Here is a 92,456-nt window from a genome sequence, read left to right on the forward strand (position 1 = left end):
CCTGATTCACCGCCGAACCCCGCACGACGGCCAGCACGCGGTGCCCGTTGCGCCGCGCATCCGACAACCGCTCCAACACCAGCACACCCACACCCTCGGACCAGCCCGTACCGTCCGCAGAGTCCGAGAACGCCTTGCACCGCCCATCCACCGACAGCCCCCGCTGCCGACTGAAATCGACGAACGCCTCGGGGGTGGCCATGACAGTGACACCGCCCGCGAGGGCCAGCGTGGACTCGCCCGACCGCAGCGACTGGCACGCCAGATGCAACGCCACCAGCGACGACGAACACGCCGTGTCAACGGTCACCGCCGGACCCTCGAGACCCAGCGTGTAGGCAACCCGGCCCGACGCCACACTGCCCGCGGCAGCGGTGCTCAGATAGCCCTGGCGCTCCTGGGGCACGGTGCTCGACCGGGCCGCGTAGTCGTGGTACATCAGTCCGGCGAAGACGCCGGTACGGGTGCCCTTCACGCCGGTCGGATCGATACCGGCCCGCTCCAGCGCCTCCCACGAGGTCTCCAGCAGCAGGCGCTGCTGCGGATCCATCGCCAACGCCTCACGCGGCGAGATCCCGAAGAACTCCGCGTCGAACTCCGCCGCATCGTGCAGGAAACCGCCCTGCCGGGTATAGCTCTTGCCGGGGGTGGCGGGCTCGGGGGAATAGAGGCCGTCGGTGTCCCAGCCACGGTCGTCGGGGAACTCCGTGATGCCCTCGGCCTCGTCGAGGACGAGTTTCCACAGGTCCTCGGGCGAGGCGACACCGCCCGGGTAGCGGCAGGCCATGCCGACGACGGCGACCGGTTCGTCGCTGAGGCGGTCGGAGGTGATCTCCGGTCCGGCTTCGGCATGGTTGTGGACGAGCGCGATGATGTGGGCGGCTACGGCTTGCGGGGTGGGGTGGTCGAAAGTGAGGGAGCTGGGCAGGGCCAGACCGGTGGCCCGGTTGAGCAGGTTACGGAACTCGACGGCGGCCCGGGAATCGAAGCCCAGGTCATGGAAGGCCAGCGCGGTGTCGAGTCCGGTCGGCGAGGTCCGGCCGAGGGCCTGGGCGAGGCTCTGGACGACGAGATCGCGCACGGCGGTGTCGAGTTCGCCGGTGCGAGCCTCGGCCAGGCGGGGTCCGGTCGGAGTGGCCGGGCTGGTGTCCACGGGGGTGTCGAACCAGTAGCGCTGCCGCTGGAAAGGGTAGGTCGGCAGGTCGAGCCCGGCCGGTAGGCGGATGCCGTCGGGCAGGAATGCTTCCCAGGCCACCGGGGTGCCGGCGGCATAGGCGGCAGCCAAGGAGCGGACGAAGCGCGGCAGGTCGCCCTCGTCGCGGCGGAGGCTCTCCACCGTGGCGCCCTCGGTTCCGGTGTCGTCGAGGACCTGTACCACTCCCAGGGCGAGGACGGGGTGCGGGCTGCACTCCACGAAGGTGGTGTGGCCCTGGGCGACGAGGTCACGTACGGCGGGTTCGAAGCGAACCGTCTGTCGCAGGTTGCGCACCCAGTAGTCGGCATCGAGGCCGGCGGTGTCGAGCGGTTCGCCGGTGATGGTGGAGTGAAACGGGATGTGTCCGGAGCGCGGGCGCACCGGGGCCAGCTCGGCCAGCAGGTCGTCCCTCAGCTCGTCCATCTGCGCGGTGTGGGAGGCGTAGTCGATGGGGACGATCCGGGCTCGGATACCGCGTTCGGCGCACTGGTCACGCAGGGCGTGGAGGGCGTCGAGGTCGCCGGCGACAACGGTGGAGGCCGGGCCGTTGAGGGCGGCCAGGGAGAGGGCGCCCTGCCACGGCTCGATCAGTTCGGCGGCGTCGGCGGCGGGCAGCAGCACCGACAGCATGCCCCCGCGTCCGAAGGCGCGGCGCAGGATCTGGGAGCGCAGGGCCACGATGCGCGCGCCGTCGGTGAGAGAGAGGGCACCGGCCACGCAGGCGGCGGCGATCTCGCCCTGCGAGTGTCCGACGACGGCGTCGGGGGTGACGCCGTACGACTTCCAGAGAGCCGCCAGGGAAACCATCACAGCCCACAGGACGGGCTGAATGACGTCGTCACGGGCCAAGTACTCCTCGGCCTGGGTTCCGGTGGAGCGCAGGACCTCGGTGAGTGACCAATCGACGAACTCGCTCAGCGCTTCCTCGCAGGCCGCGATGGAGTGGGCGAACACCGGCGCGGAGTCGAGGAGTTCCACACCCATACCGATCCACTGGGCTCCCTGTCCGGGGAAGACGAACACGGTGCCTCCGCCGTGAGCGGGGGTCACGGTCGACTCGGCGCGCGCGGCGACCTCGGAGAGTGAGGCCATGAGTTCGCCTGTGTCGTGGCCGAAGGCGACGGCCCGGTACTCGAACGTGGAGCGGGTGGTCAGCAGAGCGTGCGCCACCTCTGCGGGCGCGTAGGTCTCGGCCGACGCCCGAAGTCGCTCAGCCTGCTCCCGCAGGGCGGCGGGGGTACGAGCGGAGAGCACCCAAGGCAGAAAGGTCCCGTCGGTGGCAGGGACATCGGTGACGGTCGGCTCGCCAGGTGCCTCGGCGAGCACGACGTGGCAGTTGGTACCGCCCATACCGAACGAGCTGACACCGGCGACGAGTTCACGGTCCGGGTCCGGCCAGTCGGTCAGCCGTGTCTGTACCCGCAGGTTCCACTCCTCCAGAGGGATCTCCGGGTTGGCGCGGTTGAAGTTAAGGCTGGCGGGCAGCTTGCGGTGCCGCAGGGCCAGAGCCGTCTTGATGAACCCGACGACACCGGCGCCACCTTCGAGGTGGCCGACGTTCGTCTTCACCGAGCCGACCCGCAGAGGCGCCACCGGATCCCGCCCGGCTCCGAGGACGTCGTACAGGGCCCGGGCCTCGACGGGGTCACCGACGCGGGTGCCGGTGCCATGCAGTTCGACGTACTGCACGCCGTGCGGGTCGACGTCGGCACGCGTGTACGCGGCACGCAGCACCTCCCGCTGTCCGTCGACGCTGGGTACGGCGAGGGCGTCGGAGCGCCCGTCGTTGTTGACCGCGCTGCCGCGCACCACGCAGTAGATCCGGTCACCGTCGGCGAGGGCTCGGTCGAGGGACTTCAGGACGACGAAACCGCCGCCCTCTCCTCGCACGTACCCGTTGGCACGCTCGTCGAAGGTGTGGCAACGGCCGTCGGGCGAGAGGGCTCCGAACTCGTCGATGCGGGCCGTTGTCTCCTCGCTGAGCATCAGGTTGACCCCACCGGCGAGAGCGAGATCGCAGTCACCGGTCAGCAGGGCACGCACGGCGAGGTGGACGGCGACCAGGGACGACGACTGGGCACTGTCCACGATCATGCTGGGGCCGCGCAGTCCGAGCAGGTGGGAGAGACGGTTGGCAATCAGGCTGCGCTGACCTCCGGCGTACCCGAACTGGTTGGGTTCGGTACCGGTCGCGCGTGCCTGGAGGCGTGCGTAGTCGTCCGCGATGGCGCCCACGAACACGCCAGTGGGCGTGCCGCTGAGCTGGGCGATCACGCTTCGGGCGTCTTCCAGGGCCTCCCAGCCGAGTTCCAGCATCAGCCGCTGCTGGGGGTCCATCGCGGCCGCTTCGCGTGGGCTGATGTCGAAGAAGGCGGGGTCGAAGCCGTCGACGCAGTCGAGGAAGCCGCCACGCCAGTCACGTTCTCCCGACGTGGTCTGGCCGACGTCGGACCAACGGCCCTCCGGTATGGCGGTCACGGCGTCACGGCCGTCGGCCAGCAACTGCCAGAAGGAGCTGATACCAGGCGCCTGGGGCAGCCGACACGAAAGGCCGACGACCGCCACGGGTCCTTCGAACGCAACAGGGCGCGTGCTCATGGATGTTCTCCGGTGGTCGTTTCAGCCTGCGTCGACAAGCCCCTGAACGGGATCGAGCAGATAGCCGTTGGGGAAGATGAAGCGCCGACTGTGGCCGGGCGTGAACGAGTACGACTTGCGGGGCGGGAGTACCCAGCGCACGGCCGCGGCGTGCACCGTGAACACCGTGGAGACCAGCGCTCTGGCCCACCAGGAGGGGCGCGGCACTTGGACAGCCGCGCGCAGTCGGTCGTTGAAGAGGGTGTGTATCGCCTGCCGTACGACGGGCCGCAGCGGCTTCGGAGGACGCTTGAGCAGGCCACCGATGTTCGCCTCATAGACCTTGCGCACCGGCGGGGTGGGCTGGAGGTAGCGCTCCTCGTACTCGTCGTACCACTGGAGGAACTCATCGAGGGTGGTCATCCGCTCGACGTCGACACCGAGACGGCGCCCGTACTCCTTGTTGAACAGGAACATCGCCTGACGCTCGGGGTCGCTCAATTCCCGCCAGCCGTACCGGTCGACGAGGCGGAGGGACTCCACGAAGAACGTGCCCAGCGTGTACAGGTAGTCGTCCTGGTGGATGCTGTAGTGGCTGTGGGACTGATTGGTGAGGTTGATGGCGGTCTTCCCGCGGGGGTGGTCGAAGCCGTGGTAGAGAACCTCGTAGTAGAGGATTCCGGTGGTGGCGGCCCGGCGGGCGGGATTCTTCAGAATGTGTCCGGTGTGCGCGAGAAGACCAGCGACGCGCCGGGCGGCGAACGTCTTGAAGAATCCGGTGAGAGTACCGAGTGCGATCAACTCCGGAAACTCCAGCATGGCCGTCTTGCGATAGATCTCGATGTACTCCACCTCCGGATTCATCTTTTCGATTTCCCGCAGCACTGCATGGCGTCTGCGCACGACTTCTCCCGCCCGGAAATATGACTGCTTCGAAAAATCCTCAAGTATCAGGAAAACTGTAAGGCGACGCCACTGCGGCCGGCACCCCTATTCGACCCCGAAAACCCCTGGAATTCCCCCGTCAAATAGGTCCTGTCGACTCAGCGCGTGGGGCCCACCAGCGCAGCATGGCCATGCCCATGGCCATACCACCGCCGAACCCCGCCAGCAGCACCAGGTCACCGTCGGCGAGCGCGCCGGACCTGTTGGCCTCGTCAAGTGTGATCGGCACGGAGGCACTACCGACGTTGCCGAACTTGTGCAGCGTGCGGTGGGTGTGCGCGTGCCCGATACCGGCTTGTTCCACGAGGTCGTCGAGCATGACGCCGTTGGCCTGATGGGGCACGAAGTGACCGATGTCCTCGGTGCGCAGCCCGTGCCGACGCACGTGGTCACGCAGGGCGTCAGGAACCCGGTCGGCCACGTAGTCACGGACTCCGCGGCCGTCCATACGGAAGAAGTGGCCGCCCCGCTCGACCGTCTCCCTCGACGCGGGGTGCCGACTGCCACCGGCCTGAACCCGTATCAGGCCGTGCGCCGAGCCCTCGCTGATCAGGTCGACGCCGACCAGGCCGTACGGCTGGGGCTGCACGCCGACCAGGGCGGCGCCGGCACCGTCGGCGAAAAGGATCGCGGTCCGCCGGTCGGTGAAGTCGAGAATGCGGGAGTAGACATCCGCGCCGATGACCAGGGCGAGCGCGGAGGGGTCGACGTGCACCAGGGCGTGGGCAACTGCGAGGGCGTAGACGAAGCCGCTGCACACGACGTTCATGTCGAAGCAGGCTGCCCGGTCCGCGCCGAGGGTGTGCTGCACCAGATAGGAAGTGGGGGGTTGAGGGTGGTCGCCGGTAGACGTGGAGACGATCAGATATCTCACCGCGTCGGCTTCGACCCCCGCCTGTTCCAGGGCGCGAGCCGCAGCGCGGGCAGCAAGGTCGGAGGCCGCCTCATGTGGGGCCGCGTAGCGGCGCGAGCGAATTCGCGTCTTCCGTTCGATCCACTCGGGGGTGACGCCCACCAATTCCGCGATCTCCTCATTACTCACCTCCCGCTCGGGCAGATAGGAACCGGTCGCCAGAATCCCGACATTAGGCAGACTCACGACCGCCTCCCCCGTTCCGTCACTCCGTTCTCAACACACCGCCGAACGGCGTTCGCGAGCATCCCCATCGCCCTTCCCCATACGGAATCGAGGCTCTGTCTTGCCACTCGCCAACGTACGACGCGTCCTACTCCCCGGACACCCCTAAGCGGCCCCATTCACCCCCACTGCTCCGACGGCGCCCCCTGCGAAACACCGGAGACGTCACACACGGGAAACACAGATGCAGCGCGGCCGTTCTCATCCTGCAATGCTGGGCCGCTATGAGCACTGGGCTCAGAGGAAGGAGGCTCTTTCATAGGGACGCTTCCCCTGACAGAAGCCGCCTTGCGCGGCGACCACAGCCGCCAGGACCCTGATTTCAACCACGGCACGCGGGGCGAGGACGCCCCGCTCTCAGGGACGGGAACGCCACGCCTCACATGACCGCCTTCGCCAGGAACCAGTGGTTCTCAGCAGGAGCGGTCAGCGAGACGCCCTCACCAGTGATCACTTCCAGTGTCTGCTGCAGGGCGCACCATCGGTGCAGCCAGAGCGGGTCAACAAGAGGGCGTTTATGCAGGTCAAGGCTGCTATGCGGGCTTTCATGAGCGCCCCACTTCGACATTATTTGCCTTGTGTGTGCTGAATATCCCAGGAGCGGACGTGAGCCCGGGTGCCCGTCTCATCCGCTTCTGCGCCCGGAAACCCGTCTGACGTGGAGACGCGGCAGAATCTCCCGCTCTTCTGCGGAGCAGAGCCTTCCGCCTCGTTCGTGATCACGCTGTGCCGTGAGTGAGCGCAAGCCGTACCCCAGCGACCTGTCCGACCCCCGATGGGCCCTGATCGAGCCGACGTTGACGGCCTGGCGGAACGCCCGGCTCGAACGCCGACCCACCGGAAAGCCGGCCCAAGTCGACTTACGTGACGTGTTCAACGCAATCCTCTACCTCAACCGCACCGGAATCCCCTGGAAATACCTCCCGCACGACTTCCCCGGCCATGGCACCGTCTACTTCTACTACGCCGCCTGGCGCGACGAGGGAATCTTCGCCCAGCTCAACTACGACCTCACCGCGCTCGCCCGCGTGAAGGAAGGCCGCAAGCCCGAGCCGACCGCCTCCGTCATCGACACCCAGAGCGTCAAGACCTCCACCAACGTGCCTCTGGCCAGCCAGGGAACCGATGCCGCGAAGAAGATCGTCGGCAGGAAACGGGGGATCCTGACCGACACGATCGGCCTCATCCTCGCCGTGACCGTCGCCAGCGCCGGCCTCTCCGAGAACGCCATGGGAATACGCCTCCTCGACCAAGCGAAACAGACCTACCCGACCATCGCGAAAAGCTGGGTCGACACCGGCTTCAAGAACGCAGTCGTCGAGCACGGCGCCACCCTCGGAATCGACGTCGAGGTCGTCAACAGAAACCCCGAGAAGCGCGGCTTTCATGTCGTGAAAAGGCGCTGGGTGGTAGAGCGCAGCATCGGATGGATCATCATGCACCGTCGCCTCGCCCGCGACTACGAGACCCTTCCCGCCAGCTCTGAGGCCATGATCCACGTCGCCTCGATCGACAACCTCGCCAAGCGCATAACGGACGAGGCCACCCCGACCTGGCGAGGAACTTACTAGGAGATAAGGGGCAATCTTCCTAGATCAAACGCCCTCTGAGAGGAGCATCCGATCAACTCCTGCTGGGCGGTATCGCCCTCCAGCACCACTCCTCGGACACCCGCGCCGAGCAGCTCTCGCTCCTGGGGAGCCGATAGCGATTCGACTGCCTGCGCACGCTGTAAGCACACAGCGGGCGATCCGTCGCGCGCCGAACGGTAAGGTGCCGTCGGTGGACGGCCTCGTTCCGCGGTTCCGGCGGCCGGAACCGGCGCTCGATGACCCACGGTCTGCTGAATAGCGTCGCCACCATGCGAGCAGCTCTCATTGCGCAAGCCGGAGAAATCCCAGCACTGCGAGAGGTCCACGAGCCCGGTCCGGTCCAGGGCGGGACACTCGTCACGGTCACAGCCACCGGGGTCAACCCCCACGATCTGGTGGTCGTCGCAGGAGTCAACCAGCCCCGCCGGTGCCCTACGTGCCGGGCTCCGAGGGGGTCGGCGCCCTCAAGGACGGAACGCGTGTCCACTTCGGGGCGACCTGTACACCGAACGGTCGTTCGCCGAGCGGGCGGTGGCCCCGGCCGCGTCGGTCCAGCCGATCCCGGCCGAGCTCTCCGCCGGTGCCGCGCCGGCCATCGGTGTGGCGGGCATCTCCTCCTGGCTCTCCCTGACTTGGAAAACGAACCTCCAGGAGGGCGAGCGGGTGCTGGTGCTCGGGGCCACGGGCAGCGTCCGACAGACCGTGGTACAGGCGGCGAAGGTACTCGGCGCCGGCCGCCTGGTCGCTGCGGGCCGCAACGCGGCGGTGCTCGACATGCTCAAGAACCGGGGTGCGGACGAGGTGGTGCGTCTCGACGGCGACCACCAGGCCGCGCTCCGCGAGGCGAGCCAGGGCGGGTTCGACCTGGTGGTGGACATGCTGTACAGCGCCCCGATGGTCGCGACCCTGCCGACGATCCGCCCCGGCGGCCGACTGGTGAACGTCGGGATGCGCGCGGGCCGCAACGTCGAGGTGTCCGGCACCGTCCTCAAGGGACGGGACCTGCTCACCTACGCCGCCAACCTGCCCTCCGCGGAACTCCGCCAGGAGGCCTACGCCCGGCTCGCCGAGCACGTCGTTGCCAGCGACATCACGCCCGAGTTCGAGCATCTGCCCCTGGAGCAGGTCGCCGAGGCGTGGAAGCGCCAGGGCACGAGCCCGAACACCAAGCTGGTCCTCGTGCCGTGAACACCGACTGGGGTTGTCAGAGGCCTTCCCGGAGGGCACGCGAGAGCCCCAGTGCGGCCGTCCGCACGGCCGGAGCCAGCTGGGCCGGGCGGAAGCGGCCTCTGGGCACGGCGAGCGAGATGGCCGCGACCGCGATCCCCCGGCCGGCGAAGACCGGAGCGGCGATGCAGCTCACGCCGTCGGCCGCCTCCTGCTCCTCGTACGCGATCCCGGATGCCTGCACCTGCTCGATGACCGTCCGCAGGCGCACCGGGTCGTCGATGGAGTACGACGTCAGCCGCCGCAACGGGGCGGCCAGCACCTCGTCCACCAACTCTCCCTCCGAGAAGGCGAGCAGCGCCTTGCCCACTCCGGTACAGGTGAGGGGGAGCCGACCGCCGATCCGCGACGGCAGCTGGACGGCGCCGTGGCCGTGGATCCGCTCGACGTAGACCACGTCATGGTCGTCACGGATGCCCAGGTGCACGGTCTCGCGGGTCGCCTCGAACAGGTCCTGCAGATAGGGCACGGCGGTCTCCCGCAGGCTGCTGCGACGCGGCACGAGGGAGCCCAGCTCGAAGAGCCTGCCGCCGAGCCGATAGGTGTCGCCGTCGCGCTCCAGCAGTCCGAGGCGCACCAGCTCTCCCGTGAGCCGGAACGCCGTGGTCTTGCTCAGACCGGCACCCCTGGCCAGCTCCGTCAGCCGAAACGAGCCACCACCAGGGGAGAAGCAGTCGAGAAGGGCCACCGCCTTCTCCAACATGTTTCCCGAAGAGCTGTTCCGCGTCATGGAACAAACTTTGGCACACCGGTTCGGCACGACCTATACCGGATCCACGCGGGCACCGCGCCGAGGCGGCCGCTCGCTCGTCACGCACCAAGGAGTCACATGCCCGCGTCCACCCCTCCCCCGCCCGCGGCCGTGCAGGCCGCGGAGGCGCTCGCCGAGGCCGAGCGCACCGCAATCCCCTGCCCGCCCGTACGCAAGCTCTTCGCCGACGGCGACATCGACGCCGCCTACGCCGCCCAGCGGATCCACACCGAGCGCGCTCTCGCCGAGGGGCGCCGGATCGTGGGCCGGAAGATCGGTCTGACCTCCCCCGCCGTCCAGGCCCAACTCGGCGTCGGCCAGCCGGACTTCGGTGTTCTCTTCGCCGACATGGCGGTGCCCGACGGCGGCGAGGTGCCGGCCGGCCGGCTGCTCCAGCCGAAGGTGGAGGCGGAGGTCGCGCTGGTGCTGGGCAGCGACCTGCCGCACCGCGACTGCACGGTCGTGGACGTTCTGCGCGCGACCGAGTTCGCTCTCCCCGCGCTGGAGATCGTCGACAGCCGGGTCCGGGACTGGGACATCAGCATCACGGACACCGTCGCCGACAACGCCTCCAGCGGCCTGTTCGTCCTCGGCGGCCCCCTGCGCGAGCTGTGGGACCTGGACCTGCGGGGCGTGCGGATGAGCATGACCCGCAACGGCGTCGAGGTCTCCACCGGGTCCGGGGCCGACTGCCTGGGCAGCCCGCTCAACGCCGCCGTCTGGCTCGCGTCCACCCTGGCCGCCATGGGCGACCCGCTGTGTGCCGGGGACGTGGTCCTGACCGGCGCGCTCGGGCCGATGGCCGTTACCAGGCCCGGTGAGGCCTTCCACGCCGACATCAAGGGCCTGGGCTCGGTCTCGGTCCGTTTCGCCCCCGCCGCCAACACCGAAGGAACATCGTCATGACGACAGGAAACCGCACCAAGGTCGCCGTCATAGGCTCCGGCAACATCGGCACCGATCTGATGATCAAGGTGCTGCGGCTGTCGGAGAACCTCGAAATGGCCGCCATGGTCGGTATCGACCCCGAATCCGACGGGCTCGCCCGCGCTCGCCGCCTCAAGGTGGCGACCACCCACGAGGGCATCGACGGGCTGGTGAAGCTCGACGAGTTCGCCGAGTTGGACATCGTCTTCGACGCCACCTCCGCGGGTGCGCACCACCGGCACAACGAGATCCTGCGCGAGCACGGCCGCAGGGTCATCGACCTGACTCCCGCCGCCATGGGCCCCTTCGTGGTACCGCCGGTGAACCTGGAAGAGCACCTCGGCGCGCCCAACGTCAACATGGTCACCTGCGGCGGCCAGGCCACCATCCCCATGGTCGCGGCCGTGGGTGCCGTCACCCCCGTCCACTACGGCGAGATCGTCGCCTCGATCGCCTCCCGCTCGGCCGGCCCCGGCACCCGGGCCAACATCGACGAGTTCACCGAGACCACGTCCGCCGCGATCCGGAAGGTCGGTGGCGCGGCGAAGGGCAAGGCGATCATCATCCTCAACCCGGCCGAGCCCCCGCCGATCATGCGGGACACCGTCCACTGCCTCGTCTCCGACGCCGACACCGTCCGGATCACCGCCTCGATCGAGGAGATGGCGGAACGCGTCCGCACCTACGTGCCCGGATACCGGCTCAAGCAGCGGGTCCAGTACCAGCCGGTCGCCGCGGACGATCCCCTGCGCGGCCTCCTGCCCCCCAAGGAGCGCACCCGGCCGGCCCTGCGCGTCTCGGTCTTCCTGGAGGTGGAGGGTGCCGCCCACTACCTCCCCAAGTACGCGGGGAACCTCGACATCATGACCTCCGCTGCCCTGCGCACCGGCGAGCGCATGGCAGCCCTCACCACTGCCCAGGGAGCCCTGCGATGACCACCCCCGTCCAGCAGCTCTACATCCAGGACGTCACCCTGCGCGACGGCATGCACGCCGTCCGCCACCGCTACTCCATCGAACAGGCCAGTGCCATCGCCAACGCCCTCGACTCCGCGGGCGTCACCGCCATCGAGATCGCGCACGGCGACGGCCTGGCCGGCTCCAGCATCAACTACGGCATCGGCGCCCACACCGACTGGGAATGGATCGAGGCCGTCACCGACGCCGTCTCTCAGGCCATCCCGACGACACTCCTGCTGCCCGGCATCGGCACCATCCACGACCTCAAGCAGGCCCACTCCCTCGGCATCCGCTCGGTGCGCATCGCCACCCACTGCACCGAGGCCGACATCTCCGCCCAGCACATAGCCGCCGCGCGGGAGCTGGGCATGGACGTCGCCGGGTTCCTGATGATGTCCCACATGACCGAACCTGCCGAACTGGCCCGCCAGTCCAAGCTGATGGAGTCGTACGGCGCCCACTGCGTGTACGTCACCGACTCCGGCGGCCGTCTCACCATGGACGGCGTCCGCGACCGATTCCGTGCCTACCGCGAAGTCCTCGACCCCGCGACGGAGTTGGGCATCCACGCCCACCACAACCTCGCCCTCGGCGTGGCGAACAGCGTGGTCGCGGTGGAGAACGGCGTCACCCGTGTCGACGCCTCACTGGCCGGCCAGGGCGCCGGCGCGGGCAACTGCCCGCTGGAGGCCTTCATCGCGGTGGCCGACCTGATGGGCTGGAAGCACGGCTGCGAGCTGTTCCCCCTGATGGACGCGGCCGACGATCTCGTACGACCGCTGCAGGACCGCGAGGTGCGGGTGGACCGCGAGACCCTGAGCCTCGGCTACGCGGGCGTGTACTCCAGCTTCCTGCGCCACGCCGAGGCCGCCGCCGAGCGCTACGGCCTCGACACGCGCAGCATCCTCGTCGAGGTGGGCCGGCGCAAGATGGTCGGCGGGCAGGAGGACATGATCACCGACGTGGCTCTCGACCTGGCCGCGGAACGTGATCGAGCGGCCTGAACGACTGTGCCCGGCACGGTGGTGGACACCGGGCCGGGCACAGGATTGTGCGCGAGTGACTCAGTAATAGATGGACCCCGGCGCCCCTCCGCCCACGGGAATCGCGTCGCCGTTGATGGCGACACTGCGCGGAGAGGCGAGGAAGGCGACGACGTCGGCGACCTCTGCAGCCGTGATCAGGCGCCGCAGAGACGAGCTGGCGGCGAGCCTCGACTCGGCCTCGTCGGCACTGATCCCCTGCGCGGCCGCGATCCCCGCAAACAGCTGCGGAGTCCGTTCCGTAACGGTCAGGCCGGGGTGCACCACGGTCACGTTGACTCCGTGCGGGCCGAGTTCGTCGGCGAGGTTCTTCGTCAACGCGGAGACGGCGACGTTGCGCATGGAGCCGAAGGTGTCACCGGTCCAGCGGGCGTTGAGCCCGCTGACGTTGATGATCCGGCCCCAGCCCTGCGCGGTCATATGGGGTGCGACAGCACGGGCGAACCGCAGATAGCCCAGTACCTTCGTCTCCATCTCCGCACGCAGGTCGTCGTCGACGAGATCGGTCACCGCGCGGGACGCGCCCCCCTGGGCGGGTCGGGCTGCGGCATTGACAAGGATGTCAACGCCTCCGAATTTTTCGACGGTCCGCGCGACGGCGTCCCTCACGGCGTCGTCATCGGTACTGTCCGCGGACAGCACGAGGACGTCGCCGCCGTCAGCCGCGACCTGGTCGCGAGCGGTCTTGAGGGCTTCCGCGTCCCTGGCGGTCAGGGCGACACGGGCCCCCTCGGCTGCCAGCGCCCGGGCAACCGCCAAACCGATCCCACGACTGCCACCGGTGACGATCGCGCGCTTGCCGCCGAGCTTGAGATCCATTTCGCTTCCTCCCTGTCCTGGGCAGTCCCTCACAGGCCCAGGAAATCGTCTGCGTTGCGTCCGAGGATGCGGGCCACCTGGGACTCTTCGAGGATGCCGCGGTCGCCGGCCTCGGTGAGGGTCGCGAGGGCGGTCTCCAGCGGCGCCCTCAGGAAGGGGTGGTCGGTCCCGAGCATCAGGTGCCCGGCACCGAAGCGGGAGGCCACCAGCGGCAGCAGCTCCGGATCGAAGACCAGCGTGTCCACCCACAGCCTCTCGACCAGGCTCCGGAGGTGGGCCGTGCGCTCAGAATCGGCTCCGCCGCGCACCATCGCGTCGCCGTAGGCGGTGCGGGGGTACGTCCACGCGAACGAGCCGCAGCCGTGCGCGAGGGCGACCCGGAGGCCAGGGAAGTCGTCGAGGACGCCGCCGAAGACCAGTGCGGTGGCGGCCAGCGCGGTGTCTGTCAGCATGCCCACACCGAACATGCACGCCGGATCGGCCCGACGCGTGGCGCGCGCCCCGTCCGTGGGGTGGACGAAGAGCGGCACCCCTGCTTCCTCGGCCGCCGCGAAGAAGGGCCGCAGCTCGGGGGCGTCCAGCTCCAGGTCGCCGATCCGGCTGCCGATCTCGACACCGTCCAGACCCAACTCGTGCTTGATGCGGCGCAGTTCGGCGATCGCGGCGTCGATGTCCTGCAGGGGTACCGCGCCCAAGCCACGCAGTCTCCCCGCGGACGCCGTCACCGCTTCGGCGAACAGGTCGTTCTGGCGGCCCAGGTACTCGGCCGCGTCCTTTCCGTCTGCCCACATGGACAGGGTGACGGGAACGGGTGAGATCACCTGCCTGTCCACGCCCACCGAGTCGAGTTCGGCGAGCCTGGTCGGCACGTCCCACAGCGCAGGCTTCACACGCCGGAAGACCTCGGTGCCCCGCATGATGCTTCCCGCAGTGCCGTCGTCGTCGATGACCAGGTGCGGCCACCGGGGGTCGTCCGCGCAAGGAGCCGGCGGGCGCAGTTCGACGGGGAGGTAGTGCGCGTGTACGTCTACGACTGGTTGGCCTTGAGCGGCCGGAAGCTCAGACATACCGCCATCGTCCCGATCAGCGGACTTCGGACCAACTGATCGTTCCAACAGCTAGAACGCCCCATCGGCGTGCGCATCTTGGCGATGTAGACCAGTCGTCGGGGCCGCCGACCGCGGCCGGCACTGCGCGGACTGCACCGCGTGCTCCCCCTCACGGAACTCCGGAAGGAACAACCATGGCAGAGGTGCTTGGTCTCGGAATCACCCACTATCCGATGCTGGCGGGTGCTGACACGCATATGGCGGGTCTGCTCAAGAGCACGCTCAAGGACCCCGACATCCCTGCCGACCGCAAGGAGATCAGCAACTGGAACGAGCTCGCCCAGAAGGAGTGGGGTGACGACGGCGGGGTCGCTGCCGCGGGCGTCCACCGGGCCCGGCTGCTCGACGGCCTGACCCGCTGCCGTGAGGCGCTCGACGAGTTCCAGCCGGACGTCGTCGTGGTCTGGGGCGACGACCAGTACGAGAACTTCCGAGAGGAGGTCATCCCCTCGTTCTGCATCCTGGCCTACGACGACACGGAGGTCGACGCCTTCGGCGTACTGCGCATGCTCAAGGTTCCCAACGCGTGGGGCCTGCCGGACGACACCACCTACCGCATGCGCGGCCTTCCGGACTTCGCCAGGCAGCTCGCCTCCGACGTGTTGGTCTCGGGCGTCGACGTCGCCTACTCGTACGAACAGCGCAAGGGCATCCACTTCCCGCACGCCTTCGCCAACACGCAGATCTTCCTCGACTACGAGCACGTGGGCAAGGAATTCCCGTACCCGATGGTCCCCATCGCGGTGAACTGCTACGGCGAGCACGTCATCGCGCGCCGGGGCGGCATGGCCCGGTTCGCCGAGATCAACGCCGGGGAGCAGCTCGACCCCCCGGGTCCGTCGCCGATGCGCTGCTTCGAGCTCGGCCGGGCGGTGGCCCGCTCGGTGCAGGCGAGCGACAAGCGTGTGGCGCTGGTGGCCTCGTCCAGCTGGTCGCACGCCTTCCTCAACGACAAGGACTGGCACCTGCGCCCGGACTCCGAGGCCGACCGCAGGCTCTACGACGCCTTGCTGGTGGGCGACTACGACACCTGGCAGAAGGTGACCACGCGCGAGATCGTCGACGCGGGACAGCACGAGATGCTGAACTGGTTCTGCCTGCTCGGCGCGATGTCGGAGCTCGGGCTCGGCCTGGAATGGAGTGACTTCGTCCAGACCGAGATCCTCAACTCGAACAAGGTCTTCGCCGTCTACAAGTGACGCCGGTCCTCGCAGGTCACACGTCCCGCGGGAACCAGTCGTCGTGCTCCGGAAGCCGCTGCCTGATCTCCTTGGCGATCTGGGCGGTGGTGTCCCGGAGCACCGTGCCGGTCTTGGGGTCGAGCTCCACATCGGCGGGGTGAGCCACCGACAGGGCGCCCACGGCGAAGCCCCGCACCACGATCGGCGAAGCGATGCAGGACAGACCCAGTCTGGCCTCTTCCTGTTCGCGTGCCAGATCACCCTGGCGAATCAGTCGAAGCTGTGCGATCAGCGGGTCGACGGCGGTCACGGAGCGTGGGGTCAGACCCGGCAGCGGGCTGGGGAGGAAGTGCTGCAGGTCCTCCAAGTGCTCGTGCGCGAGCATGGCCTTGCCGATCGCGGTGCAACTGGCCGGCAACCGCGTGCCGACGCCGGACGGATCGGACGACTTGCTGTTGCGCGCCACCTTTTCCAGGTACACGACGTCGAACCCGCGCAGCACGCCCAGTTGAACGGTGTGCCCGGTCCAGCGGTGCAACGTGGCCATGTGCGGCATGGCGACGTCCCGCATCGCACCGGCCGGTGTAGTGCTGCCGAGCTGGAACAGCTCGATCCCGATCCGATACCCGGCTCCGTGGTTCTCGATCGCCCCAAGGTCGATCAGCCGCGCCAGCAGTCGGTGGACCGTGGATTTGGGCAGCCCTGAGGCCCGGGAGAGCTCGCTCAGGGTCATCACCCGTTCATGGGTGTTGAAGGCCCGCAGCAGGTCGAACGCTTTGGAAAGGATCGACGGCGGTGTCTCGGAGATGAGCATGAGCCCTCCGTTCGGCCTGGCGCACACGGCGGACACGCCCGGGTTTCGTCCGCATGTCAGCAGTATGAAACCGCCGTCGATGCGGCACGGTCCAGGTTCCAGCCAACGGAACACAGTGTGTCACGCCTGGCCACAGGGCCGTAGCGTGCGTAGAACGGCCTGTTCTGCACTTGAGCAGCCGACCGAGGCTGGAAGGGGGAACCCATGCAGGAGGCACAGGTCGTCGTCGCCGGAGCCGGCCCGGTGGGGCTCCTCACGGCGCTGGGACTGGCCAGAGCGGGCGTGGACGTCACCGTGCTCGATGCGGCACCCGCGATCGAGCCACGGCCGTACGACATGGGGTACGACTGGGCGCTCATGCCAGGGTTGGCGGACCTCGGCCTCCTGGAGGAGATGTGCCAGGTCGGACTGGTGGCTCGCAGTCGATGCCTCAAGGTGCTGAGTACCGGTGAGCGCATCGTCCTCGACTTGGAAGTGCTCGCCGACGAGGTCCGGTACCCGTTCGACGTGCATGTCCCACCGCATGTCCTGGCCCTGCTCGTGAACGCACGGCTGGCCGAGCATCCGCAGGTCCGTCTCGAGTGGAACACGCGACTCACCGACGTACAGCAGGACACCGAGGGCATCACGGTGACCACCGAGACACCTGAAGGCGCTCGGACCCTGCGGGCGTCCTGGCTGGTCGGGGCCGACGGCGCGCACAGCCAGGTCCGGCGGTCGCTGGGCCTGGGGTTCCCGGGCATGACCTGGCCCAAGCGGTTCGTGGCGGCCGACATCCGGTTCGACCTTGCCGCCATGGGCTTCTCCCCCACTTCCTGGCAGGTCGACCCGGAAGACAGCGCTCTGATCGCGCAGGTCGACTCCACGGGTCTGTGGCGCTTCGCCTACGCGGAGAACCGGCTGCTCCCCGAGGAGTCGATCTCCGACCGGCTGCCCGCTGTCCTCAAGGCCGCGCTCCCCGACGGAGCCGATCCGCTCCTGGAGAGCTGGGTCGCCTTCCGTGTCCACGAGCGCCTGGCCGACAGCTTCCGGGTGGGACGGGTCGTCCTGGCGGGAGACGCCGCCCATGTGACCAATCCGACCCGCGCCATGGGCATGACCTGCGGTGTCTTCGACGCCTTCGCGCTCACCGGAGCCCTGGCCGCGGTCGTGCACGGCGAGGCGGACCACATCGCGCTCGACCGCTATGCGCAGGGCCGCCGACGCGTCTTCCAGGAATCCGCGTCACCCCTGTCGGCGCAGACGATGCGCCTGCTGTTCCACTCCGAGAACGTGGCCCGGTTCAACGACGGGATCGAGCACTGCAGACGCATGGCCGCCGATCCCGATCTGCTCCGTGACCACCTCCGCGACAGCGAGGAACTGCGCGGCTGAACTTCGGCGCTGCTCCTTGGGAGCTGGCACCGGGACGATGGATCTTGATACGGGCCGATGCGGGCGACATTGAGTGGACGTTAAGTCCGATCTTTCTCGGTTCGTGATCGCTCGATCGAGGTACTGATCGCCGGGCGGGGCATCCGCTGGGCATGTGCATGCTGAGATGTGGGCATGGAGCGAGAGCCGTACCCCAGCGACTTATCGGACGAGCAGTGGGCGTTGATCGAGCCGATGATCACGGCCTGGAAACAGGACCGGGTGGCACGGTCAGCGACCGGAGATCCTGGATCCTGTGATCTGCGGGAGGTCGTGAACGCGATCTTCTATCAGAACCGGACGGGCTGCCAGTGGCGTTATCTGCCCCATGACCTGCCGTCCTGGTCGGCGGTGTTCTACTACTTCGGCCTGTGGCGCCAGGACGGGCTCGACCAGCGGATTCAGGAACTCCTGCGCTGCCAGGTACGGGAGAGAGCCCGGCGATTAGAGGACCCGTCCCTCGTGATCATCGACACCCAGTCCGTCCGGCGGCCGCGGGTGTCCCGAAGACCACGACGGGACTGGACGCCAACAAGAAGGTCTCGGGCCGCAAGCGGGGACTGGCCGTGGACGTGCTGGGGCTGATCATCGGCGTCGTGGTGCTGGCCGCATCCGCCCACGACAACACCGCCGGCACCGCCCTGCTCGACCAGGCCGCCGAGCGGTGCGGGATGCCTCTGGAGAAGGCCCTGGTGGACCAGGGCTTCAAGGACGAAGTCCTCATCCATGGCGCGTTGTTGGACATCGACGTCGAGGTCGCCCGCCGCAACCCGGCCGACCAGGGCAAAGGCTTCGTCCCGCAACCGAAAAGGTGGATCGTGGAGCAGGTCAACGGCACGTTGATGCTGCACCGGCGTCTGGCCCGTGAGTACGACCACCGGCCCGACACCTCTGCCTCGCGCGTCTACTGGGCCTCCATCGCGAACATGACCCGCCGCCTCACCACCCCGAGTCCGGCCTGGCGCGACACCCTCGAGCTGGCTGCGTGAACATCCTCGAGCTCCTGGCAGACCTCCAGACGCAGCACGAGAAGGCCACGGCTCGGGCCGGTGAACTACGCGGCCAGATCGGGCGCTTGACCGCCGCCTTGGCCGAGATCGAAGCACGACTCACGGACCTGGCGACCACCCGGAAAGTCATCGCCGAACTCGCACCGACCCAAGAAGACTCCGAAGCGCCCGAGACGAACAGCGTTTACCAGGCCATCGTGAACGCCTTCAACCAGCACCCCGGCCAGGAGTTCCGAGCCCGTGAGCTGCACGAACTCCTCGGCATGCCCACCGACGAGGCATCCGTCAACATCACCCGCAGCCGTCTCGGACGCCTCCTCCGTCAAGGCTTCCTCACCCAGCCCGGACGAGGCCGCTACCAGAAACGGACTTAACGTCCACTGAGTGGTGCCGGAGTAGAATCAAGATCATTTGCTCTCCATGATCCATCAGGATGGCGGCATGTGCGATTCGGGAGAGACTGGTCGCACCCTCAGTTGATCAGCCTCCCCCGAAACCTGTCGCCCCCGGCGGATCAGCCGACGACGAAGACCTTCCCGTCGTCGACCTCGATCCCGAACGTCCGCAGTGCGACCGTGGCCGGGAAGCACAGCGCCTCACCCGTGCGGATGTCGAAGCGGGCCATGTGCAGCGGGCAGGTCACCTCACGGCCCTCCAGGTCGCTGTCCGACCCCAGCGACCACTTCTCGTGGGTGCACGTGTCCGCGGTCGCGTAGAACTCTCCTTCCTCGGTGCGATACACGGCGATCGGCGGGTCGCCGGGAACGGTCATGGCCGTGCCTGGCGACAGGTCCTCGGCCAGGCAGGCGAAGCGGCGTTCCGTGGTCATGGCTGGGCGGTCCTTTCCCGCCCGGAGCCGGGCAGCCAGGGCCAGTACTTGGCGGTGGCACCGCCGTCGACGGTGATGTTGCTGCCGGTGATCATCGAGGACTCGTCCGACGCGAGGAAGACCACCGCGGGGACGTAGTCCTGGGGGGTGGGCAGCCGGCCCATCGGGAACTGCCCCGGGAAGTCCATCGGGTAGTCACTGGGCGCGGCCATCGACTTGGTGAGCTCGCGGGCGCGCTCGGAGTCGTCGGGCAGGGTCGCGGTGGGCGTGAAGCCGTTGACCCGGATGCCGTGGCGGGCGAGCTCCATCGCGGCGGAGCGGGTGAAGTTGATCAGACCGCTCTTGCCGGTCGAATAGCCGATGTTGCCCGGCTCGCCCTGCCAGGCCGCCGTGGACAGCACGTTGATGATGCTGCCGCCGCGGCCGGTGCTGATCAGGTGCTGGGCCACTTCGCGGGTGAAGAGGAAGGCGCCACCGAGGATCACGTCCAGCTGCCGGCGGTAGTCCTCGACGGACATCGTCAGCAGTCCCTGCTTGCGGAACCACACGGCGCTGTTGACGAGGATGTCCACACTGCCCCACCGGTCCACCGCCCGCCGCACCACCTCCTCGACGTGGACGGGGTCGGTGACGTCGCCCAGGGCGGAGAACGCCTCACCGCCCGCTTCCTCGATCGCCGTGACGCACGGCTTGACCGCGTCCTCGTCGAGGCCGGTGCACACCACCCGGGCGCCCTCGGCGGCGAGACCGGCCGCGATGGCCCCGCCGATCAGAGGACCCGTCCCGGTGACGATCGCGACCTTGTCCTGCAGGCGGTTCACAGGATCACGCTCACCTTGCCGTGCGGGCGCAGCGCGTCGAGGTCGAGCACGGCCTTGCGGATCTCGTAGCGGAAGGCGCCCTCGTCCTGGACGAGCACATTCCGGTACTGTCCGACGTAGGTGTCGAAGTTACCCGAACGCATGCGGAACACCGTGAAGTTGGCGGTGACGGCCAGTCGACCACCGCCGATGTCCCGGACCCGCACGTTCGTGATCATGTGCCGGGTACGGGAGTGCGGGTACTCGGCATGTGCGGCGCGGGTGAGCAGCGAGTTCACGCGCTGCTCCAGCAGGAAACGGTCGTCCTGGATCAGGAACAGGTCCCGTGTGGGGTCGCCGTCCGGCCTGTCCGTGGAGGGAACCTGGTACTGACCATGCGGGGTGAACAGCTCCAGCCACTCGTGCAGCCGCCAGGTGTCGAGCAGTTCGGCCTCCTCGTAGAGGAACCGTTCCACCGAGCGGACCAGGCTGTCGGGGACATCCGCCGGTGCCGTCGGCGGGTTGGGGGCTTGGGTGGCCATCGTGACTCCTTGTACGTGTGTGCGGTCGGGTCAGCCGACCAGTCGGCCCATGAGCGTGCGGCCCGCGATGATGCGCTGGATCTGGCCCGAGCCCTCGAAGATGTCCATGATCTTGAGGTCCCGGTACCACTTCTCCAGGAGCAGTTCCTTGCTCCAGCCTTCGGGGCCGAGCAGCTGGATACAGCGCCGGATGATGCGTTCACAGGTCTGCGGCGGGTAGCCCTTGGCCGCGGCGGCGGCCGCGGTGTCGCTGCTGTCCTTGCCGATGTCGACGAGGTACTGGGCACGCAGGACGAGCCGGCGACCACGCTCCAGGGCGTGCTCCATGTTCTCCAGCTCGTTCTCGATCAGGGCCCAGCGCTGCGGGGTGAACCCGGCCTTCTGCCCGGCCAGCAGGCCCTTGGTGATGTCCAGCGACGCCTGGGCGAGGGCCATGGCCATTGAGGAGATCCGGGGACGGTTGTGGACCAGGGCGGCCAGGGCACCGCTGCGGCCGCTGCGCCGCACCTCCGCCGGCCCCTCGGCCGACCAGCCGAGCCGGTTCTCCAGCGGGATCACGCAGTTGTCGAAGAGCAGCTCGGAGGTGACCCAGCTGCGGATGCCCATCTTGTCCTCGGTGATCTTGGGCACGGTGAATCCCGGGGTGCCCTTGGGCACGACAAAGGCGTTGATGCCCTTCGCCCCCTGTGACTTGTCCACGGTGGCGAAGACGACGACGTATTCGCCGGTGGCACCCTGGGTGCAAAAGATCTTGGTGCCGTTGATAACCCAGGTGTCGCCCTCCCGGGTGGCGGTGGTGGACACCAGCGAGGTGTCGGATCCGAAGCCCGGCTCGGTGAGCGCGAATCCGGTGGGGGCGCCGATCGCCGCGATCGGGTCGTACCACTTGGCGATCTGTTCGGGTGTCCCCATGGCCTCCACGACGAGCTCGCCGATGCCGCCGCCCAACACAGGCAGCACCCAGACGTCCCCGTAGATGAGGGCCTCGGTCACCACGGCCTTGGAGACGTGGTAGCCCTCTTCGAACTCGGGCACGGGTCCGGACTCGGGCTTGTCGACCCGGCCCAGCGGGACCGGGCTGGTGTCCAGGATCTCCGGCCAGCTCACCGGCGGCGCGTGGTTGTCGTCGGCCTCACGCGCGAAGGGTCGGCACTCGGCGACCGACCATTCGCGCACCGTGTTGGCGTAGTCGGCCAGTTCCTTGCTGATCTCGAAGGACAGCGTCATGGCTCCTCGGCTCTGTGATCAGGATCGGATGGGGGCGCTCAGAGCGCGGGGGTGAAGGACGAACGCAGCGGGTCGAAGTCGACCGCCGAGAGCGCGGCCGCGGCCCGGTACCACAGTTCGACCGGGTGCTCGGCGATGAAGCCGTGGCCACCGAGGGTCTGTACAGCGGTGCGGGTGGCCTCGGCGGCCACTTCACTCGCGTAGTTGACGGCCCGGGTGACCGCCGGCGCGGCCTCGGTGTTCCGGTCGGCGTCGAGCAGCACGGCCGCCTCGGTCACCTCCAGGCGCACCTCGTGGATCCGCATCAGCGCTTCGGCGAGCGGGAAGGCGACGCCCTGGAAGCCGGCGATGGGGCGGCCGAAGGCCACTCGCTCGGTCGCATAGTCCGAGGCGTACTCCACCGACCGTGTGGCGACGCCCAGTTGAGCGGCGGCCACGACCAGACGCAGTCGGTCCACGGTCCCGGCGAGCTCTTCGCCGTCGCCGACCGCGCAGGAGGCCGGCAGGCTCACGTCGAACGTCACGGTGGCGAGCGCCGCGGCGTCCAGAGCCAGACCGGGTCCGGTTCCGTGCACCGCGACCCCGGGTGCCGATACGGGCACGAGGACCGCGCGCAGAGCGCCGGTCTGCGCGTCGCGACCGATCACGACCAGGGGCTCGGCGTTCTCGGCGAACGGTACGGCGACCTTGCGGCCCTTGACCCGGACGGTTCCGCCGGGCTCCGTGGTGATGGTGGTGGTGAACTCCTCGGGGCCGCGCCCGTGCCCCTCGTAGAGGGCCACGGCGCCACGCGCCTTGGGGTCCTCGGCGAGGCGGGCCAGGGTCGCGATCTGCTCGGCCGACCCGTGCCGGGACAGGAACAGTGCGGGAGCACCGCCCCATACGGCCGCCATGGTGATGCCGGGATCGCCGTACGCCAGGTTCTCGACGGCGATCATCTGTGTCACGGTGTCCGGGACACCGCCGCCGCCGATCCCTTCGGGCAGCGGCAGTGTCAGGCCGGTCTCCGACAGGGTCCGCCACACCTCGTCCGGTACGGCTCGCTCCTGCTCCGCCTTCCGCGCCGCGGGGGCGAGGACGTCGAGCGCGACGGCGCGGGTGAGTTCCGCGACGGCGAGGTGCTCTTCGGTGGGCTGCAGATCCATGCTCGGCTCAGTCTCCTTCTCGTTCAGTTGGCGTCGGCGGTGGCGGCGGCCGTCTGCGGCAGTCGCTGACCGACGAAGAAGTCCGGCAGCGGACCCTGCGGTTCCTCGGGCAGCGCCTCACCCACGACCAGTTCGTGCCAGCGCCGCCACCACGTGCGCATCTGGTACTCGCTGCCCATCTCCTTGACCTCCGAGTGCAGCCCACGGGAGATGTCCGACCAGGGCAGCTCACGCTGGGCCGTGTAGGAGCGCTGGCACGTCTCCAGCGCCTCGACGTCGTCAGGCGAGGCGAGACCTCCGGGACCCCAGAAGGTGAGGAAGTTGTCCAGACGCTGCTTGTGCAGTTCCTCGCCCTCGTCCGGCGGCACCAGATGCCAGGCGCTGACCTCCAGGTAGTCGGGCGCGACCGGCTCGATCTTGCGCACCACCACGCCCATCACCAGGTCGATGACGACCAGGTTGGGGAAGATCACCAGATTGCGGGCGCCGCCCATGCGGTCCACCCAGGCGTCGCCGAACTTCTCCCGCAGCCGCTGGAAACGCTCGGCCTTCTCCTGCTTGGCCGCCTCGGACAGGGGCCGCCCGAACAGGCCACTGCTGGCGGGGCTACCCGCGATGACGGCATGGCCGTTGCCCAGATTGATCGCCCTCGTGTCATCGATGCCCTTGGGGACGTCGAGCTTGCCCCCGTGGGCGGCGGCGATCATCGCCAGATAGCGCTGGTGCGTGGAGAGCAGGTGATAGCCGTCGTAGCTGTTCTCCGCCAGCAGTTTCCAGTTGGCCTTGGCGGAGTACTCGTGCGTGCCCGGCAGGATCTCCATGCCGACCTCGGACTGGTCCAGGACCAGGTCCAGGTACTCCTTGGCGCCCGCCAGATACGTGGTCAGGTCGACGATGTCCGGGTCGAAACTGACGAAGACGAAGCCGCGGTAGGACTCGACCTTCGCCGGGGACGCGAGGCCGGGCCGCTCGAAGTCGGCACTGTAGCCCTCCTCGGCCGGGACGGAGACCGGCTCGCCCGAGGTGTTGAAGCTCCAGCCGTGGTAGAAGCAGGTCAGGAAGCGCGCGTTGCCCTTCGGGTCCCGGCACAGCATGGCTCCGCGGTGCGGGCAGGAGTTGACCCAGACGCCGATCTTCCCCTTGGCGTCGCGGGCGAGGATCAGCGGCCGGCCGGCCACGGTGCGGGTGACGTAGTCGTTCGGCTTGGCCAGTTCCGTCTCGTGACCGACGTAGAGCCAGCTGTGGTTGAAGATCTGCTCGCGCTCCGAGGCGAACACGGCCGGATCCGTCATGACCTTTCGGTTCACCCGGAAACGGGGCATCTCCTGGTCTACTTCGATGTAATCAGACATCTGCGCTCCGTCCTTTTCTGTCCCAGGCCACCGTGCCGTGCGTCGTGCACCGGCCGCTTCTCCGGTTCCGGCGGCTGGAACCTTGCCGTCAAATTCAGCAGAAGGTCCCTGAATTACACGCGGGAAGGCCCTGCGGCCCCACTCGCGGTATGTGTCTGCCATTTCTGGGCGACTGCTGTGAGCCTTGGGGCCACCCGCAGTTCGAGCCACTCCACCGTCCGCTGCCAGACGTCGAAGGAAGCGGCGTGCGCCTGTGCTTCGCGCGCGTCGAAGCGGAAATCCCGGGCGACTCCCGGATAGGTGACCACTTCTGTGTGCACCGGCGAATCACGCAGGCGTGCACGGAGGCAGGCCACCGCCTCGGGCGGCGCCGCGGGGTCCTGCCGGCCGAACAGCCCGAGCCATGGCGTCTTCACCGGCCGAGTCGCCCGGATCAGCGGCGCGCCCACGCTCACCGCGGCTCCGACCTCGAACTCGGCGGCGGCCAGGAGGGCCGTCCGGCCCCCGAACCCGTAGCCGACAAGGCCTACTTGTTCGGATGACCAGCCTCGTTCGCCCAACAGCCCCATCAGCACGGACACATCGCCCAGGAGGTCGCGATCACTCACGGCCCCGGTACCGGGCGACAGGTCGACCGCGACCGACTCGTATCCCTTCTCCGCCAGCCCGTTCATGACCTCGCCCGCATCCCGCTCCAGCGCGCCGGCGGCGCACAGCACGATGGCCGCACCGCGCGGGACGCCACCGAGTTCGATCCGGGCGACGGGAAGAGTCCGGCGCGACCCATAAGTGAACGGGACCGGCGCGACGGCTGGTTCGATCCGCGGAAAAGCGATGTCCATGCGTGCGTACCTCCATGGCGGTGCCAGGTTCGAGGACGACCTTCTCGCCGCCTCTCCTGCGGCGGAACGGGCTGTCCCGAGCACCGGAACACTCAGAAGGAACCTGTCGTGTCTGGCAGGTACCGTCGGCGCAGCGACGTTTTGAGCACCTTCCCCGAGGCGTTCCTGGGCAGCTCTGACACGAAATCGACGGCCGTCGGGCATTTGTAGCCCGCCAGGAATTCCTTTGCGTACGAGATGACCTCGCCCTCCGTCAGAGAGGCACTCGACTCGGTCCGGACGACAATGGCCCGTACCGTCTCGCCCCACTCATCCGACGGGGTTCCGATCACCGCGACGTCGGCGACACCGGGATGGGCGAAGAGAATGTGCTCGACTTCGCCCGGGTACACGTTTTCCCCGCCCGAGATGATCACGTCCTTGAGGCGGTCCCGTAGATAGAGGTATCCGTCTCTCAGGAAACCGGCGTCGCCAGTGCGTACGAACCCGTCCTCGGTCCTTACGCCGGCCGTCTCCTGCGGGGCCTCCCAATACTCGGACATGGCTGTCGGGGTCCTCGCCCAGACCTCTCCCACAACGCCCTCGGCGACCTCCTCCCCCGACACCGGATCGACGACGCGCAGCGTCACACCGGGCAGCGGGCGCCCGGCCGACGACAGCTTTCCGCCCTCGTCCTCCACAACGTGATCCTCAGGGGCCAGCGCCGTGATGCCGATGGTCTCCGTCATGCCGTAGAGCTGGAGGAACCTGCAGCCAAAGCGCCGCAGGCAGGACCGCAACAGCTCGGGGTCGATGGGTGAGCCGGCATAGCCGATGGTGTCGACGGACGAGAGGTCGTACCTGTCGACGTCCTCGGCCACGAGGGCTTTGAGGACCGCGGGCACCACCATCGTCGTGGTCACCCGGTGCCGCTGCGCCAACTCCAGCATCGAGCGGGGCTTGGCATCGGCGGCCAGCACGCAGTGCGCCCCGGCGGCGAGTGCCACGAGCGCCGAGTTCAGCCCCGCGGCGTGGAACAGCGGAAGAGCGGCCAGCACGACGGAATTCCGTGTCACGCCCAGGACATCGGCCGCGCCGAACGTGGCCTGCAGAGCTCGGCCGGTGAACAGCGCCGCCTTGGGCACTCCGGTCGTGCCCGAGGTGTACATCATGAAAGCGGGATCGGTATCCCGGGTCACTACGGGAGGGACCCGCGCCGGCCAACACGTCAGCCACTTCTCGTAGCCGTCGGCGTCGTCGCCGATGACCACGACGGACTCCACCGTCGTCAACTTGTCCCGTACCGGGGAGAGTTTTTCCAGGAACTCCCTGGTGACGAACAGCACTTTGGGCCGGGCATTGCCGATGACGAAGAGCAGTTCCGGCGGCGCGAGGCGCCAGTTGACGGCGACGGTCACCCAGCCGGTCAGGGACGCGCCGAACAGGATCTCGAAGAACTCGGGCCTGTTGCGGCCGAGATACAACACCCGCTCGCCGGGGCCGCGACCGGACGCGGCCAGTCCCTGGGCGACACGACGACTGCGGTCGTACACCTCGCGCCAACTGCGGGTCGTACCGTCGTAGGTGAGGCACGGGGCGTCGGGCGTGCGCGCAGCCCAGCTCCAGGGAATCGTCGCGAGGGAGGACAGCGGTTCCGGGTTCCCCTCAAGGGGCTCATCAGCGGCCGTCATGCGTACGGAATCCCGTACGGGCTGTCGCCCACGAGCCCCGTGTCGGTCAGCTCCTGTATCTCCTCGGCGGTACAACCCAGTTCGGCCAGCAGGGCGTGGTTGTCCTGTCCGAACAGCGGGGCGTGGCGCTGCTCCGGCAGCCTTGGCGCATGGGAGAAGCGCATGGGCGGGGCGAGATGACGCACGCTTCCCGCGATGGGGTGCTGCACCATGAAGGACCGGTCCCGATGGACGAGTTGAGGGTGCTCGGTGAACTCCGTGCCGATCGCCATGGCGGCCGCGGGCACCCCCGCCGCGCGAAGCGTGGTCGCGAGCCTGTCGGCGGCCTGCGTGGCGCACGCCCTCGCCAGGTGGTAGTCGAGCTGTCCGTGGCGCGACCGCCGGCCCTCGTGGGTCGCGAGCTCCTGGTCGGCGGCCCACTCGACGCGGCCCAGAACCCCGCACAGGGCGGTCCACTGCTGGTCGGTCGTGACGGAGATCGCGATCCAGTCGTCGTCGGCGCAGGGGTACATGCCCTGCGGTGCCGCGTCCCCGGAGCGGTTGCCGCTACGCGTGCGCCGTTCCCCGGTGGCCGACGCCTCTACGACCGGCCGCGCGCTCAGCTGCGCGGCGACATCGCCCAGCGCCAGTTCGAAGCAGACGGTCTGCCCGGTGCGGCGGCGCCGGCGGATCGCCGCGATCATCACAAACGAGGCGAGCTGTGCGGCGAACGGGTCGGTGACGGTGCCCGTGAGCACCGGTTCGCCGTCCGCGTACCCCGCCATCTCGGTCAGTCCGGCGGCCGCCTCGGCGGTGAAGGTGAAACCGGGACGGTCGCGCCAGCTGCCAGTGAGTCCCCAGGCGGGCATGCGGACGACGATCAGGCCCGGGTTGAGCTCGCGCATGCCGGCGAAGTCGAGTCCTCGGTCGTCGAGCACGCGTGGTGTGAAGTTCTCCAGCACCACGTCCGCGGTGGCGATCAGACGTTTCGCCAGGTCCAGCCCCCGGGGGTCGGCGAGGTCGAGTGTGACGTCCCGCTTGTCGAGGTTCGCACCGAGGTAGGCGGCCGAGCGCTCCCACACGCGGTTCACGGTCAAGGGGTTGCCTGTGAAGCGGAGGACGTCGGGGCGGTTCACCGCCTCCACTTTGATCACTTCGGCCCCGAGGCCGGCCAGGTAGGCCGTGGCCATCGGTCCCGCCTGGAAGGTGCCGAACTCGACGACGCGCAGGCCCTTCAGGGGCTGCTCGGGGGTGGCTCCCGCGTCGGTCGCGACGGCGGCGCCCGCGGTCGAATGCGTGATCCGGAACGGCGGTACGGGGTGACGGAAGCCAGCTTCCGGATGCCGCGCGAAGGTGTTCCGCTCGGCGTAGGGGGGCAGGTCGGCGACCGTTTCCGGGTTGGTCAGGGGCACCACCGGCACCCGGTGCAGGACACCGAGTTCGGTCAGCTCCGCGACCGTGTGCCGCTCGGTGAACCGGCGGACCAGCGGGGTGATCTCGGCGCCGAGGTGCAGTCGGTCGCCGTACAGGTCGAACCGGGGATCATCCAGTTCGGGCACGCCCGCCAGCTTCTTGAACGCCTTCCACTGCGGGTCGGTGATGGCGACGACGCACACCCAGCCGTCCTTCGCGCGTTCCACGCCCGGGACGGTGTTCTGTGGGATGGGGTAAGCGGTGTGCGGGGTGAGCCGGGTGAAGAGCCAGGGGAACTGCAGGAGCGCGATCAACGCCTCGAAGCGCGAGACGTCGACGTCGATCGTCGGGGCCGCACCGGGCTCCGTGACTTCGACGCTCAGCAGGGCCGTGACGGTGCCCAAAGCCGCGCTGACTCCGGCGGTGAGCTCACCGAGTTCGATGTTGGTGGCGAGCGGGGCCCGGCCGCCCCTGGGATGGAGCACGGTGATGCCGGCTTCCGCCTGGAGCGTGAACTCGGTCGCCGGGTTTCCGGCGAAAGGTCCGTCCAGACCGTAGTCGGAGACGGTGACCGCGACCAGACGCGGGAACTCCCGGCGCAGGGCGGCGATCAGCGTACGGAACCCCGGCACGTCGTCGTCGCACAGGATGACGACCGGTCCCTGCGCGGGATCCGGCACCGCTCCGCCCACCGCGGCCCGGACCTGCGGGCCCGAGTACGGTTCTTCGGCGTCGAGCCTCACCACCCGCTTGCCGTCATTGAGATAGCGCAGGTAAGCCGCGTATCCGGGCTCCTCTTCGCTCGGCCGCCGCCCATCGCGCGGTTCGAGTCTGATCACGGTCGCGCCGGCATCCGTCAGCAGCCTGCCGCCGTACATGGTCGAAACGCGGCTCCCGGCCTCGACCACGGTGACATCTTCAAGCATGTCCCACCCTCCCGATCAGTGGTGACCTGCACGATGACGCGACGCGTCGCGGCCGGACAGCGGCGGTTCCGGCGGCCGGAACAGATCGGCCACCGCCGGTGGCCGCACCGTCACACGGACTCCACCAGGTCCAAACCGAGAGCCGTGACGTCCGAGGCGGAAGAGATCGCCTTGCGGCAGGACATGAAGCCGCGCGGATCGTCGACCACCACGGCGCCCACGGCTTTCCCCGCCTCATCCGCGTACACGGCGGTCAGCTCGCCATCCTCGACATCGCCCCGCAGCGCACTCAGCCTGCCCTCCCCCGGCCGGCCGGCGATCTGGATGCGCCGTCCGTACTGGTCGGACCAGACGTACGGCACCTGGGGCCGCGGCACCTGCTGCCCGAGGATGTCCGCGGCGACGATCTCCGCGTGCTCACCGGCGTTGGTCCAGTGCTCGATGCGCAGGCACTTGCCGTACAGGGGGTGATAGCGGCGCGCGACATCGCCGACGGCGTGGATCCGCGGTACCCCGACGCCCGTGACGCGCAGGTTGGCGTCGCACGAAACGCCGTCGCCGAGATCGAGTCCGGAGGACTCCAGCCAGTCGATGGCCGGACGCGCACCGATGCCGACGACGACCAGGTCCGCGGGCAGCGTACGGCCGTCGCCCAGGACGACGCCGGTCACCTGCCCCCGTCCGTCGTGGGCGAAGCTGCTGAAGCCCACGCCGGCCTCGACCCTGGCACCGTTCACGGTGTGCATGCCCGCGAACATCCGTCCCACGTGATCGCCGAACAGATGGGCCATGGGCGTGGGTTGGGCCTCGACGACGCACACGTCCAGTCCGCGCGCCCGGGCCGCGGAGGCGAACTCGGCTCCGATGAAGCCGGCTCCGATGACCACCACCCGTGGGCCACGGTCGAGTTCGGCTCGCAGTGCCAGCGCGTCGTCGACGGTGCGAAGGGTGTGCACACCCGCCAGCTCCCGGGTACCGGGGAGCGTACGCGGGGTCAATCCCGTCGCGATGACCAACCGCTCGAACGGCAACCGCTCACCTCGGTCCGTCACCACACAACGCCGGATCGGATCGAGGCTCTCGGCCCGTACTCCGAGCATCAGGTCGACACCGAGTTCGTCGGCCTGCTGCTTGCTCAGCAGCACGGGCGGCTCGCCGGGAAAGTCCTTGGCCAGCACCTCCTTCGACAACGCCGGTTTGTCGTACGGCTGGTGCCGTTCCTCGCCCAGCAGCGTGATGCGCTCCTGGAATCCCCTCTTGCGCAGTGCCTGTGCCGTGCGCGCGCCCGCCACGGAAGCGCCAATGATCAGAACCGTCATGCAGGCACTCTCGGCAGTCCCGGCCGTCGCAACAACGCCGAGTGCCAGTGGCCGGAACGCGGCGGGTCGTCACAGTGACGGATTTCCTCGTCGGGGTCGATGCGGCCGTGGCCGAAGGTACCTGAGCTGACCGCGCAGGTGGCGCAGGCGGTGGCGGCGCGGGGCCCGTATCCGTTGGCGATGCGGGTCCGTGGCGAGCTTCATGATCAGTCGCGGAGCACTTTTCCGGTGTGTGGAACGACCGTGCCGGACCGGTGCGATCCCGTCCTGGGTTGAGGGAAGACCGATGCCAAAGGTGCTGTCGGGCCACCCGGCGTTCGCACCTGACAACGCCTCTCTGCGGGGAAGAAGGCGAGAAGACACGTGATCCAGGCGCAGCCGCAGTCTCCTCGGCGGATGAACGTCGCGGTGGTGGGCGCGACCGGCAACGTCGACCGCCTCCTGGTCACCGAGCTCGCCACACGCGGGCACCGGGTCACCGCCATCACCATCCACCCGGAACTCGTCGAACCCCACCCCCTCGGTACGGGTTGAGGAGCCGACGCCAACGACCCCACACGCCTGGTCCCGGCCATCACCGGTCACGACGCGGTCGTCATCTCCGTCCAGTACGCCAAGACCAAACCACACCCAGCTCATCGCCTCCGTTCGGGACTCGCATGTACCGCTCTACTTCTTCGCGGGCGGATCTGGCACCCTCCTCGTACCGGGCACGATCGTCAGCCACGACCTGGACGAGGTCCTCGACATCGCCGACCGGATGAGCGTGTTCCGCGACGGGCAACCCGTCGCCACGCGAGCGACCGACGAATGGGCCAAGGACCGCCTCGTCCGGGTCCCGGCCACCTCAACTCGGCGCAGCCGCCCATCTGCACCTGGAAGTGCCGCCCGCGCCAACACCCTTCGACGGCCGCAGGGCTCTGCCAGGACCAGCCGGACCAAACGTCGGGGTCACACCTGGACTGCATCCGCTTCGGCAGCGGGATGCCCTGCGACAAATGACGTCTCGGCCCAAATGACCTTCCCCTCACGGGTGTGTCGAGTGTCCCAGCGATCTGCGAGCTGGGCGACCAGGAGCAGTCCGCGACCGCCTTCGTCGAAGGATCGGGCCCTGCGCAGGTGCGGAGCTGTGGCACTGGCGTCGAAAACCTCGACCATGAGAGTGGACTGCAGAAGCAGTCGCAGCCGAATGGGCGGGTGGCCGTAACGGATCGCGTTCGTCACCAGCTCCCTGACGATGAGCTCCGTTGAAAACGCCATCTCGATGAGTCCCCAAGAGGACAGTTGTGCCACAGCACCTTCACGGGCCTTGGCGACGATCTCCGGACAGGAAGGGAGATCGAGCGTGGCGCGCGCTGTCGGCATCTCGCGCTTGACGACTTCGCTGTGCCCGGTGTTCCACACCTGGTGAATTCGACGGGTCCTGGGACGCCGACGCGGTACTTCCGTGTCTGCGTCTTGACCCGGGCAGAGCCAGATGCCGGTGTGTCGGCACCCCCGACCGGGTGCCGGCACACCGGCGCGGAACCGTCCTGCCGGACGGAGGTCAATCGAGGGGCTTGAGCTCCTGCGTGTACCGCGCCGCGAGTTCGCGGTACGCCCCTGGGTTGACCTGGACCCAGCGCTCCGCGGGGGAGCCTGCGATGGGACGTTTCGCCACGGCCGGCGACCCGGCCACGAGCATGCCGGGCTCGAACACCGCTCCGGCCGCCACCATCGAGTGCGCGGCGACCAGGCAGCGGGCGCCGATCCGGGCCCCGTCCAGCACGGTGCTGCCGTTACCGATCAGCGCCTCGTCGCCGATGACCGCGCCGTGCACGACGCACTGGTGCCCCACCGTGGCTCCGGGACCGACCTCCGTGACCAGGTCCGGCGGACCGTGCAGCACCGAGCTGTCCTGGACGTTGGCGCCTTCACGCACCACGATGCGGGAGTAGTCGGCCCGTAGCACGGCGTTGAACCACACCGACGCGCCGGCCTCGACGACGACGTCGCCGATCAGGACGGCGGTGGGGGCGACGAACGCGTCGGCATGGACGCGGGGGCTCGCCCCGTCGAGGGCGTACAAATGCATGTTCCTCTTCCTCTCGCCGCCTGGTTACCGAGGAGTGCTCAGGCCTTGGTCTCGCGCATGAAGGCGACGATCTGGTCCTCGAACTCCCGGGGGTGCTCGGTCATCACCCAGTGGCCGCACTTGGGAACGACGTGCAGTCGGGCGTTGGCCATCTTGTTCAGCATCAGCAGGCTGGTGTCCAGCGGAAGGATGCGGTCCTCCCGGCCCCACAGCAGCAGCGTCTCGTGGGTGATCTCGTCGACCCGCTTCCACAGGTCCGGCATACCGCCGTTGGCCCACTTCTTGAACATGCGGATGTGGTACGCCTGGGACTCGGGGTCGATCGACGCCTCGTAGCGCTCCTGGAACGTCTCCGGGTCGACGTCCTCGGGGCGGTAGAGCAGAGCGTGGACCAGCTCCTTGGTCCGATCGACCGACGGACCGGGCGGGGCGTAGTAGGTGAAGAGGATCCGGCCCTCGGCGGTCGGGCTGAGGCTGGTGACCGGCACCGCACCGCCGGCGGGGGCCATGAGGATCAGCCGCTCCACCCGGTCGGGGTGGGCGAGGGCGAGGGCGAGCGAGGCCGCGCCGCCCATGGAGTTGCCGACCGGGGTGACCTTGTCGATGCCGAGGTGGTCCAGGAGCTGCACCAGCACGCGCGCGGTCAGATCCCACTGGTTCTCGTCGTGCTCGGGTTTGTCGGTGAGACCGAAGCCGGGCTGGTCCACCAGCAGCACCCGGAAGTGCGGGGTGAGGGCGGGCAGGTTCTGCTTGAAGTTGCTCCAGCCGCTCGCACCCGGCCCGCCGCCATGCAGCATCAGCAGGACCGGACCCTCGCCCGCGTCGTGGTAGTAGACCCGCATGTCTTTGAGATCGGCGTAACGGGAAGTGGCTTCCTTGGTCAAGGCGTTCGTCGTGGACAAGTGACTGCCTCCAGTCAGGTGATGGCCCGGCCCCACCGCTTTCGGGCGAAGCGGGAAATCTCGTTTGCTGCGCAGCCCAAGGTGCCGGGCACTGACGGTGACGGCCTGTACCCGACCTTGGCGGAGGAGGAGCGGCGGACTGCTGGAAGGGCGTCCCTCCCGCAACCGAGGACCGGGCCGGCGGTGACTGTCCGGGGCCGGGGCCTCGCCGGATCGGCATCGATGTGTTTCAGCACCCGCGCTCTTCCCCTTCGTGTGAGTACACCGTGTCGCGAACCACGCCCGTCCGTGTCGCGCTGTTCCGCCGGCTGGAACCCCGGAGCCGAAGTCCCGCCACGCGCACCGGTCCCATGGCGCGGCGGCGACCGGTGTGAGCCGCACTGACCGGGCGACATGCCGGCGGCATAAGCGCCCTGCTGCTCGACGAGCTGATGGGCCGGGCGTACGCGACCGTCGGGCCGCCCGCCCTGACGTTGAAGCTGGAGATGCGGTACCGCCGGCCGGTGCCGCTGGAGACTCGGCTCGTGCTGACGGCCGAGGTGATCGAGGTGGCGGAACGCCGACGGTCCGTACGGGGGACTATCTGTGCGGAGGCGGACCTCGACCGCCCGCTGGTGGAGGCCGACGGGCTCTTGGTGGTGCCGCGCCCCGATCAGTCGGACTCCCTCTTCGCCGGGGTCAGCCGCGCGGAGTGAGGCGGACGGTGCCGGTTCGGGCGCCCAGCGAGGACCGTAGGGCCGTTCTGTTCAGGCGCCGATCCCGGCACGCTGGTGGGCGCCGTATCGTCGACGCGGCGAATGGAGCGTGTAGGCGTTGCGGCCGCAGCAGTCGGGGGCTCGTCGGCACCCGGTGCGGCCTGGTCGTCGCCAAGCGGTCGGCGTACTCCCTGGTCGCGTTCGCGGGCGTGGGCCTGATACCGGAGAGCGGGTCGACCGGGCTCGTGCCGACCTTGATGGGGCGCGGAGCGTCATGCGCACGGCGATCCGGGCGGACGGATACCGGCCTAAACGGCGGCCGAGTGGGGACTGACCTGCCAGGTCGTGGACGACGGGGCGTTCGGGGCAGCGGTGGACCACGTGACCATGCGGCTGGCCGGGGGGCACGGGCCGGCGCTCGCGTACCGGCGCATCAAGCAGGCGTTGAACGGGGCCTCGCTGCCCTTGCTGCCCGTGCGCTGGAGCCGACCGCACCGGTCAGGGAACTGCCGTGCAGCCTGGACTTCGTGGAGGGCGTGACGACGTTCCGCGCGCGTCACGGTCCCGGTCCACCGGTACCTGAGCGACGGCACGCCGGCCTCGCCTCGCGCTCCCACCGCGGCGATTCCGGTGGCCGGAACGGCCGGATGTCGCAGTGCTCGGAACCATCTAGCGTCGCCGACGGAATCCGTCGCGGCGGGCAAGGGAGCTCCATGGACGTGAAGGACGCCGTACTCGCACGGCGGTCGGTTCGAGGCTTTCTCGACACACCTGTCGATCAGGCCGTTCTGGAAGGGGTGCTCAGCACCGCCTGCCGGGCGCCGTCGGGAGGCAATCTGCAGCCTTGGCGGCTGCATGTCCTCACGGGCAGTCCGCTGGACCAGCTCAAGAAGCTGATCTCGGACCGGCTCAAGGCCGGAGGGACTCCGGACGAACCCGAGTACCCGATCTATCCGTCACCGCTGTCGTCCCCGTACCGCGATCACCGTTACCGCACCGGTGAGCAACTCTACGCGGCCCTCGGCATCGCACGAGACGACAAGGCCGGCCGCGCCCGCCAGTTCGCGCGCAACTTCGAGTTGTTCGGCGCGCCCGTCGGCCTCTTCTGTTACGTCGACCGCCAGATGGGCGCGGCACAGTGGTCGGACCTCGGGATGTACCTGCAGACGGTCATGCTGCTCCTGCAGGCCGAGGGTCTCGCGAGTTGTCCCCAGGAGGCCTGGTCGGTCTATCACCGCACCGTCGCCGAAGTGACCCAGCCACCGACGCATCACGTGCTCTTCTGCGGCATGGCCATCGGCTACGAGGACACAGCGCATCCCGTCAACCGGCTGCGCACCGAACGTGCCCCGCTCCGGGACGTCGCGGCGTTCCATGGCTGGCCCGAGGGGTCCGGCGCCGAGGGATGAGTACGCCACGCACCGGGGTACACCCGCCGTGGAATATGAGTGGAAGGAACATGCTGTGAGCTTGAGGATCGTTGTCACTGCGAAGTACGTGCCCGACGCCACTGGCGACCGGCACTTCGCCGATGACCTGACCGTCGACCGGGACGACGTGGACGGTCTGCTCTCCGAGCTGGACGAGTACGCGGTCGAGCAGGCGCTGCGGATCTCCGAGAACGCGGGCGACGACGTGGAGATCACCGTGTTGACGGTGGGGCCGCAGGACGCCAAGGACGCGCTGCGCAAGGCGCTGTCGATGGGTGCGGACAAGGCGATCCACGTGGAGGACGACGACCTGCACGGCACGGACGCGATCGGCACCTCGCTGGTGCTGGCGAGGGCGATCGAGAAGGCCGGCTTCGACCTGGTGGTCTCCGGCATGGCTTCCACCGACGGCACGGCGGGCGTTGTTCCGGCGCTGCTGGCGGAGCGGTTGGGAGTGCCGCAGGTGACCCTGCTGTCCGAGGTGAGCGTGGAGGACGGAGTCGTGAAGGGCCGCCGGGACGGGGATGCCGCGTCCGAGCAGCTGGAGGCGTCCCTGCCGGCGGTGGTGTCGGTGACCGACCAGTCGGGTGAGGCGCGTTACCCGTCGTTCAAGGGCATCATGGCGGCGAAGAAGAAGCCGGTCGAGTCGTGGGACCTGTCCGACCTGGAGATCGACGCCGAGGAGGTCGGTCTGGCGGGTGCCTGGACGAAGGTCGAGGCGGCGGCCGAGCGTCCGGCGCGGACCGCGGGCACGATCGTCAAGGACGAGGGCGAGGCCGGCAAGCAGCTCGCCGAGTTCCTCGCGAGCCAGAAGTTCATCTGATCCAACAGGGCCTGACCTCAGAGGAGTTGCTGTCCCATGGCTGAAGTTCTCGTCTACGTCGACCACGTAGACGGTGCCGTCCGCAAGCCCACCCTGGAGCTGCTGACCCTGGCCTGCCGCCTTGGCGAGCCGGTCGCCGTCGCGCTGGGCGCCGGCGCGGAGAGCACCGCGAGCGTGCTGGCCGAGCACGGCGCGACCCGGGTCCTGACGCACGAGGCGTCCGAGTACGCCGACTACCTGGTGGTGCCGAAGGTGGACGCCCTGCAGGCCGCCTACCAGGCCGTCTCCCCGGCCGCCGTGCTCATCCCGTCCTCCGCCGAGGGCAAGGAGATCGCCGCCCGGCTCGCTTTGCGCATCACCTCCGGCATCCTCACCGACGCCGTCGACCTGGAGGCCGGCGACGAGGGCCCGGTGGCCACCCAGTCGGTGTTCGCCGCCTCCTTCACCACCAAGTCGCGCATCGCCAAGGGCACCCCGGTCATCACGGTCAAGCCCAACTCCGCCGCGGTGGAGGCGGCCCCGGCCGCCGGCGCGGTCGAGGCCTTGACGGTGTCGTTCTCGGAGCAGGCCAGCGGCACGAAGGTCACCGGCCGCACCCCGCGCGAGTCGACCGGGCGTCCGGAGCTGACCGAGGCCGCGATCGTGGTCTCCGGCGGCCGTGGCGTCAACGGCGCCGAGAACTTCCCACTCATCGAGGCCCTCGCCGACTCCCTCGGTGCGGCCGTGGGTGCCTCCCGGGCGGCGGTGGACGCGGGCTGGTACCCGCACACCAACCAGGTCGGCCAGACCGGCAAGAGCGTGTCGCCGCAGCTGTACATCGCCAACGGCATCTCCGGCGCCATCCAGCACCGGGCCGGCATGCAGACCTCCAAGACCATCGTGGCGGTCAACAAGGACCCAGAGGCCCCGATCTTCGACCTGGTCGACTATGGCGTGGTCGGCGACCTCTTCGACGTCGTCCCCCAGCTCACCGAGGAGATCAACACCCGCAGAGGGTAAAGGGGAAGGCCTCCCCAACCGGCGTTCGGTGCAGGGAGCTCGCCGGCCGGTCGAGCTCGGCCACGAGAAAGCGTGCCGCAGTCGCGTTCGTCGACCACGGCCCGGCCAGGTCCAGGGAGGTGGTGGCAGCCCTGCTGCGGCCCGGCAAGGCGGGCTCCAGCACCGCCGCCGACCACATCGAAACCACCCAACTCGCCTTGACCCAACTGCCCAGACGTCTGCGGCGGCTACAGCAAATGCTGACTCGACCCCGTTGGTCGCCGGATTGTCCAGGGGCTCGTCACGATGCGCCGTCAACCTGGCGGTCGGCCGGTCGTGCCCGGGTGGCGGGCCTTCGGCGGCTGTCGGCATCTGCGGGGCGGGCCTGGGCGTCAGTCGAGATGCACGTTGAGCCAGTGCATGGCGTCCAGTGCGAGGCTCACGTTGGCCCCTTGCCGGTCGAGTGTCGTGGGGAGGAGCTGTTCGGCACGGCGAATGCGCTGGAGGACCGTGTTGCGGTGGGTGTGGAATCGCGCCATGCCGAACACCCCTCTGCAGTTCATCGGCATCGGGCTGCGCTTCATCTCCTGGGAAGTCGCCCACCCCGAGTTCATGCAACTGGTCTACGACCGGCTGGTGGCCAACGGGGTCACCCGGTACGTCGTCCTGGACCCCATGCACGACATGGACGCCGTACGCGAGTCCGCCCGCATGATCCGAGCAGCTGGGGCCACCGAGATCGTCGGAGCACTGACCTTCACTGTCAGCGACGTCCACGACGACGCCCACTACGCCTCGCTCGCGGCGCAGATGACCGACTGCCCGGACATCGACCGGGTCTACATCAAGGATCCTGGGGGGCTGCTGACGTCGGAACGCGCCGCCACACTGATCCCGGCAGTCCTGGGCAACCTCGCCGGCACACCGCTGGAGCTGCACTCCCACTGCACGATAGGTCTGCCCGGCCTGACCTACCTCAAGGCCGCCGACCTGGGCGTACAGGCCCTCCAGGTGGCCTGCGGGGCTCTTGCGGGCGGCACGTCCCTGCCCAACGCCCAGCAGGTCGTGGCCAATCTGCGCGAAATCGGCCACACCGTGGACGTCGACGACCGGCTGCTGGGCGTGGTCGCCGACTACTTCGACGGCATGGCGGCGGCCGAGGGGCTGCCCGTCGGTGGTCCCCGGGACTACGACGCCGCGTTCATGCGCCACCAGGTGGCCGGCGGTGTGATGACCACCCTGCACCGGCAGCTCGACGAACTCGGTTTCAGTGACCGCTTCGACGCGGTCATCGAGGAGGTGACCCGGGTCCGCGCCGAACTCGGCCACCCCATCATGGTCACCCCGTTCCCGCAGATGGTGTGCACGCAGCCTCTACAACGTCATCGGCGCCGAACGCTACGAGAACGTCTCCGACCCGGTGATCCGGTACGTGCTGGGCAGCTTCGGCCGCCCCACCGCCCCCGTGGACCCGCAGGTCGCCGACCGCCTCCTGGGCCGCCCCCGGGCGAAGGAACTCGCCGCCGAACCGCCCCCGCCCACCGTCGCGGAACTGCGCCGGCGCTTCCCCCGCGGCATCAGCGACGAGGAACTGCTCCTGCAGGCCACGATGCCGGCCGAGCAGGTGGACGCCATGGTGGCCGCCGGTCCGGCTCGGCGGCACTACAACCCGGCAACCCCCGAACTGAGACTGGACCGGCCCGACTTCCGACTGGAGCTGCACCGTGACCGCCGAACCGGCTGACGAGGCCGCCGACCTGACCGACCGTCTGTGGGCCGTCCGCGGCGTCGTCTTCGACATGGACGGCACGCTCGTCCTGGGCGACCGACGCAACCACGGGCTCACCCCTCTCCCAGGGTCCTGGAAGTCACCGCCGTCCTCACCGCCCGCGGCCTGCCCTGGGTCACCTTCACCAACGGCACCACCCGCACCCCGGAGGCCTACGCCGAGACGCTGGCCGCATCGGGTTCGACCTGCCGGACGACGCCATGCTCACCCCCGCGACCAGCGCCGTCGACCACTGCCCGGCCATGGGGCACCGCAGCGCGGTGGTGCTCGGCGGCGATGGCCTGAAGGAGCCGCTGCGCCAAGCGGGCATCGAGATCGTCGAGGCCAAAGGCAAGCCGGAGGCCGACGCCGTACTCGTCGGCTGGTACCGCGAGTTCACCATGGACGACCTGGAAGCCGCCTGTCATGCCGTCTTCGGCGGCGCCATCCTGTACAGCAGTTCGCAGTCGGTGTTCTTCGCCAGCGCCGACGGTCGGGCACTGGGCACCTCCCGAGCCATCTGCGCCATGATCAGCAGTGTCACGGGTGTCACCGAACAGGTCGTGGGCAAGCCCTCGCTGACCGGCCTGCGCTGCGCCGCGCGCCGTCTGGGCGTCGCCCCGCAACACCTCGCTGTCGTCGGAGACGACCCGGAATTGGAGATGGCCATGGCCCGGCGTGCCGGCGCTCTCGGCATCGCCGTAACCACGGCATCCACGCGGCGAACCACTTCGCCACGCTGCCCACGGAGCAGCGCCGCATCTCACCGTCGAGGGTGTGGGCGGGCTGACCACCCTGTTGCCCGCCGTTCGCTCCCACCCCATCGAGAACGGATCCGTACCGGCATGACCACCACGACCGCCTCCCTGCGACCGAGCGCCCATCCCGGAGTCCTTGCCGACCTCGTCCCCGGATCCTCCCTCCTGCGGGACACTCTTCTCGTAGTCGGCGGCGCGGGCCTCACCGGCCTCTGCGCCCAGGTCTCCCTGCACACACCGCTCAGCCCCGTGCCCTTCGCCCTCCAGACCCTCGCGGTCCTGCTGGTCGGCACCGCGCTCGGTACCGTTCGCGGGGCGGCGGCCATGCTGCTCTATCTCGCCGCCGGTGCCGCCGGAGTGCCCTGGTTCGCCCATCACACCCACGGCCTGGGCGGCCCCGGCTTCGGCTATGTCGTCGGTTTCGTCCTTGCCGCCGTCCTCGGGCAGACAGAAGATGTGAACTCCCGCAACTGCCCAACGACGGGCAGGACTTACTTGAGCACCACTCAAGGGTTCCTGCGGACGCCCATGAACTCGTCGAGGCACCGAGATTTCCAGTTCGGCCTTGGTGACAGCGAGCCGGCCAAGGCTGCGCTGATGCCGACGCCGAGGAACGGCAGGTCCGCGGCGCACTGGATGTTGCGAGAGAGCCGGTTGCCGCGCGAGGCGGCGGGGCCCCGGCTCCGTAGCCTGCTTTCCGCCCCTCTCCTGGACGGCCTCTGACGCTCGGCAGGTCGATCTCTGCCAGGAACTGCCAGCCCCGGGCCATCTCGCATCAGCCGTCCTGCCTGATGATGTTTCCGCAGGGCATGATCGCGAAAGGTATGCACCGCCAACAGCGAAGGATCTGCTGGTGAGCTCCCTGCCCCCGGCGGCCGACCACAACCACTCAGCGCCTGTTCAGCGGCTCGCCGGTCCGACTGCCCGCCGCGCCGCCCCCATGCCCGATGCGAACCAGCATGTGACTTCACACCGTCCACAGCTGCCGACGGCCCCGCGCGACCACGTCCGCCCGTACCGTGCGGCCGCTGCCGCGAGATCGGGGACGTGTCGCTCGCCCAGGGTCTCCACCCCGAAGGGCGCAAGGAGCATCGCGGCGGTGTCCGCTTCCTCCAGTCCCACCGCGACGTGCAGGGCGGCAGTGAAGAGTGGAGCGGCCGCTTCGCCCGAACCGCGATGCTTCCAGATCGGGGCGAGCGACCGGGCGAGCGTACGCGCCAGCTCCAACTCCCCGGTGTCCAGGTGGCCCTGGAGTTCTCGCAGGGCTCCCTCGGAGCCGGCCTCGGCGCGTGCCGCGAACGAGCGTTGCCGGGGCCAGAGCACCACTGCGGCCCGCCGGTACCAGCGGTCCAGGGTGTTGCCGTAGTTGCCCATGTAGCCCTCGTACTCGGACTGGTAGGGCGTGAGGTCCTTGTTCTCGGTGGTGGCGCACACCTCGGCGTAAGAGACGGGCAGGGAGATCTGCTCACCGTCGGCGCCGTCGGGGCGGGTCCACCAGTCGAGGGTGATCTCGTCGTCGATCAGGTCGCCCAGCTCGTAGTCGGAGAAGTCGCCACTGCGGCGGCGCTCGGCCCCGGGCTCCCCGTCGGGGTCGAGGAGGCACTCACCCTCGCACTCCTCGTCCTCGCAGCCGTCGAAGTGCTCGACATCGCCGTGGTAGTCGTAGCGGTCGTAGGGCGGTACGGCGTCCCAAGTCTCCTTCACCTCGGCCAATGCGAGGACCGCCTCGCAGCCTGCCTGCCCTGCGGCCTGGCGGAGCCGGGTGGCACGCGTGGCGTCGGCACCCTTGAGGCGGTCCCAGTCCAGGCCACGCTGGGTGTACTCGTGGTCGAGAAGGTACACGAGGCGGTTCGGGGGCGCCGTTTTCTGACTGCCGTAGGCGTAGCGCTCTTCGGCCGGCTCGGTGAAGTGTTCGGTCAGGCAGTGGGCCAGGTCGGCGGCCGGGCCACCGCCGTCCGCCGGCCGGGCGGGTGCGTTCGGCGAGGAGGTTCATGGTGAGGGTGACGCGGTAGCCGGACTTGACGGGCTTGACCTCGTGCAGGCAGTCCGCGTAGAAGGCAGCGAAGGTCAGCTTCTCCCGGGACGCCTGGTGGACGACGCTCCGGCCGGCGTGGGAGACGACGAGTTCGCCGCCGGTGTGGTGCGAGGGCAGCGAGACCACCAGGGTGCCCACCATGGAGTCGTCCTTCTCGGAGTCCTGGTGCGGCAGGAAGAACTGGCCCTTGCCGTAGACGAGCAGCGCGTGCGGTTCGGCCCGCAGGACGGTGGTGGGCGGCAGACCGAGCGCGGTACGGACGCCGTCGAGGACGCCGCTCAGGGTGCGGTCCCAGTCGGGGCCGCCCAGGGTGATCCGGTCCGGGGTGATCTCCCAGGTATCGCGCACGCTGGTGTCGGCCAGGGTCTGCTCACCGCGGCCGAAGCGGGCCTGCCGGGCCTGCGCGATCAGCTTCTTGGTGACCGGAGCGCGCAACGGCAGGGGCAGCACCCCGACGCCGTCGACCTCGATCCGCAGCGCGCGGGCGGACATCTCGATGCGGGTGCTGAAGTCCCCGCATCGCTCCGAGGCATCGAGCAGCTTCGCCAGTTGCTTTCGTGCTCCGTGTCCCATGGTGTTTCGTTCCCCTGGTCGGCAGCGTGCCATTCCCTCTGTCCCGGAAACCCTAGCGCTGCTGGAAGTCCCTGTTCTCAGATGGCAGAACGGCCTTGACATTCGGGGCACCCGCGCAGGTTCAGGGAAGGCCCGGGACCGGTGGGGCGTTCAGCGGGGTGATCAAGGGGGCGGTTCTGTTCCCTGTGGAGATCGACCTCAGCCGGATCTCAGGCGGTACCCCATCCCGGTGCCTACACGCGGGGATGTCGTGCGGCGAGCTCTCTGAGCGGCCGCGCCGACGAACAGCCCGGCTTGCGGCGGCGGGAATCCCGGATCGCCAAGGACGACTGACGGGCGCCGCCCGCCACCAGTCGTGCGAGCCGCACCTCTGGCCGGCTGCTCACGTCATCGTCCGTCGCGCCGTTCCGGTCCGTCGGGGCTCCATCCCTTGAGGTATGGCTTCAGTTCCGTCGGCGTGGGCTCACGCGTGTGCGGCATTCCTGGAAGCCGGGTCAATGAGCCTCGTCGACGAGTTGATGGTGCCGCTTACACGGCCTCAGTTGCTGCCCCTGACCATGGGTCTGCTCGGCGAATGGGGATCGGGTAAGAGCAGCCTGCTCAAGATTGTGGCGACACGCCTCGAAGCAGAGCGCCCTGCGGACGGCGGGCGCTATGTGGTGGTGCAGTTCAGCCCGTGGCAGTTCGAGGGTTATGACGACATCAAGATCGCGCTGATGGACACCATCTTGCAACGGCTCCAGGCCGAGGCTGCATCCAACGCCTCGGCCGTTCAGGAGATCGGACTCCTGCGAAGGTTCATCAACCGGCTTCGTCGGCCGGCGGGTCTCGCCGGACGGGCTGCCCTCGCCGGAGTGGGGTCGGCCGCCCAGCTGACCGCGACCCACTACCAACCGGACCTAGCCCCCCTCGCCCAGGCTGTCGCCCAACAGGTAGCCGCCATGGGTGCCACAGCCCTCGATCGGGCGGAGCAGCAGCCGCCCGCGGACGATGCGGGCCTGGCGATCGGAGACGACGTCTGGGCCGATGTCGCGTCCTTCAGGTCCCGCTTCGAATCGCTCGTGGAGACGCTGGAGGGTGTGACGGCGGTAATCGTCCTCGTCGACGACCTCGACCGCTGTCTGCCGGGCACGATCGTCGACACCTGCGAAGGCATCCGGGTCTTCTTGCACACGAAGAAGACCGCCTACGTCATCGCCGCTCATCCACAGGTGGTGGAGGCGGCGATCGACAGGTTCTATCCGACCGCGGACCGGCCCGGCGCAACCGGCCTGGGCGCCGAGTACCTGGAGAAGATGCTTCAGGCCAAGATCACGATCCCTGTGCTCTCCGCCCCGGAGGCGGAGACCTATATGCAGCTCCTCCTCGCTCAGCTGCACCTGGAAGGAGCAGACTTTGGGACTGTCCTAAACGACGTGGCGCAGCGCCGGGCCCACAGCGTCCTGGCCGTCTCGCTCAATCCGGGTCTGGCCGTGGACAGCCTGGGCCGGGACCGCATGCCGCCGGCGCTGTTCACCGACATGGGCTGGGCCGGCTCCATCGCGCCGCTTCTCGGCGCCTCTCTGCGTGGCAACCCTCGCCAGCTGAAACGCTTCATGAACCCGGTGATCATGCGCCGGGGAAGCGCGCAGCGTCGGGGAACGGACCTGGACGCAGCTGTGCTGGCCAAGCTCATGGTCCTGGAGGAGCAGTACCTGACGGATTTCCAGCGTCTGTTCGACTGGCAGGTGCGAGGCGGGGGCGGCACGGTCGCCGAGCTGGCGGCGGCAGAGCGGCACACACTCTCTGCAGCCTCCGTCCGCCCCGCCCCTGCGCGCGGGCAGAGGCGTACTGCAGCGGCGCCGGGCCGCGGTGGCGACCGCGTTGAGGAGACCGGGCCGACCGAGGAGAGCTTGCCGCTGGATCCGGAGGTCGCTACCTGGGCTGCCCCGCCGCACATCGAGCGTTGGCTGCGGCTGGAGCCTTTGCTGGGCGGGACCGATCTGGGCCCCTACTTCACTTACGCGCGTGCGAAGCTGACCGTCACCGCCACCGCTGCGCGGCTCCCGGCCGCGCTGCAGGGCCTTCTGGTCCAGTTGCAGTCTGAGATCGTCGCCGTTCGGCGCACCGCAGTGCGGTCGGTCGCCGACACAGTGCCGGCCAAGGATCTGCCGCTGCTGATGGAGCAGCTGCTCGCACGCGTACTGCGCGACCCCGGCAGCGACTCGTGGGACAGCGCGGTGGAGATCGCCGAGAAGGTGCCGGGTGCGGCGGTGGCCGCGGTGTGCCACACGCTGAGCAGGATCCCGTTGGACGGGATCCCCCGGGCGAAGGTGTCCTCCGCCGTGCGTCGGCTGCCCCAGGCCAGCACGGAGGTCGCGGCGGGGCTTGTAGAAAACTCCGTCGCCGCAGGTCAGCGGGTGACCAGGAGATTGCTCCGGAACGCACGCACGCCGATTCGGAAACGCTCAGCTGATCGCTGCAGGTCAGGGCGGTCCTCGGTCGCGCCGTCCAACGTTGCAGCATCAGCAGCCAGACGCCGTCGTTGCCAGCGGCCCACTTCAATGAATGGCTTCGTTTTTCTAGGCTTCATTCTTTTCCGGCCTAGAGAGGGCGTATGCGCCGATTCTGGCCGATGCACGCCTCGTCGACGGGAAGGGGTGCCCCGTGCGTTCGTGCAGGAAGGGTGCCCACGGGACGATCGTAGGGACTTGGGCGACCGGCAGGGGCGCCCTGCGCCGCTGATCAGTGGGTTCGTACACGGCGGGCCCTGCCCTGGGACGGCGGGCGCAGCTCACGGCCGATGAACGACCGCTCCGCCGACTCATGTACGGGCACTGTCGGGTTGCTCGGGCCGGCCCGAGTGATCGTGAGCGAGGAGGTGGCGCCGTGAGCCGCGTCCAGGCCGTGCTGTTCGCACGTGACGGCACCCTCGTGGAGGACGTCCCGGACAACGCCGACCCCGACCGCGTCCGGCCCATCGCCGGGGCCCGTGAGGCGGTCGGTCTACTGCGGCTGCACTGCGTCAGCACCGGGTTCGTCACCGAACAGTCCGGTGTGGCGAGCGGAGTGCTCACCGACGCCGGGGTCCGCCGCGTCGACCGGCGGGTCGACGACCTGCTCGGCCCGTTCGACATGTGGGGGGTGTGTCCGCACGCTCCCGACGACGGCTGCCACTGCCGGGTGCCCGAGCCGGGGCTGATCCTCTGGCGGTCGCACGGGTGTGCACGGCCCCATGGGAGTGCGTGGTCGTCAGTGACCTCGGCGCGCACGTCGAAGCCGCCCGCCGGGCGGGCGGCCACGGCCCCCGCCGTCTCCTCCGGCCGGAGGAGACGGCGGGGGCCGGCCATGTGGCCCCGGACGTCCTGACCGCAGTGCGCGCGGTACTGAACGGCCCGCCCCAGGGCTGCGTCTCGGTCGACGAGCGCCCCATCGAGGCTGCCTACGACACCGGTCCGCGGCCTCGGTGAGAACCGTCCGCAGGTGTTACTGGGCGTAGAACGTGGCGTCCGCCCGGTCCGTGGCCGTGCTCGGCGTCTGCACGTACAGCAGGTAGTTGAAGTGGCGTATGTAGCGCCCGGCCACGGCGTACGACTCGTAGGAGACGCCGGCCGAGTCCGACAGGCCCGCCCGGCTGCCTCCGCTTCGACTTCGAACTCGAGGTGGCCGCCGTCATCGGCAAGGCCGGCCGGGACCTGACCCCCGAGCAGGCTCGCGAGCACATCATCGGCTACACGGTGCTCAACGACTGGTCCGCCCGCGACCTCCAGGGCCGCGAGATGAGGGTCAAACTCGGCCCCGCCAAGGGCAAGGACACCGCCACCACCCTCGGCCCCTGGCTGGTCACCACCGACGAACTGGAACCCCACCGCAGCGCGGAGGGCTTCCTCGACCTGGCCCTCACCGTCCAGGTCAACGGCGAGACGATCGGACGGGACAGGCTGGCCGACATGGCCTGGACGTTCGAGGAGATGGCGGCGTACGCCTCCCGCGGCACCTGGATCCGCCCCGGCGACGTCCTCGGCTCCGGCACCTGCGGCAACGGTGGCTGCCTGGCCGAACTCTGGGGCCGCAACGGCGCCCTGGAACCCCCACCGCTCGTCCCCGGCGACAACATCACCATGACGGTCGAGGGCATCGGAACCCTCAGCAACACCGTCGTCGAGGGCGTCGCTCCGGTTCCTCTGCCTCCTGCCCGCCGCAGGCAATGACGCCGTACGTCCGGGAAACAGGGGCGGGGCCACGGCTCGGCCCCGTCCCCGACTCCTGCCTGCTCACCAACCGGCTTTGACGACACCCCGGTGCCGGACCGCCCGTCCGGCATCGGGAGAAAGGCACGAAACAACGTGGACAAGGTCATGGCCTCGGCCGCCGACGCGGTCGCCGACATACCGGAAGGGGCGTCTCTGGCGGTGGGCGGCTTCGGGCTGTGCGGCATCCCCACCGTCCTCATTGACGCCCTGCACGCCCAGGGCGTCGGCGGACTGCGCGTGGTCTCCAACAACTGCGGCGTTGACGGCCAGGGGCTCGGCGTCCTGCTGACGGCAGGCCGGATCGCCCGGGTGACCGGCTCCTATGTCGGGGAGAACAAGGAGTTCGCCCGCCTCGTCACCAATGACGCACAGGGGATGGGAGACACCCGGGCGCTGGACATCCTGAACGCGCTGCACAGAATCGTTTGAGTTGCAGAACGAGTAGGCGGGGCAGGTGACGGCCTCGCCCTGGTTTCAAGACCACCTGGGGAAGTGGTCTCAGCGTGCCTTCCGCGGGGCGAAGGCATCGGGGAGAGTTCCTCAGCCCCCATCAGTCATCTACGGCAGAAGGTGGCGACCCGCGAGGTGGTGCAGCCGATCAAGTCGCCGGAATCCACAGGCCGGCGGCGGTGGCTCCGTGCAACCGGACGCTCCACTCGACCCAGCAGGGCGAGTAGGGTCGGGGACTGGCGCGGTGGCGTGTGACGCTCCGTTTCCAGTCCCCGCCGCTTCAATCCGTGCATGCGGTTCTCCCGCACACGGCTTTCCGACATCGTTCACCGGCTGGCATGCGCCGCCGCCCAGTGCACGTTCCCGCTGAGGCGGAAGACCCCGAGCCGCATCAGCCACTCCCCGTTGTAGCGAGTGGCCCAGTTGCGGCCCTTCAGGCCGTGTTTGCGGCTGGCAAAGATCGCCAACCGCTCGTGAATGTAGCGGTCCATCGCGGAGAACTTCCGACTGGAATGCCCGTTACGGAAGTATCCGGTCCAGCCCCGCAGGACGGGGTTGAGATCGGCCACCACGGCGGCCACCGGCCGCTCGGTCCGGGATCGGGAGGTCGCCGCGCGGATCTTGTCCCGCAGCACCCCCAAGGCCCGCGCCGAGGGCCAGCGTTGCAAGTAGAACTTGCCCCGCCATTTCCACGACTCCACCTTCCGGTGATGGAAGCCAAGGAACTCGAAGCCCCGTTCGCCTCTGGTGAGGCAGACGATGCCGGACTTCTCCGGATGCAGCCGCATCCCGAGCCCGGCTCCGGCCGTAGGGGGTCGGTGCAGTGTCCATGCGACCGGGGGATTGCCGCCTGCTCCTGAACAGACCGTCAGGACGGCTCGCGCTGCCTTCCCCGGTGGCAGCCTGCCCATGCGCCTGCGTGACCACCTTGCCGAGGTCTTCGACGACTCGTTGTTCACCGAGGTGAAGCGGCCCTGGCCGATTCACCGAACTCTGCCGAGAAGCCATGTGGCGTGGCGGACGGCAGTGATGGCGTGGCGATCGTCGGTTGCGCGGGTGGCGACGGCGATCTGCACGGGTGGTCCGTCCAGCGGGATGAACCGGACGTCCGGGTGTGGGTAGAAGCGGCTGGCGGCCTCGGCGTGCAGGGCTATGCGGCCGGTTGTCGCCACGGCTCCCGGTATGGCGGCGGGGTTGCGCAGGGCGCCACGGCTGTGGGATCCGTCGGCGGCGGGTGTTTGGCTGCCGGATGCTATTCCGCTGGTCACCGCACTTTCGCCGCTCGGCGCCTCAGGCAGCGAACGTAGCTCGCACGACGAAATTCGACCCGGATTCGACCTGCTCTGCCAATCGCAGCTTGCCGTACACGCTCTGACCAGGGCTCATACCGGACGGGAACGATACTCGGATGTTCGCCGCTCATGGCCCAACAGAGCCGGCGGTCCAGCGGCCGAGTACTTGGGCCGCCGAGGACTTGCTTGTGGCCGTCGGCCTCGCCGTGGGGGTGCCGCTGAACCTCGGTGCGGGTGCTGGCTGCGTGACGTCGTCGATGACGATGTACGTGTCGCGCGCACTGAGATGGGCGTGTCGCGCCGCCTCAGCCGGCGTCAGGACGGGTGCGACGCAGGCGTCGGTTCCCTCGAAGTGGGCAGCCCAGTCGGCCATGGTCCGGGACGCGAACGCGGCTTCGAAGATGGACGTCATCTCGCCGTGGCGCTCGGTCTCGTCCTGTGCGGGAACGATGTCGGCCACACCGAGTTGCTCGACGAGCGTCCGGAAGAACTGGGGTTCGAGGGCACCGACCGCAACCCAACGGTCGTCGAGCGTCCGGTACAGGCGGTAGTACGGTACTCCGCCGTCCAGCAGGTTCCTGCCCCGCGCCGGCGAGTGCCGGCCGGACGCACGAAGTCCGGCCGTCATCAAATCCAGGTAGGAGGTGCCGTCGACGATGGCGGCATCGACCACCTGGCCCTGACCCGTCATCCGGGCACTCAGGAGAGCCGACAGCACGCCGATGACGAGGAAGGTGGATCCTCCGCCGAAGTCCCCGAGCAGGTTGATGGGGAACTGCGGCCTGTCAGCCGTCTGCCCGAGGCCGTGCAGCACACCGGTGATCGCGATGTACGTCAGGTCGTGACCCGCGGCGTGTGCCAGGGGTCCGGTCTGCCCCCAGCCCGTCATGCGCCCGTAGACGAGCCGTGGGTTGCGCGCGCAACAGGTGTCCGGGCCCAGGCCCAGGCGCTCGGTGACCCCGGGACGCATTCCTTCCAGGAGGATGTCGGCTTCGTCGATGAGCTGCAGGGCCAGCCCGACACCGCTGCGCGACTTGAGGTCGACCTCGACGCGTTCACGGTTCCGCGTCAGCAAGTCTTCCGGGCCTCCCCCGAGGAGCTGGGGCCCTGGACGGTCGATGCGGATCACGTCGGCCCCGAGATCTGCAAGGATCGTCGCCGCGAACGGGCCGGGCCCGATGCCCGCGAGCTCGACGACCTTCACACCTTCAAGCGGTCCCGTGGCGATCACCGCGGGGCCATCCGCAGCGCGCCGTCCATGCGGATGACCTCACCGTTGATGTAGTCGTGCTCGATCAGGAATACCGCGAGCCGGGCATACTCCTCCGGCCGCGCCAGGCGCCTCGGAAACGGCACGCCGGCCGCCAGGGTCTTCTGGAACTCCTCCGTCACCCCGGCCAGCATCGGTGTCTCCACGATGCCCGGCGCGATCGTGTTCACCCGGATTCCGTACTGCGCCAAATCACGCGCGGCCGGCAGGTTCAGGCCCACGATGCCACCCTTGGACGCCGCATACGCCTCCTGCCCGATCTGGCCTTCGAACGCGGCCACCGACGCGGTGTTGATGACGATGCCCCGTGCGCCGTCCCCGAGCGGGCCCGTCTTGGCGATCTGCTCCGCCGCCAGGGCGAGCACGTTGTACGAGCCGACCAGGTTGATCGAGACGGTCCTGGCGAACAGCGCCGGGTCGGTCGCGCTGCCGTCCTTGTTCAGAACCCTTCCCGCCGTGCCGATACCCGCGCAGTTCACGACGGTGCGGAGCGGACGTCCGGCGGCCACGGCGGTGGCGACGGCGAGGCGCACGCCTTCGACGTCGGTCACGTCGACGGCGACATACGTGACGCCGTCGACGGCACGTGCCTTCTCCATCGACGGCTGCAGGTCGAACGCGAAGACGGCGGCGCCTTGGCCGGCCAGGGCCTGGGCGGTGGCCGCACCGAGCCCGGAGGCTCCGCCGGTCACGATGGCAGCGGTGTTCTGGAGATCCATGTCTTCCTTCGTCGTGATCGATGTCGTCCGCACCGCGGATGCGGTCCTGCGTCGCAGGCGTGGCCGGCCGGGAGCCTTCATGAGGGCGTCGCTCATGGCCACGGGCGACCGGAAGACGCCCGGTTGCCGAACAGGGACAGGGGTGCGGTCAGATGGGGCGATCGTGTCCGGTGCCCTCGGGCTGCCGGCTCGGGAGAGGTCCGCTCATGCCCTGCGGGTCCGCGCGGCGATGTCGCGGCCGATGATCTCTTTCATGATCTCGGTCGTGCCGCCGTAGATCGTCTGGATGCGCGCGTCACGGAAGGCCCGGGCGATCGGGTATTCGAGCATGTAGCCGTAGCCGCCGAAGAGTTGGAGCGAGCGGTTGATGACCCTCTGCTGGAGTTCCGTGGCCCACCATTTGGCCTTGGCGGCCTCGACCGCGGAGAGGGTGCCCGCGTTCAGTTTCCTCGTCGCCGACTCGACGTAGGCACGGGTCACGTCGAGTTCCGTCTCGAGCTCGGCCAGCGTGAACCGGACGTGCTGGAAATCGCCGACCGGTTGACCGAAAGCCTGCCGCTCGAAGACATAGTCGCGGCCCCACCGGTAGGCCGCCTCGGCCGAGCAGAGCGCACTGACGGCGATGGAGAGCCGCTCCAGCGGCAGCCGCTCCATCAGGGCGTGGAGACCGCGACCCTGCTCGCCGAGCAACTGCTCCGGGGAGAGACGGACGCCGTCGAAGAAGAGCTCGGCGGTGTCCTGGGCGGCGAGTCCGATCTTGTCGAGCTTCCGGCCGCGCTTGAACCCGTGCTGCCCTTCCTCGACGACGAAGAGGCTGAAACCGCGGGAGCCGGCGCCGGGGTCCGTGCGAGCGAGGACCACGACGACATCGGCCTGGATGCCGTTGGTGATGAACGTCTTCTGACCGTTGAGAATCCAGTCGTCCCCGTCGCGTACGGCGCTCGCTCGGGTGCCCTGAAGGTCGCTGCCGGCGCCGGGCTCGGTCATGGCGATCGCGCCGATGAGCTCACCGGAGGCTAGGCCGGGCAGCCAACGCCGCTTCTGCGTCTCGTCGCCGAGTTCGGCGAGGTAGGGAACGACGATGTCGTCCTGGACCGAGAGACCCGCCGAGAACGATGTGACGCCGGCCTGGGCGCACTCCTCCGCGACGACGAACCGGAACCGGTAGTCGCGGGTGCCGCCACCGCCGTAGGTCTCGTCGACTCCGATACCGAGGACACCGGACTCACCGGCGCGCGTCCACGCGCTGCGGTCGACCAGCCGGTTTTCCTCCCACTTCTGGTAGTACGGCTTGACGTCACGTTGGATGAACGTCCGGACCGTCGAACGGTAGGCGTCGTGGTCGGTGTCGTAGAAGCTCACGGCTAACCCTTCAGACGAGCAGATCGGCGCGGTTGTCGCGCTCAAGGCGCTGAATGTAAACGGCGTACATGGTCTTGGCGTGGGGAAGCAGGGCGATCAGCTTCGGCAGTGCGCCCGACACCGTGATGTGCTTGCGGGCGACGGCGAGCGGGATGCTGACCTTGCCCTGCCAGAACCGGTTGGCCGTCTCACCGTCGAGGGTCATGGTCATGTTCGGCGCCGGGGCGTCGGCATCGCCGTAGTGGACCTGGGCGGCCGGGAGATCGGCGGTGATGACGGCGTCGGGCCGCGACAGGTTCATGCGGAGCACCAGCCCTGATCGGGCCAGGGCCTGCCGCACGTCGGGGTCGGCGAAGCCGGCCTCGAAGATGCCGCCGATGTACTTCTCGGCTTCGGGCGTGTCGGCAAATGTGGCCAAGGTTCGCTCTCCTTGCGAGTGGGGTCAGAAGATCTTGCGAAGCATCCGCTGGGCGAGCGGACCGTACGGCGGGTAGACGATGCGCGGATCCGGTCGGCTCGGTCTGGCCAGGTGGGCCTTGCGGTGGCTGAAGGTCTGGAATCCCCAGGCGCCGTGGTAGGCGCCCATCCCGGACGTACCGACTCCGCCGAACGGCAGACCTGGGACCAGGAAATGCGCGGCGGCGTGGTTGCTGACGACGGCCCCTGCGGACACCGCGGCTCGGTAGCGTCGCTGCAGCCGCCGTGAGCGAGTGAAGACGTAGGCGGCCAAGGGCTTTGTGCCGCGGTCGATCCAGCGGATCGCTTCCTCGTCATCGGCGACGGTGACGACCGGGAGGATCGGGCCGAAGATCTCCTCGGTCATCAGCGCCGAATCCTGGTCCGGATCCACCACGACCGTGAGGTCGACCTGGCGGCGACCGGGGTCGCCGGTTCCTCCGATCAGCACCTGTCCACCGTGGTCTCGCAGCATGCCGGCCAGCCGCCCGGCGTGCCGGCTGTTCACGATCGGCATGGACGCGCCTCCGTCCCGGTGGGGACTCAGCTCGACGAGAGCCTGTCTGAGCTTCGGCAGGAACGCGTCGCGCACGGCTCCGTCGACCATCACGTAGTCGGGGGCGATGCAGGTTTGACCGGAGTTGAGGAGTTTCGTCCAGGCGATCCGTCGTGCCGCGACGTCGAGGTCGGCGTCACGCGCGACGAGTACCGGGCATTTGCCCCCGAGTTCGAGGGTGACCGGAGTCAGGTGTGGTGCCGCGGCGGCCATGATCACCTTGCCGACTTCCGGGCCACCGGTGAAGAAGGCGTGGTCGAGCCCCTCGGCGAGGATCGCCTGCGTTGCTTCCGGGCCGCCCTGGATGACCGCGAATGCCTCGGGATCCAGGTACTCCCTCACAAGCTCCGTGATCAGCTGGGCCGTTCGCGGTGTGTGCTCGGAGGGCTTGATCACGGCGCAGTTGCCGGCCGAGATGGCTGCCACCAAGGGGGCGAGGGTGAGGAGCAGTGGATAGTTCCAGGGCCCGATCACGACCACGACGCCGAGCGGCTCGTAGTCGTACCAGGCCCTCCCCGGGAACTGCGAGAGCGGCACCGGCACTCGCTTCGCCCGCATCCATTTCCTCAGGTGCGCGCGGGCGAACCGCGCTTCGGCGGCGGTCGGCGCGATGTCGCCGAGGAAGGAGTCGTGCGGGGGGCGGCCCAGATCCTCGGCGAGAGCCGCGGTGATCCGCTGCTCGCCCTCTGCCAGCAGCCGCTCGATCTGCGCGAGTTGGGCGAGCCGCCAGGCGATGGGCCGGGTGCGACCGGATGTGAACGTGGCGCGCAGCCGGGCGATCTGCGCGGTGACGGTGAGCGTCGGCGCGGTCATCGGGCGCTCCTCAGGACTCGCGCACGCGCTGCTCATAGGCCGCGCGGCGCTCGGGGTCGTAGGTGAGGAAGGCGTCGTACGCGCCCATCCTGCGGTTGACGAGGTCACGCAGACGCCGGCCCAGGAAGGACTGTGCCTTGAGCATCGGTCCGACGACGGCGGGAACGTACACGTCGGCACGCTTCTTCTCGATCGCCCTGACGATGCCTCTGGCGACGTCTGACGGCTCCACGGTCGGGACGAACCTCATCCCGGCGGTTCCGTCGATCAGTTCGGTGTTGGTGAAGTTCGGCAGGACGCAGGTGAAGTCGATCCCGGTCCCCGCGTACTCGATACGGGCCGTCTCGGTGAGGGCGACGACCGCCGACTTCGCGGCGCAGTAGGCGAGACCGCCCGGGATGGCGACCTTCCCCGCGGTGGAGGCGACGTTGATGATGTGGCCCCGGCCTCGTTCGATCATGGCCGGGAGTGCGAGGTGGAGGCCGTGGAGGTGTCCGAGGACGTTGATCTCCAGCACCCGTTGGTAGACGGCCGGGAGCTGGTCGACGAAGCGGCCGATCGGCATGATGCCGGCGTTGTTGACGAGGACGTCGACCGGACCGCCGATGGCGGCCTTGTCGAGGAACGCCGCGTACGAGGCGCGGTCGGACACATCGAGCTGGTGCGCCTCGGCGGAGCCGCCGAGCCCGGCGGCAGCGTTCTGCGCGGCCGTGGCGTCGACGTCGCCGATGATCACGTGCGTACCGCGGGAATGGAGCTCGGTGGCGGTCGCGAGCCCGATGCCTCGCGCCGCTCCCGTGATCGCGACGCGAAGGCCGGCGAGACTTTCGGTCATGGCGTGCTCCTTACAGATCGATGACGAGACGGCCGGACGAGCACCGTGAGACGCAGGGCATGAAGGAACCCGCCTCCCGGTCCTCGGGCGTCAGGACGGAGTCGCGATGGTCCGCCTCACCCTCGATGACCTCGGTCTCGCAGGTGCCGCAGATTCCCTCGCTGCAGGAGCGGGGGACGAAGACGCCGCAGTCGGTCGCGACATCGAGGATCGAGACGCCGGGGGGCACGGTCGCCGAGATTCCCGACCTCGCGAAGACCACTTCGAAGGCGGAGTCGTCATCGCGATGAGCTGTGCCGGCTGCCGCGAACCTCTCCAGGTGGAGGCTGCCTTGCGGCCACGCACTCATCCGCTCCTCGACTGCCGACAGCAGCGCTTCCGGCCCGCATGCGTAGACGAGGGTCCCGGCTCGTACTGGCTCCAGCACCGCGGCGAGATCGAGTCTGCCCGCGGTGTCCTCGGGCTGGATCCGCACCTGGTCCCCCAGGCGTTCGAGCTCGTCGCGGTAGGCCATGGAGGCAAGTCGGCGGCCGCCGTACAGCAGCGACCAGGCGGAGCCTCTGGCCTCCACTGCGCGGATCATGGCCAGAAGCGGTGTGATCCCGATGCCGCCGGCGATGAACTGGTAGCGCGGCGCGTCGACAAGGGCGAAGTGATTGGCCGGTGGAGCGGCCCGCACGGTGTCACCGGCTCGCATGGTGTCGTGAACGTGGGCCGAGCCGCCACGGCCGGCCGGCTCGCGCAGGACGGCGACGCGGTAACGGTGGCGGTCGTCGGGGTCACCGCAGAGCGAGTACGACCGAACGAGGTCGTCGGCGAGCACCAGGTCGAGATGAGCACCGGGCGACCAGGCCGGCAGGGGTTGTGGTGCGTGGAGGACCAGTTCCACCACCCCGTCGGCCACGGGGCGCTTCGCCTCGACCATGAGGTCGAGGACTCCCGCGTCGAGCGGGGGTGCCATGGCGGCGGTCGTCATAGCCGGACCTCCTTTCGTCTGGATGGCGAACATGTAACATAATCTACGTTACATTTGACTGCAAGGGTTGACCCGGCCGCCCGCAAAGATAATGTAAGGAACGTTACAGTCCCTCTTTGCTTCTTACCGGGGAGGCAACCCATGTCCGCCACCGTCACCCGTCCCACGTACGACGAGATCGAGTTGTCGAGCGAGACGTTCTGGTCCCGCTCGCCCCGAGACCGTGACCGGTCATTCGCCGCCCTGCGTGCCGAGCGTCCGGTCTCCTGGCAGCCCAAGGCCTACGGGTCCCTCATGGACGACCCCGAGGACTCCGGCTACTGGGCGGTCGTCCGGCACCAGGACGTCGTAGCGGTCTCGAAGAACGACGCGGTGTTCTCCTCCGACCCGGATCTCGGCGGAGTCATGTTCGAGAACGTGCCCGCGGACTTCCTGCGGGAGACCCAGTCGATCCTCACCATGGACGAGCCGAGGCACGGGCGGACGCGCGCCCTGGTCGCCTCGGCGTTCAGTCCGCGCCAGATCCGGCTGATCGAGGGACAGATCAGGCAGCAGGCGACCGCGATCGTGGACACGCTCCTCGACCAGGGGCCCGTCGACTTCGTCGAGCAGGTCTCCAAGCGGCTTCCGCTGTGGACCATCTCAGAAATGGTCGGCGTTCCCCTCGAAGACCGGGAGCGGATGGTGGCCGCGGTCGACGACATGGTCGGATACAACGATCCTGAGAACGTCGGTGACCGCGACCCCTTCATGTGCCTGCTCGAGGGCGCCGGCGCCCTGCACGACATCGCTCAGAACCTCATCGAGGCGCGGCGCTCGGCGCCTGCCGACGACCTGATGACGGCGCTGGTACAGGCGGAGATCGAGGGACAGCGGCTCACCGACGAGGAGATCCGTTCGTACTTCTGCCTGCTCGCCGTCGCCGGCAACGACACCACCCGCAACACCACGAGCCACGGGATGAAGGCGCTCTGCGACAACCCCGACCAGAAGGCGCTGCTGCTGAGCGATTTCGACCGTCGTATCCCGGGAGCGATCGAGGAGTTCATGCGCTGGGCAACCCCGGTGATGACCTTCCGGCGCACCGCGCGCGCCGCGACCGTCCTCGGCGGGCAGGAGATCGCCGCCGGCGACAAGGTGGTGATGTTCTACAGCTCGGCCAACCGCGACGAGAGCGTCTTCGCCGACCCGTGGCGGTTCGACATCTCCCGCAACCCCAACCCCCACGTCGGCCTCGGCGGTGGCGGGGTCCACTACTGCCTCGGACAGCATGTCGCGCGCATGCAGATGCGTTCGCTGTTCCGGGAGGTGCTGACGCGCGTTCCCGACCTCCGGCTCGGCGAACCGGAATACGTGGTCGGGCACTTCGTGAACGCCGTCAAGCGCATGCCCGTCTCGTTCTGACCACCCACCCCGACGCTTCCCTGGAGGACGCCGATGTACCCCGGGACTCACGCCCAGACAACTCCGGCCAAGCCTGCCGTCGTCATGGCCGCCTCAGGCCGGACCCTGACCTACGCCGAGCTCGACGACCAGTCCCGCCGGCTCGCTGTCGGACTCCACGATCTCGGCCTGCGGCGCGGAGACGTCGTCGCCATGCTGAGCGACAACGCACCCGAATGCTTCGTGCTCTACTGGGCGGCTCTGCGATCAGGCCTGTATCTGACAGCGGTCAACCACCACCTCACCGCGAGCGAGGCGGCGTACATCGTCCGCGACTCGGGCGCCAAGGTGCTGTTCGCGTCGGGCCGTCTCGAAGAGCAGGCGTCCGATGCGCTCGCCGAGTGCCCCGGGCTGGAGACGGCGTTCAGCTTCGACGGCCCGATCCCGGGCTACGGGGTGTACGAGACGTTCCTTGAGAGCGCCGAGGACCGCATGCCGGCGGAACAGCCCCGCGGGAGCGACATGCTCTACTCCTCCGGCACCACGGGACGCCCGAAGGGCATCAAGCCGCCCCTGCTGCCCATCGCGGTGGACGAACCCGGCGATCCTCTGACCGCACTGGCGGGGACGTATCTCGGCGTCGGTCCCGACGACGTCTACCTGTCCCCGGCTCCGATCTACCATGCCGCACCGCTGCGCTGGTGCGGAGTGGTCCACGCGTACGGGGGCACCGTGGTGGTGCTGGAGAAGTTCTCCGCCGAGGGCGCGCTCGAGGCACTCCAGAACCACCGGGTGACCGTCGTCCAGATGGTCCCGACGATGTTCGTGCGCATGCTGCAGCTCGACAGTGCTCTGCGGACGAAGTACGACCTCTCCTCTCTGCGGCTGGCCATCCACGCTGCCGCGCCCTGTCCGGTCGAGGTCAAGCGGGCGATGCTCGACTGGTGGGGGCCCAAGCTCGTCGAGTACTACTCCTCGACCGAGATGAGCGGGATGACCGTCATCACCACGCCCGAGTGGCTCAAGAAGCCCGGCTCCGTCGGTCGCAGCGTCTTCGGCCCGATCCACATCTGCGACGAGCGCGGCGAGGAGTTGTGCGTCGGCGAGGTCGGCAGGGTCTACTTCGAGCGCGACGTGCGGCCTTTCGAGTATCACAACGAACCGGAGAAGACGAAGGCCGCCGAGCACCCGGATCACGCCAACTGGACCGCCATCGGCGACCTGGGCTACGTCGACGACGACGGCTATCTGTTCCTCACCGACCGGGAATCCTTCATGATCATCTCTGGTGGCGTGAACATCTACCCGCAGGAGGTCGAGAACGCCCTGGCCCTGCATCCGGCGGTGTACGACATCGGCGTGGTCGGGATCCCGGACCCGGTGATGGGCCAGCAGGTGAAGGCCTTCGTCGCCCTCCGGCCGGGCATCACCCCGTCCGACGCACTGGCGGAGGAGCTCATCGCCTATGCGCGCACCAAGGTCGCGGCGTACAAGGCGCCCCGCTCGGTGGAGTTCATCGACGAGCTGCCGCGCACCCCTACCGGCAAGCTGGTGAAGAGCGCCCTCACCGCGCGGACGTCGGGAGGGGCTACAGGCGGGCACTAGGCTGGGGGAAACCAAGACACATGCCCCTAGGAGCTGAGCCCATGCGCCTTCTGGTGACCCGCGAGGACTACTACGAGGCCGCCATGGCGATCCTCGGGTCCGAGGGCGCGGGCCGGCTCAAGGTCACCACACTGTGCAAGGCGCTCAAGGTGACCACGGGATCGTTCTACGGCTACTTCGGCAGCCTCGACGGGTTCGTCGACGATTTCCTGGCGTACTGGGAGGACTCGCAGACCAAACGCATCGTGCTCCTGGCGAACGCCCCGGACGATCCCGCCGAGCGCATTCACCTGCTCAAGGAGCTCGGCAGCACCCTCCCGCATGCCGCGGAGGGCGCCATCCGGTCGTGGGCACACACCAACCCCAGGGTCGCCGACATGCAGAAGAAGGTCGACGACCGGCGTCTGAAGGCGCTGATCCGCGTTCTGCGGCCCGCGTCGGCGTCGGCACAGGAGGCGCGAGTCCTCGGCACCATGGCCATGACGCTCCTGGTGGGACTCCAGCAGTGGCGTCAGCCGGTGTCGAAGAAGGACTTCAACATGCTCTTCAACGAGTTCGAGCGGATCGTTCGTTCCAGGATGAGCGCCGTGGCCGCCGACGTCTGAGCGGTCCGGCCCGGCGAATCCACCGCTGTGTGAGGATCGGTGCGGACTCGAACAACCGATCCTCACCTCACGAACCGGGGACACCCTGCCTCAGGGCCCCGTGCGGCCGATCACACCGACGCGGTCGGGAAGTCGCCGGCCCGCTGCGCCAACGAGCGCTGCGCGGCGACATACTCGGCCCGGAGCCGGCCGACCAGGTCGCTCACACTCTGACGGCGGGTCACCGTTCCGATCCCCTGGCCCGACCCCCAGATGTCCTGCCAGACCTTCGCGCCGGTGTTGCCGCCGGAGCCGAAGTCCATCGCAGAGGCATCGGAGGTGGGCAGGTTGTCCGGATCGAGGCCGGTCGCCTCGATACTCCCGCGCAGGTAGTTGCCGTGGACTCCGGTGAAGAGGTTGCTGTAGACGATGTCGCCGGCGCCGCCGGCGACGATCATGTCCTTGTAGGCGTCCACGGCATTCGCCTCATGGGTGGCCAGGAACGCGCTGCCGATGTAGGCGAAGTCCGCTCCTGCCGCCTGTGCCGCGAGGATGGAACTCCCGTGCGCGATCGCGCCCGAAAGCAGGACAGGGCCGTCGAACCAGGTGCGGATCTCTCGCACCAGCGCGAACGGCGACTGTGTGCCGGCATGGCCGCCCGCACCCGCGGCGACCGCGATCAGACCGTCGGCACCCTTCTCGACCGCCTTGTGCGCGAACCGCACGTTGATGACGTCGTGGAGGACGATTCCGCCGTAGCCGTGGATGGCGTCGTTGATGTCCTCGCGTGCGCCCAACGACGTGATGACGATCGGCACCTTGTGATCGATGCAGCTTTGGACATCGTCTTCGAGCCGGTCGTTCGACCGATGGACGATCAGGTTCACCGCGAAGGGTGCCACCGGCGTCTCGGGACGAGTCGCACCGAGCTTTCCCAGTTCCTCCTCGATCCGCGCGAGCCAGTCGCGGACCTGGCCGGCGGGCCTGGCGTTGAGCGAGGGCAGCGAGCCGATCACGCCGGCGGAACACTGCGCGATCACGAGTTCCGGGCCGGATGCGATGAACATCGGGGCACACACGACGGGCAGGGACAGTGGGCGCTGAAGCACCTCAGGCATGGGCATGGCTGTTTCTCTCCTCCTGATGCTGGTGTCAGCGGTCACTGAAAGCCGGGGTCCGCTTCTCGCGGAAGGCGGCCGAACCCTCTGCGAAGTCGTGGGCGGCGAGAAGGCCGACCTGACCTGCTCGCTCATGGTGGAACGCGTCCTCGAGCCCACTGAGAGTGGCCCGGTTGATGGCTTCCTTCGTACGCCGGAACGCCACCTGGGGGCCGCCGGTGAGAGTCGCCAGAACCTGGGCCGCCATGGCGGCGAAGGCGCCCTCCGGGGCTACGTGGGTCACCAGGCCCGCGGCCAGCGCGTCGGCCGCGGTGAGCCGCTCCGCGAGCAGGGCCATCCGCAGGGCCCGTGCCCGGCCGACCGAGGCCGCCACGACCGCCGAGGCACCACCGTCCGGCATCAGGCCGACCTTGGTGAAGGAGAGCATGAAGTAGGTCTTCTCCTCGCACAGCACCAGGTCGGCGGCGAGCGCGATCGGAACGCCCACGCCGGCGACCGCACCCCGCGCGAGGGTGACCACCGGCTTGGGGCTCCGGACGATCGCAGCGACCAAACGGTTCGCGCTGTCGATGGTGGCGCCGGCGACCGCGGCGTCGTCGCCGAGGACGGCGGCGGTCTGCAGGTCGGCGCCGGTGCAGAAGGCGCGCTCGTCGCCGGCGAGGACCACGACGGTGACACGGTCGTCCGTCGCCGCATCACCGATCGCGTCGGCGAGTTGCTCCATCACTTCGGCCGTGAGTGCGTTCATCCGCTCGGGCCGGTCGATCGCGACAGTCAGGACACCGTCGGCCAGCTCCGTCTTCATGTGACCTCCATTGACGCCAGATGTAGAGCACTCTACCTTTCAAATGTAGAGCACCTTATCTTAGTGACCCTTGGTCAAGCAGCCCTTGGAGGACTCCGTCTCATGGCTGAAGCTTTCGTCTACGACCACCTGCGCACGCCTCGGGGGCGCGGCAAGCGGACCGGCGCGCTGTACGGAACCAAGCCGATCGACCTCGTGGTCGGCCTCGTCGACGAGCTGCGCAGGCGCAACCCGAGCCTTGACCCGCAGCGCGTCGACGACATCGTGCTCGGTGTGGTCTCTCCGGTCGGCGACCAGGGCGGTGACATCGCGAAGACGGCGGCGCTCAAGGCGGGCCTGCCCGAGACCACCGCCGGCGTGCAGCTCAACCGCTTCTGCGCCTCCGGCCTCGAGGCCGTGAACCAGGCCGCCTCGCGCGTCCGCGGCGGCTTCGAGGACCTCATCATCGCGGGCGGTGTCGAGTCGATGAGCCGGGTGCCCATGGGTTCCGACGGCGGCGCCTGGGCGAACGACCCGGCCACGAACCTCGCCACCGGGTTCGTGCCCCAGGGCATCGGTGCCGACCTGATCGCGACGATCGAGGGGTGGAGCCGCACCGACGTGGACGCCTATGCCGCCGAGTCGCACGCCCGTGCCACCAAGGCCTGGGCCAACGGCCACTACGACGGCTGCGTCATCCCCGTGCGGAGTGTCGCGGGCGACGTGGTGCTGGACCGGGACGAGTTGATCCGGGCCGACACCACCGTGGAGAGCCTTTCGGCCCTGCGCCCCTCGTTCGCCCAGCCGGGCAAGGACGCCGGCTTCGACGACGTCGCCCTCAGCAAGTACCACTGGATCGAGGAGATCGACCACGTCCACCACGCGGGCAACTCCTCCGGCATCGTCGACGGTGCCGCGCTGACGCTTGTCGGCACCGAGGCGATCGGCAAGGAACTCGGCCTCACCCCGATGGCAAAGATCATCGGTGCGGCTGTCTCCGGCGCCGACCCGACGATCATGCTCACCGGCCCCGCCCCGGCAGCCCGCAAGGCACTCGCCAGGGCCGGCCTCACGGTCGACGACATCGACCTGTGGGAGATCAACGAGGCGTTCGCGGCTGTCGCGATGCGCTTCATGCGCGACATGGGCATCGGCCACGACGTCACCAACGTCAACGGCGGAGCCATCGCCATGGGTCACCCGCTCGGTGCGACCGGCGCGATCGTCCTCGGCACCCTGGTCGACGAACTCCGGCGGCGCGGCAGGAAGCGCGGCCTCGCCACGCTGTGCGTCGGCGGCGGCATGGGCATCGCCACGATCGTCGAGCTCGTCTGACCTGCGTCCACACAGACAGCGCGTACGCACAGACAGGCGTACACACAGACAACGGAGAGACACCTGATGAGCACCGAGTCCGCTGTCCGCTACGACATCGACGCCGACGGCATCGTCACCCTCACCCTCGACGATCCGCACCAGTCGGCCAACACCATGAACGACCTGTACATCGCCTCGATGAGCGCGGCGGTCGAGAGGCTGTATGCCGAGATCGACCAGATCACCGGTGTGGTCATCACCTCCGCGAAGAGTACGTTCTTCGCCGGCGGCGACCTCAAAGGCATGCTGAGGACGACGAAGGCCGACGCCCCGGCCGTGGTCACGATGGCCGAGAACATCAAGTCCCCGCTCCGCCGGCTCGAACTGCTGCCGAAGCCGGTGGTCGCCGCGATCAACGGCGCCGCCCTCGGCGGTGGTCTCGAGATCGCGCTGGCCACCAACCACCGCATCGCGGTCGACGGCACCTACGCCATCGGCCTTCCCGAGGTGACCCTCGGCCTGCTGCCCGGCGGTGGCGGTGTCACCCGCACCGTCCGGATGTTCGGCCTGATGACAGCGATCAGTGAGATCCTCGGGACCGGAGCGAAGTTCAAGCCGTCGGCCGCCAGGGAGAAAGGACTGGTCGACCAGGTCGTCGCGGTCCAGGACGACCTGATTCCGGCCGCGAAGGCATGGATCAAGGCCCACCCCGAAGCCACGACACAGCCCTGGGACACGAAGGGATTCAAGATCCCGGGCGGCTCCCCTGCCTCGCCGGGGTTGGCGACCGTCGTTCCGGCTCTTCCGGCGCTGCTGCGGGGGCAGCTCAAGCAGGCCGACTATCACGCTCCGAAGGCGATCCTCTCGGCAGCTGTAGAGGGCGCGCAGGTAGACTTCGACACCGCCTCGCGCATCGAGTCGCGCTACCTGGCGAATCTCATCGTGGGCCAGCAGTCGAAGAACATGATCCAGGCGTTCTTCTTCGACCTCAACGCGATCAACTCGGGTGTCCTGCGCCCCGCCGATGTCGCGAAGTGGAAGAGCACCAAGGTCGGCGTCCTCGGTGCGGGCATGATGGGAGCGGGCATCGCCTACGTCTGCGCACGGGCCGGGATGGACGTCGTGCTCAAGGACGTGTCCCTCGAAGCGGCCGAGCGCGGCAAGACCTACAGCCGGGACCTCAACGAGAAGGCGATCTCCCGCGGCAAGCTCACCCGGGAGCGGTCCGAGGAGCTGCTCGCCCGGATCACCACGACCACCGACCCCGCCGACTTCGCTGGCGTCGACCTGGTCGTCGAGGCGGTCTTCGAGGACGTCGCGCTGAAGCAGAGGGTCTTCAACGAGGTCCTTCCGTTCGTCGACAAGGACGCGCTGCTGTGCTCGAACACCTCCACGCTCCCCATCACCGAGCTGGCCAAGGACATCGCCCGGCCGGCCGACTTCATCGGGCTGCACTTCTTCTCACCGGTCGACAAGATGCCGCTCGTCGAGATCATCTGCGGCACCGAGACCTCTGACGAGGCACTCGCCAAGGCCTACGACGTCGTTCTGCACATGCGGAAGACTCCCATCGTGGTCCAGGACGGACGCGGCTTCTTCACCTCGCGTGTCATCGGCGCCCAGATCGAGGAGGGCCTGGCTCTGCTCCAGGAGGGCCAGCACCCCTACTCCGTCGAGCGTGCCGCCACCCAGGCCGGCTACCCGGTCGGTCCGCTGCAGATCACGGACGAGCTCAACATGGAGCTCATGGTCAAGATCGCCAGGACCGGACGCGAGGCACTCGGCGTGACCGAGCCGACCGTCACCGAGCAGGTCTGCGGCACGATGATCGCGGCAGGCCGCGGGAGCAAGCTCAAGGGGGCGGGCTTCTACGACTACCCCGAGGGCCGGCGTGGCGCGATCTGGTCCGGACTCGGCGAGCTCTTCCCGCTCAGCGACACGCCGTTTCCCATCGAGGACATGCGCGAGCGCATGCTGGTCCGCGAGGCGATCGAGACCGCGAAGTGCTTCGAGGAGGGCGTACTCACCTCCGCCGCGCACGCGAACATCGGCTCGATCCTCGGTATCGGCTTCCCTTCCTGGACCGGCGGAGCCGCGCAGTACATCACCGGCTACGAGGCCCCCGACGGCTCGATCGGCATCGAAGCGTTCATCGTCCGTGCCGACGAACTGGCCGACGCGTACGGCGAGCAACTGCGCCCCACTCAGTACCTGCGTGACCTCGCAGCCAAGGGTGAGACCTTCCCCGCCTGATGCGGACCAGGCCGCGCGCTCCGGGTCGGCCGCGACACCGAGCCGCGGTGCCCGGAGCGCAGTCCAGCGACGTCGGCCAGCGGGTCGGTACGTCCGAAGGTGTCCCATGGTGATGTCGACGGCTGCCAAGAACTCCGCGCTCAAGCCACGCTCCCGCCGTCCTCGCCCTCCGCATCGTTCGTCGACGAAGTCGGGCGTCGGGCGTGACGGCATCTCGCTCAGCAGCTCAAGCGCCCTACGCACCGCCATTGCCGCGATCAACACCTGCGCTCCCACAGCCTGCCACTGCAGACAAGGAACTCAACATGCCCGCCCAGCGGATCCTGCCGACCGACGACGCCGCTGACCTCATCGGCCTCGTCCGCGAGATCGCCGCCCGTGAACTCTCCCCATCCGTGGACGAGCAGGAACGCACCGAGACCTTCCCCCGGGAGGCCTTCCGCATCCTCGGCCGAGCCGGCGTCCTGGGCCTCCCCTACCCCGAGGAATACGGCGGCGGTGCCCAGACCTACGAGGTCTACCTCCAGGCCGTCGAAGAGATAGCCACCGTCTCCAGCAGCATCGGCGTCGGCACCTCCGTCCATGTCCTCTCCTGCTTCGGCCTCGCCACCGCAGGCACCGAGCGCCAGAAGCAACTCTGGCTGCCCGAACTGATCGGCGGTGAACTCCTGGGCGCCTACTGCCTTTCCGAACCACAGGCGGGCTCCGACCCCGCTGCCATGACCACCCGCGCCGTCCGCGACGGCGACGAGTACGTCCTCACCGGCACCAAAGCCTGGACCACCCATGGCGGGCAAGCCGACTTCTACAAGGTCGTGGCCCGCACCGGCCAAAGCCGCGGAGACATCTCCTGCTTCCTCATCCCCGCCCACACGACCGGCCTCACGGCAGACCCTCCCGAGCGAAAAATGGGACTCACCGGTTCCACCACCGCCACCATGCACCTCGACGGCGTCCGCATCCCTGCCGAACGACGCCTCGGCGCCGAAGGCGACGGCCTCAAGCTCGCCCTCGCGGGACTCGACGCCGGACGCCTCGGCATCGCCGCCGTCGCCACCGGCCTGGCCCAAGCCGCGCTCGATCACGCCGTGACGTACGCCCGCGAACGCGAAACCTTCGGCACCCGCATCATCGACCACCAGGGCCTCGGCTTTCTGCTCGCCGACATGGCAGCCTCCGTCGAAAACGCCCGAGCCACCTATCTCGCCGCCGCCCGCCGCAAGGACGCCGGCCTCGCCTACTCCCGCCAGGCGTCCATCGCAAAGCTCGTCGCCACCGAAAACGCCATGAGAGTCACCACCGACGCTGTGCAAGTGCTCGGAGGCTACGGCTACACCCGTGACTTCCCCCTTGAGCGCTACATGCGCGAAGCCAAGGTCATGCAGATCTTCGAAGGCACCAACCAGATCCAACGCCTCGTCATCGCCCGCGCCCTCGACCACGGCGACGATGCCGGCCTGACCGTCGTCAAGCGCTGAACTCATCCTGCCTTCCGACAGGGGTGGTTGGGAGTGGAGTGTCCAATCAACGGTCCTGTCTCATATCCGGCGATAGCGGAGCACAAGGTCATCCGAGGAGTAAGCGTTGACTGCAGAAGAAAAGAGGAATGCGATGCCCACCGTCCCGCGAACCCAGGACCGCTTCTCCCATGACGTGTGGCTGCCGGCTGAGACCATCGAGGTCCGCGAGCGCGCGAGGAAGGCCGTCACCACCCACTTGGCACCGTACGCCCGGGAGATCGGGCAACGGACGGAGTCACCGGAGAGCTTCCCCTGGGCTGCTTTCCGCGGCTTGGCGGCTGAAGACCTGTTCGCTGTGCCTTTCGACGCCGAGTACGGTGCCGGCCTTGAGCACCCGATGCTCGCCACGTGCACGGTCGCCGAGGAGATCGCCTACGAGTCCTCCTCCATGGCCGGCGTGTACGACGGCCAGTGCATCCTCGTACCTCAGACTCTGACCTTTGCCCAACCGGAGGTCCAGGCGCGACTGATCCCCGAGCTGGTCTCGGGGGCGACAGCATTCTCGTTTGCCACCACCGAACCCGAGACAAGCTCCGACCTGACAGCAGAGCGCCTTTCCACCGTCGCGGAACGAACCGCCACAGGCTTCGTGGTCAGCGGCCGCAAACGGTGGATCACCAACAGCGTGGTGGCCGGCTGGGTCTCCGTCCTGTGCCGCGACGGCAAAAGCGGCGGTCGCGCGACCATGCTGCTCGTCGACCTGACCTCGGCAGGCGTGACCATCGGCTCCCCCGACCTGAAGATGGGCCACCGCGGTCAGATCACCGCCGACATCGTGTTCGAGGACGTCGAGGTCCCCGCCGACCAGGTGTTGTGGGAGGCGGGCCAGGGCATGCGGGTCGCGCTCTCAGCGCTGGTCCGTGGTCGCATCGGCATCGGAGCAGCCGGCGTGGGCCTCGCCCAGGCCGCGCTCGACCTCGCCGTCGAGCGACTTCGCTCGCGCCACGTCTTCGGTGCGCCACTCGGCGCCATGCAGCATTGGCAGTTCACGATGGCCAAGCACGCGACCGATATCGAGGCCGCTCGCAGCCTCTATCAGAAGGCGGCACTCCTCCTCGACAAGGGGCACAGCGCTGAACCCGAGGCCGCGATGGCCAAGGCCTACGGCACGAGAGTCGCCAACGACATCGTCCGCGATGCCATCCAGATCCACGGTGCGCTCGGTTTTGCCCGCCAGGTCGGAGCGACAGGCGAATCCGTGCGCCTCGAAGAGATGTACCGCGACGCCAAAATCCTCGAGATCTTCGAGGGCGCCAACGAACTCCAGCACTGGATCGTCGCCCGTCACCTCATCGGACGCGACGTCACGGGATGACAGGAACCAGGAACCGGTGGGGCCCCTTGTGCGTAGGCGCACGGTGGACCACCCTCGGCACCGCGCGGCCCTCGGAGTCAGGTCCAAGACCTTGACACAAGGAGTTGCACCGAGCTGTGCCGCAACGTCGCGTCCGCCCTTGACGAGGGGCATTCAACCGGATGAAAGCGCCGTTGATCACTTCCAGATTCCGCTGCGGTCCCGACCGAGCAGGTCTGCAAGGAGACAGCTCGTACATGTACTTCCAAGTGCGTCAGAGTCCGAGATGTCTGCTACAGAGCGACACCGGACCGCACTTGAAACCCGGAATTCCCGGATATGCGGCGCAGGCGGCAGACGGAAACGACAATACCCGTAGGGCAGATTCGACCCGGATTCGACCCCGAGGGTTTGTTTATCTGCTAAACATGGCCTCTGACCTGCGGAAATATAGAGCGGCAGACGAGCAGGGCTATACGCCGGGTACTGGCCGGGGCATCCAGCGCCACCAGCAGCCGGCCTCGGGCCCGGCCGACCAGAGCGGTCAGCGCGTCCGGTTGAGGGACGGTCTCCTGTTCGCCCCGCAGGACGGCGGTGCCGCGGGCAGGGTAGATCAAGGTCCTCGGCCAGGGGTCTTCCAGGTGGGCGGCGATATTCCCGACGAAGACCGAAGGGATCAGCAGGAGACCGTCGCCGGCGAGGCGGACAGTTCAGCCCTCTCACACCGGTGCGGTGGGCGGGAAGTGCGTGGCGCGGAATTCGGCGAGGGTCTGCTCCACACCGGCGATGGTCAGACGCCAGAAGTCCCAGCCGTCGATCTTGTTGCTGCCGGTCGCGGCCCTGGCGGCGGTGGTCGGGGTGCGCCAGGGGCGGCCCAGGACTTTGATCTGGCCCTCATGGTTCAGGACTGCCTGGTGCGCCTTCTTCTCGTGCCCGCCGATGAGGGTGATGCCGACCTTCAGGTCGTCCGGGTCCAGATGCTCCAGCGGGTCTTCCAGGTCGACTCGGGAGCGTGTCGGGTCGATGGTGGGTTTGATGCCGGGCGTCGTTGCGGCCGGTGTGGGCGCGGCGGCGGGCCGGTCGCAGGCGGGGGCAGGGCCAGGGCCATGGCGGCTGCTGAGCTGTATGGCGCCTCGGGCCCCACCTTGTCGTCGATCAGCTGCTGTATGGCGGGATCGTCCCCGTAGCGGGCGAGCACGCCGACCGCCCGCATGGGGCGACTGCGGAGCAGGGCAGGACGAGGTGAGAGTCGTTGAGCGCGAGGATCCGTATGGTTTCGTCGGCGCGGCACAGGCCGCGTTTCGCTTCGGCCTGCGAGTAGGGGGTGCTGCTGCGCCGGGCGTAGCCGGCGCTGTCGGAGCCGAGCAGGTCGGGATCGCTGTGGTGGGCTGGGTCCAGGAGCAGCGGCTGTTCGCGGTCCAGGTCGTCGGCTGATGCGCGGGCGCGGGTACCGCCTATGACCGGGGACTGGCTGCCCTTGGCGCGGCCTTCCCGGACACCGTTGTAGCGGGCTCCGCCGCTGTTGCAGTGTCTGCAGGCGATGCCGTAGTTCGACACCTCGCAGGCCAGCCACCAGTGACCCGGGTGGCCGGGCACGTCGCGTACTGGGCACCGAAGATCTCGGCTCCCGCACCGAACCCGTGCTGCTCCGGGAAGACGGCCACGGGAGGAAGATCCGGGGGCGCTCCTGGCTGAGGTCTCCCGGCCGTCAGGCGCGCAGCAGGGTGACGGTGCGCCCGGAGGGCGTGGTCCGCTGCGAGAAGGCGGTGCGCTCGTGGACCGGGGCTGCCTGCGGGCGGGTGTCGAAGACGACGAGGGTGCCCGTGGACAGCTCCATGCGGTCCAGGTAGTCGTCCAGCTGTGCCAGCCCCTCGGCGAGGGGGTCTGTGCGGCCCTGGCGCCACACCTTCAGCTCCAGCGCCTCGCGCTGCACCGCCCGCGAACCGTCGGCAGCGGTGTACGGCTGGCGAATCAGCAGGTCCACGCGCCGCCGGCCGACCCCGTACTCCCGGTCGATGAAACCCGCCCCGTTCACGATCCGGTGCAGGTAGGCCATCATCACAAGCTGTGCTGCGGCCTCCGGGTAGGTCGAGGCGGTGGCCAGGATCTCGCCGTTCTCCGGCCAGAACTCGGCGAAGGAGCACAGCAGCTTGTCCATGTCGATCCGGCCGTCCGGCAGCCGGAAGCTGCTCGGGGCGGCGACGACCTGGCCCTCCGTGTTGTTTCCCAGGACCCGGACAATGACCTCCTGGTAGATCGGATTGGCCACCCGCACCGGCGCGTCCGGAGCGACCAGCCCGAGGTCGCGTACGTACGCCAGATCGTCGTCGTACGTGTCCGTCGGCAGGAGCAGCTCGCCCGCGATCACCGGCTGGATCGCCCGCCGCACCCGGTCCTCGCCCAACCTGGCGGCCAGCGAGTCCAGATGCGTCGCACGCGCCAGGATCAGCCGCTCCTTCGCCTCCTCCATGTGCCCGGCCGTGATCGGCGTGTCCGACGGCACCCCCATCTCCTCGACGACCTCCCGGGCCAGCGCGTTGACCAGCCACGGCTGTCCCTGGGTAAAGCCGAAGGCACGCTCCAGCGCATCCACCGTGAAATCCTGGCCCGTCTGCGTGGTGTGCTGCCCGTACAGCCCGGCGACCTCGGCCTCGGTGAAGTCGCCCAACCGCAGCGACGCCACCTTGATGTTGAACGGACTCGACGTACCAAGGCGCCCCGGATCCCCGCCCGAGGCCGCCTTGTAGTCACGCACATCCCGCAGCCCGCACAGCACCACCGCATGCGGGAAGCCGCCACGGCTGACAGTGAAGCCATCGCGCAACTGGCGCAGCACACTGCGCAGGCTCTCCCCCCGCAGCGCGTCGATCTCGTCGAAGAACAGCACCAGCGGACGCGGACAGCTCCGCACCCACTCAGTCAGCCCCCGCGTGAGCCGGGACCCGGGCACCGCGTCGGGCCAGGAGGCGGGGGGCACCAGCTCATCAGGAAGCCCAGCGGACTCCGCGGACCGCCGAATCGCCTCCAGCACCAGCAGCTCGGCCTGGCCGTAGTCCTCCCCGGCCACCTCCGCGCTCTCGCACGAGAAGTGCAGCGCCGCGTACCGGCCCGAGGCCGTCAGTTCCCGGGCCATCGCCGCCAGCACCGTCGTCTTCCCGGTCTGCCGTGGCGCGTGCACCACGAAGTACTGACCCTGCTCGATGTACCCGCGGGCCCTGGGCAGCCGCTCCTGGGCCGGCACCATGTAGTGACGCGTGGGGACGCACGGCCCGGCCGTATTGAAGTAGCGCATACCGTGCACGCTAGCCGACGGCACCGACAACCTGAGGCGACCGTGCACCCGACCACCGGCTACTCCGCCCCGTACGGGCACGAGTGCCAAAGCAGCGGTGCCCCGGCGAGGGGATCACCCGGCGGACAGACGCAGAAACGCGGCCAGCGCCCACTGGGGAGCGGTGACCGCTGGAGCACCTCCGGCGACCGCCAGGGCACGCAGGTCACCGCGGCACAGCTCTTCACGTGCCGATCAGCTCATCCGGGGCACCGCTGTCGTCCCAGTCGGCCTCATGCATCCTTCCCTTGCCGAAACTCTCATCCGGGCTGGTGAGCGACCGAGGCGCGCACTGCGGCCAGTGCCTTGTTGGACAGTTTGGCCGCGGGTCAGGGGCCGGTTCCCCGCGACCACGAACGCCGGAAAGCGGCTGTACCTGCTTCGTCACGGCGGCAAGGAGTGGCTGGATGAAGATCGACACAGTCGCATCGCCGTGGAGACCCGCATGGGCCGCGAGGTCGCCGGCATGGATGGTCTCTACTCGCACGTTGCCCTGGCCATGGAGCAGGAGATTGCCGATTCGCTGCAAAGCAGGTGGCTGCGCCGTTCGTGGTCGGCGAGGGAGGGCACTGGAAAGGCGCCATCTCCCACTGCTCTACCATTCGATCTTGAAAAGTTGTGGAAACCAGCAGGTCAAAGCCGCTCAGGACACGTCGACATAGTTTCGTTCATGAAGTTCATCAGCACCAAGTCCTTCATGCCGTTCGTGTACTACCGCGTCGTCCTCGGCATCGTGATCATCGCCCTGGTCGCGACGGGCGCGCTGAGCCCGCACGCGGCGGAGTCGGCGGGCTGACCCACGCGCGGCGGAGTCGGCGGGCTGAATCCGCTCCTGCGACCGCCTCACGGCCCGCCACCGGTGCGGATACGGGCTTCCTCGGGTCCCAACCCGCTGCCGGGAGCGGGTAGTTGATCGATCGACGAAACGGCCGGTCGTGACCAACCCCATAGCGTCGCGCGTAGCCGTCCAGTAGCGCAGTGTCAGCTCCTGCGCCTAGGCTTGCCGCATGTCCCCCCACTCTGTCGCCTCTGGTTCCGTGCGGTCCGCTGCCGAGTTGAACGAGCGGATCCGCGCCCTCTGGCTGCGCTCGGGCGGGTCGCTGTCGGCCCAGGAGCGCGTCGAGTACGAACTCCTCGTGGTGGAGTGGGCCGCGGCGATCCGCGACGAGGTGGTCGCGGCGGCCTGACCCCGGACCGAGGCAGCCGACGAAATCCGATTCCCGCATCACGGAATCCGCCCTGCCTCGGCGCGATGCCCGCGGCCCGGTCCGGTCGTCTGCGTCTGCGTCTGCGTCTGCGTCTGCGTCTGCGTCTGCGTCTGCGCGAGTGTCGGCTCACCCGGCCGTCCCGGCCACCCGTTCGGCCGTCGAGCCGCCCACGACTTCCCCGCCCGGGAGGCCGATCACCGCACGGGCCTTGGCTGTGCACCCGCCATGCCCAACACTCGGGCCATGACGCAGCGTGTGGAGCTCGCCGCCGTGATGGACCGGCTGGCCGTCGACGGGTTGATCACCGACTATGCCGTGGCGGTGGACGACGGGGACTGGACGGCGTACCGGCGACTGTTCACGGCCGACGGGCGCGCGGACTACCGGTCCGCCGGCGGCATCGAGGGCGAGGCGGTGAACGTCGCCTCCTGGCTCGAGGACACCATGCGCTCGTTCGCGATGCGGCAGCACCTCATCGTCAACCGCCGGGTGCGCTTCGGCGTCCTGGACCAGGACACGGGCGACACCGCACAGGTGCAGGCCGACTACGTCAACCCCATGCGGCTCGCCGACGAGCGGGACGGCGCACCGGCCGAGGCGCCCGACTTCGTCTGCGGCGGCCGGTACTCCTTCGCTCTGCTGCGGACGCCGGACGGCTGGCGGGTGCGCGAGGTGGTCGTGCGGGAGAAGTGGCGGCGGCTGCCCGGCTGAGGGGGCCCTCGGCCGACGGCGTCTCCCGGCAGGCCGGAGCCGATGGCCACGGCTGCCCGGCCGACGACGTCTTCCCGGCTCACCCGGACGCCGCCGGAAGCCGGGCGGAGAAAGAAGCCCTGTCGGAGATCGTCCTCGACGCGCACACTGAAGCGACCCAACCCGGGTAGGGAAGTGTCGTATGAAGACGTTCGGACACTGGCTCACCTCCCCCTGGCGGCGGACGACCCTCGCGGCTCTCGCGGGCGCGCTGCCCGTGCTCGCGTTTCCCGCGCCCGCCCTGTGGTGGTGGGCCTACCTGGCGCTCGTCCCCTGGATCCTGCTGGCCCGCTCCGCGCCCACGGGGCGGCGGGCCGCGTACGACGGCTGGGCCGGCGGGTTCGGCTTCATGCTGGCCATGCACCACTGGCTGCTGTCGGATCTGCACGTCTTCACGCTCGTCCTGGCCGCGCTGCTGGGCGGGCTCTGGGCGCCGTGGGGCTGGCTGGTGCGCCGGTTCCTCGCCGGGGCGGCCCAGGCTCCCACCCGCGGGCGGGTCCTCGCCGCACTGCTGGTCCTGCCCTCGGCCTGGCTCGCCGTCGAGCTCGTCCGCTCCTGGCAGGGGCTCGGCGGGCCGTGGGGGGTGCTGGGGGCCAGTCAGTGGCAACTGGCGCCCGCTCTGCGGCTCGCCTCCGTCGGCGGGGTGTGGCTGCTCAGCTTCCTGGTGGTGGCGGTCAACGTGGCCGCCGCCGTCCTGATCGCACTCCCCTCCTCCCGGATGCCGGCCGTCGCCGGACTGGCCGCCACCGCGGCCCTGGCCTCGGCCGCGTGGGCCTGGGCGCCCCGGCCCGGCGCCGACGGGCAGACCCGGATCGCCGTCGTCCAGCCGGGTGTGATCGACGGGCCCGACCAGCGCTTCGACCGCGAGGAGCAGCTGACTCGCCGACTGGTCGGGCAGGACGTCGATCTGATCGTCTGGGGCGAGAGCAGCGTCGGCTACGACCTCGCCGAGCGTCCCGATCTGGCCAGGCGCGTCGCCGGGCTGGCCCGGGCGACCGGGGCCGACGTCCTCGTCAACGTCGACGCCCGCCGCTCCGACCGGCCCGGCATCTACAAGAGCTCGATCCTCGTCGGCGCGGGCGGCCCGACCGGCGACCGGTACGACAAGATGCGTCTGGTGCCGTTCGGCGAGTACATACCGGCCCGTTCGCTGCTCGGCTGGGCCACCTCGGTCGGCAAGGCGGCCGGCGAGAACCGGCGGCGCGGCACGGAACAGGTCCTGATGGGCGCCGGTCACGGTGTGCGGTTCGGGCCGATGGTGTGCTTCGAGACGGCGTTCCCGGACATGAGCCGGCACCTCGTCGAGAAAGGCGCGGACCTGCTGGTCGGTCAGTCGTCGACCTCGTCGTTCCAGCGGAGCTGGGCGCCCGCGCAGCACGCCTCGCTGGGCGCCCTGCGCGCCGCGGAGACCGGCCGGCCGTTCGTCCACGCCACCCTCACCGGCGACTCCGCCGTGTACGACGCGCGCGGCCGGCGACTGGGCTCGTGGCTGGGCACGGACGCGAGCACGGCGGCCGTCTACGACGTGCCGCTCGCCGACGGCGTCACCCTGTACGTCCGCTACGGGGACTGGGCCGTGCACGCGGCCCTGCTGGTACTCGTGGCCGTGGGGCTCGCCGAGGGCGGCCGGGCCGTCAGGCTGCGGCGGACCGCTCCAGCACCGCTCGGACCACCCGCTCGCACAGTTCGTGAGTCGCCAGCGCGTCCCGGGCGCTGAGCACCTTTCCCGCGCGCACGGCGTCGAGGAAGGCGAGGACCGCCTGCTCGATGCCGCGCTGCCGGGCCACCGGCACCCAGTCGCCGCGCCGCCGCACCGTCGGCTGTCCCTTGTGGTCGACGACCTCGGCGAGATTGATCACCTGGCGCTTGGTGTCCTGCCCGGACACCTCCAGGACCTCCTCGTTGGAACCGCTGAGCCGGTTCATCACGCCGAGGGCGGTGAAGCCGTCGCCGGCGAGCTGGAGGACCACGTGATGCAGCAGGCCGTCCACGACGCGGGCGCGGACGGTGACGTCGTCGACCGGGCCGGGCGCCAGGAAGCGCAGCGTGTCGACGACGTGGATGAAGTCGTCGAGGATCATCGTGCGCGGTTCCTCGGGCAGGCCGACCCGGTTCTTCTGCAGGAGGATCAGCTCGCGCGGATGGTCGGCACACTGGGCGTAGCCGGGGGCCAGGCGCCGGTTGAAACCCACGGCCAGAGACGTGTCCCGGGTCTCCGCGAGCGCCACCAGCCGCTCGGAGTCGGCGAGCTCGTAGGCGAGGGGCTTGTCCACGTACGTCGGGACGCCCGCCTCCAGCAGCCGGGTCACGATCTCGGGGTGGACGGCGGTGGGAGCGTGCACGAAGGCCGCGTCCAGGCCGGCGGCGAGGAGTGCGTCGAGGTCGCGGTGTCGTTGCTCGCGGGGCAGCCGGAGGCCGTCGGCGACCCGGTCGAGGGTGGCCGGGGAGCGGGTCTGCAGGTGGAGCTCGATCCCGGGCAGCGCGCCCAGCACGGGCAGATACGCCTTCTGCGCGATGTCGCCGAGTCCGACGCAGCCGACCTTCACGGGCGCTCCCTCACTGCTCGCCTTGCCTGCCCCGCAGCATACGGCCCCGTCCCGGCCGGGCGGCCGGGCGGCCTGCGGGCCGGCCTCGGACCGTACCGCCCGTGCGTCCGGTGCGGCCGGCGCGTCCGTAGTGGCCAGTGCGGCCGGCGCGTCCGGTGCCGAGAGTCGGCAGGCCGGGGGACGACGGGGCGGCGGGGCGGCGGGCGAGGGACGACGCGGCGGCGGGCCGCCTGCCTCGTCGGCGGAAAATCCGTGGTGGGCGGGGCGGTGAGGAGACACCATGCGGGCATGACCACACCGCGCACCGAACCCGCCCTGAACGCCGACGAACGCACGATGCTGGAAGGCTGGCTGGACTACCACCGGCAGACCCTGGCGCAGAAGTGCGAGGGCCTCACCGACGCACAGCTGCGCACCGCCTCCGTGCCGCCGTCCGAACTGTCCCTGATGGGACTGGTGCGGCACATGGCGGACGTGGAGCGCAGCTGGTTCCGCAGGGTGCTCGTGGGCGACGGCGCCGGACCGATCCACTACAGCGAGGCGGATCCGGACGGCGAGTTCCACCTCACCGAGCAGGACACCTGGGCCCAGGCGCACGCCGCCTGGCAGGCCGAGATCGAGGTGGCCCGGCGGTACGCGGCCGACTTCGCCCTGGACGACCTCTCCCGCGGCCCGAGCAAGTACACCGACGAGCCGTTCAGCCTGCGCTGGATCTACACGCACATGATCGAGGAGTACGCCCGCCACAACGGCCACGCCGACCTCATCCGCGAACGGATCGACGGCGTCACGGGTGACTGAGGCAGAACCGAGGCAAGGCTCGGAGCGCGAGCCGGCCGGGCACAGGAGCCGGGCCCGCCGCCACCGCTCATCGCTCCCCTCTCCACTCCCCCTCCCCGAGCCGCAGCTCCATCCTGCTGATCGCCGCGCGCACCCCGTCCCCGTAGCTGTCCTCGCCCAGTGCGTCGGCCGCCCTGCGTGCCCGGCGCACATGGGTGCGGGCGGCATCGGCGCGGCCGAGTTTCACGTAGTCCGCCGCCAGGTTGAGGTGGAGGGACGGGAAGAGCGCCCTCGCCTCGGCCGACCCCTGGTCCCGGGCGGCCGACCCCTGATCCTGGGCTGCGCCCTGAGGCTCCTCCCACGGCCCCCGGTGCTCCCGCTCCGGCTGCCCGCACTCCCCCACCGAGCCGCTCTGGTCCCGCCCGGCCGAGCCGTCATGCTCCTGCGCCGCTGTCAGCGCCCGAAGATCCCACGCCAGTTCGTCCGAGGGGTCGTCCTGGGTGTCGGCGAGATAGTGGGCGAGGGTGCAGCGGTGCAACGGGTCGCCCTCCTCGCCGATCTCCGTCCACAGGTCGAGGAGCCTGCGGCGGGCCTCTTCGCGGTCTCCCCCGTGGTGCAGCATCACGACCTGCCCGATCCGCGTCAGCAGGGTGTCCGTCGTCGTCCGCCCCTGTCGCTCCGCCACCCTCGGCCTCCTTGCGTCGTTGCGACGACGCTAGCCGCCGGCGCGGGCGATCACGGTCAGGCGGCACCGCGCCGCGGCGGGGCGAGTGGCCCGAGCCGCGGCGGGGCGGGTCAGGCCAGGTTCGGGATGGTCCAGTCGATCGGCTCGTGGCCCTGCTGGGCCACCGCCGCGTCGATCTGGGTGAAGGGACGGGAGCCGAAGAACTTCTTCGCCGAGAGCGGCGAGGGATGCGCGCCCTTGACCACGACGTGCCGCGTCTCGTCGATGAGCGGCAGCTTCTTCTGCGCGTAGTTGCCCCACAGGACGAAGACCGCGGGGTCGGGACGGTCGGCCACCGCGCGGATCACGGCGTCGGTGAACTTCTCCCAGCCCTTGCCCTTGTGCGAGTTCGCCTCGCCGGAGCGGACGGTGAGGACCGCGTTGAGCAGCAGAACACCCTGCTGCGCCCACGGCATCAGGTAACCGTTGTCCGGGATCGGCGTGCCGAGCTCGGCGTGCATCTCCTTGTAGATGTTGCGCAGGGACGGCGGGATCTTCACCCCCGGCCGCACGGAGAAGCACAGGCCGTGCCCCTGCCCCTCGCCGTGGTAGGGGTCCTGTCCCAGGACGAGCACCTTGACCCGCTCGTACGGCGTCGCGTCGAGCGCGGCGAACACCTCCTCGCGCGGAGGGTAGACAGGGCCTCGCGCCCGCTCCTCCTCGACGAACTCCGTCAGCTCCTTGAAGTAGGGCTGCTGCAGTTCGTCGCCCAGAACCCCGCGCCAGGACTCGGGCAGCATGGCGATGTCGGTCACGTCAACGTCCTTTGGTGTGCGGTCGCTTCAGACCACAGAACCTACAGGCGACCACTGACAACGCGTCCCGGGGACCGTCCGAGGAGCGCCCCCCGGACGGTCCGCCGACCGGCCCGTCCGTCAGCCGGTCCAGCCGCAGGTCCAGCAGCTCGTCCACCAGCTGGTCTACCAGCTGGTCTTCCGCGACAGCTCCCACACCGTCATGATCGTCGCCGGGTCCAGGGAGCGCTCCGCGCCCGAGACGTCCTCGGACGAGGCGATGTACTGCTTGCCCTGCCACAGCGGCAGCAGCCGGGCGTCCCGGACGAGGATCTGCTGGGCCTCCTCGAAGTCCTTCACCACGTCGGCGCGGTCGCTCTCCCGACGGGAACGGGGCAGCAGCACCTGCGTGATCTGCTTCTCCGGGTAGGGCGTGCCGAGCGCGTTCTGCTCACCCACGAAGGGGGCGACGAAGTTGTCGGGGTCCGGGAAGTCGGGGGCCCAGCCGCGGCCGAACACCGGGTACTCGCCCTTCTGGTAGCCGACCACGTAAGCGTTCCAGGGCCGGCTCTTCAGCGTGACCGTGAACAGGCCCGTCGCCTCGAGCTGGCTCTTGATCTCCTTGAACTCCAGCCCGGTGTCGGAGCCGTAGCGGTCGGTGGTGTACCAGAGGGTGAGCGGCACGGTCTCGGTGATGCCGCCCTCTTCGAGGATCTTGCGGGCCTTGGCGGTGTCGGGCTCGCCGAAGGAGTCGAAGAAGCCGGTGGTGTGGCCCGTCAGCCCGGTCGGGACCATGGAGTACAGGGGGTCGACGGTGTCCTTGTAGACCTTGTGGGCGATCGCCTCCCGGTCGATGATCTGGGCCACGGCCCGCCGCACGGGCAGTCTGTCCGACCAGGAGTCCTTGGGGTTGAAGACCAGGTAGTTGATGTTGGTGCCAGCCCCCTCGACGAGCTGGATGCCCTCGTTGGCGCTGCCCTTGCCCTCGAGGTCGACGATGTCGTCGGCGGCGAGGCCCTGGTAGGTGATGTCGATGTCCTTGGCGCGCAGGGCCTTGACCATGGCGCCGGAGTCCTGGAAGTAGCGGATGGTCACCGCGTCGTTCTTGCGGTCGGCGAGGCCCTTGTAGCTGTCGTTGCGCACGAGCACCGACTGCTTGCCCTCCTGGTAGGACTGCAGCCGGTAGGGCCCGGAGCCGACGATGCCGTCGTCCTTGCGCAGGGACTTCGCGGGGTAGTCGTCGGGGTCGACGACCGACATGCCGGGGGTGGCGAGCACGAACGGGAAGGTGGCGTCGGCCGTGTTGAGCCGGAAGAGCACCTCACGGTCGCCCTTCGTCTCGACGCTGTCCAGGCTGCCGAGCAGTCCGCTGGGGCCGGTGGGGGCGTTGATCGTCCGGATCCGGTCGATCGAGTACTTCACGGCCCGCGCGTCCAGCTTGTCGCCGTTGGAGAACTTGAGCCCCTCGCGCAGTTCGCACTTGTAGACGCGACTGGTGCTGTCCGTGAATTCACACGACTCGGCGGCGTCGGGCTGCGGGGCCGTCGTGCCGTTCGGGTAGCTCAGCAGCGTCTGGTAGACGTTGCGGAACAGCTCCCAGGAGCCGTCCCAGGCGGCCGCGGGGTCCAGCGTGCTGGGAGCACTGGTGGTGCCCACGACGATCGGCCCGGCGTCGTCGGAGCCCTCCGTCCCCAGGAGGCTGCACCCGGCCACCAGGGATATGGACACGATCGCCGCCATCTGCTGCAAGGATCGGTTCCGGTTGAACACGCGCACGCTCCTCGATCTGCCATGCCAAGGGTTGGCAGACCATACCGCAGCGCCACGTGGCTTGAACCCGCGCCTGTACGGCGTTCATGATCACTCTCGGTATGACGACGTTGTCATCCCCGTGTTCGAGGCGCGCATGTCCCTGTATATGACGAAACGGGTGCCGTTTCCCTCGAGGAAACGGCACCCGTGGACGCGATCATCACGGTTCGGTACAGACCGGTTCGGTACGGACCGGTTCGGGCCGGGCGGGTCCGGGCCGGGACGGGCTCAGCCCAAGCCGGCGTTGAGGAAGATGCCGCCGTCGACGACGAGCGTCTGACCGGTGATCCAGTCCGCCTGCTGCGAGGTCAGGAACGCGGCCGTGCCGCCGATGTCGGAGGGCACGCCGAGCCGGGCCAGCGGGTAGGACGCGGCCGCCTCCTCCTCTCGGCCCTCGTACAGGGCCTGGGCGAACTTGGTCTTCACCACGGCCGGGGCGATCGCGTTGACGCGCACCCGCGGCGCGTACTCGTGCGCCAGCTGCATGGTCAGGTTGATCATCGCGGCCTTGCTGATGCCGTACGCGCCGATGAAGGGCGAGGCCGACAGGCCCGCGACGGAGGCGATGTTGACGATCGCACCCCCGTTCTCCTTCTGCCAGGCGTGCCAGGTCCGCTGCGCGAAGCCGAGCGCGGAGAGCACGTTGGTCTCGAAGACCTTGCGGGCCACGTTCAGGTCCAGGTCGGCGATCGGCCCGAACACCGGGTTCGTACCGGCGTTGTTGACCAGGAAGTCGATGCGCCCGAAGGCGTCCATCGTGCGCTCCACGGCGGCGGCCTGGTGCTCCTCGTCGTGCGCCTTGCCTGCGACGCCGATGACCCGGTCGGCGCCGAGCCGCTCGACGGCCTCCTTCAGGGCGTCCTCGCCCCGGCCGGTGATGCAGACCCGGTCGCCGCGGGCGACGAGCGCCTCGGCGACGCCGTAGCCGATGCCTCGGCTGGCGCCCGTGACGAGGGCGACCTTGCCGGAGAGTGCGGGCAGTTCAGTCATGTTCGTGATCCCCAGGGTTCTTGGCGGCGGTCAGTCGAGCGGTCCGCCGGCGACGTACAGCACCTGGCCGGAGACGAAGCCGGCGGCCTCGTCGGTGAAGAAGGCGATCGCGTTCGCGATGTCGTCGGGCTCGCCCACGCGCGCGACCGGGATCTGGGTGGCGGCCGCCGCCTTGAACTCCTCGAAGCCCATGCCGACGCGGGCGGCGGTGGCGGCGGTCATGTCGGTGGCGATGAAGCCGGGTGCGACGGCGTTGGCGGTGATGCCGAACTTGCCGAGCTCGATGGCCAGGGTCTTGGTGAAGCCCTGCAGACCGGCCTTGGCGGCCGAGTAGTTGGCCTGGCCGCGGTTGCCGAGCGCCGAGGAGGAGGACAGGTTGACGACGCGGCCGAAGCCGGCGTCGACCATGTGCTTCTGGACGGCCTTGGTCATGAGGAACGAGCCGCGCAGGTGCACGTTCAGGACGGTGTCCCAGTCGGCGGCGCTCATCTTGAACAGCAGGTTGTCGCGGAGCACACCGGCGTTGTTGACGAGGATCGTCGGCGCGCCGAGTTCCTCGACGACCCGGGCGACCGCCGCCTCGACCTGGGCCTCGTCGGAGACGTCGGCGCCGATGGCGACGGCCCTGCCGCCGGCCGCGGTGATCTTCTCGACGGTGTCCTTGCAGGCGGCCTCGTCGAGGTCGACGACCGCGACCGCGCGGCCCTCGGCCGCCAGTCGCACGGCGGTGGCCGCTCCGATGCCCCGCGCCGCGCCCGTGACCACGGCGACCCGCTGCTCAGTGGTGGACATTGCTGGTTCTCCTCGCCCTTGAGAAAGCCTGGTGCGCCCGAGCGGGCGCCGTTCCGCCGGGGCGCTGGCGCCCCCGACTGGTGAGCGACCGCTTAGTACCTTCGGCAGACGTGACGCTAGAAGCCCTGGCACCCGGTGTCAACGCCACACGTCGCCGGTGTGATCCATTACCTCACCAGCAGCCGGAGCAGCCGCTCCGTCTCGGCGGCCGGGTCAGCGGTGAGCCCGGTGTGCACCGGGCCCGGCTGGACGATCGTCGAGCGGGGCGCGATGAGCCAGCGGAAACGCCGTCCGGCGTCGTCGCCTGCCGCCTGACCGGCCGCCGCGCCGCCCGCGCACACGCCTTCGACCGCCCGCAGAGCGGCCCGCACCCCTGCCACGTCCGCCCGCGGATCCAGTGCCAGCAGCTTCGCTTCGTCGAGGTGGGTGCGGGCGCCGACGTAGTCCTGGCCGCGGCAGTACACCAGCACGCCCGCGTTGACGCACTCGCCGCGCTCGACGCGCGGGACGACGCGCAGCAGCGCGTACTCGAAGACGTCCCGGTCGCCGCCCTGGCCGGGCCTGATGATGTGGCGGTCGTTCACTCGGTCCCCTTGATGCGGTCGTGGATGACGGCGGCGCGTGCCAGGAGCGGCGCAGCATAGGCGTGCCGGAGCGCGTCGGGGGTGTCGAAGCCGGGCTCGTCCGCCAGCCAGACGTCCGGGATCTCGGCGGTGACCTCGGCCAGCAGGTCGGCCGTGACCAGCGGGGCCAGCTCCGCCGCCGCGGCCGCGACGTCCGGCCCGAAGGGGGCGAGGACGTGGTCGGACGCGTCGTAGGGGCGGGCCGCGGAGGTCTCGGCGGTGGGCCAGTTGTGCTGCCAGATCATGGTGGCGCCGTGATCGACGAGCCACAGGTCGCCGCGGTGCACCAGGAGGTTGGGGTTGCGCCAGGAGCGGTCGACGTTGTTCACCAGCGCGTCGAACCAGACGATCCGGCCGGCCTCCTCGGAGCTCACCGGGAAGGCGAGCGGGTCGAAGCCGAGGGCGCCGGAGAGGAAGTCCATGCCGAGGTTGGTCCCGCCGCTCGCCTTCAGCAACTCCTGCACCTGACTGTCGGGTTCGCCGAGTCCCAGCAGGACGTCGAGCTCCACGGCCGCCAGACCGGGCACCCGCAGGCCGAGCCGGCGGGCCAGTTCGCCGCAGACCACCTCCGCGACGAGCGTCTTGCGCCCCTGTCCGGCGCCGGTGAACTTCAGGACGTACAGGCCGAGATCGTCGGCCTCGACGAGCCCCGGCAGGGATCCGCCCTCGCGCAGGGGCGTGACGTAGCGGGTCGCGGTGACTTCCTTGAGCATCGCCCCAGGTTACTGGGCCTGGGCCGATGCGCGGCCGACAGCTCGGCGACAGCTGCGGCTTACGCCGCGCTCATGTCGAAGCCGTCAAGATCTCGACACTGTCCGAACTGGCCGGGGTCGCTGAACAAGCCGCGCCCCCGGCTCGTACCTCACGGCAGACCCACCGTCCCCCCTGGAAGGGAACCCCACAGCATGACCAGCGCATCGATCAAGTCCGCGTCGGGGCCTGCCCGCCGTACCGTCGTGGCGGCCGCGGGAGCCGCGGGGCTCTCCGTCGCGCTGACCGCGTGCGGAGGCTCCGACGACGACTCGTCGAGCTCCTCGTCGTCGGCCGGCGCCGCGGGTTCCACCGGATCCACCGGCAGCGCGCCCGCCGCGAGCACGGGCGGCGGGGACGCGGCGGGGGGCGCCGCGCTCACCAAGACGGCCGACATACCCGCGGGCGGCGGCAAGGTCTTCGAGTCCGAGAAGGTGGTCGTCGTCCAGCCGACGGCGGGCACCTACAAGGCGTTCTCCGCGGTGTGCACCCACGCGGGCTGCGCGGTGAAGTCCGTCAACGACGGCGTGATCCACTGCCCCTGCCACAACAGCAACTTCTCGATCACGGACGGCAGCGTGAAGAGCGGTCCCGCGCGCAAGCCGCTGCCCGAGGTGTCGATCAAGGTCAGCGGAGACTCGATCACCCTGGCCTGACCTCCGCTCCCGCCGTGGCGGTCCCGCGCAGGCAGTCCAGCACCTCGTCGGTGGTCGCGATCGTGGCAACCAGCGCGAGGGTGTGGCGGATCATCGCGGGGGTGTAGTCGGCGGGCACCCCCGCGACGGCGTCCGACGGCACGACGACGGTGTAGCCCCGGTTGACCGCGTCGAAGACGGTGTTGGGGATCGCGACGTTGGCCGAGACCCCGGTCACGACCAGGGTGCGGCAGCCGAGGTTGCGGAGCAGGGCGTCGACGTCGGTGCCCTGGACGGGCGACAGCCCGTGCAGCCGCCGGACGACGAGATCCTGCTCCGCGACTTCGATCGGGGGTGCGACGCGGGTCGCGTCGGTTCCGGCGAGCTGCTGGACGGGAAGGCGTGCGGCCGCGCGGAACAGCCGGGCGTTGCGGCTGGCGCCCCGGCCGTCGGGCCGGCGCTCGGCCACGGCGTGCACGACCTGGACGCGGTGCGCGTGAGCGGCCGCCACCAGCCGGGCGACGTTGGCGAGGGCCCCCGACTCCCTTGCCTCTCGGGCGAGTTGCGGAAGAGCGGCGGCCGGTCCGACGACACCCTGCTGGCATTCCACCGTGATCAGGACGGTGCCGGCCGGGTCGAGAAGGTCACCGAGGACTTCGTGCGACGGCATGGGCTCCCCCTGACGTCGGTGTGGGGCGGGCGACACTAACCGCCATTGCGCGGAGAAGGAAGAAGACCCATCATTTTCTGACGGTGTCTCAGAAGATCAGCGCAGGACGGCACAAGAGACGAATGACAAGAGAAGAATGAAGGGGGCCGGATGACCGTCACTCAGCGCCGGGGCCGGAAGATCATGATGACCGCGGGCGAACTGGACGCGTTCCTCACCGTCCAGCGCACCTGCCGGGTCGCGACCGTGTCCACCGACGGCGCCCCGCACGTCAGCGCCCTGTGGTTCCTCTGGGACGGGAACGCGCTCTGGCTGTACTCGGTGGTGCGCAGCAAGCGCTGGGCCGATCTGCGCCGCGACCCCCGGGTCGCGATCGTGATCGACACGGGCGAGGAGTACGACACCCTGCGCGGGGTCGAGCTGTCCGGCGCCGTGGAGTTCGTCGGCGAGATCCCGCGCACCGGCGAGCTGTGCGCCGAACTCGACGCGGTGGAGACCCTGTTCGCCCGCAAGAACTTCGGCCTCGACGCGATGCCGCACGACGGGCGGCACGCCTGGGTGCGGCTGACGCCGGAGAAGATCGTGTCCTGGGACTTCCGCAAGCTCGGCGGGGTGTGACGCCGCGGGCCGGCCCCAGCCCCTGGCCCCGGCCGGCCGTTTCAGCCGGCCGTCCCGTCCGGCCGCTCACCTGGCGGCCGCCCCACCCCTCGGCCCGCCGCCTTGAGCGCCTCCACGGCCGCACGGATGGACGGGCGGCGGTCGGCGTCCGCCCGCCAGACCGCGTACACATGGCGGCGCACCCGCTGCCGCAACGGGACCGTGACGACCCCCTCGGGCATCGGGTGCCGCCCCAGCTGCGGCGCGATGCACACGCCCAGCCCGGCCGCCACCAGGCCGAGTTGGGTGTGGGTCTCGGCCGCCCGGTGTCCGACGATCGGCTCGACGCCCCGTGAGCGCAGCGTGAACATCAGCCACTCGTGGCAGAACTCGCCCTCGCCCCAGGTGATCCACTCGTCCTCGGCGAACTCCGCGAGGTCCACCTCGTCCCGGTGGGCGAGGGGGTGTCCGGCCGGCATCGCGACATCGGCGGGATCGTCGAGAAGGGGCGCCTTCACCAGGCCGTCCGGCACGGGCATCGGCTTGTTGTACCAGTCCAGGACGACGGCGAGGTCGAGGTCGCCGCGTACGACGCCGGCGATGCCGCGCTCCGGCTCCAGCTCGGACGAGCGCAACCGCAGCCCCGGATGCGCCTTGCGCAGCTCGGCGAGCACGACGGGGAACAGCCCGCGCGCCGCGGTAGGGAACGCCGACACTCGCAACTCTCCGGCCACCTGCCCACGTTGGGCTTCCAGATCGGCCTGGGCGAGTTCGACCTGGGACAGGATCCGGGACGCGTGCTCGGCGAGCAGCCGCCCGGCGTCCGTCAGCCGCACGCCACGGCCGTGCTTGGCGAGGAGCCGCTGGCCCACCTCCCGCTCCAGCTTCGCCATCTGCTGCGAGACGGCCGACGTGGTGATGTGCAGCCCGAGGGCCGCTCCGCTGACCGATCCGTGCCGGGCGAGGGCGTCGAGGGTGCGCAGGCGCTCCAGGTTCAACATATAAGCGATGCTACGAGGTATTCCTCGAGAATTCTCGCTTGTGCTACAAGATTGCCTCCCGCATCGTTGAGGCCATGACCACGGTGACCGCGTCCACCCCGACCCCGCCCCACGCGCCTTCCCCCGCCCGGCCCACGCAGCATTCCCCCGCCGGGCCCACCCTGGGCCCCGCCCGCCCGCGCCGCGCTCTCGACTGGCGCCTTCGCTTCGGCGCACTGTCGCTGATCTGGGGCTTCAGCTTCCTGCTCATCAAGGTGGGCACCGGCGGCTACGCGCCCTTCCAGGTCACCTTCGGAAGGCTGGCGTTCGGGACGGCGGTGCTGGCGGTCGCGATGGCGGTGAAGCGGGAGCGACTCCCGCGCGGGGCGCGCACCTGGGCGCATCTGACCGTGTCCGCGTTCCTGCTCAACGCCCTGCCCTTCTCGCTCTTCGCCTACGCGGAGCTGACGATCCCGTCCACCCTGGCCGGCATCTGCAACGCGACCTCGCCGCTGTGGGGCATGGCCCTGTCCCTGGTCGCGCTCTCCGAGGACCGGCCGACCCGGCTGCGCGTCGCGGGTCTGGGCCTCGGGTTCCTGGGTGTGCTGACCGTGCTCGGCGCGTGGCAGGGCTTCCACGGCCTGGACGCCCGGGGCACGACGCTGGCCCTGCTGGCCTCGCTCAGTTACCCGGTCGGCTGGATCTACCTCCGTCGCACGCTGGCGGCCACCGGCTCCTCCGCCCTGTCGATGACCGGCGCGCAACTGTTCCTGGCGACCCTGCAACTCGCCGTGGTCACCCCGCTGTTCACCACGTTCCCGGCCCGGTTCCCACTGCTCCCCCTGCTCGCGACGGCGGCTCTGGGGGCGCTGGGCACGGGCCTGGCCCTGCTGATCCAGTACGGCCTGGTCGCGGAGGTCGGTCCGACGACGGCGCAGATGGTCACGTACTTCATCCCGGTCATCGCGACGGCCGCGGGCGTCGCCCTGCTGGACGAGCCGCTGAACTGGTCGACACCGGTGGGAGCGGCGATCGTCCTGGCGGGCGCGGCGCTGACCCAGGTGCGGGGCCGGTCCTGACCGTGCGCGGCGGCCTCCGCCAGGGGTCGCCGCGCACCGGTGGCATCAGACGCAGCCGCGCACTCCGCCCACCCGCACGGCGTCCGCGACCGCGTCCGCCAGTGCGTCGATCTCGTCCTGCGCCAGGGTGGACACGGTGATCCGGATGCCGGGCGGGGACTCGATGCGAAAGCGCGCCCCCGGGGCGACCGCCCATCCCGCCTGCAGCAGCCGGGCGACGGCCCCCGTCTCGTCCGGCACGGGGACCCACACGTTCATTCCGCTGCGCCCGTGCGCCCGGACCCCGCGCGCGGCCAGTGCGGCGATCAGCGCGTCTCGCCGGCTGCCGTACGCGAGCGCCACCGCGCGCGGGTCCACCGCGCCGTCGGTCCACAGCCGCAGCACGGCCCGCTGGGTGATCCGGCTGACCCAGCCGGGGCCGAGCCGCTGCCGCCCGCTCACCCGGTCGAGGGTGACGTCGTCCCCGGTGAGGACGGCGAACCGCAGGTCCGGACCGTAGGCCTTGGCGGCTGAGCGCACGAAGGCCCAGTGCCGGGTCACTCCCGCGAGGGGGTGCAGGGGCTGGTCGACGATCCCATGGCCGTGGTCGTCCTCCACGAGCAGGGTGTGCGGATGCTCCCCGAGCACGGCGCGCAGAGCACGCGCGCGCGGGGCGCTCACCGCCGCGCCGGTCGGGTTCTGCGCCCGGTCGGTGACGATCAGGGCGCGTGCCCCGGCCTCCAGCGCCCGGCGCACGTCCTGGGGCAGGGGGCCCTCGTCGTCGAGGCCGACCGGCAGGGTGCGCAGCCCGAGAGCCGGCACCAGGTCGAGCAGGGAGCCCCAGCCGGGATCCTCGACGGCCACGACGTCCCCCGGCCTGAGATGGGCGGCGAGGACGCGTTCGATCGCGTCCAGCGATCCGGACGCGACGGCCATCGGCGCGGCCGGCACACCGTCGGCCCCCAGATCGGCCCCGGCCAGCGCGGCCAGCCCGGGTTCCACCGGCGCGTGCCCGTACAGCACCGGCTCCCGGTCGCCCTGGGCTGCCGCCCAGGCGAACGCCGGGGCCAGCGGCGGCAGCAGCGCCGTGTCGGGGTTGCCGGTGGAGGCGTCCCGCACGCCCTCCGGAACCTCCACACGGATGAAGTCGCGCCCGGTCGTGGCGGGCTTCGCGCGCACCCGGCTCCCCCGGCGGCCGTCGGTCTCGATCACGCCCCGCTCGCGCAGGGTGCGATAGGCAGCCGCGACCGTGTTCGGGTTGACCCCGAGCGAGGTGGCCAACTCCCTCATGGGCGGGAGCAGTTGCCCCGGACGAAGCTCGCCCGCACCGACCGCCTCCTCGATGCTCGCGGAAATCTCCGCTGCCCTTCGGCCCTGGATCCGATATTCTCCTAGCACAAAGTCTATTATGCACTAGTGCAATGGAGAGCGCCATGCAGGGGACCCAGCCGCCGACGTCGCCCGCCGCCTACACCCCGACCGACCGCACGATCCCCACCCGGGCGGCCCAGAAGGCGTCCTACGACAGGGAACTGGTGCACTCGATACTCGACGAGGGCTATGTGTGCCACCTCGGCTTCATCCGCGGCGGCGCGCCGGTCGTGCTGCCGACGCTCTACGCCCGGGTCGGCGAGACGCTCTACGTGCACGGCTCGACGGGCTCGCGCCCGCTGCGGATGACGGGACAGGCCGACCCGGGACTGCCGGTCTGCCTGACGGTGACGCACGTCGACGGTCTGGTGCTGGCCCGCTCGGCCTTCCACCACTCGGTCAACTACCGCTCGGTGGTGGTGCACGGCACCGCGTACGACGTGGCGGACCCGCGGGAGAAGCGCGCCGCGCTCGACGCCCTGGTCGACCAGGTCGTCCCGGGCCGGGCCGCCGACTCGCGCCCCGCGAACCGCAAGGAGCTGGCGGCGACCGCGGTGATCCGCCTCGACCTCGGCGAGGTCTCGGCCAAGACCCGCACCGGAGGCGTGAACGACGAGCCCGAGGACCTCGCCCTCCCCCACTGGGCCGGCGTGGTCCCGCTGCGCAAGGGCTACGACGCCCCCGTCCCGGAGGCCGACCTCGCGCCCGGCGCCGAACTCCCCGGCTACCTCGCGGCGCTGTGATGCCGGTCCACGCCTGAGGTGCCGCACGACGACACGGAGGCGTCGGGACAAAGCCGGTCCCGCACGCCGTCGGCGGGCGGCCCGTCGACGGGCCGCCCGGAGAGCCGCCGTCGGGGCAGCTCCCGCGTACCGCCTACAGGACCGTTCCGCGTGCGGACAGCTCCCGTTCGGGGCTGCCGGCGGCCACCGGCTCCGGCGAACCCTCGGCGGGCGTGGACGACTGGGCGATGAACGCGCCGAGGAGCACGACCGCCCCGCCGGCGATCTGCGGGGCCGAGAGGTGCTCGCCGAGCAGCACCCACGCCAGGACGGCCGCGATGACCGCCTCAAGACAGGCCACCACTCCGGCGACCTGTGGGGAGAGCCGGCGCACGGAGACCACGCCGGTGACGTACGCGAGGACCGTCGCGAGCAGCACGATCCAGACGAGCAGCAGCCAGGCGGGCGCCTCGGAGCCGTTCATGTCGGCGGTGTGCGCGAGCACGGACCAGTCCGTTCCCCAGGGGCGCGCGACGACGGTCAGCACGACGGCGCCCACGAGGAGGCCGTGGGCGATGACCCCGAGCGGGTCGGGAACGTCGTCGCCGGAGTCGCCGCCCTGGGCGGAGAGGACGAAGTACCCGACCTGACAGCAGGCGGCCGCCAGCGCGAGCAGCAGCCCGAGGGCGTCGAAGCCCAGCCCCGCCCAGATCTCGACCACACAGGCCAGTCCGCCCACGGCCAGGACGACGCCGAGCGCGGCGGCCCGTGTCACCGGCCGTCGCTGCACGAAGCGCACCCAGCCCAGCACCAGGGCGGGGGCGAGGTACTCCACGAGCAGGGCGACCCCTACGGGGATCCGGGATATCGCGGCGAAGTAGAACGCCTGCACTCCGGCCACGCCCAGCAGACCGAAGCCGGCGAGCAGCGCGGGCCTGCTGCGCACCAGCGCGCGGTGGCGCACGGCGAGCGGCAGCATCACCAGCGCCGCGCCGGTCACCCGCAGCCACACCACATGCAGGGGGGCGAGGCCCGCATCGATCAGCGGTTTCGCCGCGACACCGGATCCGCCGAAGGCGACAGCCGACCCGACCGCGAGAGCGAGCCCGATGCCCCTTCCGCGGTCACCCTGGTTGCTCACAGAGGTACGCACCGCCACATGATGACAGGCGGCGACAGGAGCTTCACCTCCGTTGACACCTGTCTCACCGGCCGGACGTCGCGGGCGGGGCGGTGCCGCCCGACAGACGGATCCGTCGCGCGGGAGGGCCGCTCAACAGGAGGGACCGCCGCCTTCGAGGCATGCCTCGCGATCCTGAGGGCCGTCGTCCCTGCGGGTCCGCAGCGCGTGCACGTCGACCCCGGCGCGGGTGAGGACCTCGACCGCCCGGGCCTGCGGGTGCGCGACCATCGCCGCGAGCAGGTCGACGCCACGGGCCGGCCCGCCCGTGCGCCGGGCGGCCTCCGCGCGCGCCTGCTCCAGCGCGGCCGAGGCCAGCGGGGACAGCCCCTCGACGACCGTCACGGCGGGCGCCCCGTCCGAGTCCGCGGGGTCCGCCGCCAGGGACGTCCGGCCGGGAGGGGCGACGGCCGTGACGGCGGGCACGGCGCCGGAGTCCTCGACGCCGCCCTGCCAGCGCAGCCCGTACCCGATGCTGCGCTGGACGAGGTAGCCGAGCAGCCGGGCGAGCTGGGGGCCGCCGTCGAAGGCGGCGCGGACCTGGGGGTCGTGTTCCAGGAGGGAGTGCAGCAGATGGGCGGTGTCGACCTGCCGGTCCCCGTCGCGCACCGCCCGGCGGCGGGCGGCGGCGAGCGCCGCCGCGGCCTCGGCGCCGAGCCCGGGGACGTCGCCCGTGCCGTGCGGCGCCGCCCGGTCACGCGGCGACTGCCAGGGGATACGGGGTTGCACGTGCCCATCCCATCAGGCCCCGCCGGGTGCCGGCGTCCCCGGCAGGAAGCATCTTCGCGTCCCACGCAGAGCGGAGCAGGGCCGCCGGAATCTCCTCCTTGCGGATGAGATCAGGCCGATTCCCCGACGGGACGCGCCGCCTTGCCGCACGCCCCTCGGTCGACCGAGCCGAGCCCGTACGTCTCCCGCGGGCATGGTGAGCCGGCGGGGATCCGGAGGGCCGGACGGAAGGCGGGAGGAAGGCGGGAGGAAGGCGGGACGGAGGGTGAGGCGAAGGGTGGGACCATGGGGGCGCGGGCGGTGCAAAGGGCGGAGCGGCGCGGGGCGGCTCCCACCCGGTGCACTTCCTGACGGTTCGTCAGTATTGAATGTTCGACCGTCCGGGGTTACGTTCCGCGACACCGCAGCCGGAGCTGCCCGAGACGAAGAGGTGGTCGCATGGCCGAAGTCAGCGCGGAGGCACGGATCCAGGCGCCGGCCGAGAAGGTGTGGGCCCAGCTCACCGACTGGCCGGCGTACGGGGAGTGGAACGCGACCCACACCAACTTCCCGAAGGGCGGCCCCGCGTCTCTCGAACCGGGCGCGACCTTCCTGGAGAACATGAAGCTCATGGGCTTCCCGGCCGAGGTCGAGTGGACCGTGGCGGAGCTCGAGCCGGCCCGGTTGCTCGTCATCCGCGGCAAGGGGCCGATGGCCGTGTCCGTGGCCACCCGCTACACCCTGACCCCCGACGGCGACGCCACGACGGTCCGCATCGACGGCGAGTTCACCGGCGCGGCCGTGTCGCTGATGGCGGGCAAGCTCAAGGACTCGGGGACGGCCGCCCTGAACGAGTCGCTGCGCAAGCTGGGCGCGCTGGTGACCTGAGCGCGGCCCGGAGCACCGGCCCGGTATCACGCAGTGCGCCCGCCGCACACGAGGGCGCCCCGCGGCCGATGCCGCGGAGCGCCTTCCTCGTCGTAACCCTGTCCCACCCGTCGGCTCAGTCCTCGTCGGCCAGGATCAGGTACAGCTTCTTGCGGGACTCGTTGATGACGGCCAGGGCCTTCTCCCGCTGCTCCTTGCTGCCGGTCTTCCAGACCTGCCCGAAGGCCTCCATCAGACCGAAGCCGGCCTGACGGATCTCGCCGAGAGCCTCCCAGTCGACCCCGCGCGCGGCCTCCTCCCAGGGAGCGTCCGGGCCCTCCCCGGCGGCCGCGCGACCTTCCTCGGTGAGCGAGAACAGCTTCTTGCCCCCATCGCTCTCGCTGCTGATCAGACCCTCGTCCTCCAGCAGCTGAAGGGTCGGGTACACCGAGCCCGGGCTGGGCTTCCACGCCCCGCCGCTGCGCTCGGCGATCTCCTGGATCATCTCGTAGCCGTGCATGGGCCGGTCCTTGAGCAGGGCCAGGATCGAGGCCCGTACGTCGCCGCGCCGCGCCCTCCCCCTGGGTCCGCCACGCCCTCGCCCACCCCAGGGTCCGGGGCCGAAGCCCGGACCCCCGAAGCCGAAGCCGGGACCGCCGGGGCCGCCCGGGCCGAAGGGCCCGAAGGCCGCACGCCGCCCCTCGAAGCCGCCGCGTCCGCGCCGGGGGCCGCCCTGTCCATGTCCACGCTCGAAACCATGGGTACGCATCGCACACCACTCCTTCATTCCATCGTTGATCTGTCGCGATGCGTCAACGATATATCGGAAGAGTCCGCTCGACAAGGCCTCGCCGGAGTCTTCACTGTCCCGTCTCACTCAATCGAGTCGTTTTCTCAACGAACCGAGTCGTTCGGGCTTCTGTCTCAGCGAACCTAGGGCCTGTCTGGAGTTGTGATCAAGGCTGCGATCCGAGGTATCGGATCCAGAGGAGGCCGGCGCATAATTCGAGTCCGGCCTGGTAGCTTTCA

At 69.6% G+C, this 92,456-nt stretch carries 83 protein-coding genes and 6 pseudogenes; 38 read left to right on the plus strand and 51 right to left on the minus strand.

Annotation, left to right across the window (positions count from 1 at the left end; all coding sequences use genetic code 11):
* From IE239_RS33855 to IE239_RS33865, 3 genes are all read right to left on the minus strand, one after another.
* On the minus strand, positions 1-3,793 hold a 3,793-nt coding region (locus tag IE239_RS33855), incomplete at its 3' end, for a type I polyketide synthase (protein ID WP_190153299.1).
* Between the two features lie 21 nt (positions 3,794-3,814).
* Positions 3,815-4,636 (minus strand): oxygenase MpaB family protein, encoded by an 822-nt coding sequence (locus IE239_RS33860; RefSeq protein ID WP_190153300.1) that lies wholly within the window; start codon positions 4,634-4,636, stop codon positions 3,815-3,817.
* A 160-nt stretch (positions 4,637-4,796) separates the two neighbouring features.
* Positions 4,797-5,816, minus strand: a complete 1,020-nt coding sequence (locus IE239_RS33865; protein ID WP_190153301.1) for a 3-oxoacyl-ACP synthase III family protein — start codon at positions 5,814-5,816, stop codon at positions 4,797-4,799.
* Between the two features lie 770 nt (positions 5,817-6,586).
* Here IE239_RS33865 and IE239_RS33870 point away from each other — a divergent pair.
* Positions 6,587-7,426, plus strand: a complete 840-nt coding sequence (locus IE239_RS33870; RefSeq protein WP_190153302.1) for an IS5 family transposase — start codon at positions 6,587-6,589, stop codon at positions 7,424-7,426.
* A 552-nt stretch (positions 7,427-7,978) separates the two neighbouring features.
* The gene (locus tag IE239_RS33875; protein WP_190153303.1) at positions 7,979-8,635 is read left to right on the plus strand and encodes a zinc-binding dehydrogenase; all 657 of its coding nucleotides are present in this window, start codon (positions 7,979-7,981) and stop codon (positions 8,633-8,635) included.
* Positions 8,636-8,651: 16 nt separating this feature from the next.
* On the opposite strand, the gene IE239_RS33880 is transcribed toward IE239_RS33875, so the two are convergent.
* Positions 8,652-9,377 (minus strand): IclR family transcriptional regulator, encoded by a 726-nt coding sequence (locus tag IE239_RS33880; protein ID WP_190153368.1) that lies wholly within the window; start codon positions 9,375-9,377, stop codon positions 8,652-8,654.
* 126 nt (positions 9,378-9,503) lie between these two features.
* On the opposite strand from IE239_RS33880, the gene mhpD reads away from it, so the two are divergent.
* From mhpD to dmpG, 3 genes are read left to right on the plus strand one after another with little or no spacing between them, the layout of a single operon-like run.
* Positions 9,504-10,331 carry a 2-keto-4-pentenoate hydratase gene (mhpD, locus tag IE239_RS33885; RefSeq protein ID WP_190153304.1) on the plus strand — a complete coding sequence of 276 codons (828 nt, stop codon included), beginning with the start codon at positions 9,504-9,506 and terminating at the stop codon, positions 10,329-10,331.
* Positions 10,328-11,287, plus strand: a complete 960-nt coding sequence (locus tag IE239_RS33890; protein ID WP_190153305.1) for an acetaldehyde dehydrogenase (acetylating) — start codon at positions 10,328-10,330, stop codon at positions 11,285-11,287. The genes mhpD and IE239_RS33890 overlap by 4 nt, the downstream gene beginning before the upstream one ends.
* A complete protein-coding gene (dmpG, locus tag IE239_RS33895; RefSeq protein ID WP_190153306.1) occupies positions 11,284-12,315 on the plus strand; it encodes a 4-hydroxy-2-oxovalerate aldolase in 1,032 nt (343 codons plus the stop codon). The genes IE239_RS33890 and dmpG overlap by 4 nt, the downstream gene beginning before the upstream one ends.
* A gap of 60 nt (positions 12,316-12,375) precedes the next feature.
* Here dmpG and IE239_RS33900 read toward each other — a convergent pair whose 3' ends face one another.
* Positions 12,376-13,173: an SDR family NAD(P)-dependent oxidoreductase gene (locus IE239_RS33900; protein WP_190153307.1), complete on the minus strand. Its 798-nt coding sequence runs from the start codon at positions 13,171-13,173 to the stop codon at positions 12,376-12,378.
* A gap of 29 nt (positions 13,174-13,202) precedes the next feature.
* The gene (locus tag IE239_RS33905; protein ID WP_190153308.1) at positions 13,203-14,240 is read right to left on the minus strand and encodes an amidohydrolase family protein; all 1,038 of its coding nucleotides are present in this window, start codon (positions 14,238-14,240) and stop codon (positions 13,203-13,205) included.
* A 176-nt stretch (positions 14,241-14,416) separates the two neighbouring features.
* Between IE239_RS33905 and IE239_RS33910 the strand changes: the two genes are divergently transcribed.
* On the plus strand, positions 14,417-15,481 hold the full coding sequence (locus tag IE239_RS33910) for a DODA-type extradiol aromatic ring-opening family dioxygenase (protein ID WP_190153309.1): 1,065 nt from the start codon (positions 14,417-14,419) through the stop codon (positions 15,479-15,481).
* Positions 15,482-15,497: 16 nt separating this feature from the next.
* Here the strand turns inward: IE239_RS33910 and IE239_RS33915 are convergent, their stop codons facing one another.
* On the minus strand, positions 15,498-16,277 hold the full coding sequence (locus tag IE239_RS33915) for an IclR family transcriptional regulator (RefSeq protein ID WP_190153310.1): 780 nt from the start codon (positions 16,275-16,277) through the stop codon (positions 15,498-15,500).
* Between the two features lie 204 nt (positions 16,278-16,481).
* Between IE239_RS33915 and IE239_RS33920 the strand changes: the two genes are divergently transcribed.
* From IE239_RS33920 to IE239_RS33930, 3 genes and pseudogenes are all read left to right on the plus strand, one after another.
* Positions 16,482-17,651 carry an FAD-dependent oxidoreductase gene (locus tag IE239_RS33920; RefSeq protein WP_190153311.1) on the plus strand — a complete coding sequence of 390 codons (1,170 nt, stop codon included), beginning with the start codon at positions 16,482-16,484 and terminating at the stop codon, positions 17,649-17,651.
* 174 nt (positions 17,652-17,825) lie between these two features.
* Positions 17,826-18,679, plus strand: a pseudogene (locus tag IE239_RS33925) (IS5 family transposase).
* Positions 18,676-19,074, plus strand: a complete 399-nt coding sequence (locus IE239_RS33930; protein WP_185806383.1) for a hypothetical protein — start codon at positions 18,676-18,678, stop codon at positions 19,072-19,074. The pseudogene IE239_RS33925 and the gene IE239_RS33930 overlap by 4 nt, the downstream one beginning before the upstream one ends.
* A gap of 140 nt (positions 19,075-19,214) precedes the next feature.
* Here IE239_RS33930 and IE239_RS33935 read toward each other — a convergent pair whose 3' ends face one another.
* The 10 genes from IE239_RS33935 to IE239_RS33980 form a co-directional block, all read right to left on the minus strand.
* Complete coding sequence (locus tag IE239_RS33935; RefSeq protein ID WP_190153312.1) at positions 19,215-19,529, minus strand: non-heme iron oxygenase ferredoxin subunit; 315 nt, start codon at positions 19,527-19,529, stop codon at positions 19,215-19,217.
* On the minus strand, positions 19,526-20,350 hold the full coding sequence (locus IE239_RS33940; protein WP_190153313.1) for an SDR family NAD(P)-dependent oxidoreductase: 825 nt from the start codon (positions 20,348-20,350) through the stop codon (positions 19,526-19,528). Before IE239_RS33940 ends, IE239_RS33935 begins: the two co-directional genes overlap by 4 nt.
* Positions 20,347-20,871, minus strand: a complete 525-nt coding sequence (locus IE239_RS33945; protein WP_190153314.1) for an aromatic-ring-hydroxylating dioxygenase subunit beta — start codon at positions 20,869-20,871, stop codon at positions 20,347-20,349. Before IE239_RS33945 ends, IE239_RS33940 begins: the two co-directional genes overlap by 4 nt.
* A gap of 30 nt (positions 20,872-20,901) precedes the next feature.
* Positions 20,902-22,098: an acyl-CoA dehydrogenase family protein gene (locus IE239_RS33950; RefSeq protein ID WP_190153315.1), complete on the minus strand. Its 1,197-nt coding sequence runs from the start codon at positions 22,096-22,098 to the stop codon at positions 20,902-20,904.
* 38 nt (positions 22,099-22,136) lie between these two features.
* Positions 22,137-23,243, minus strand: coding sequence for an acyl-CoA dehydrogenase family protein (locus IE239_RS33955; RefSeq protein WP_190153316.1), 1,107 nt, complete (start codon positions 23,241-23,243; stop codon positions 22,137-22,139).
* A 23-nt stretch (positions 23,244-23,266) separates the two neighbouring features.
* A complete protein-coding gene (locus IE239_RS33960) occupies positions 23,267-24,595 on the minus strand; it encodes an aromatic ring-hydroxylating oxygenase subunit alpha (RefSeq protein ID WP_190153317.1) in 1,329 nt (442 codons plus the stop codon).
* A 113-nt stretch (positions 24,596-24,708) separates the two neighbouring features.
* A complete protein-coding gene (locus IE239_RS33965; RefSeq protein WP_190153318.1) occupies positions 24,709-25,437 on the minus strand; it encodes a dienelactone hydrolase family protein in 729 nt (242 codons plus the stop codon).
* Positions 25,438-25,529: 92 nt separating this feature from the next.
* Entirely contained in the window at positions 25,530-27,107 is a 1,578-nt protein-coding gene (locus tag IE239_RS33970) for a class I adenylate-forming enzyme family protein (RefSeq protein WP_190153319.1), read from the minus strand.
* Complete coding sequence (locus IE239_RS33975) at positions 27,104-29,425, minus strand: CoA transferase (protein WP_190153320.1); 2,322 nt, start codon at positions 29,423-29,425, stop codon at positions 27,104-27,106. Before IE239_RS33975 ends, IE239_RS33970 begins: the two co-directional genes overlap by 4 nt.
* A 110-nt stretch (positions 29,426-29,535) precedes the next feature.
* Complete coding sequence (locus IE239_RS33980; RefSeq protein WP_190153321.1) at positions 29,536-30,744, minus strand: NAD(P)/FAD-dependent oxidoreductase; 1,209 nt, start codon at positions 30,742-30,744, stop codon at positions 29,536-29,538.
* Between the two features lie 396 nt (positions 30,745-31,140).
* Here IE239_RS33980 and IE239_RS33985 point away from each other — a divergent pair, with 396 nt between their 5' ends.
* Positions 31,141-31,278, plus strand: coding sequence for a hypothetical protein (locus IE239_RS33985; protein WP_190153322.1), 138 nt, complete (start codon positions 31,141-31,143; stop codon positions 31,276-31,278).
* 417 nt (positions 31,279-31,695) lie between these two features.
* On the opposite strand, the pseudogene IE239_RS33990 reads toward IE239_RS33985, so the two are convergent.
* The 3 genes and pseudogenes from IE239_RS33990 to IE239_RS34000 form a co-directional block, all read right to left on the minus strand.
* Positions 31,696-32,094: pseudogene (locus IE239_RS33990) on the minus strand (ATP-binding protein); the annotation flags it as partial.
* A gap of 196 nt (positions 32,095-32,290) precedes the next feature.
* Positions 32,291-32,818 (minus strand): gamma carbonic anhydrase family protein, encoded by a 528-nt coding sequence (locus IE239_RS33995; protein WP_190153323.1) that lies wholly within the window; start codon positions 32,816-32,818, stop codon positions 32,291-32,293.
* Between the two features lie 38 nt (positions 32,819-32,856).
* The gene (locus IE239_RS34000; protein WP_190153324.1) at positions 32,857-33,720 is read right to left on the minus strand and encodes an alpha/beta fold hydrolase; all 864 of its coding nucleotides are present in this window, start codon (positions 33,718-33,720) and stop codon (positions 32,857-32,859) included.
* Between the two features lie 404 nt (positions 33,721-34,124).
* Here IE239_RS34000 and IE239_RS34005 point away from each other — a divergent pair, with 404 nt between their 5' ends.
* From IE239_RS34005 to IE239_RS43385, 5 genes and pseudogenes are all read left to right on the plus strand, one after another.
* Positions 34,125-34,415, plus strand: a complete 291-nt coding sequence (locus tag IE239_RS34005) for a PaaI family thioesterase (protein ID WP_268254549.1) — start codon at positions 34,125-34,127, stop codon at positions 34,413-34,415.
* A gap of 713 nt (positions 34,416-35,128) precedes the next feature.
* On the plus strand, positions 35,129-35,824 hold the full coding sequence (locus tag IE239_RS34010; protein WP_190153326.1) for a nitroreductase: 696 nt from the start codon (positions 35,129-35,131) through the stop codon (positions 35,822-35,824).
* Positions 35,825-35,879: 55 nt separating this feature from the next.
* Complete coding sequence (locus IE239_RS34015; protein WP_190153327.1) at positions 35,880-36,668, plus strand: electron transfer flavoprotein subunit beta/FixA family protein; 789 nt, start codon at positions 35,880-35,882, stop codon at positions 36,666-36,668.
* Between the two features lie 36 nt (positions 36,669-36,704).
* On the plus strand, positions 36,705-37,667 hold the full coding sequence (locus IE239_RS34020; RefSeq protein WP_190153328.1) for an electron transfer flavoprotein subunit alpha/FixB family protein: 963 nt from the start codon (positions 36,705-36,707) through the stop codon (positions 37,665-37,667).
* A gap of 83 nt (positions 37,668-37,750) precedes the next feature.
* Positions 37,751-37,984, plus strand: a pseudogene (locus IE239_RS43385) (IS1380 family transposase); the annotation flags it as partial.
* A 54-nt stretch (positions 37,985-38,038) separates the two neighbouring features.
* Here the strand turns inward: IE239_RS43385 and IE239_RS34030 are convergent.
* Complete coding sequence (locus IE239_RS34030; protein WP_190153329.1) at positions 38,039-38,185, minus strand: helix-turn-helix domain-containing protein; 147 nt, start codon at positions 38,183-38,185, stop codon at positions 38,039-38,041.
* Between IE239_RS34030 and IE239_RS34035 the strand changes: the two genes are divergently transcribed.
* Complete coding sequence (locus tag IE239_RS34035; RefSeq protein ID WP_268254547.1) at positions 38,184-39,374, plus strand: hypothetical protein; 1,191 nt, start codon at positions 38,184-38,186, stop codon at positions 39,372-39,374. The genes IE239_RS34030 and IE239_RS34035 overlap by 2 nt on opposite strands.
* A gap of 261 nt (positions 39,375-39,635) precedes the next feature.
* Positions 39,636-40,895 (plus strand): biotin transporter BioY, encoded by a 1,260-nt coding sequence (locus IE239_RS42585; RefSeq protein WP_229878530.1) that lies wholly within the window; start codon positions 39,636-39,638, stop codon positions 40,893-40,895.
* Between the two features lie 177 nt (positions 40,896-41,072).
* Here IE239_RS42585 and IE239_RS42590 read toward each other — a convergent pair whose 3' ends face one another.
* Together IE239_RS42590 and IE239_RS42595 are read right to left on the minus strand one after the other, a co-directional pair.
* The gene (locus tag IE239_RS42590; protein WP_229878532.1) at positions 41,073-41,876 is read right to left on the minus strand and encodes a hypothetical protein; all 804 of its coding nucleotides are present in this window, start codon (positions 41,874-41,876) and stop codon (positions 41,073-41,075) included.
* Positions 41,776-42,780: a 2OG-Fe(II) oxygenase gene (locus IE239_RS42595; protein WP_229878534.1), complete on the minus strand. Its 1,005-nt coding sequence runs from the start codon at positions 42,778-42,780 to the stop codon at positions 41,776-41,778. The genes IE239_RS42590 and IE239_RS42595 overlap by 101 nt, the downstream gene beginning before the upstream one ends.
* Before the next feature lie 497 nt (positions 42,781-43,277).
* On the opposite strand from IE239_RS42595, the gene IE239_RS34055 reads away from it, so the two are divergent.
* Positions 43,278-45,566 carry a KAP family P-loop NTPase fold protein gene (locus IE239_RS34055; protein WP_190153330.1) on the plus strand — a complete coding sequence of 763 codons (2,289 nt, stop codon included), beginning with the start codon at positions 43,278-43,280 and terminating at the stop codon, positions 45,564-45,566.
* 82 nt (positions 45,567-45,648) lie between these two features.
* Positions 45,649-46,128, plus strand: a complete 480-nt coding sequence (locus tag IE239_RS34060) for an HAD family hydrolase (protein WP_308435445.1) — start codon at positions 45,649-45,651, stop codon at positions 46,126-46,128.
* 117 nt (positions 46,129-46,245) lie between these two features.
* Here IE239_RS34060 and IE239_RS34065 read toward each other — a convergent pair whose 3' ends face one another.
* Positions 46,246-46,344 (minus strand): AbfB domain-containing protein, encoded by a 99-nt coding sequence (locus IE239_RS34065; protein ID WP_373308184.1) that lies wholly within the window; start codon positions 46,342-46,344, stop codon positions 46,246-46,248.
* Positions 46,345-46,385: 41 nt separating this feature from the next.
* Here IE239_RS34065 and IE239_RS34070 point away from each other — a divergent pair.
* A pseudogene (locus IE239_RS34070) lies at positions 46,386-46,970 on the plus strand (fumarylacetoacetate hydrolase family protein); the annotation flags it as partial.
* 135 nt (positions 46,971-47,105) lie between these two features.
* Positions 47,106-47,363: pseudogene (locus tag IE239_RS34075) on the plus strand (CoA-transferase); the annotation flags it as partial.
* 425 nt (positions 47,364-47,788) lie between these two features.
* Here IE239_RS34075 and IE239_RS34080 read toward each other — a convergent pair.
* The 9 genes from IE239_RS34080 to IE239_RS34120 form a co-directional block, all read right to left on the minus strand.
* On the minus strand, positions 47,789-48,250 hold the full coding sequence (locus IE239_RS34080; RefSeq protein ID WP_190153331.1) for a group II intron maturase-specific domain-containing protein: 462 nt from the start codon (positions 48,248-48,250) through the stop codon (positions 47,789-47,791).
* Between the two features lie 195 nt (positions 48,251-48,445).
* Complete coding sequence (locus IE239_RS34085) at positions 48,446-48,634, minus strand: hypothetical protein (RefSeq protein WP_190153332.1); 189 nt, start codon at positions 48,632-48,634, stop codon at positions 48,446-48,448.
* A gap of 247 nt (positions 48,635-48,881) precedes the next feature.
* The gene (locus tag IE239_RS34090; protein ID WP_308435446.1) at positions 48,882-49,958 is read right to left on the minus strand and encodes a CaiB/BaiF CoA transferase family protein; all 1,077 of its coding nucleotides are present in this window, start codon (positions 49,956-49,958) and stop codon (positions 48,882-48,884) included.
* 23 nt (positions 49,959-49,981) lie between these two features.
* Positions 49,982-50,743 carry an SDR family oxidoreductase gene (locus tag IE239_RS34095; protein WP_190153334.1) on the minus strand — a complete coding sequence of 254 codons (762 nt, stop codon included), beginning with the start codon at positions 50,741-50,743 and terminating at the stop codon, positions 49,982-49,984.
* A gap of 204 nt (positions 50,744-50,947) precedes the next feature.
* Complete coding sequence (locus IE239_RS34100; protein WP_229878536.1) at positions 50,948-52,105, minus strand: acyl-CoA dehydrogenase family protein; 1,158 nt, start codon at positions 52,103-52,105, stop codon at positions 50,948-50,950.
* Between the two features lie 10 nt (positions 52,106-52,115).
* Positions 52,116-52,523: a sterol carrier protein gene (locus tag IE239_RS34105; protein ID WP_190153335.1), complete on the minus strand. Its 408-nt coding sequence runs from the start codon at positions 52,521-52,523 to the stop codon at positions 52,116-52,118.
* A 24-nt stretch (positions 52,524-52,547) separates the two neighbouring features.
* Entirely contained in the window at positions 52,548-53,930 is a 1,383-nt protein-coding gene (locus tag IE239_RS34110; RefSeq protein WP_190153336.1) for an aldehyde dehydrogenase family protein, read from the minus strand.
* A gap of 10 nt (positions 53,931-53,940) precedes the next feature.
* A complete protein-coding gene (locus tag IE239_RS34115; RefSeq protein WP_190153337.1) occupies positions 53,941-54,765 on the minus strand; it encodes an SDR family oxidoreductase in 825 nt (274 codons plus the stop codon).
* 10 nt (positions 54,766-54,775) lie between these two features.
* A complete protein-coding gene (locus IE239_RS34120) occupies positions 54,776-55,741 on the minus strand; it encodes a PDR/VanB family oxidoreductase (protein ID WP_229878538.1) in 966 nt (321 codons plus the stop codon).
* 141 nt (positions 55,742-55,882) lie between these two features.
* Here IE239_RS34120 and IE239_RS34125 point away from each other — a divergent pair, with 141 nt between their 5' ends.
* Genes IE239_RS34125 through IE239_RS34135 form a run of 3 tightly spaced genes read left to right on the plus strand, consistent with a single transcriptional unit; the run spans position 55,883 to position 59,334 of the window.
* A complete protein-coding gene (locus IE239_RS34125; RefSeq protein ID WP_190153338.1) occupies positions 55,883-57,145 on the plus strand; it encodes a cytochrome P450 in 1,263 nt (420 codons plus the stop codon).
* A 33-nt stretch (positions 57,146-57,178) separates the two neighbouring features.
* Positions 57,179-58,729, plus strand: a complete 1,551-nt coding sequence (locus IE239_RS34130; RefSeq protein ID WP_190153339.1) for an acyl-CoA synthetase — start codon at positions 57,179-57,181, stop codon at positions 58,727-58,729.
* 41 nt (positions 58,730-58,770) lie between these two features.
* Positions 58,771-59,334 (plus strand): TetR/AcrR family transcriptional regulator, encoded by a 564-nt coding sequence (locus tag IE239_RS34135; protein ID WP_190153340.1) that lies wholly within the window; start codon positions 58,771-58,773, stop codon positions 59,332-59,334.
* Positions 59,335-59,444: 110 nt separating this feature from the next.
* On the opposite strand, the gene IE239_RS34140 is transcribed toward IE239_RS34135, so the two are convergent.
* Positions 59,445-60,476, minus strand: coding sequence for an NAD(P)H-dependent flavin oxidoreductase (locus IE239_RS34140; protein WP_229878540.1), 1,032 nt, complete (start codon positions 60,474-60,476; stop codon positions 59,445-59,447).
* Complete coding sequence (locus IE239_RS34145; RefSeq protein WP_190153341.1) at positions 60,466-61,236, minus strand: enoyl-CoA hydratase-related protein; 771 nt, start codon at positions 61,234-61,236, stop codon at positions 60,466-60,468. The genes IE239_RS34140 and IE239_RS34145 overlap by 11 nt, the downstream gene beginning before the upstream one ends.
* Before the next feature lie 102 nt (positions 61,237-61,338).
* On the opposite strand from IE239_RS34145, the gene IE239_RS34150 reads away from it, so the two are divergent.
* The 4 genes from IE239_RS34150 (at position 61,339) to IE239_RS34165 (ending at position 67,620) form a co-directional block, all read left to right on the plus strand.
* Positions 61,339-62,550: an acetyl-CoA C-acetyltransferase gene (locus IE239_RS34150; RefSeq protein ID WP_190153342.1), complete on the plus strand. Its 1,212-nt coding sequence runs from the start codon at positions 61,339-61,341 to the stop codon at positions 62,548-62,550.
* Positions 62,551-62,616: 66 nt separating this feature from the next.
* A complete protein-coding gene (locus IE239_RS34155) occupies positions 62,617-64,785 on the plus strand; it encodes a 3-hydroxyacyl-CoA dehydrogenase NAD-binding domain-containing protein (protein WP_190153343.1) in 2,169 nt (722 codons plus the stop codon).
* 305 nt (positions 64,786-65,090) lie between these two features.
* A complete protein-coding gene (locus tag IE239_RS34160) occupies positions 65,091-66,263 on the plus strand; it encodes an acyl-CoA dehydrogenase family protein (protein ID WP_190153344.1) in 1,173 nt (390 codons plus the stop codon).
* 106 nt (positions 66,264-66,369) lie between these two features.
* Entirely contained in the window at positions 66,370-67,620 is a 1,251-nt protein-coding gene (locus tag IE239_RS34165) for an acyl-CoA dehydrogenase family protein (RefSeq protein WP_229878542.1), read from the plus strand.
* A gap of 1,134 nt (positions 67,621-68,754) precedes the next feature.
* Here the strand turns inward: IE239_RS34165 and IE239_RS42600 are convergent.
* Entirely contained in the window at positions 68,755-69,195 is a 441-nt protein-coding gene (locus IE239_RS42600; protein ID WP_229878543.1) for a hypothetical protein, read from the minus strand.
* 112 nt (positions 69,196-69,307) lie between these two features.
* A complete protein-coding gene (locus IE239_RS34175) occupies positions 69,308-70,891 on the minus strand; it encodes an ATP-binding protein (RefSeq protein WP_229878544.1) in 1,584 nt (527 codons plus the stop codon).
* Between the two features lie 697 nt (positions 70,892-71,588).
* On the opposite strand from IE239_RS34175, the pseudogene IE239_RS34180 reads away from it, so the two are divergent.
* From IE239_RS34180 to lnt, 4 genes and pseudogenes are all read left to right on the plus strand, one after another.
* Positions 71,589-71,726: pseudogene (locus tag IE239_RS34180) on the plus strand (UDP pyrophosphate phosphatase); the annotation flags it as partial.
* 211 nt (positions 71,727-71,937) lie between these two features.
* On the plus strand, positions 71,938-72,117 hold the full coding sequence (locus IE239_RS34185) for a hypothetical protein (RefSeq protein WP_190153346.1): 180 nt from the start codon (positions 71,938-71,940) through the stop codon (positions 72,115-72,117).
* Positions 72,118-72,381: 264 nt separating this feature from the next.
* A complete protein-coding gene (locus IE239_RS34190) occupies positions 72,382-72,849 on the plus strand; it encodes a nuclear transport factor 2 family protein (RefSeq protein WP_190153347.1) in 468 nt (155 codons plus the stop codon).
* Between the two features lie 181 nt (positions 72,850-73,030).
* Positions 73,031-74,605, plus strand: coding sequence for an apolipoprotein N-acyltransferase (gene lnt, locus IE239_RS34195; RefSeq protein ID WP_190153348.1), 1,575 nt, complete (start codon positions 73,031-73,033; stop codon positions 74,603-74,605).
* On the opposite strand, the gene IE239_RS34200 is transcribed toward lnt, so the two are convergent.
* Positions 74,523-75,434 (minus strand): Gfo/Idh/MocA family protein, encoded by a 912-nt coding sequence (locus IE239_RS34200; RefSeq protein ID WP_190153349.1) that lies wholly within the window; start codon positions 75,432-75,434, stop codon positions 74,523-74,525. The genes lnt and IE239_RS34200 overlap by 83 nt on opposite strands.
* A 288-nt stretch (positions 75,435-75,722) precedes the next feature.
* Here IE239_RS34200 and IE239_RS34205 point away from each other — a divergent pair, with 288 nt between their 5' ends.
* The gene (locus IE239_RS34205) at positions 75,723-76,235 is read left to right on the plus strand and encodes a DinB family protein (RefSeq protein ID WP_190153350.1); all 513 of its coding nucleotides are present in this window, start codon (positions 75,723-75,725) and stop codon (positions 76,233-76,235) included.
* Positions 76,236-76,302: 67 nt separating this feature from the next.
* Here the strand turns inward: IE239_RS34205 and IE239_RS34210 are convergent, their stop codons facing one another.
* From IE239_RS34210 to IE239_RS34240, 7 genes are all read right to left on the minus strand, one after another.
* Positions 76,303-76,899 (minus strand): hypothetical protein, encoded by a 597-nt coding sequence (locus IE239_RS34210; protein WP_190153351.1) that lies wholly within the window; start codon positions 76,897-76,899, stop codon positions 76,303-76,305.
* 110 nt (positions 76,900-77,009) lie between these two features.
* Positions 77,010-77,693, minus strand: a complete 684-nt coding sequence (ung, locus tag IE239_RS34215; protein ID WP_190153352.1) for a uracil-DNA glycosylase — start codon at positions 77,691-77,693, stop codon at positions 77,010-77,012.
* A 165-nt stretch (positions 77,694-77,858) separates the two neighbouring features.
* Positions 77,859-79,442, minus strand: a complete 1,584-nt coding sequence (locus IE239_RS34220) for an ABC transporter substrate-binding protein (RefSeq protein WP_229878545.1) — start codon at positions 79,440-79,442, stop codon at positions 77,859-77,861.
* A 270-nt stretch (positions 79,443-79,712) separates the two neighbouring features.
* On the minus strand, positions 79,713-80,474 hold the full coding sequence (locus IE239_RS34225; protein ID WP_190153353.1) for an SDR family oxidoreductase: 762 nt from the start codon (positions 80,472-80,474) through the stop codon (positions 79,713-79,715).
* Between the two features lie 30 nt (positions 80,475-80,504).
* Positions 80,505-81,266, minus strand: coding sequence for a 3-oxoacyl-ACP reductase FabG (gene fabG / locus IE239_RS34230; RefSeq protein ID WP_190153354.1), 762 nt, complete (start codon positions 81,264-81,266; stop codon positions 80,505-80,507).
* Positions 81,267-81,433: 167 nt separating this feature from the next.
* A complete protein-coding gene (locus IE239_RS34235) occupies positions 81,434-81,850 on the minus strand; it encodes a DUF3037 domain-containing protein (RefSeq protein WP_190153355.1) in 417 nt (138 codons plus the stop codon).
* Positions 81,847-82,602: a HipA family kinase gene (locus IE239_RS34240; protein ID WP_190153356.1), complete on the minus strand. Its 756-nt coding sequence runs from the start codon at positions 82,600-82,602 to the stop codon at positions 81,847-81,849. The genes IE239_RS34235 and IE239_RS34240 overlap by 4 nt, the downstream gene beginning before the upstream one ends.
* Positions 82,603-82,794: 192 nt before the next feature.
* Between IE239_RS34240 and IE239_RS34245 the strand changes: the two genes are divergently transcribed.
* Positions 82,795-83,295 (plus strand): Rieske (2Fe-2S) protein, encoded by a 501-nt coding sequence (locus IE239_RS34245; protein WP_190153357.1) that lies wholly within the window; start codon positions 82,795-82,797, stop codon positions 83,293-83,295.
* On the opposite strand, the gene IE239_RS34250 is transcribed toward IE239_RS34245, so the two are convergent.
* Positions 83,282-83,944 (minus strand): cysteine hydrolase family protein, encoded by a 663-nt coding sequence (locus IE239_RS34250; protein ID WP_190153358.1) that lies wholly within the window; start codon positions 83,942-83,944, stop codon positions 83,282-83,284. The genes IE239_RS34245 and IE239_RS34250 overlap by 14 nt on opposite strands.
* A gap of 150 nt (positions 83,945-84,094) precedes the next feature.
* On the opposite strand from IE239_RS34250, the gene IE239_RS34255 reads away from it, so the two are divergent.
* Complete coding sequence (locus IE239_RS34255) at positions 84,095-84,562, plus strand: pyridoxamine 5'-phosphate oxidase family protein (protein ID WP_190153359.1); 468 nt, start codon at positions 84,095-84,097, stop codon at positions 84,560-84,562.
* Between the two features lie 41 nt (positions 84,563-84,603).
* Here the strand turns inward: IE239_RS34255 and IE239_RS34260 are convergent, their stop codons facing one another.
* On the minus strand, positions 84,604-85,542 hold the full coding sequence (locus IE239_RS34260; RefSeq protein ID WP_190153360.1) for a LysR family transcriptional regulator: 939 nt from the start codon (positions 85,540-85,542) through the stop codon (positions 84,604-84,606).
* A 74-nt stretch (positions 85,543-85,616) separates the two neighbouring features.
* Here IE239_RS34260 and IE239_RS34265 point away from each other — a divergent pair, with 74 nt between their 5' ends.
* On the plus strand, positions 85,617-86,600 hold the full coding sequence (locus IE239_RS34265; RefSeq protein WP_373308187.1) for a DMT family transporter: 984 nt from the start codon (positions 85,617-85,619) through the stop codon (positions 86,598-86,600).
* Between the two features lie 45 nt (positions 86,601-86,645).
* On the opposite strand, the gene IE239_RS34270 is transcribed toward IE239_RS34265, so the two are convergent.
* On the minus strand, positions 86,646-87,977 hold the full coding sequence (locus IE239_RS34270) for an aminotransferase class I/II-fold pyridoxal phosphate-dependent enzyme (protein WP_190153362.1): 1,332 nt from the start codon (positions 87,975-87,977) through the stop codon (positions 86,646-86,648).
* 35 nt (positions 87,978-88,012) lie between these two features.
* On the opposite strand from IE239_RS34270, the gene IE239_RS34275 reads away from it, so the two are divergent.
* Entirely contained in the window at positions 88,013-88,693 is a 681-nt protein-coding gene (locus IE239_RS34275) for a pyridoxamine 5'-phosphate oxidase family protein (protein ID WP_190153363.1), read from the plus strand.
* Between the two features lie 133 nt (positions 88,694-88,826).
* On the opposite strand, the gene IE239_RS34280 is transcribed toward IE239_RS34275, so the two are convergent.
* A complete protein-coding gene (locus tag IE239_RS34280; protein WP_190153364.1) occupies positions 88,827-89,831 on the minus strand; it encodes an EamA family transporter in 1,005 nt (334 codons plus the stop codon).
* Between the two features lie 114 nt (positions 89,832-89,945).
* A complete protein-coding gene (locus IE239_RS34285) occupies positions 89,946-90,581 on the minus strand; it encodes a Clp protease N-terminal domain-containing protein (RefSeq protein ID WP_190153365.1) in 636 nt (211 codons plus the stop codon).
* A gap of 438 nt (positions 90,582-91,019) precedes the next feature.
* Here IE239_RS34285 and IE239_RS34290 point away from each other — a divergent pair, with 438 nt between their 5' ends.
* On the plus strand, positions 91,020-91,448 hold the full coding sequence (locus tag IE239_RS34290) for a type II toxin-antitoxin system Rv0910 family toxin (RefSeq protein WP_190153366.1): 429 nt from the start codon (positions 91,020-91,022) through the stop codon (positions 91,446-91,448).
* A 115-nt stretch (positions 91,449-91,563) separates the two neighbouring features.
* Here the strand turns inward: IE239_RS34290 and IE239_RS34295 are convergent, their stop codons facing one another.
* Positions 91,564-92,196, minus strand: coding sequence for a PadR family transcriptional regulator (locus tag IE239_RS34295; RefSeq protein ID WP_190153367.1), 633 nt, complete (start codon positions 92,194-92,196; stop codon positions 91,564-91,566).
* Between the last annotated feature and the right edge of the window lie 260 nt (positions 92,197-92,456).

The sequence above is a fragment of the Streptomyces humidus genome (assembly GCF_014649655.1).
GTDB classification, from domain to species: Bacteria; Actinomycetota; Actinomycetes; order Streptomycetales; family Streptomycetaceae; genus Streptomyces; species Streptomyces humidus.

What these genes read in the sequence shown, in the direction of transcription:
- IE239_RS33890 (WP_190153305.1), top strand. Translation starts at nt 10,328, where the DNA reads ATGACGACAGGAAACCGCACCAAGGTCGCCGTCATAGGCTCCGGCAAC.
- IE239_RS34145 (WP_190153341.1), bottom strand. Translation starts at nt 61,236, where the DNA reads ATGAAGACGGAGCTGGCCGACGGTGTCCTGACTGTCGCGATCGACCGG.
- IE239_RS33995 (WP_190153323.1), bottom strand. Translation starts at nt 32,818, where the DNA reads ATGCATTTGTACGCCCTCGACGGGGCGAGCCCCCGCGTCCATGCCGAC.
- IE239_RS33935 (WP_190153312.1), bottom strand. Translation starts at nt 19,529, where the DNA reads ATGACCACGGAACGCCGCTTCGCCTGCCTGGCCGAGGACCTGTCGCCA.
- IE239_RS34245 (WP_190153357.1), top strand. Translation starts at nt 82,795, where the DNA reads ATGACCAGCGCATCGATCAAGTCCGCGTCGGGGCCTGCCCGCCGTACC.
- IE239_RS33955 (WP_190153316.1), bottom strand. Translation starts at nt 23,243, where the DNA reads ATGGATCTGCAGCCCACCGAAGAGCACCTCGCCGTCGCGGAACTCACC.
- IE239_RS34155 (WP_190153343.1), top strand. Translation starts at nt 62,617, where the DNA reads ATGAGCACCGAGTCCGCTGTCCGCTACGACATCGACGCCGACGGCATC.
- IE239_RS33910 (WP_190153309.1), top strand. Translation starts at nt 14,417, where the DNA reads ATGGCAGAGGTGCTTGGTCTCGGAATCACCCACTATCCGATGCTGGCG.
- IE239_RS34250 (WP_190153358.1), bottom strand. Translation starts at nt 83,944, where the DNA reads ATGCCGTCGCACGAAGTCCTCGGTGACCTTCTCGACCCGGCCGGCACC.
- IE239_RS33945 (WP_190153314.1), bottom strand. Translation starts at nt 20,871, where the DNA reads ATGGCCACCCAAGCCCCCAACCCGCCGACGGCACCGGCGGATGTCCCC.
- IE239_RS34185 (WP_190153346.1), top strand. Translation starts at nt 71,938, where the DNA reads ATGTCCCCCCACTCTGTCGCCTCTGGTTCCGTGCGGTCCGCTGCCGAG.
- IE239_RS33915 (WP_190153310.1), bottom strand. Translation starts at nt 16,277, where the DNA reads ATGCTCATCTCCGAGACACCGCCGTCGATCCTTTCCAAAGCGTTCGAC.
- IE239_RS34290 (WP_190153366.1), top strand. Translation starts at nt 91,020, where the DNA reads ATGGCCGAAGTCAGCGCGGAGGCACGGATCCAGGCGCCGGCCGAGAAG.
- IE239_RS34035 (WP_268254547.1), top strand. Translation starts at nt 38,184, where the DNA reads ATGCCGAACACCCCTCTGCAGTTCATCGGCATCGGGCTGCGCTTCATC.
- IE239_RS33975 (WP_190153320.1), bottom strand. Translation starts at nt 29,425, where the DNA reads ATGCTTGAAGATGTCACCGTGGTCGAGGCCGGGAGCCGCGTTTCGACC.
- IE239_RS33905 (WP_190153308.1), bottom strand. Translation starts at nt 14,240, where the DNA reads ATGTCTGAGCTTCCGGCCGCTCAAGGCCAACCAGTCGTAGACGTACAC.
- IE239_RS34205 (WP_190153350.1), top strand. Translation starts at nt 75,723, where the DNA reads ATGACCACACCGCGCACCGAACCCGCCCTGAACGCCGACGAACGCACG.
- IE239_RS33860 (WP_190153300.1), bottom strand. Translation starts at nt 4,636, where the DNA reads ATGAATCCGGAGGTGGAGTACATCGAGATCTATCGCAAGACGGCCATG.
- IE239_RS34240 (WP_190153356.1), bottom strand. Translation starts at nt 82,602, where the DNA reads ATGCTCAAGGAAGTCACCGCGACCCGCTACGTCACGCCCCTGCGCGAG.
- IE239_RS34135 (WP_190153340.1), top strand. Translation starts at nt 58,771, where the DNA reads ATGCGCCTTCTGGTGACCCGCGAGGACTACTACGAGGCCGCCATGGCG.
- IE239_RS34150 (WP_190153342.1), top strand. Translation starts at nt 61,339, where the DNA reads ATGGCTGAAGCTTTCGTCTACGACCACCTGCGCACGCCTCGGGGGCGC.
- dmpG (WP_190153306.1), top strand. Translation starts at nt 11,284, where the DNA reads ATGACCACCCCCGTCCAGCAGCTCTACATCCAGGACGTCACCCTGCGC.
- IE239_RS33960 (WP_190153317.1), bottom strand. Translation starts at nt 24,595, where the DNA reads ATGTCTGATTACATCGAAGTAGACCAGGAGATGCCCCGTTTCCGGGTG.
- IE239_RS34160 (WP_190153344.1), top strand. Translation starts at nt 65,091, where the DNA reads ATGCCCGCCCAGCGGATCCTGCCGACCGACGACGCCGCTGACCTCATC.
- IE239_RS42595 (WP_229878534.1), bottom strand. Translation starts at nt 42,780, where the DNA reads ATGGGACACGGAGCACGAAAGCAACTGGCGAAGCTGCTCGATGCCTCG.
- IE239_RS34080 (WP_190153331.1), bottom strand. Translation starts at nt 48,250, where the DNA reads ATGCGGCTGCATCCGGAGAAGTCCGGCATCGTCTGCCTCACCAGAGGC.
- fabG (WP_190153354.1), bottom strand. Translation starts at nt 81,266, where the DNA reads ATGTCCACCACTGAGCAGCGGGTCGCCGTGGTCACGGGCGCGGCGCGG.
- IE239_RS33980 (WP_190153321.1), bottom strand. Translation starts at nt 30,744, where the DNA reads ATGACGGTTCTGATCATTGGCGCTTCCGTGGCGGGCGCGCGCACGGCA.
- IE239_RS34255 (WP_190153359.1), top strand. Translation starts at nt 84,095, where the DNA reads ATGACCGTCACTCAGCGCCGGGGCCGGAAGATCATGATGACCGCGGGC.
- lnt (WP_190153348.1), top strand. Translation starts at nt 73,031, where the DNA reads ATGAAGACGTTCGGACACTGGCTCACCTCCCCCTGGCGGCGGACGACC.
- IE239_RS34130 (WP_190153339.1), top strand. Translation starts at nt 57,179, where the DNA reads ATGTACCCCGGGACTCACGCCCAGACAACTCCGGCCAAGCCTGCCGTC.
- IE239_RS33900 (WP_190153307.1), bottom strand. Translation starts at nt 13,173, where the DNA reads ATGGATCTCAAGCTCGGCGGCAAGCGCGCGATCGTCACCGGTGGCAGT.
- IE239_RS34275 (WP_190153363.1), top strand. Translation starts at nt 88,013, where the DNA reads ATGCAGGGGACCCAGCCGCCGACGTCGCCCGCCGCCTACACCCCGACC.
- IE239_RS34115 (WP_190153337.1), bottom strand. Translation starts at nt 54,765, where the DNA reads ATGACCGAAAGTCTCGCCGGCCTTCGCGTCGCGATCACGGGAGCGGCG.
- IE239_RS33985 (WP_190153322.1), top strand. Translation starts at nt 31,141, where the DNA reads ATGAACGTCGCGGTGGTGGGCGCGACCGGCAACGTCGACCGCCTCCTG.
- IE239_RS34095 (WP_190153334.1), bottom strand. Translation starts at nt 50,743, where the DNA reads ATGGATCTCCAGAACACCGCTGCCATCGTGACCGGCGGAGCCTCCGGG.
- IE239_RS34265 (WP_373308187.1), top strand. Translation starts at nt 85,617, where the DNA reads ATGACCACGGTGACCGCGTCCACCCCGACCCCGCCCCACGCGCCTTCC.
- IE239_RS34020 (WP_190153328.1), top strand. Translation starts at nt 36,705, where the DNA reads ATGGCTGAAGTTCTCGTCTACGTCGACCACGTAGACGGTGCCGTCCGC.
- IE239_RS34030 (WP_190153329.1), bottom strand. Translation starts at nt 38,185, where the DNA reads ATGGCGCGATTCCACACCCACCGCAACACGGTCCTCCAGCGCATTCGC.
- IE239_RS34260 (WP_190153360.1), bottom strand. Translation starts at nt 85,542, where the DNA reads ATGTTGAACCTGGAGCGCCTGCGCACCCTCGACGCCCTCGCCCGGCAC.
- IE239_RS33880 (WP_190153368.1), bottom strand. Translation starts at nt 9,377, where the DNA reads ATGTTGGAGAAGGCGGTGGCCCTTCTCGACTGCTTCTCCCCTGGTGGT.
- IE239_RS42585 (WP_229878530.1), top strand. Translation starts at nt 39,636, where the DNA reads ATGCTCACCCCCGCGACCAGCGCCGTCGACCACTGCCCGGCCATGGGG.
- IE239_RS34295 (WP_190153367.1), bottom strand. Translation starts at nt 92,196, where the DNA reads ATGCGTACCCATGGTTTCGAGCGTGGACATGGACAGGGCGGCCCCCGG.
- IE239_RS34055 (WP_190153330.1), top strand. Translation starts at nt 43,278, where the DNA reads ATGAGCCTCGTCGACGAGTTGATGGTGCCGCTTACACGGCCTCAGTTG.
- IE239_RS34010 (WP_190153326.1), top strand. Translation starts at nt 35,129, where the DNA reads ATGGACGTGAAGGACGCCGTACTCGCACGGCGGTCGGTTCGAGGCTTT.
- IE239_RS33970 (WP_190153319.1), bottom strand. Translation starts at nt 27,107, where the DNA reads ATGACGGCCGCTGATGAGCCCCTTGAGGGGAACCCGGAACCGCTGTCC.
- IE239_RS33950 (WP_190153315.1), bottom strand. Translation starts at nt 22,098, where the DNA reads ATGACGCTGTCCTTCGAGATCAGCAAGGAACTGGCCGACTACGCCAAC.
- IE239_RS34120 (WP_229878538.1), bottom strand. Translation starts at nt 55,741, where the DNA reads ATGACGACCGCCGCCATGGCACCCCCGCTCGACGCGGGAGTCCTCGAC.
- IE239_RS34125 (WP_190153338.1), top strand. Translation starts at nt 55,883, where the DNA reads ATGTCCGCCACCGTCACCCGTCCCACGTACGACGAGATCGAGTTGTCG.
- IE239_RS34190 (WP_190153347.1), top strand. Translation starts at nt 72,382, where the DNA reads ATGACGCAGCGTGTGGAGCTCGCCGCCGTGATGGACCGGCTGGCCGTC.
- mhpD (WP_190153304.1), top strand. Translation starts at nt 9,504, where the DNA reads ATGCCCGCGTCCACCCCTCCCCCGCCCGCGGCCGTGCAGGCCGCGGAG.
- IE239_RS34175 (WP_229878544.1), bottom strand. Translation starts at nt 70,891, where the DNA reads ATGCGCTACTTCAATACGGCCGGGCCGTGCGTCCCCACGCGTCACTAC.
- IE239_RS33965 (WP_190153318.1), bottom strand. Translation starts at nt 25,437, where the DNA reads ATGGACATCGCTTTTCCGCGGATCGAACCAGCCGTCGCGCCGGTCCCG.
- IE239_RS33920 (WP_190153311.1), top strand. Translation starts at nt 16,482, where the DNA reads ATGCAGGAGGCACAGGTCGTCGTCGCCGGAGCCGGCCCGGTGGGGCTC.
- IE239_RS34110 (WP_190153336.1), bottom strand. Translation starts at nt 53,930, where the DNA reads ATGACCGCGCCGACGCTCACCGTCACCGCGCAGATCGCCCGGCTGCGC.
- IE239_RS34225 (WP_190153353.1), bottom strand. Translation starts at nt 80,474, where the DNA reads ATGACTGAACTGCCCGCACTCTCCGGCAAGGTCGCCCTCGTCACGGGC.